Origin of the sequence: Paenibacillus sp. yr247 (assembly GCF_900103825.1) — a bacterium.
GTDB lineage: Bacteria > Bacillota > Bacilli > Paenibacillales > NBRC-103111 > Paenibacillus_E.
On sequence record NZ_FNIF01000009.1, the window covers coordinates 1 to 115,343 of the forward strand.

Annotated in this window: 99 protein-coding genes, 9 pseudogenes and 1 riboswitch (1 of these 109 running past the window's edge); of the genes and pseudogenes, 68 read left to right on the forward strand and 40 right to left on the reverse strand. The window is 42.9% G+C overall.

Features of this window, described 5'->3' with window-relative positions:
• The 6 genes from BLT91_RS16625 to BLT91_RS16645 form a co-directional block, all read right to left on the reverse strand.
• Positions 1-338, reverse strand: a 338-nt coding sequence (locus BLT91_RS16625) for a hypothetical protein (RefSeq protein WP_141225006.1), incomplete at its 3' end; no start/stop codon positions are given.
• A 69-nt stretch (positions 339-407) separates the two neighbouring features.
• On the reverse strand, positions 408-557 hold the full coding sequence (locus BLT91_RS31680) for a hypothetical protein (protein ID WP_175532341.1): 150 nt from the start codon (positions 555-557) through the stop codon (positions 408-410).
• Between the two features lie 119 nt (positions 558-676).
• The gene (locus tag BLT91_RS16630; RefSeq protein ID WP_090822889.1) at positions 677-1,492 is read right to left on the reverse strand and encodes a hypothetical protein; all 816 of its coding nucleotides are present in this window, start codon (positions 1,490-1,492) and stop codon (positions 677-679) included.
• An 81-nt stretch (positions 1,493-1,573) separates the two neighbouring features.
• The gene (locus BLT91_RS16635) at positions 1,574-3,346 is read right to left on the reverse strand and encodes a DUF4365 domain-containing protein (RefSeq protein WP_175532342.1); all 1,773 of its coding nucleotides are present in this window, start codon (positions 3,344-3,346) and stop codon (positions 1,574-1,576) included.
• Between the two features lie 727 nt (positions 3,347-4,073).
• The gene (locus tag BLT91_RS16640) at positions 4,074-4,607 is read right to left on the reverse strand and encodes a hypothetical protein (RefSeq protein ID WP_090822893.1); all 534 of its coding nucleotides are present in this window, start codon (positions 4,605-4,607) and stop codon (positions 4,074-4,076) included.
• 83 nt (positions 4,608-4,690) lie between these two features.
• Positions 4,691-5,581, reverse strand: a complete 891-nt coding sequence (locus BLT91_RS16645) for a stalk domain-containing protein (protein ID WP_090822894.1) — start codon at positions 5,579-5,581, stop codon at positions 4,691-4,693.
• 97 nt (positions 5,582-5,678) lie between these two features.
• Between BLT91_RS16645 and BLT91_RS32905 the strand changes: the two are divergent.
• Positions 5,679-6,013, forward strand: a pseudogene (locus tag BLT91_RS32905) (cation-transporting P-type ATPase); the annotation flags it as partial.
• Between the two features lie 260 nt (positions 6,014-6,273).
• Here BLT91_RS32905 and BLT91_RS16650 read toward each other — a convergent pair.
• From BLT91_RS16650 to BLT91_RS16700, 13 genes are all read right to left on the reverse strand, one after another.
• The gene (locus tag BLT91_RS16650; protein WP_175532343.1) at positions 6,274-6,483 is read right to left on the reverse strand and encodes a hypothetical protein; all 210 of its coding nucleotides are present in this window, start codon (positions 6,481-6,483) and stop codon (positions 6,274-6,276) included.
• A 57-nt stretch (positions 6,484-6,540) separates the two neighbouring features.
• Positions 6,541-6,924: a DUF4160 domain-containing protein gene (locus tag BLT91_RS16655; protein WP_175532344.1), complete on the reverse strand. Its 384-nt coding sequence runs from the start codon at positions 6,922-6,924 to the stop codon at positions 6,541-6,543.
• Positions 6,925-7,274: 350 nt separating this feature from the next.
• Complete coding sequence (locus BLT91_RS16660) at positions 7,275-8,198, reverse strand: nuclease-related domain-containing protein (RefSeq protein ID WP_090822900.1); 924 nt, start codon at positions 8,196-8,198, stop codon at positions 7,275-7,277.
• A 302-nt stretch (positions 8,199-8,500) separates the two neighbouring features.
• On the reverse strand, positions 8,501-9,079 hold the full coding sequence (locus BLT91_RS16665) for a hypothetical protein (protein WP_090822902.1): 579 nt from the start codon (positions 9,077-9,079) through the stop codon (positions 8,501-8,503).
• Positions 9,080-9,144: 65 nt separating this feature from the next.
• Positions 9,145-9,621 (reverse strand): hypothetical protein, encoded by a 477-nt coding sequence (locus tag BLT91_RS16670; protein WP_090822904.1) that lies wholly within the window; start codon positions 9,619-9,621, stop codon positions 9,145-9,147.
• Between the two features lie 35 nt (positions 9,622-9,656).
• On the reverse strand, positions 9,657-10,049 hold the full coding sequence (locus tag BLT91_RS16675) for a helix-turn-helix domain-containing protein (protein WP_175532346.1): 393 nt from the start codon (positions 10,047-10,049) through the stop codon (positions 9,657-9,659).
• A gap of 34 nt (positions 10,050-10,083) precedes the next feature.
• Positions 10,084-10,227, reverse strand: a complete 144-nt coding sequence (locus BLT91_RS31685; protein ID WP_175532347.1) for a hypothetical protein — start codon at positions 10,225-10,227, stop codon at positions 10,084-10,086.
• 94 nt (positions 10,228-10,321) lie between these two features.
• A complete protein-coding gene (locus tag BLT91_RS31690; RefSeq protein WP_175532348.1) occupies positions 10,322-10,486 on the reverse strand; it encodes a hypothetical protein in 165 nt (54 codons plus the stop codon).
• Positions 10,487-10,501: 15 nt separating this feature from the next.
• A complete protein-coding gene (locus tag BLT91_RS16680) occupies positions 10,502-11,302 on the reverse strand; it encodes a hypothetical protein (RefSeq protein WP_090822908.1) in 801 nt (266 codons plus the stop codon).
• Positions 11,303-11,663: 361 nt separating this feature from the next.
• Entirely contained in the window at positions 11,664-12,482 is an 819-nt protein-coding gene (locus tag BLT91_RS16685) for a hypothetical protein (RefSeq protein WP_141225008.1), read from the reverse strand.
• Between the two features lie 667 nt (positions 12,483-13,149).
• Entirely contained in the window at positions 13,150-14,124 is a 975-nt protein-coding gene (locus BLT91_RS16690) for an SDR family oxidoreductase (protein WP_254776990.1), read from the reverse strand.
• Between the two features lie 1,156 nt (positions 14,125-15,280).
• Complete coding sequence (locus BLT91_RS16695) at positions 15,281-15,730, reverse strand: IS3 family transposase (protein WP_175532349.1); 450 nt, start codon at positions 15,728-15,730, stop codon at positions 15,281-15,283.
• A gap of 44 nt (positions 15,731-15,774) precedes the next feature.
• The gene (locus tag BLT91_RS16700; RefSeq protein WP_141225009.1) at positions 15,775-16,092 is read right to left on the reverse strand and encodes a helix-turn-helix domain-containing protein; all 318 of its coding nucleotides are present in this window, start codon (positions 16,090-16,092) and stop codon (positions 15,775-15,777) included.
• 230 nt (positions 16,093-16,322) lie between these two features.
• Between BLT91_RS16700 and BLT91_RS16705 the strand changes: the two genes are divergently transcribed.
• The 3 genes from BLT91_RS16705 to BLT91_RS16715 are packed head-to-tail and all read left to right on the forward strand — an operon-like array spanning position 16,323 to position 18,345.
• The gene (locus BLT91_RS16705; protein ID WP_090822914.1) at positions 16,323-16,691 is read left to right on the forward strand and encodes a YhjD family protein; all 369 of its coding nucleotides are present in this window, start codon (positions 16,323-16,325) and stop codon (positions 16,689-16,691) included.
• Positions 16,692-16,696: 5 nt separating this feature from the next.
• Positions 16,697-17,968, forward strand: coding sequence for a DNA polymerase IV (locus BLT91_RS16710; RefSeq protein ID WP_090823192.1), 1,272 nt, complete (start codon positions 16,697-16,699; stop codon positions 17,966-17,968).
• Positions 17,965-18,345 (forward strand): YolD-like family protein, encoded by a 381-nt coding sequence (locus tag BLT91_RS16715; protein ID WP_090822916.1) that lies wholly within the window; start codon positions 17,965-17,967, stop codon positions 18,343-18,345. Before BLT91_RS16710 ends, BLT91_RS16715 begins: the two co-directional genes overlap by 4 nt.
• A 275-nt stretch (positions 18,346-18,620) precedes the next feature.
• On the opposite strand, the gene BLT91_RS16720 is transcribed toward BLT91_RS16715, so the two are convergent.
• The 5 genes from BLT91_RS16720 to BLT91_RS16740 all read right to left on the reverse strand — a co-directional run bounded on the left by BLT91_RS16720 (position 18,621) and on the right by BLT91_RS16740 (position 24,357).
• Entirely contained in the window at positions 18,621-19,832 is a 1,212-nt protein-coding gene (locus BLT91_RS16720; RefSeq protein ID WP_090822918.1) for a hypothetical protein, read from the reverse strand.
• 1,097 nt (positions 19,833-20,929) lie between these two features.
• Positions 20,930-22,219 (reverse strand): FtsZ/tubulin family protein, encoded by a 1,290-nt coding sequence (locus BLT91_RS16725; protein WP_090822920.1) that lies wholly within the window; start codon positions 22,217-22,219, stop codon positions 20,930-20,932.
• A gap of 20 nt (positions 22,220-22,239) precedes the next feature.
• A complete protein-coding gene (locus BLT91_RS16730; protein WP_141225010.1) occupies positions 22,240-22,566 on the reverse strand; it encodes a hypothetical protein in 327 nt (108 codons plus the stop codon).
• Positions 22,567-23,234: 668 nt separating this feature from the next.
• The gene (locus tag BLT91_RS16735; RefSeq protein ID WP_090822924.1) at positions 23,235-23,840 is read right to left on the reverse strand and encodes a hypothetical protein; all 606 of its coding nucleotides are present in this window, start codon (positions 23,838-23,840) and stop codon (positions 23,235-23,237) included.
• On the reverse strand, positions 23,818-24,357 hold the full coding sequence (locus tag BLT91_RS16740; RefSeq protein ID WP_090822925.1) for a hypothetical protein: 540 nt from the start codon (positions 24,355-24,357) through the stop codon (positions 23,818-23,820). The genes BLT91_RS16735 and BLT91_RS16740 overlap by 23 nt, the downstream gene beginning before the upstream one ends.
• 852 nt (positions 24,358-25,209) lie before the next feature.
• Between BLT91_RS16740 and BLT91_RS30745 the strand changes: the two genes are divergently transcribed.
• The 11 genes from BLT91_RS30745 to BLT91_RS31700 all read left to right on the forward strand — a co-directional run bounded on the left by BLT91_RS30745 (position 25,210) and on the right by BLT91_RS31700 (position 37,700).
• Positions 25,210-26,886 carry a hypothetical protein gene (locus BLT91_RS30745; protein ID WP_141225011.1) on the forward strand — a complete coding sequence of 559 codons (1,677 nt, stop codon included), beginning with the start codon at positions 25,210-25,212 and terminating at the stop codon, positions 26,884-26,886.
• Positions 26,883-29,804 (forward strand): type IV secretory system conjugative DNA transfer family protein, encoded by a 2,922-nt coding sequence (locus tag BLT91_RS16745; RefSeq protein WP_175532350.1) that lies wholly within the window; start codon positions 26,883-26,885, stop codon positions 29,802-29,804. The genes BLT91_RS30745 and BLT91_RS16745 overlap by 4 nt, the downstream gene beginning before the upstream one ends.
• A gap of 180 nt (positions 29,805-29,984) precedes the next feature.
• The gene (locus BLT91_RS16750) at positions 29,985-30,920 is read left to right on the forward strand and encodes a S1 RNA-binding domain-containing protein (protein WP_090822930.1); all 936 of its coding nucleotides are present in this window, start codon (positions 29,985-29,987) and stop codon (positions 30,918-30,920) included.
• Positions 30,895-31,842 carry a hypothetical protein gene (locus BLT91_RS16755; RefSeq protein WP_175532351.1) on the forward strand — a complete coding sequence of 316 codons (948 nt, stop codon included), beginning with the start codon at positions 30,895-30,897 and terminating at the stop codon, positions 31,840-31,842. The genes BLT91_RS16750 and BLT91_RS16755 overlap by 26 nt, the downstream gene beginning before the upstream one ends.
• Positions 31,843-31,955: 113 nt before the next feature.
• On the forward strand, positions 31,956-32,777 hold the full coding sequence (locus tag BLT91_RS16760; protein ID WP_090822934.1) for an SAF domain-containing protein: 822 nt from the start codon (positions 31,956-31,958) through the stop codon (positions 32,775-32,777).
• Positions 32,774-33,862, forward strand: a complete 1,089-nt coding sequence (locus BLT91_RS16765; protein ID WP_090822935.1) for a CpaE/TadZ family protein — start codon at positions 32,774-32,776, stop codon at positions 33,860-33,862. Before BLT91_RS16760 ends, BLT91_RS16765 begins: the two co-directional genes overlap by 4 nt.
• 4 nt (positions 33,863-33,866) lie before the next feature.
• Entirely contained in the window at positions 33,867-35,351 is a 1,485-nt protein-coding gene (locus BLT91_RS16770; RefSeq protein ID WP_090822937.1) for an ATPase, T2SS/T4P/T4SS family, read from the forward strand.
• A gap of 1 nt (position 35,352) precedes the next feature.
• Positions 35,353-36,432: a hypothetical protein gene (locus tag BLT91_RS16775; RefSeq protein WP_090822939.1), complete on the forward strand. Its 1,080-nt coding sequence runs from the start codon at positions 35,353-35,355 to the stop codon at positions 36,430-36,432.
• Positions 36,433-36,499: 67 nt separating this feature from the next.
• Positions 36,500-37,366, forward strand: coding sequence for a hypothetical protein (locus BLT91_RS16785; protein WP_141225012.1), 867 nt, complete (start codon positions 36,500-36,502; stop codon positions 37,364-37,366).
• Between the two features lie 13 nt (positions 37,367-37,379).
• The gene (locus BLT91_RS31695) at positions 37,380-37,523 is read left to right on the forward strand and encodes a hypothetical protein (RefSeq protein ID WP_175532352.1); all 144 of its coding nucleotides are present in this window, start codon (positions 37,380-37,382) and stop codon (positions 37,521-37,523) included.
• Positions 37,524-37,541: 18 nt separating this feature from the next.
• Positions 37,542-37,700 carry a hypothetical protein gene (locus BLT91_RS31700; RefSeq protein ID WP_175532353.1) on the forward strand — a complete coding sequence of 53 codons (159 nt, stop codon included), beginning with the start codon at positions 37,542-37,544 and terminating at the stop codon, positions 37,698-37,700.
• Between the two features lie 100 nt (positions 37,701-37,800).
• Here BLT91_RS31700 and BLT91_RS16790 read toward each other — a convergent pair whose 3' ends face one another.
• Positions 37,801-38,889 carry an RNA-guided endonuclease InsQ/TnpB family protein gene (locus BLT91_RS16790; RefSeq protein WP_090822945.1) on the reverse strand — a complete coding sequence of 363 codons (1,089 nt, stop codon included), beginning with the start codon at positions 38,887-38,889 and terminating at the stop codon, positions 37,801-37,803.
• A 174-nt stretch (positions 38,890-39,063) separates the two neighbouring features.
• On the opposite strand from BLT91_RS16790, the gene BLT91_RS31705 reads away from it, so the two are divergent.
• The 5 genes from BLT91_RS31705 (at position 39,064) to BLT91_RS16810 (ending at position 49,013) form a co-directional block, all read left to right on the forward strand.
• Positions 39,064-39,222 carry a hypothetical protein gene (locus tag BLT91_RS31705; protein WP_175532354.1) on the forward strand — a complete coding sequence of 53 codons (159 nt, stop codon included), beginning with the start codon at positions 39,064-39,066 and terminating at the stop codon, positions 39,220-39,222.
• A 70-nt stretch (positions 39,223-39,292) separates the two neighbouring features.
• The gene (locus BLT91_RS16795) at positions 39,293-39,682 is read left to right on the forward strand and encodes a hypothetical protein (protein WP_141225013.1); all 390 of its coding nucleotides are present in this window, start codon (positions 39,293-39,295) and stop codon (positions 39,680-39,682) included.
• A 15-nt stretch (positions 39,683-39,697) separates the two neighbouring features.
• Complete coding sequence (locus BLT91_RS16800; RefSeq protein WP_090822949.1) at positions 39,698-40,222, forward strand: hypothetical protein; 525 nt, start codon at positions 39,698-39,700, stop codon at positions 40,220-40,222.
• Positions 40,223-40,457: 235 nt separating this feature from the next.
• On the forward strand, positions 40,458-41,648 hold the full coding sequence (locus BLT91_RS16805) for an S-layer homology domain-containing protein (RefSeq protein ID WP_090822951.1): 1,191 nt from the start codon (positions 40,458-40,460) through the stop codon (positions 41,646-41,648).
• Between the two features lie 612 nt (positions 41,649-42,260).
• On the forward strand, positions 42,261-49,013 hold the full coding sequence (locus BLT91_RS16810) for a glycoside hydrolase family 78 protein (RefSeq protein ID WP_217635233.1): 6,753 nt from the start codon (positions 42,261-42,263) through the stop codon (positions 49,011-49,013).
• A gap of 153 nt (positions 49,014-49,166) precedes the next feature.
• Here the strand turns inward: BLT91_RS16810 and BLT91_RS16815 are convergent.
• A pseudogene (locus tag BLT91_RS16815) lies at positions 49,167-50,616 on the reverse strand (IS1182 family transposase).
• A gap of 403 nt (positions 50,617-51,019) precedes the next feature.
• Here BLT91_RS16815 and BLT91_RS16820 point away from each other — a divergent pair.
• The 4 genes and pseudogenes from BLT91_RS16820 (at position 51,020) to BLT91_RS16830 (ending at position 57,397) form a co-directional block, all read left to right on the forward strand.
• Positions 51,020-52,567 (forward strand): cellulase family glycosylhydrolase, encoded by a 1,548-nt coding sequence (locus tag BLT91_RS16820; protein WP_254776991.1) that lies wholly within the window; start codon positions 51,020-51,022, stop codon positions 52,565-52,567.
• Positions 52,555-53,802: pseudogene (locus BLT91_RS33885) on the forward strand (glycoside hydrolase); the annotation flags it as partial. The gene BLT91_RS16820 and the pseudogene BLT91_RS33885, both read left to right, overlap by 13 nt.
• Positions 53,803-53,811: 9 nt before the next feature.
• A complete protein-coding gene (locus BLT91_RS32910; RefSeq protein ID WP_254776992.1) occupies positions 53,812-55,506 on the forward strand; it encodes a discoidin domain-containing protein in 1,695 nt (564 codons plus the stop codon).
• Between the two features lie 77 nt (positions 55,507-55,583).
• Positions 55,584-55,695: riboswitch (TPP riboswitch) on the forward strand.
• 322 nt (positions 55,696-56,017) lie between these two features.
• Positions 56,018-57,397 carry a hypothetical protein gene (locus BLT91_RS16830; protein ID WP_090822957.1) on the forward strand — a complete coding sequence of 460 codons (1,380 nt, stop codon included), beginning with the start codon at positions 56,018-56,020 and terminating at the stop codon, positions 57,395-57,397.
• A 223-nt stretch (positions 57,398-57,620) separates the two neighbouring features.
• On the opposite strand, the gene BLT91_RS16835 is transcribed toward BLT91_RS16830, so the two are convergent.
• The 3 genes from BLT91_RS16835 to BLT91_RS16845 all read right to left on the reverse strand — a co-directional run bounded on the left by BLT91_RS16835 (position 57,621) and on the right by BLT91_RS16845 (position 59,858).
• On the reverse strand, positions 57,621-57,848 hold the full coding sequence (locus BLT91_RS16835; protein ID WP_090822959.1) for a hypothetical protein: 228 nt from the start codon (positions 57,846-57,848) through the stop codon (positions 57,621-57,623).
• 559 nt (positions 57,849-58,407) lie between these two features.
• Entirely contained in the window at positions 58,408-58,740 is a 333-nt protein-coding gene (locus BLT91_RS16840; protein WP_090822961.1) for a hypothetical protein, read from the reverse strand.
• A gap of 161 nt (positions 58,741-58,901) precedes the next feature.
• On the reverse strand, positions 58,902-59,858 hold the full coding sequence (locus BLT91_RS16845; RefSeq protein ID WP_090822963.1) for a hypothetical protein: 957 nt from the start codon (positions 59,856-59,858) through the stop codon (positions 58,902-58,904).
• Positions 59,859-60,200: 342 nt separating this feature from the next.
• Between BLT91_RS16845 and BLT91_RS16850 the strand changes: the two genes are divergently transcribed.
• Together BLT91_RS16850 and BLT91_RS31710 are read left to right on the forward strand one after the other, a co-directional pair.
• Positions 60,201-61,013, forward strand: coding sequence for a hypothetical protein (locus BLT91_RS16850; protein ID WP_090822965.1), 813 nt, complete (start codon positions 60,201-60,203; stop codon positions 61,011-61,013).
• Positions 61,014-61,034: 21 nt separating this feature from the next.
• Entirely contained in the window at positions 61,035-61,199 is a 165-nt protein-coding gene (locus BLT91_RS31710; protein WP_175532355.1) for a hypothetical protein, read from the forward strand.
• Positions 61,200-61,247: 48 nt separating this feature from the next.
• Here the strand turns inward: BLT91_RS31710 and BLT91_RS31715 are convergent, their stop codons facing one another.
• Both BLT91_RS31715 and BLT91_RS16855 read right to left on the reverse strand, forming a co-directional pair.
• Positions 61,248-61,421, reverse strand: a complete 174-nt coding sequence (locus BLT91_RS31715; protein ID WP_175532356.1) for a hypothetical protein — start codon at positions 61,419-61,421, stop codon at positions 61,248-61,250.
• 80 nt (positions 61,422-61,501) lie between these two features.
• Entirely contained in the window at positions 61,502-61,687 is a 186-nt protein-coding gene (locus tag BLT91_RS16855) for a hypothetical protein (protein WP_090822967.1), read from the reverse strand.
• A gap of 142 nt (positions 61,688-61,829) precedes the next feature.
• Here BLT91_RS16855 and BLT91_RS16860 point away from each other — a divergent pair, with 142 nt between their 5' ends.
• The 6 genes from BLT91_RS16860 to BLT91_RS16890 all read left to right on the forward strand — a co-directional run bounded on the left by BLT91_RS16860 (position 61,830) and on the right by BLT91_RS16890 (position 67,807).
• Positions 61,830-62,057, forward strand: a complete 228-nt coding sequence (locus BLT91_RS16860) for a hypothetical protein (RefSeq protein ID WP_090822969.1) — start codon at positions 61,830-61,832, stop codon at positions 62,055-62,057.
• 250 nt (positions 62,058-62,307) lie between these two features.
• Complete coding sequence (locus BLT91_RS16865) at positions 62,308-62,718, forward strand: sigma factor-like helix-turn-helix DNA-binding protein (protein ID WP_302847504.1); 411 nt, start codon at positions 62,308-62,310, stop codon at positions 62,716-62,718.
• Positions 62,719-63,043: 325 nt separating this feature from the next.
• On the forward strand, positions 63,044-64,207 hold the full coding sequence (locus BLT91_RS16870) for a S53 family peptidase (protein ID WP_090822974.1): 1,164 nt from the start codon (positions 63,044-63,046) through the stop codon (positions 64,205-64,207).
• Between the two features lie 726 nt (positions 64,208-64,933).
• A complete protein-coding gene (locus BLT91_RS16880) occupies positions 64,934-66,400 on the forward strand; it encodes a hypothetical protein (RefSeq protein ID WP_175532357.1) in 1,467 nt (488 codons plus the stop codon).
• Positions 66,401-67,013: 613 nt separating this feature from the next.
• Positions 67,014-67,439 carry a DUF4183 domain-containing protein gene (locus BLT91_RS16885; RefSeq protein WP_090822981.1) on the forward strand — a complete coding sequence of 142 codons (426 nt, stop codon included), beginning with the start codon at positions 67,014-67,016 and terminating at the stop codon, positions 67,437-67,439.
• 83 nt (positions 67,440-67,522) lie between these two features.
• Positions 67,523-67,807, forward strand: a complete 285-nt coding sequence (locus tag BLT91_RS16890; RefSeq protein WP_090822983.1) for a DUF4183 domain-containing protein — start codon at positions 67,523-67,525, stop codon at positions 67,805-67,807.
• Between the two features lie 331 nt (positions 67,808-68,138).
• Here the strand turns inward: BLT91_RS16890 and BLT91_RS16895 are convergent.
• Positions 68,139-69,051 (reverse strand): annotated as a pseudogene (locus tag BLT91_RS16895) (transposase); the annotation flags it as partial.
• Between the two features lie 578 nt (positions 69,052-69,629).
• On the opposite strand from BLT91_RS16895, the gene BLT91_RS16900 reads away from it, so the two are divergent.
• On the forward strand, positions 69,630-71,336 hold the full coding sequence (locus tag BLT91_RS16900) for a methyl-accepting chemotaxis protein (RefSeq protein WP_090822985.1): 1,707 nt from the start codon (positions 69,630-69,632) through the stop codon (positions 71,334-71,336).
• Between the two features lie 78 nt (positions 71,337-71,414).
• Here the strand turns inward: BLT91_RS16900 and BLT91_RS33550 are convergent, their stop codons facing one another.
• Both BLT91_RS33550 and BLT91_RS33555 read right to left on the reverse strand, forming a co-directional pair.
• Positions 71,415-71,573: a hypothetical protein gene (locus BLT91_RS33550; RefSeq protein WP_302847501.1), complete on the reverse strand. Its 159-nt coding sequence runs from the start codon at positions 71,571-71,573 to the stop codon at positions 71,415-71,417.
• A 70-nt stretch (positions 71,574-71,643) separates the two neighbouring features.
• Positions 71,644-72,045 (reverse strand): transposase, encoded by a 402-nt coding sequence (locus BLT91_RS33555; RefSeq protein ID WP_302847502.1) that lies wholly within the window; start codon positions 72,043-72,045, stop codon positions 71,644-71,646.
• Between the two features lie 594 nt (positions 72,046-72,639).
• Between BLT91_RS33555 and BLT91_RS16910 the strand changes: the two genes are divergently transcribed.
• Positions 72,640-72,999, forward strand: a complete 360-nt coding sequence (locus BLT91_RS16910; protein ID WP_090822987.1) for an S-layer homology domain-containing protein — start codon at positions 72,640-72,642, stop codon at positions 72,997-72,999.
• A 130-nt stretch (positions 73,000-73,129) separates the two neighbouring features.
• Here the strand turns inward: BLT91_RS16910 and BLT91_RS16915 are convergent.
• A pseudogene (locus BLT91_RS16915) lies at positions 73,130-73,361 on the reverse strand (IS110 family transposase); the annotation flags it as partial.
• Positions 73,362-73,579: 218 nt separating this feature from the next.
• Here BLT91_RS16915 and BLT91_RS16920 point away from each other — a divergent pair.
• The 5 genes from BLT91_RS16920 (at position 73,580) to BLT91_RS32915 (ending at position 81,246) form a co-directional block, all read left to right on the forward strand.
• Positions 73,580-75,388, forward strand: a complete 1,809-nt coding sequence (locus BLT91_RS16920) for a sensor histidine kinase (RefSeq protein ID WP_090822989.1) — start codon at positions 73,580-73,582, stop codon at positions 75,386-75,388.
• Positions 75,385-76,527, forward strand: a complete 1,143-nt coding sequence (locus BLT91_RS16925; protein ID WP_090822991.1) for a response regulator — start codon at positions 75,385-75,387, stop codon at positions 76,525-76,527. Before BLT91_RS16920 ends, BLT91_RS16925 begins: the two co-directional genes overlap by 4 nt.
• 227 nt (positions 76,528-76,754) lie before the next feature.
• Complete coding sequence (locus BLT91_RS16930) at positions 76,755-78,866, forward strand: hemoblobin-interacting domain-containing protein (RefSeq protein WP_090822993.1); 2,112 nt, start codon at positions 76,755-76,757, stop codon at positions 78,864-78,866.
• Between the two features lie 11 nt (positions 78,867-78,877).
• Positions 78,878-80,560 carry an S-layer homology domain-containing protein gene (locus BLT91_RS16935; RefSeq protein WP_090822995.1) on the forward strand — a complete coding sequence of 561 codons (1,683 nt, stop codon included), beginning with the start codon at positions 78,878-78,880 and terminating at the stop codon, positions 80,558-80,560.
• 500 nt (positions 80,561-81,060) lie between these two features.
• Entirely contained in the window at positions 81,061-81,246 is a 186-nt protein-coding gene (locus BLT91_RS32915) for a hypothetical protein (protein WP_368086813.1), read from the forward strand.
• Here BLT91_RS32915 and BLT91_RS32920 read toward each other — a convergent pair.
• Together BLT91_RS32920 and BLT91_RS16940 are read right to left on the reverse strand one after the other, a co-directional pair.
• A pseudogene (locus BLT91_RS32920) lies at positions 81,214-81,354 on the reverse strand (IS5/IS1182 family transposase); the annotation flags it as partial. The gene BLT91_RS32915 and the pseudogene BLT91_RS32920 sit on opposite strands and share 33 nt — an antisense overlap.
• 421 nt (positions 81,355-81,775) lie before the next feature.
• A complete protein-coding gene (locus BLT91_RS16940) occupies positions 81,776-82,060 on the reverse strand; it encodes a hypothetical protein (protein ID WP_090822997.1) in 285 nt (94 codons plus the stop codon).
• Between the two features lie 462 nt (positions 82,061-82,522).
• Here BLT91_RS16940 and dnaN point away from each other — a divergent pair, with 462 nt between their 5' ends.
• From dnaN to BLT91_RS31720, 8 genes and pseudogenes are all read left to right on the forward strand, one after another.
• Complete coding sequence (dnaN, locus tag BLT91_RS16945) at positions 82,523-83,665, forward strand: DNA polymerase III subunit beta (protein WP_090822999.1); 1,143 nt, start codon at positions 82,523-82,525, stop codon at positions 83,663-83,665.
• 94 nt (positions 83,666-83,759) lie between these two features.
• Positions 83,760-83,960, forward strand: a pseudogene (locus BLT91_RS16950) (helix-turn-helix domain-containing protein); the annotation flags it as partial.
• A gap of 433 nt (positions 83,961-84,393) precedes the next feature.
• Positions 84,394-84,749, forward strand: a pseudogene (tnpA, locus tag BLT91_RS16955) (IS200/IS605 family transposase).
• 42 nt (positions 84,750-84,791) lie between these two features.
• On the forward strand, positions 84,792-85,892 hold the full coding sequence (gene tnpB, locus BLT91_RS16960) for an IS200/IS605 family element RNA-guided endonuclease TnpB (RefSeq protein ID WP_090823000.1): 1,101 nt from the start codon (positions 84,792-84,794) through the stop codon (positions 85,890-85,892).
• A 253-nt stretch (positions 85,893-86,145) separates the two neighbouring features.
• Positions 86,146-86,361, forward strand: coding sequence for a hypothetical protein (locus tag BLT91_RS16965; protein WP_090823002.1), 216 nt, complete (start codon positions 86,146-86,148; stop codon positions 86,359-86,361).
• The gene (locus BLT91_RS16970; protein ID WP_090823004.1) at positions 86,358-87,647 is read left to right on the forward strand and encodes a phosphoadenosine phosphosulfate reductase domain-containing protein; all 1,290 of its coding nucleotides are present in this window, start codon (positions 86,358-86,360) and stop codon (positions 87,645-87,647) included. The genes BLT91_RS16965 and BLT91_RS16970 overlap by 4 nt, the downstream gene beginning before the upstream one ends.
• A 30-nt stretch (positions 87,648-87,677) precedes the next feature.
• Positions 87,678-88,820, forward strand: a complete 1,143-nt coding sequence (locus BLT91_RS16975; protein ID WP_090823007.1) for a hypothetical protein — start codon at positions 87,678-87,680, stop codon at positions 88,818-88,820.
• The gene (locus BLT91_RS31720) at positions 88,789-88,947 is read left to right on the forward strand and encodes a hypothetical protein (RefSeq protein WP_175532359.1); all 159 of its coding nucleotides are present in this window, start codon (positions 88,789-88,791) and stop codon (positions 88,945-88,947) included. Before BLT91_RS16975 ends, BLT91_RS31720 begins: the two co-directional genes overlap by 32 nt.
• Before the next feature lie 701 nt (positions 88,948-89,648).
• On the opposite strand, the pseudogene BLT91_RS32925 reads toward BLT91_RS31720, so the two are convergent.
• The 3 genes and pseudogenes from BLT91_RS32925 to BLT91_RS16990 all read right to left on the reverse strand — a co-directional run.
• A pseudogene (locus BLT91_RS32925) lies at positions 89,649-89,801 on the reverse strand (transposase); the annotation flags it as partial.
• Positions 89,802-90,299: 498 nt separating this feature from the next.
• Positions 90,300-91,535 (reverse strand): dipeptidase, encoded by a 1,236-nt coding sequence (locus tag BLT91_RS16985; RefSeq protein ID WP_090823009.1) that lies wholly within the window; start codon positions 91,533-91,535, stop codon positions 90,300-90,302.
• Positions 91,536-91,557: 22 nt separating this feature from the next.
• Positions 91,558-92,403, reverse strand: a complete 846-nt coding sequence (locus BLT91_RS16990; protein ID WP_090823011.1) for an alpha/beta fold hydrolase — start codon at positions 92,401-92,403, stop codon at positions 91,558-91,560.
• Between the two features lie 219 nt (positions 92,404-92,622).
• Between BLT91_RS16990 and BLT91_RS16995 the strand changes: the two genes are divergently transcribed.
• From BLT91_RS16995 to BLT91_RS17095, 21 genes are all read left to right on the forward strand, one after another.
• Entirely contained in the window at positions 92,623-93,441 is an 819-nt protein-coding gene (locus BLT91_RS16995; RefSeq protein WP_217635234.1) for an IclR family transcriptional regulator, read from the forward strand.
• Between the two features lie 42 nt (positions 93,442-93,483).
• Positions 93,484-95,130 carry an ABC transporter substrate-binding protein gene (locus BLT91_RS17000; RefSeq protein ID WP_090823016.1) on the forward strand — a complete coding sequence of 549 codons (1,647 nt, stop codon included), beginning with the start codon at positions 93,484-93,486 and terminating at the stop codon, positions 95,128-95,130.
• Positions 95,131-95,211: 81 nt separating this feature from the next.
• Complete coding sequence (locus tag BLT91_RS17005; protein ID WP_090823018.1) at positions 95,212-96,159, forward strand: ABC transporter permease; 948 nt, start codon at positions 95,212-95,214, stop codon at positions 96,157-96,159.
• Entirely contained in the window at positions 96,152-97,051 is a 900-nt protein-coding gene (locus BLT91_RS17010; protein ID WP_090823020.1) for an ABC transporter permease, read from the forward strand. Before BLT91_RS17005 ends, BLT91_RS17010 begins: the two co-directional genes overlap by 8 nt.
• A 22-nt stretch (positions 97,052-97,073) precedes the next feature.
• Positions 97,074-98,060 (forward strand): ABC transporter ATP-binding protein, encoded by a 987-nt coding sequence (locus tag BLT91_RS17015; RefSeq protein ID WP_090823022.1) that lies wholly within the window; start codon positions 97,074-97,076, stop codon positions 98,058-98,060.
• Positions 98,057-99,025: an ABC transporter ATP-binding protein gene (locus BLT91_RS17020; RefSeq protein ID WP_090823024.1), complete on the forward strand. Its 969-nt coding sequence runs from the start codon at positions 98,057-98,059 to the stop codon at positions 99,023-99,025. Before BLT91_RS17015 ends, BLT91_RS17020 begins: the two co-directional genes overlap by 4 nt.
• 597 nt (positions 99,026-99,622) lie before the next feature.
• Entirely contained in the window at positions 99,623-101,020 is a 1,398-nt protein-coding gene (locus BLT91_RS17025) for a hypothetical protein (RefSeq protein WP_141225015.1), read from the forward strand.
• A gap of 17 nt (positions 101,021-101,037) precedes the next feature.
• Positions 101,038-101,340 (forward strand): hypothetical protein, encoded by a 303-nt coding sequence (locus BLT91_RS17030; protein ID WP_090823029.1) that lies wholly within the window; start codon positions 101,038-101,040, stop codon positions 101,338-101,340.
• 167 nt (positions 101,341-101,507) lie between these two features.
• Positions 101,508-101,921: a hypothetical protein gene (locus BLT91_RS17035; protein ID WP_090823031.1), complete on the forward strand. Its 414-nt coding sequence runs from the start codon at positions 101,508-101,510 to the stop codon at positions 101,919-101,921.
• A gap of 349 nt (positions 101,922-102,270) precedes the next feature.
• On the forward strand, positions 102,271-102,831 hold the full coding sequence (locus BLT91_RS17045; RefSeq protein ID WP_090823035.1) for a hypothetical protein: 561 nt from the start codon (positions 102,271-102,273) through the stop codon (positions 102,829-102,831).
• A 106-nt stretch (positions 102,832-102,937) separates the two neighbouring features.
• Positions 102,938-103,324 (forward strand): DUF6908 domain-containing protein, encoded by a 387-nt coding sequence (locus BLT91_RS17050; protein ID WP_090823037.1) that lies wholly within the window; start codon positions 102,938-102,940, stop codon positions 103,322-103,324.
• Positions 103,325-103,886: 562 nt separating this feature from the next.
• A complete protein-coding gene (locus BLT91_RS17055; protein WP_090823039.1) occupies positions 103,887-104,714 on the forward strand; it encodes a vWA domain-containing protein in 828 nt (275 codons plus the stop codon).
• A gap of 13 nt (positions 104,715-104,727) precedes the next feature.
• The gene (locus tag BLT91_RS17060; RefSeq protein WP_090823041.1) at positions 104,728-105,486 is read left to right on the forward strand and encodes a hypothetical protein; all 759 of its coding nucleotides are present in this window, start codon (positions 104,728-104,730) and stop codon (positions 105,484-105,486) included.
• Positions 105,487-105,503: 17 nt separating this feature from the next.
• A complete protein-coding gene (locus tag BLT91_RS17065) occupies positions 105,504-107,687 on the forward strand; it encodes a protein kinase family protein (RefSeq protein WP_090823043.1) in 2,184 nt (727 codons plus the stop codon).
• A gap of 221 nt (positions 107,688-107,908) precedes the next feature.
• Positions 107,909-108,049, forward strand: coding sequence for a hypothetical protein (locus BLT91_RS32330; RefSeq protein WP_217635235.1), 141 nt, complete (start codon positions 107,909-107,911; stop codon positions 108,047-108,049).
• A 427-nt stretch (positions 108,050-108,476) separates the two neighbouring features.
• Positions 108,477-109,163 carry a hypothetical protein gene (locus tag BLT91_RS17070; protein ID WP_090823045.1) on the forward strand — a complete coding sequence of 229 codons (687 nt, stop codon included), beginning with the start codon at positions 108,477-108,479 and terminating at the stop codon, positions 109,161-109,163.
• Between the two features lie 484 nt (positions 109,164-109,647).
• Entirely contained in the window at positions 109,648-110,061 is a 414-nt protein-coding gene (locus tag BLT91_RS17075) for a hypothetical protein (protein ID WP_090823047.1), read from the forward strand.
• Complete coding sequence (locus tag BLT91_RS17080) at positions 110,049-111,089, forward strand: DUF6094 domain-containing protein (protein WP_090823049.1); 1,041 nt, start codon at positions 110,049-110,051, stop codon at positions 111,087-111,089. Before BLT91_RS17075 ends, BLT91_RS17080 begins: the two co-directional genes overlap by 13 nt.
• Positions 111,090-111,153: 64 nt before the next feature.
• Positions 111,154-112,011: a hypothetical protein gene (locus tag BLT91_RS17085; protein ID WP_090823051.1), complete on the forward strand. Its 858-nt coding sequence runs from the start codon at positions 111,154-111,156 to the stop codon at positions 112,009-112,011.
• Between the two features lie 552 nt (positions 112,012-112,563).
• A complete protein-coding gene (locus BLT91_RS17090; protein WP_090823054.1) occupies positions 112,564-113,667 on the forward strand; it encodes an LAGLIDADG family homing endonuclease in 1,104 nt (367 codons plus the stop codon).
• Positions 113,668-113,852: 185 nt separating this feature from the next.
• A protein-coding gene (locus BLT91_RS17095) for a helicase-related protein (RefSeq protein ID WP_090823056.1) crosses the window boundary here: on the forward strand, positions 113,853-115,343 show its 5' portion. Its footprint extends 792 nt past the window's final position; only the first 1,491 of its 2,283 coding nucleotides appear in the window; the start codon lies at positions 113,853-113,855; the stop codon falls past the right edge of the window.

The following is a 115,343-nucleotide window of genomic DNA, read 5'->3' on the forward strand; positions in this document are numbered from 1 at the left end:
ATATCTCCAACGGTAACGTTTGGAAACTTGAACCTGGAAATTTTGGAATCTCCAGGCGTTAATACGAGGTAGGATAGATCATAAGTCCCTGTAGCGATCGTCATATTGTTTTTGTCGTATATTTGCACCGTAAACGAGCTTTCCCCATTAACTGTAGCGTTTCCAGTATTATTTAAGCTACCTAATACCAGCAATTCGTTGTTTAAATATCCCATGTCTTTGATTTCTAATTGAATGTGACCCACAGGATCGGCAAAAACAGTCGATTGCATAAATAAAAGCGAAAAAATGAATGCGAACACACTTAACGAGACTTTGGACATTATTGTTTTTCTCATCTCAAAATCATCCTTTAGTTTTATTTTTTACAAGATTCGACAATTAATTTGGAAAATCCTTCTTTGTATTCAACCATTTAAAGGAATTATAAAATAAACGAAAATGAAGAAAGGCTCTTTCACGAATTTAGTGTTCGTGAAAGTCGGTTTGAAGTGACGGATATTGGATTGGCGTTCTTTCTCGCGGTGATGTCGGCACTTCTCAAGCACAGCACCCACCTTTCAAACCTCCCTACTCAATCAGGTTTACCTACACCACCTATTCATTTTGTTGTTTAGAGAAGCTTTTTCATTCTTTTTTTAGTTTATTATCATGATGCAAAACTATAAAAACACCATTATTTTTTCTTCATCATCACAAAAGCATTATACGTAGATAGAAAGGTGTAAAACATCCAAGGATAGTAAATTCCTACATCATAATCAGCGTGCTTCAATTTATTATTGTGTCTAAGATCATAATTGTTCAGCAGATTAAAGATATCGGAAGTTGCTTTTTTGTTGAACTCCTCTAACTCCGTTCGAATATATTCAAGAGCTCCACCGATCTCAATTAGAGCCGCCTTCTTATCTAATTCCGATGCCCCATATTTCAAGAAACTTTTAGCGGCTCGTCTAATTCTCTTATCGACGTTTTCCTCTTCACCGTACTGAATTGGACTATCAACTAAACCTCGAAACTCTTCCTGCACTAGTTCGCGTATTGTACCGTCCTCAAGCAATTCCCAACCACTACCATACCGGGCGAGATGTTTGTTAATTTTGCTTCTATATACAGATTGCGATTCTGTAATATTAAATTCAGCAAATGCAGGTCCAAGTCCAAATTCATCCACAATTGTTTTTAGAGTCACATTATCATGAAGCAACTCAATTGCGTCAAACAAATCAACTTCGGTATAATTAGGCTTCAAATTGTAAAATGGATCAGAGATACGCCGTCCTAAAACAGCTAATGAATAATTCTCAAAAGTATTCCCCATGCTACCTTCAACTGTTCGCCCGAAGTTATCTTCGTACCCGAAGAACTCCTTAAAATAATCTTTTTTAGTCAATTCATTCACAATGACAACAAATACTGTGCTCAGCTCTTTAAGGCTTAATTTTTCTTTTTCAATTCCAATGCGCTCCGAATAATACATTCTATCAGACATTATCACTCACTCATCCTTTCAAATACTGTTACCCATTCATATAACACGCGTTAAATTTGAGCCGTGAGCGTGAGTCTTCGATTACAGATCCTTATACAATTTATATATGGGAAGGTCTTCGTATAACTCCTTCTTTTCTCGATCAAACTGCTTAAACGCTACATTCGCCTCCATTTTGTTCTCCAGTAGGACGTTAGCGCAAAATAAAAGTTCCATATTATCCTGTTTAGTCCCCTCCAGTTTTAACTGGAAGAGAATTTCAATATCCTCCTCCGCAAGGCTACCATTTAAGCGTTTTTTTATTTGAAGTCTGTTAATGATTTTTACCGGATCGGGCGGATTCGAAGATTGAGCTCTCTGATACAAATGATCGGCCACATCGAGCAGATCAGCATTTCCGCTTAAGTCAAAAGCGTTTATACATTTGAGACAAAAATGATTAGTCCAGTTAGAGGCAGCTTCAGTTTCATAAGGATCAAAATGATCGAACGACCTCTTTAATATTTCCGGGTTTAGATTTACCGATTGCGCCAATGTATCCTCACTAAGTATGGAATAGACGCTATGCGGGAAACCTTTATCTCCAGAATCAGGGTGGATATCAGTGCGTAACTGAAGCATATCCTCTGCATAGCCGTTAGTTATTAGCACATCCCCTTTTGGATTATAAAATACGAGAACCGACTTATCCCCTAGTTCCACGTTAATAAGTTTGGCACTTTCTGGATTCTCAATGTTGATTCCTACTAATTTTTTCTGTTTAATCGATTCTGACAATAAGTGTAAAATCAAACCGAGATCATCAGTATCCTCTGCTTCATTAAAAACTGTATGTTCTTGAATCCCTAAATGTTTAAAAAGATTCGATGCTTCTTCAATTTCTTGATGAAGTTGCTTTACATTTTGGAGCTCAGTTTGTAATTGTTTGCCTTGAGTAATTTCAAATAAACCGCCTGAAAACTGCACGGGATGGCCAGCAAACATATCAAGGAGGAAAGGAATGACTTGTAATTGTGCGGCTAGAGAATGAAAGCCTAAAAAACGGAAATGAAACATCTTCTTGCTCTGTTCGATTGTAATAGAGAACACTTCTTCAAGAACGAGGATTGTTTTATCTTCTTCAACGGATATTTTCGTATGAAGATCATATGAATGCCCGTTAACAGTGAACCTTATTACACCTGACGTTCCTAAGGACTGGATTCTACCAATATCTAGAGGTATTCGAGTGTCATTCGCCATACCATAGATGGTAAAGTCGTGCTCAAAGACTGAGCTCGTCCTTAAATGATGAGGATTATACGTTAAACTAGAGAACGTATATGCTTGGAAAGAGTCCGCAGGGAACAGATTGTTCTTTACAAGGACTTTGGGTTGATACTCTTTCTCTGTTAGAAACTTTCGACAAATTGAATAAAGATTCGTCTCCTCAAGTGGACGTAATTCTACGGATTTGGTCTGTTGGTGACCGTACTTCTCAATGATTCGAGTGAGTTCCATCCCTAAGAGTGATTTATAAAATATTTTAGTCTCACCTGTCATCTTAACTTCAACGACGAGCAGCAAGGCGCCGTCGCTGTTTAGATAATTTCTGTAATGGGCCATTTCCAACGGAAACGTCCGAGTTCCTTCGTGGAATTGGTCCACCAAAGTACCTTTTACTTGTACCGGAACGATTCCTACCAACGATTCCTTTTTCTCCGATCCATCCAGAAATACAGATATGGATCCGTCAAAGGATATTCCCTTATCACCGACAGGAATATCTGCATTCAAGTACGAGCCTGGTTGATGTGCCGCAGCTGTGATTGCACCTACAGCTATGCGCTCTATTTGTGAATTGGACAGCGTCATGTTTGCCATCTTCCTTTTCTAATGGGATAATTTTTCCAACATTTTCATTGTACAAAATCTTCAGCACATCTTCAAAGGGGTGATCGATATCATAATTACCTCATTGGACTTCATTTAATAACAACGTGAACAAAAAAAGAGCAGGATCTCCCCCGCTCTTTAAATTATAGCCTCCTACTCTTCCCTATTTATCTGCTCTTAGCAAAAAGTTTTTTAAATTATCGAGAGTAACGGCAAATGCAACATTGACCATACTCTCCACCCAAAAGCGATGGGAGTGGATTGTGATGAATTTAAAAATCGATCAATTTGATTTGCTTCTTTTAATGAAAGTTTTGCTCACCTACCGGTCACCCGATACCATGACAAACCCCTTCCTATTTCGTCTAGGCCTATACGTGTAAAGATGCAGGTTAGGTTTATGGCGCTGACCGTAGGGAAGCTGGATGCCGTAGGCAGCCATAAAGCTTCAGAAGATCCTTAATCACAGTCACTTCTTTGCTGCTTTCATACTGCGTAGAAGCGGGATACAACGAAGTTTAACGTCATTAAATGTATGTTAATTTGTAACATTGGACATCTACTTAGTAGTATCAATTCTCATAAACATGTCTCCTTGAAACTCAGAATATGCTTTATTTTTCTTTTAAAAAAAGGAGTAGTTCATGGGATCAGAAGAAAGTCCAAGTCTTCCACTGCTAATTGAGCAAGAATAAGTTAAGTACATTTAAAAATATGTGTTTCCAAAATCATAACTGACATCGAGAGTTTCATTAGTTTTAATTTCAATTCTCTTCAATTCATGCTTATTAGATTTCAATCTAAATGTCGAGAAATTATCCCAATCTTTCATTAGTGGTTTCAAAACACTAGTGACATATTCAGATAGATTTTCGTTTAGATTTCTTCTAGTTTTTTCTGACACAATAACAACATAGTAGCTACCTGCGGGTACCGAGTTTAATTCATAATTTCCGTAACCATTCGCTTTCACATAATTTAACTTCGTGTTTTCTGGTATTGAACCGATCAATGTAAACAACTTAGCTTCGCTCTCTGTGATACTATCACTATCGAAGTCTGTAGGGATTAAATAGATCTGGGCCCCAACATCCGGTTTTGTTCCAATGAAATTATTATATTGCCAAGTTACTGTTCCCTTTAATTTACCAGTACCATTAATTTCGAGTTGAGGTCTTGTAGGTGTCGTCACAGGTTTATCGGTATGTGGTGCTACAGGACTATCTAGCAATCTTTTCAAATCTGCCTTTGCTTCATCAACTGCTGATAAAGTTGAAACTGTTTTGAAGTTGGGATCAGCACCATTATCAATGAGTATTTTAACTACTTCTGTAAATCCACGTCCTGCTGCAAATAGTAAACTGTCCAGCCATTTTCATCGGCAACGTTAGGTTTAGCTCCAGCATTTAAAAGTAACTTAACTAATTCAGGATGACCAGTTGAGCCAGCGTTTACATCACTAGATGCTTCCATCAAAGGGGTTCCACCTGTTTTATCTTTTAAGTTAGGATCAGCACCAGCATTCAGGAAAAGCTCAACCATTTCTTTGTTATGATGAGAAGCGGCTAATGACAATGGAGTCCATCCCCATTTACCACCGTCCTGAACATTCACTTTGGCGCCGTTGCTTAGTAATATTTTAGCAGAGCTTAAGGAATTACCAAGTGCTGCACTTATTAGTGGTGTACCTCCGCTACTATTTACTTCATTAACATCAAGACCACTACTTATTAATTGTTGCAATACTGTTACATCATCAGCAGAAGCAGCATCATGGATAGTAGCCTTTTTATCTACGTAAATGCTGATGTTTCTTCGCTTTCCATCCCATATTACACTTCCTCCACTTATTTCTGTCACAAATCGTAACGGGATAAATGTGTTACCATTAATAATTTTAGGCGCTTTTTCTAGATCACGACTAACTCCGTTTACTGAAGCAGACTTGTTGCCAATCGTCAATTTTATTTCTAGATTTTTTTTAGTCCCTGTAACTTCTTGCCGATCCGAATCCCATTTAATATTCAAACCGAGCTTCTCAAAAATTGGTCTGAATTGAACTAAAGTTGTACCTTCTTCATTGATTGGGTCTTCATTAAAAGTAATGTGGCTATCATCAACATAAACATCAATAGCCGCAAAAGCATTGCCTGGAACTATTAATGTTACTAGTAAAATGAGAGATAATGCTGCGGTAATTATCCGATAATTCATACTGGAAAATTCCTTCTTATCATATTTTCTAATATAGCATCATCCCAAGTATTACTCAATTGGAATTAAAACTGAGAATCCCGCTTGATCTTTCTTCAGCGAGGCGTTAGAGCGTTACTCCATGAACATAGTGCGGCAGTCCATCCGCTCGCTCATAGATAATTCCCCAAATGAAGCGCTCATCCGCCGCGGACCGGTGGAGCCACTGTCAGTGTGCATGACATTAATGTCGGCGATGGGTTGATCGTAAGACCTGGGTAAAAGAGCACAATGGACGGCGTGATCCTATCCTCTAAGCTCCTCGACCATCAACCAGGCGGCCATTACAGGTGGGTTAGTGCCTGTAATGAAAACCGCCATTGACGAAGTATTTGCAGGCCCGCTCAATGAGGAAGGATTGCTGAGGTTCGAGTCATCAAGACCGTCGAGAACATGGGATTGAGGAATGTCCTTGCCTTGCATACTTCTTCTCCGACGTCAAAGGAGCAAAAAAGAACGGCGCGGCCCCCGTTCTTTACCACTAAGTCTATGAGAGTAGAAACTTTAAAATGGCGTACAGGCGATTATAGGAGGGTCATAACATCACCATAATAAAGCTAAAATTTTAATAGTCCCTGCAATTAACAAAATACACAAGCAAACAGTTCCGACATTACCTATTAACCATGCTGCTCGATCGTGTCCACCATTCATCATCCTCTCAACTCTTCTTGTATCCTGCTCAAGATTTCCTCTGTACCTAACCCATTACTTTGATACCTCCGCCATAACTGAAAGAAGCTTTCCTTGCCCATCCGATACCCATGCTTGTATCCCTCGCCATAGATCCCAGCACCGTGCGCCTTCTCTGCTGCACGGAGCTGCTTAGGCTTCTTCTTCTCGCGTTTCGGTTTGGATGTCATCAACCTCATCCTTTCGATGGGCAATAAAAAAAGCACTGCGTGAGTGCTCTCAATAATCTAGCTAGATTTCTCGATTATTCTTGGACGACATTCATGCCATACTCGTATTAGATAATCTTGATTTTCCCTCGCCCATCTCAAGATCACTGTTTGTGAGTGGATAGGTATTTTGCCGCCAATTAATATTGGGTTTTCTATCCTAAACTTAGCCTCGTACCGATCCGCTGTTACATGAAAATGTGGAGGGTTATGATCATTTGTATAAATTTCAAATATCATATTTTTCACCCTTCCAACCACTCTCTTTGTCGGTCTAAACTCAGTTTTCATGATGAGACTAATTGAAGGGTTTGCCTTTTTCCTTGCAATTTTCAAACGTTGACGTTTTGTTCCATTTAATCTATTGAAGAGGTCATCCACAATCACTTCTAATAATTCCATGCAATCGCACACCTCCAACCTACATTTTCCAATAAAGGACGAGGCTTGTCTAATCAAGTTTTGATAAAGACCTAACTGATAAGATTTCATCTCTCTGTTCTAATGATACTTCCATGAATTTATTGTAGTAATCTTCAATGTCACTGCTTATATATTCCCTATTTTGTAGGATGGGAGACAAGCCTTACCTGCTTACAAAGGAAATACAATTCCATCATCGTTCTTCGTTTCGAACAACTCTTTAACATTTGGGATTTGAGCAAAGAGTTCCCTAATGCCTGCGTGATTCACCAAAGCATAGATTAACGATTGTCTCATATAAACAACTCATTAAGGTTTATGTATACGAATTAAGAAGCATCATCATAGGTTTTGCTCTTTTTACCCTTTTGTTTGAGCAATTCATTTATTCGTTGAATTTGTTCCTGTGTTAAATGTTGCTTCGGCATATAGGATTTGATAGTACTAGTTAAAGCTCCAACCTTAACCGTTCTAAAATGTGGGGAATTTCCTTCGACTCTGGAGTCAGGATGAGTGAAACATATAATGCCCAAGACATCCAGATCCGTGAAGCCATGAGATTTTAAAAAGTTTCGCAACACGTACTCATGTCGATGCATTTGAGCAATTGGATCATCATGAATCTCCCCATGGTCTCGTTCTGTTCCTCTTTCAGTAAAACTTATAGTGCCAAAGTAGTTCTTGGAATCAATGTGAAAAATACCGTTTTTCCCTATCACGATGTGGTCAAATTCCTGACTTTCCTCACCACCGGATAAATAAATTCCATTGAAAACTTCATATTCGTCTCGAATAAATTTTAAATGATAAGCAGTTTCTTCTTCACCTATTTTCCCTTTATTTAAACTTCTTTGATCTTTATTCATCTCTTCATTTTCTTGAGGATAATGGTCATGAGCAAATTGCTGGTATCGTATTAAAGTTTGTTCTAACTGATCTAGGATAGCTTCCATCTTATTCAACTTATTTTTATAACCACCTGATCGTTTGTCAGTGATTCCGATTATATATTCCCAACTCAGGTCCTGAGCTTGAGTCAAATGATCATGCAAGTAGCCTCTTCGCTCTAGTCCATCTTTATGCAAATCTATCCTTTGACAGAGTTCAAAAATAGAAGATTTTAGCCACGACATCATGCTTACTCGATTCAAATAATTCCTTACTGCAATTGCAAATACAATAATGATAGTCATGATTATTATAAATAATAATGGAGGGTGGATTATAAGATAACGAATAAAATTAAAAATCATTTTTTGTGGACTCCTTCCTTGCAATTTAAACGAGTTCAATCGTTGAATATATACGACCCGACTAGATTTGTATTTACACCGATCGCGGCCTTACTTCCCTCGCCTACAGCTATGATTACCTGGGAAGGTGCCTGAAATCTCTAAAATGGATCTTTGATTAATGTGTTTTTTACTAAAAGAGCGTTTGCTGCTGGGAGCGATCCTCAACGATTAATACCGGCGAGTTGTAATTTACGCTGCGAGTATAAGATTTCACTCATTAAAATTTCTCCTTTAGATATACTTCATATAAAAGATTCATTTCAAATACTTCTTAAATTAGAAATAACTTCAAATATCTCTCCACACTTGACAATTTTATCTTTGTAGATTATTGAAAATTCATCAATCGAACCAACAACTCTAACAACATTTCTAGCATCGATCACAGTTCTTATAATCTTACCCTTTTTCCTTCTAAGTAGTTTCCATCTCAAATTGTACGGTGCTGCGTAATGATCTAAATAGAACACTTTGCCTTGAGGATATAGATAATTATCACCCATGTAATCATCGCCTAGCTGCTCAACAAAGTTTCTTGCGTCCGAAGTATATCCGCTGCCATGATATGCGCAATAATCATAAACTAAATCCCACAGATTATCAGATGCTTCTTCTCCTGATAAATCAAACATCGCATAATTCTTAATAAAATCATCTCTGTTTTCGCGGCATTTTTTATTGAGTAGTTTCTTTTGCAATTTATAAGTATTATCTTTTTTTCCATAAATTTGAATATAACTTCTACTAACACCATCAACTCCAAAAATTTCTTCACGGAGTTGATTATCATTTTTCCATGTCAAAGCTACTGGAATTTTATTAATTACAAATAGTGGCATCTGAATAACTCCCAACTTCCTTATAAAAGACATCGTTTTATTCAAAACGGTTTCGAAATCATTCTCTATTGGAACTCTGAAATTAATTCTTTGATCAATTCCCATTTATTAAGATATAATTTTGTACTTTCGACTGTAGGTATGAATTTATAAAGATTTTTTCTTTTGTTTTTAGTTGGTTTTAGAACCTCTGTCGGAACAATATAATATTGATTTTTATCGAACCAGTAAGCGATTAAAAAATCACACTCGTTTTCATGTTCGGACAATGTGAAGTGCGGATTACTCTTTGCATTTTTGGCAGTCGAATGTAATCTCTGTCTTGTTTTTACTTCAATTCGTATTTTATTATGTGGAGGATTTTTGTGACTGTTGATCAAAACAATATCGCAACCTTTATCTTCTAAATTCTGATAAACACTCCATTCAGGAAATTCAGTTAGCATTACATATAAGCGAAATAAAACCGCATTTTCCCCAATTATTTTTAGAACATCCTGCATTCTTTGGGGTAGTCTATCTTTCTCATATTGATCTTCCATAAGTTTTTCCCCCATGATGGATTGAAAGAATTGTTTTAATCGCATTTCCTCAAAGCGCGTATTACTTCCACAATTACCTTTATCTCTTTTTCGTTCAGGAGAATCCCGTCTAAAGTGACACTACTGTCTAGGAGATGTAAATTGGAGAGTTCGAACTGATTCTTCCCAGTTTCCTGCGGATCTAAGAATCCAGCTTTTTTCAATAGTAGCTCATAGGGATAATTAAAGGCTTCAGATAAACGCCTTATAGTATCTGTAGAAGGCCGTATTGGAGTTCTAGTCCTTGGATCTTTACCTCTCTCTAAGTTACCTATATAAGTGTAACTAAGTCCAGAAGCTTCTCCTACATCTCTCAAAGATAACTTTCGTTCTTTTCTTAATTGAAGGATAAAATCTGCAAATTCCTGTAGTACATCTACCTCCTGCAACAAAAACAACTCCTATGAAAGTATTATTTCATCCTTAATAATTATAGCCCTCAACGTCTAGTTTATTTTTCCAATCGCTTAACGTATCATATAGAAATTTGGCAGTATGAGTTGGCAGTAACTCCTCTCGCCAGATCTGATACTCATGTATGTTATCCTCCACTTCAAAGACCTTCATTTAATTATCCCCCCTGACTTGAGTTTGAGTGACAGCTAGTGGATTGTAAAAAGCCCCTTAGTTCATTTGAACAAAGGGGCTAATATGTAATAACCTATTTAACCATCTTGATGTCCTCTTCAATCTTTCCTCGAAGAATTACTGTTCCGTGTGTTGCTTTTGTAAGGGCCGGCTTATTCGAATGTTTGACCTTGCGAATGACTATGACGCGACTTCTCTTTTGCTTGCTGCCAAAGATTCTATTAAACAAGTTTACCATCTCGAATCGCCTCCTTTATCTATAGTTTACGACAAATTGTACCAGCTTGTCCATATGGCCAAGCATAGTGAACGGTCTGACTATCTGCTCCCATTCTTCAATATGGGACTCTACATCGATCGAATTGGCAATAGCTATTAGGCAGCCCAGCCGAAGAGTCCCATCATTTCTGAAGAATAAAAGTGTATCGGAGTCTGTATGGTCAAAGTGCTCCTTCACTTCTTCCCATATCGGATACGTCTTCTCTGTCTCTAAGAACTTGTCTATTGCCTTGTGGTCCATTCTTTCTTGGTCAGTAGAGCAAGAACGTCCCCATCTCCAACTTGTGAGTTTATTCTTGCCTCGGTTATTTACGACCAATACTGCTCGAGCCTCAGATGGCTGGATTTGAAAAAGATTACAAACATCATCAATAAGTGCTTGAAATAATCCCTCAATTTTATCTGCTTTTTGTTCCGTTGGTGCCTGCCGATTGTTTACCGTTTCCTTGACCTCAGCGATCATCTTTGCATAGTTATTGCGGGAGCGGTAAGGTTCCTCATTTGGTGCTTCTGATTCCGTTTTCTCTTTTTTATACAAGAGGGCAGAAATGAAAGCTAGTGGTGACGCATAAAGAATGAGAAGCACAACGAATTTGGCTCGCCCTGCAAGCGTACCCTCTGCTTTCCATTCAACCAAAAGTTTAAACGGCTTGGTCAGAAGATCGTTAAGAGCGAATAGCTCTTCAACAAAAGCCGGCCCCATAATAATAAGAGCGCCGATAAGTATTCTGCCGGGTATAGTTCCGATCAGGGCTCGTCCCAATTTTCTCATCATCTTGTTTTGCGTTCCTCCTCCGTACATCTTTACTATACTAAGGAATGTTCTGGCAGGCAATAATAATAGCCCCTAAGTTACAGGGGCCATTTGATCACTGCTTCCCCCGTAGTCGGATTGTACCATGTGAAGCTGAGGGGATTGGTTTATTTACTTTTAAGTCTATTTCGACCATTTCACGGCCATTGGAGCTGCGAATTACCTTTCTATCAGTAACGCTAAGATATGACTTACTCTTTCTTTTTTTTCCGAACATGCTAATCACTCCTTATGATAAGCATGTCCACTAATAGACTTATATAAACTTGATGGATCGGAGCACCAAGCGACCTCATTCATAATATTTCTTCCGTTCGTAAAACTAAGAAACAATTTTACTTTCAATCGACTCAATCCACGCTACTTCCGACACTCGAAAAGCAAAATCATCGAAAACGAGTAACTCGTCGCCTTCTAACCGTTTTTTCTCGAAAAAGTTGACTAGCGATTGCAAGTCAGGATAAGTTGAAACATGGCCTACCCCTTCTTTACCAGATTTCAAAACGATTCGTATCTGGAAGCCTTCACCTTTGTTTTTTTCCTCTTTTTTTGTTCTTTTAGTTTTTCTTTGGCTCACAGTGTTATCTTTTTCCAGATCTGATTTTATTGCAGATGCAACCGCTGAATGTATTTCGTATCCATACTCAGCTTCACTGAGTATTTCCATCTTAATGAAGAGGTGAATGCACTTTTTTATCTCCGTCCCGCGAATATTCGTACATTCAGATAACTTCTCGATTGTTAAATTCTTGACACCGATCTGATACATAGTTATCAGCAGTTGTTTCTGTTTGGCACTAAGATTGAAATTATAAGCATGCATTACTGCTGCTACTTGGGATACCAGCCGAGAATTTGGGTTTGCTTCTATGGCATTCTTTAACAATGCCAATCCATCTTTTTGAAACCCCAAAGCAATTTTCAATAGACCCGAGTAATAAAGATAAGTTTGATCTTTTAAATCTACAATCTCGGGAGGATCCTGAATAAACTCTCCTGCCATTTCAAATTCCTTCAACTTCAACATGGCGTTCAGTATAACGTAATAATAGATCCCTTCATCAAGAAATTCATGATCGTATAGATTAAGCAAGCTCCTAGGTGGCATGTCTTGGTAATTTCTCGGAATGTACCATTTCATGAAACGATCTCGTTTACTCAATTCTTTATAAAACAGCATGTTACTTGTTAATCCCCAATTTCTTTCTCTGACTAGGTAATCGGTACATATTTTTGGCCTCATTCGGCAATCGGAACAAATTCTTGTCATCGGTTAATGACAAGAATTTGTTCCGATAAAATAAAAAAACCGTAGTTTCTGCAATTGTTTATCGGTCTATATTCTTGACACTCGACATGAAAAATGTGTTGTTGTTCTGTTGTCGACTACTTCTGACAAGAACTTTATGTTCCGTCTGCCTTGGATGCACCACTTTGATCCAGATGGTTTATAAGTGTTTTAAAGAGTTCGAATTGATTCGATTGCTGGTCTGTTGCTTTTTCATATTCAGAATTGAAATACGGGGAATGCTCCCAGTGATTCAGTAAATCAACATACGCCCATCGCAGAATTAATATCTATCCTCATATGGATGAGGGTCATAAGAGCGATCATTATTTTCTATATACGTAAGCGTCAAACCGTACACACCTGTCTATCAGCAAAAAAATCTGCCACAATGAATCCATCAAACGAAAGGATGGATTCGCATTGAAGAGACGTTGCAGGAAACTTGGGCCCAACCTATTGCTGCCTATCAGGCAAGCGGTCAGACCATGAAAGCTTGGTGCGCGGTAGCGCAATCTAATCAGGAACTCGTTGATTCTCCGCCGTCTACATGCAACACCTGACCGGTAACAAAACTGGAGTCATCCGATGCTAAGTATACCCAAGTAGGCGCTAACTCAAAAGGCTGTCCAGGTCGATTCATTAGGTTGTTGCCCATACCCCACAGGGCTGTCTCATCACTGGTCATACTTGACGGGATTAATGGTGTCCAAATTCGTCCTGGTGCGACTGCGTTAACCCTAATACCTTGCTTGATTACACTACTTGCAAGTGCTCTGGTGAAACCTACTATAGCAGCTTTACTTGCACTATAGTCCAGCAATAGTTTCTGACTGCCATAAGCAACTACTGAAGTTGTATTAATAATAGTACTGCCTGCTTTCAAGTGGGGAAGAGCTGCTCTTGTTGTATAGAAATGAGAATATACATTAACCGTAAAGATTTCGTTAAATTGCTCATCTGTAATATCGGTCAGCGAATTTTGCTGAAATTGGACGCCTACATGATTCACAAGAGTGTCTAACTTTCCAAAAAAGTCAATTGTGTTTTCCACGATATGAATGCAATGCTGCTTATTACGCAAGTCACCTGGAAGAAGAAGACAACGCTGTCCTAATTGTTCTACGCACGTTTTCGTACGGTGCGCATCCTCATGCTCATCCAAATATGAAATCGCCACGTCTGCGCCTTCTTTAGCAAATATAACTGCGATAGCAGCTCCCATGCCGCTATCCCCGCCAGTAATCAATGCCACTTTCCCTTTTAACTTTTCACTACCTTTGTAATGAGGATTTTCAATGATGGGGCGAGGAACCATGAGTTGTTCTATTCCAGGCTGACGAAGCTGCTGTTGCTCTGGAAAATGAATCGGAATTTCTTCATATTTCGTTATTTTCCCGTAGCTCGGATAAAGTGGGAATGGATCATTTTTTTTATTCTGCTCAAACCATTCCTGCAGCGCTCGAATTTCGTTCTCAATATTGTTATTGTTCATTGCGGAAAGGTCCTCCTCAGCTTTCAATTTCACATAACCTATGCTGTCTTGGCAAAAACTATGCCCTTCACCATTTATCGAACTTCGAGGAATCATTTGGGCCAAAATGAAATAGAATGTATCACACATATCTAGAACAAGGAGGAATACTCTGATGAGGAGGTTTATTTTCAGTCCCCAAATAAGGACGTTACTCATTAATCGTTCAAACGAGAAAGTTACGATGGAATACATGAATTTCTCGTGGCCAATGCCTGTCATTACAATTAGACCACCCTACTATGCGAATCCCCGTTATGAGCCAGAGTACCCCCTAATTTAAGCATGTCTAGTAATTCGATTTGCACAATAAGAATATCGCGATTGGTGATGATGGAGGAGCGTGTTTGAGATTGGCCGAGTCTGAGTAAGGTGTATCGACGAGGGAATATAAGATTTTGTGCCGGCCGTCCAAATATGGAAGGTCTTTTTTTATTTCCCAGCACACCAACCGAGCTTGATCAGCGTTATATGAGTATAGGCAAAGGAGAGCGAATCGCGCCAACTTTCATTTGAAGGAGCGGATTGCTCAGATTCAACCGGTTCGGGTGTCACTTGTACATGAAGCCAAGTTGCATTGCTTGAAACGTGAGCCTGTATAGATCCAGAAGTAGTGTCAATTCGTTTCATCCACGTATAGAGTGGCCTACATATCCTGAGAACGACTATCCCATGGTGTTTGAATGTGGGTTGGGTTTGACGTTTACCTAATACTGATCCATGTAGTCGTCCGAACAATATTTCGTTCCTTTGGCATCAATAATATATCTCTCATCCGTTTCCTTTTTACATTGGGTACAATTCATTTTATTTTCTCTCCTCGTAATCAGCATTGGTGAACGAGAGTATGGCACAAATGTAGACTGTTCAAGCTTTCATGGATTTTCATTATGCAACAAAATTATTATTGTGTTGTCTGGGGCTGAAGCATAGATCGTAGTATGTAGTCGACTATCTTCATTCTGCAATCGAATGTCCATGAATGGTTCGTGCCTTGACTAGAACCAGGGGGTACTAAAAATTAATGAACTACTCGCCTTTTCCCCAGAACCTCTCTGCTGTACCTCTCCTAGGCATTTGCTTTCATTTACGAACTTCTATAAAACTTGAATTTTATCTATAATGGTGAGTTACTACTCACGTCGAATCCTGACGAACAGAAATGGCTCCCTGACATCGCAATGGCGGATAGATATATCCTTTGGTCCAACACGCGGTATTGTGTAATATCAGTCACCCATTTCTGGTTTGGCTTTTCAGCCGTAAATTCACGGTTTAATAGGTTTTCTGCAACGCGTCCATCGGAAACCGCGACTTGGTAAGCAGTAGGATGGAATCTCTTACGTCTAATAATGGCTCTTAGTCCCATTTCTTTCATGAGTCGATATACTCTCTTATGGTTAACAAGTTCACCGTATCGACGTTCTAGTTCCATTTGTATCCTACGATACCCGTATGTACCCTCGCGTAGATCATAGATAGCTTGTATTCGGTCTTTGGTTATGCGATCACGGTTCAGTTGAGACGTGTGTAAATACCGGTAATAGCCGCTCCTAGATACTTGCATGACCTCACAAATCCTTTGCACTGTATAACCAGATGCCATCTGTTCTACGACTTTGAACCTGCTTCTTTTTGTACCTCCTGTATCCAGATTTCCAAGCACTTTTTTAGCATTTCATTCTCCCGAGTAAGCTTCTGAAGATGTCTGTCTTCATCCTTGTATACTTCACGTCGTCCTCTATTATCCATAAGACCGTACTCGCCAAACTGCTTATACTTACGCATCCAGATCTTAACACGATCATGATCTTCTATCCCAAGCTCTTCTGAAATCTGACGTTTCGTCATTCCTTCTAGCTTCATTTTAATAGCTTTCAATTTCAGTTCTTGGCTGTACGTTTTTAACTTCTGTCCCTTTGTCGCCATGCCAAACACCCCCTAAAATAGTTTAGATTAACCCAGGGGTTTTTTCTAATGTCTATTTTAGGGGGTGCGTTCTTTGTCCGGTGCTTCCGGTACAAGAAAGATAATACCATCTATTTCCAGACTTGTATATATATTTTTATTAATACAGAATAATTGCCCTTGCATAGAAGATACGTCTTTGGTATATAATAAAAAAACACAAACAAATGTTCTTATTTTGAGGTGATTAAATGAGTGTCATTACAAAAAATGAGACAGACGAGGATGTTCAATTAATCAAAGAGTATACGTTGCTTCCTATATTGCTTGATATGTTAGCGCGGGATTCCGAGCAGCTCAAAATTTACAAAGATAAACTTGTATATAGTCATGTTCTGTTTTACTTAAAAGAGGTAGAGAATGCCATCTATCCTGAATTGCAAAATGTTAAGAACTATATGAAAAAGCGAGACATTAAGGTACTGAATACATCGACCACTTCTTTAGGAATTAATGTTGAATATAAGGTCCGCGGTTACATCCACCATTTTACAATGCTTCGAAGCTTAGTAAAGGCTGAACTTATGACAACACTAATGAAAATGCGGAGGTCGTTGTAATGGTAATGAGAGAAAAAAGTGATCGCACTATCTACCTCTCAGATTGCCAATCTTTTTACGCAAGTGTTGAAAAGGCTACTCATCCAGGACTTGAAAATCTCCCAGTTGTAGTTGCTGGGGACCCGGCTAGAAGATCTGGAATTATTTTGGCGGCATGCCCAATCGCTAAAAGCTTTGGGATTACTACGGCTCAGCGTCTTGGAGAAGCACTTCAACTTTGTCCGGATGCCATTGTAATGCGTCCGCACATGCAGCGCTATATTGATGTTTCACTTGCGATTACGGATATTTACAAGGATTATACTGATCTCGTTGAGGTGTTTTCAATCGACGAGCAGTTCCTTGATGTTTCAGGTTCGCTCCATCATTTCGGCTGTAATGCTGAAGAATTAGCTTTGCAAATTCAACAAAAAGTAGCTGCTTCAATGAACATACGAATTCGCCTCGGAATCGGTCCAACGAAGATATTAGCGAAGCAAGCGACTGACAATTTCGCAAAGAAAAACCAAAGTGGAATTTTTACACTTGGCAAGGAAGATGTTGAGCGAGTGTTGTGGCCACTCAGTGTTGATAAAATGTATGGTGTCGGCTCACGCATGACTAGACACTTCGTAACCCTTGGAATGACGACCATTGGTCACGTTGGTAGAACCCCACTTGCAACCCTAAAGCAGAAGTTTCGGGCGCGTTTTGGGAAACAATCTGACATTCAAGCAGAAGTTATGTGGCGTACTGCTAACGGGCTTGATGATAGTCCAGTCACACCAGGTACTTTCGATGTAGCCCCGAAATCAATTGGTCACGGAATGACATTACCGCGAGACTATACAACTGCAGAAGAGATAGATATTGTTCTACTGGAATTGACGGAAGAGGTTTGCCGTGATGCACGAACAAAAGGCTATACGAGCGGGACCGTTCATGTTTTCTGCATGTGCTCACCATACGATGCACCTACTGGGTTTAGTCAGCAGCGAAAGATGCCTTTTACAACGAACAATACGTTAAAAGTGTTTGGATCCGTTCGCGAGATATTTCATCGCAATTGGAATGGTCATCCCGTCCGTAAAGTAGGAGTTACGCTTGGATCACTCGATGATGAGGAAGTAACTCAGCTAGATCTCTTTGAGGACTTGACCAAACTGCGGAGACTCGATAGTGTCCTGGATGGAATAAAAGACCGCTTTGGTAATACGGCCATCATTCGAGCATCTAGTCTTATGAAAGCAGGATTAGCAGCTGACAGGGCTGGAAAAATTGGAGGCCACTATAGATGAGTAAGAAACTAGAACATAACGGTTTATGGGAGTCTAGTCGGATGATGCTTCCTCAACATAAAGAATCTGCAATAAGAAACCATAAAAAGATACACAGAATTGAGCGACTAGTTCTGGACGAGCAAGAAGTACATCGTATCTCAGCCACGCTCAGCCGTTCACAAATGTATAAGAAAATAATTCAAGTAACAATATACGATGATTACACGCCACGGACATTAACTGGTATTGTGACAAGCAGCCAGCACAGTGAATTCCGATTGGACACTGTTGATCCGCTTAGTGGAGTAGCAGATTGGGAGTGGATCAGTTATAAAGATGTGTTGAGGGCTGAACTGAGCACAGTGTGGGCAGAAGAGGAAATGATCGAGCATTGAAGGCAAGAAGGTTGTTAAAATGCTCATTATCACAACCACAATAACGTTACTGTTATCATGAGTGGATTCGTTTTAAAGATTTGATAAAGGTGGAGCTTAGTGAATGTGAATGGGTGGAATAAAGCAAAGGGAGTCCGATCTCGGCGCCCTTTGCTTTTAATACGCTCCATGTGCTCAACGTCTTTTCCTTTCGGAATAAAAAAATAACTCTTCAGGTTTTTCTACACCTTAGGAGTTATGATCAATTAAACGGCTCTTTTACGTAGCTGTAGTTGTTAAAATATTCCGAGAAATTTAGACCGTTTCTTATTAGTTAACTGTGCAGCAGCGATATAATGTCTCACATCGAAGGATAACTCGGGGTTCTTTTCTGACAAATCTTGGAGTTGTTTAAGGAAATTGTCCCTTTCTCCCTTCGACTTTGCGGGATCAGTTGCCAATTCATAAAGTTCGAGTGCCCTATTCTTTATTCCCCTAATTTCTTCCTCACGTTTCTCTTGGCGTACGTCTCGAATAGATATCATAGCTTGTGTAAATAAGGTCTCGAACTCTCTATATTCTGGTTTTGAGCTTATAACCTCTCGGATAAGGTTTTGCGCCCTTTCCCTTTCTTCTAGTGACTTATTGCCGTCTATGGCCGTATGAAATAAGTCCAGTACCTTGCTTCGAGTTTGTTGTATATCTCTTGATTTAACTTCTTCCTTAGCTAACCTAATAGAATCCGTCAAGGATTTTTGATACAAATCAATAATCGGCAGCTGTTCTGGATAATCTACTTTCAATTCAGCTAGCTTGGCTAGGAAACTCTCCTTTTCTTCTATTGATGTTGCTGTGGAGATTATTTCATCGGAGATCGTTTTAAGTTTCTTATATAGTCTCTCTGAAGCATCGTTAGCATCTTGTAATGCCTTGATATCGGGTAAAGCTAATGACTCGATTTTACGATTAACAAATCCGTAGAGTTCTGAACGTACAGCTTCAATTTCATCTTTTATTATTACTTCAATTTTAGCAAGAGCTTCGAAAAACTGGTCACCAGGCGGCACAGCAGTCTTTTCTGCAGGGGTAAAGCGGTTATGGTTATATAATAGCTGTTTTAGCTGAGGAAGCGTGTAATCGCCGCCCTCGCCTGTTAAGCCGTCGATCATCTTCATCTTAAACACCGAGATGTAGTTAAACTTATAAGTCACCTTACTTCCGGATTCCAAAACAAGCGGATTAAGGTATTCCATAAAGTCTTTCCGTTTATTGCGCACATTATATTCTGGAACTTCAATAATATCAGCTGCTTGTTGTGTAGAATAAGTAGCATCCTTATCCATCAAAAGGATCCTATCTGTAAAAATGCGAACTAACCAACCTCTCTTCTTGTATATTTCGTACAAGGATGAAGTTTCATCAAAGGCATCTATTATCAACTCTTTCATTTCGGCCATTTTTGCTTGATCATCTGGTGAATAGATTACATTTTCATGAGAGCTGCTCATATAATGCACCCCTTCCTCGTATAAATCGATATACTTGCTTTATTTTAAAGGGTTTTACCTACTAAAATCAATCCGATTACCACCGATAATCGCAAGTTATCGCTATATTTTAAGTGCAATTTATAGAAATGTAAAGGAATTAAGATATATTAATGTAGATTGATATAGATTCAACGCGATTAGTTGCGATTAATAGAGATTAAAAACATACCGATAAACAGCGATTAATCCATCTAATCGCTTTATTTTTCTGTAATTTTAGACTTATCGCGGCTAATCGGGAGCGATAAAAAGCGATTAGTGTGTAAAATTTCACGGATTACCACTAATCGCTCCTAATCGGTGCCTATCAAAGGTGATTTAGCGATTCTTGCATATATTATGGCCTTAAGTCTGCTTTAAATAGAGAATAAATAGATGAGTGTGTTTGAATCTAATATTGTACAGCACAAATAGCCGGTCGGTTCGTCAACCTTCACAGCCAGGGTCATAATCCTCACAATTCACTTTTAAAGGGTTAATATGTAGAATACCTGTGCGCGCGCATATTCGTAGACCCTTCCGACCAAGCCCGTTTCCGACCTCTTATAGGGTCTGGCTGCTTGTGCACCTCCGCTTCTCCCGGGTTTACAACTGAATCAGAGGTTTGCCATTAGCTTCAATTTGGTTGCCGATCTTTCAGTCCTTAATTCTAGTATTCCCGATTTAGTAGTGTTATATACCATTTTGATAGGGGACCATGGGTACTACTGTCCGGAAATAGTAAAGTTTTAGACTGAAGCAGCCTCTGTAAACACCAACTTCGGCGACCGACTCGACCAACTGAAAGTCCTAGACTGCCTTTTGTGTTTTTAACAGTCAGTCTAATTGCCGACTCAATAATAAAAAAGCCACGTTAGATCAACAATTCTGTCTAGTACTTTATTTTCACTGAACCACCACTACGTGTGTTTATTTCTTTTAAGCCATATTTAGGGCTGGAACATGTTATGGAATTGAAGCGATTCGATTCAGTTACTGATTCAGTTATTGATTCAGTGCATTTCAAAATAAAAATCCCCCTATCTCTGATTGATAAGGGGGGAGTGGAGGAGTTCCTATTTAAGTATAGAAAATGGATCTAAATCATCATTTTTAATTTGCTTAGTGCTGGCAACTTCAGAAGCGGCCGCGAATGGATCGTCTGAAATTGAACCCGTCTGCTCAGATTGCTTCTTTCTCGTAAATCCACTAAGAGCTGAGAGTGCGCTGTCTTCTTGACCTAAGAAGTCCTCGGCTTTTTCTTGGGCTTCTTTTGCCTTTGTGACCAGCTGATTCACTCTGTTTGGAAACCCTAGACCTGCAACGATTGTGTAGATGGAGAGATCCTCACCTTTAGGATCTTCATAAGCGGCAACCGGTTTTTCTGTAGCCATTGGGGATAGGCCTTCAATGGTAGTCTCAATCGAATTAATAAAGGACATAGAGAAAATACGTTTGGCTGTACCAGGATGGGCTACCATACTTACAGCAACTCTAGCCGCTTTACCTAAGTTATATCCATCGGACAAAGTCCCTCGTTCGATGGATCTTTTGAAGTCAGGTAAGAATGTCGCTTGATTTGCAGTATCAATTGCATTGGATGCAAATTCTAACTTACCGATCGAGATAAGACCAGGAGTTTTCAACGTATTCAGCAGCTCTGAGCTATCAAAATGATAACCGGCGATGGGGTTAAAGCTCGCGGTTACTACGTTGATTTCATGGAGTGCAGTCGCTATGTACTTGTTGCTGTAATCAAGATATTCGGAAATGCTGGCTTGTGGCTGCTCTTTAATAAAGTCATTATAGAGTTTTTGGTTGTCGACTGCGAGGATGCAGCCTAGATTATTCATGGCTTTAGCGAGCATTTGAAGTCTATCCAGAGCATTCTCAATAACGGTAGTGCCCTCGTTATCTCTTGGAAGAGTAATCATGAGACCACAACGATCTTTAAATCCATTTGCATAAAGCATTCTTATTGCTTCAAGGATACTTCCCGTACCAGTGCCACCGCCAAGTCCACCAGTGACCCAAACGAAATCTCGATCGGCAAAATGTTCTATTGCTTCTCTCTGGATAATGTCTCTATGCTGCTTGAACGCAGCTTCACCAATCGCGATATCTCGGCCGGCACCTTTTTCAAATCCAGATAGCTGCATCTTACGGACGTTGCTATGCTCTTTAAATTTACGCATATCTACTTCATTGGTATTGATCAAAAGAGCCGTGTACGGATTGTGGCTATTCGTAATCTGAGTTCGAATTGTGGCGCATTCATAAGCGATTGAACAACCACCCATTCCTAAACCCAAAAACCCAAATTTCAAGCTAAGACTTAAATCATTTCGTAACAATACGTTTCTCATTTGACACCTACCTTTTGATTTTATACTTGCCTGTGACTTTGAATATGGAGAATAAGATCTTCTCCTAGTTTAGATAATGTGTAAAGCCGGGCTCGACCAAACTCTGAAACATCGACGAGTCCTGCCCCTTCTAATCTGGCTGCCATTTCGTCGAGCATATGTCTAGATCCAAGAAGCTTTTTATCAGTCTGGGTTTGCTGCTGGTAAGTTTCATTAACAAGCTCGCCAAGTAATTCTTTGTTCAAGGAACGATTTTCCTTCTTTAAAATTGCAAGAGCCCATTTACCGTGTCCGAGACGGTCAGAAAGAATGGATAGGATCTGCTCTCTCGATAAAATACGTTCCACCCCCTGTCCATTGTATGGATTCGATTCGATTCAACTATTGCATCAATACTCAAATCATACTCTATTGGATAATAATTCCGCAAGTACTTTTTAAGAGAGTTATATGTTAATGAGCCCGACGATAAGTTATTAGAGCAAGATAGAGTAATGATGTAATTAAACAGAGAGTTGAAAGACTCAACAGCTATTGATGCAATACCATAATCTTATTGATTCAATGAACTAGGATTATTGAATCAATTATTGAATCGATTAGAATCGATTCAATAATTATGAAATGACCTATATGATCAAACGGCTTACTGTTAGGCTCTTCACTCATGGTCACACGACCAAAAAACCCATACTATTGAACGTATGGGGGGAGGTGATTAGATGTGTCCACTCTAGAACCTCTCAAGCGGATTTTTTCCTGATAAATGTGTTGGACGAATTCACCCTCTGGTTAGTGTCCTTGTCATCGTGATATGAACGAATTATTACGAATTATTTCCAACTAATCTAGATTAATCGCTAATGATGAAATACATAACAAAGCAGCGGTGAGCCTGCCGGAATTACATCTTCTACGCGTTCAGATGCGGCAATGTCTCGACTTCCAGGAATACCACTACTGAGCTATGGATCACGGTTTAAAAAAGATTAAACTGGTCAAAGTGATGAAACAGTTAGTCAAAATCATGTGAGTAGAAGCGATCTATAAGCGCATTGATAAGCATTTTCTGATTTCCCTTACGCAGCTGAGCAACAAAATCCACAAAAAGAATAGAAATCAATTCGGTAAGGGACATTTCAAACTCATGGAATTCGGATGCCGCATCATTTAGAAAAACATCTCCCCTCTGGGCTGCATCCCGGCGCAAGTGGATATCGTAAGTGAGCCATCTCTTTCGAACTAGGGAATACTCGCCCGCTTCAGTGCGTTTCATTCGGGGGAAGTAGATTTTACGCTTACCAAGAAGGTTTTTGACGACGTCCTCCTGAGTAATGCTATTTGCATCGATCTTGACATCGGTCATATTTTCACGAACCGTAAATAAAAAGTCATCATACAGTATGTGTATCAAATGGTCGATCGTCAGATCGGCAAACGCGCCTTTTGTAATTTTGTTCAAATCGCTGATGAAGACCTCGGCTCGATCAAGATCTATTTTTTCCGCTCGTACTTCAATTCTTACGAATCGCTTACCACGGGAAAACAGGTCTCCCAAGGTTAAGCCGCTAAGTTTGCGTAATCTTTCAGATACCCCGTCACCGACCTTCTCGATACGCATCGCTATCAACCTCCCCTCTGTAAATGTAGTTCATAATAAGTCGATATGCGGTTTTCCGTATAGATAAATTCATCTTCCTCGCGAGCTCCTCAATCAATTCAAAATCTCTTAACAGAGGTTCTGCATGCATATATTGTCCGGTATCACTGTAAACGAGTGGAGGGAATCTTTCCGGAAAGATGCTGTATTGCTCTAATGCCTTTTTTAGAACATTGGTATTTGAGATTGTTTCGTATTTTCTAGAAGGATCCTTATTTTCAATTCGGAGTTCCTTGGCAAGTTTTCGCAGTTCCTCACGTTGATCCGGCGTTACCGGGAATTTTATATCTTTTTTCTTATCAGACCGTTCCCTCCGAGTACGTTGTTGATGTGAAGTGAATTCTACTTTAAGTGGTGTCGTAACTACCTGCTTTGATTCTGTTATATTTTGATTGCCAAGTTGCTTGTTCAAATCCGATGTTGGCATCTTTTTTACAGGATCAGATGGTCGTAATATAGCGTTTAGACTTGTGTTCAATCCTATTCCCTCCCGTCATTTTTGATTTAAAGGTCTACTATGTCATCGGTCATAATTCCACAATTCCATTATTCCATCTTTAGGACAAGTATATGGAGAGGGGTGGGATAATAGAACAACAACACCCCTAACCTTATGTTTAATATCTGATAAAAAGGTCAATTATGAATAATAACAACATCAAATACTGGGAGGTGTCTCTATTGGCATCGAATGAGATATCAAAAGAGCAAGCCATGAAACTAGCTGCCGCAATGTTGAAAAGTTCTGCAAGGATAGGGGCTCCAAAAGTAGCATCGTCGAAGAAATAGTTAGTGTCCTTTTTTCGTGATGTGATCGAATTATTTCCAACTAATCTAGATTAATCGCTAGTGAGAAATACTAATAATTAAGTGGTGGATATATGTCACGACCATAGAAGTAATGAGTTTTAGTCGTGTCATGATATCGATTAGGGCATTGGTTATAGTCGTGACAATGATCAGTCAAAATGCCTGTATTTGTGCTGATTCTGAGTTTCGCTTAACTATTTTGTATGACGGGTTTAAATGTTGGAATAATCTTTCTGTATCCGACCCCTGGAACTCCCGAGAAGTTATATAGGTTGACCCCTCCAAATACCCCTACGCTTTTGTTGTCGTATGTGATCCCGATTCATCGATCTAAACGAAGGTGTTAGCTGGAAATTGGTACAGGGGTCTTTTTGATCGTTTTACTCTTTTTCGGATTCATTTTTCATTCACCTTGATGTATAATCTGATGTGTTCAGATACGTAAGCGGAAGACGCAACGGTATGCCTGTTTAGGCATCGTTGCGTTTTTTATTTTTTAAAGAGAGGTGAATCGAGAGGCATGCCTGTAACCAGGGTGATGTTAGAGGACGATGACGACCGTTTGGATGATTTTGATCCTACTCAAACGACTGATCGTTCATCGATACGATCTACGAAGCTGTTTTTGGCTGAACTAGAGGATGAGGAAGAACTGGGAGATGATTATCTTCTACCTGAAGATAATGAAAGCACCACGAATTCGCCCGAGATTCTGATTTCGAATCAAAAGCGATGGAAAAGAGGGGTGAGCAGTCGACGGGATCGAAAATGGGATTTCGATAGAGTCCAGGATATTGTGCAGAACAATCCGACTCGTTTGAGGATTCTCAGCAGCCTCTATGTCCATCGACAATTGGATGTATTCCAAATTGCTCGTATTGCGGCGCCGAAGATGCACATTAAAGCACTAGGTAATCTGATGAGCGAGATGTATGCCCAAAAGGTCGTATGGCGCGAGAAAGGAGCGGGTCCGGAAAACACAAAAGGCGATAAGAAGAAGTTTTATTACCGCCTTTCGAAGAGTGGTCTTGAGCTCTTGGTGGAAATTTACCTCAAATGTGACCATTACGCTTATTTCTATCCGGATTTACCGAAGGAGCACTATTTAATCCAAAACCTGATGATTGGTAAGCAAGATAATCATCACTTTGAAACACAGGAATTCGTCACTCGCTTATTGCAGACGATGAATGCCAACGAGATCTACTTACCTCATTGTGAGTGGAAACGGTACCCGCTCCAAGATCCAAGGTTGGAAGGGAAGAAGGCGCCTTATCGTCCCGACTGGTTTTTATTCCGCCCCAATGAGCATTACAAGACGCTCGTTGACAACGATCGCACAGGGGATTGCCCGCTGCATGTTCCTGTGGAATCCAGAAAGGAATCGCATAAATCGTTATTAAGTGACCATTACAAGGGTTTTGTATCGATTGAGTGCGATTTGAAAACGATGGATCAGCGATTAATCGAAGATAAGTGTCGGAAGTTTCTGTACTCCCTCGATTTTTATCCTGATAACAATATGGCGTTCTTCTCGGTAAACGGCCGATATGCAAGAGATGCAGTCTTACCCATTAAGAATACGACCATGATGGTCCGACTGAGGAACACCAGAAAGGTAATGTTTAAGGTGCTAAAGGATGTCATGCTCAGCGACAAGATTAACGTACTGCATGGTGATGAGCATACATGCCGACTTTCTCTGGAAATGTTTCTGGAGCGGGATGGTGACTTTCACTCAGTAGCCCCGAGAGGTAAGGAATTCGAATCTTATGTTCATGCGTTATCCAGTACGATGGATACTCAAGTGGCCTACGTAACGGACGAAGTGAAGAAAATGCAGCTCGCAAGACCACTGCCCGTCATGCCGGATGAAGCTGTTCGGATCACTGGGGATTGGGGGAAAAAATCACAGACGTATATGGTCTTCTTTGTACGCCTGGGGTGGTTGAACCCCATTGCAAAAGCAAGCGCGATGTTGGAGTGGATTGAAGAGGGGGAAGAGAATGCGAAGGTCATCCTCGTATATCCGAATCAAGCAGAAATGGATGAAGAAGTACACTTTGATAACCTGCCGTTCTATTATGTGAACTGGGAGGATGTCGTCCGAACCGGTACCTGGGGTCACTTCAAAAAGCCTGAACCCTGTCGCAAGGATGATCGAAGATTGTGGGTATGGAAGGATGTGAACCCATGATGAATCGGTTATGGCAGAAGATCGGACAATGGAACTGGAACAAGCACACTCCAATACTCCTTATATGGGTGATGTATGGACTTTTGTACTTGATCTTGCTTTCAGCGCTTGGAATGTTGTTTGCAATGGTAATAGGGAACTTCGATATGCCAAGGGCTCGATTGATGGCGCTGATCCCCGTACTTGGTCATTTTATGATCTTTTACAGTCCGCCAAGCGGGAACCATTATGTGTTGGTTATCGGAACGTTAGTGCTGTCTGCTGCTTCTTGGTTATTCAGCACAAGGCTAAAGGTTTGCACATCGAGTTTGCGGCGACGAATGTTCTTCTTTGCTTTCTCAGTACTTACTTTTGCGATTGTATTCAATGTGTTTGCGGCCAACTTTTTGAAGCCGATCACCTATGATAAAGTCATGCTGCTCGACGGATGGGTATCCGAAAGCAATCGTAAATTTGTAGACAAAGGAGCCCTTAAGCTATTAGGAACCGTGCTCATGCTGCTGCCGATGATCGTTACCTATAAGTTCGTAACGTGGCTATATGGGGTATACCGAGAGGATACGGTCGTACAGGAATGGTTTGCGGATTACAAGTTTCAGTGGAGCCGTTTAGCCCGCTTCGGTGAAGATAATGCCATGAAGTTTCCTGACATTACGCTCGCTATCGATGCGATACTCCGTGTTCCTGTTGTTCTCCTTGGTGTATCCAGGCAGTTAGGAACACTGCTCATTGGTCCTCCAGGGAGCGGTAAGACGAGTTTGAAAATTATCAAAGGCGTTCGTCAGGACTTTGCTCATATGCAGCGGATGATTAATGCGTTCCCGGGCTTAGTGAAAAAGCATGGTCTTGGAACAAAAGAGTTTTTACTGGAGATGGGGAAGTACCTCATCGGGACGGTCGTCATCGAGCCTGCAAAGGATTTGTGTGATAAGAGCTACGCTCTTGCCAAAGAGCACGGGATTCCGGATCGACTCGTTGTCTATCTCGATCCTTCTAATGCGCGTACCCCTGGTTTCAACTGTATGATTGGCCCCATTGAACAGGTCGCGGAAACCATTACAGCGGTACTCGATGGGATGAGTGAAACCAGTAACGAATTCTTCCGGCAGGCCTGCAGAACCGTATTGAAACAATATATTTACCTGCTTAAATTTCTGAAGAAAAATGAATGTACGCTGCTAGACCTCGACCAGATGTATCAGGATCCGCGCTTTACGAAGGACATGGTGGAGGAAGTGAGGAAAAAAGTTCCTGGCCGTGATGAGATAAGTCGTATGCCCAATGATATGCAGATCTATTGGATGTTGGTTCGGCGTACGCTGCGCTGGTTCGATAACGATGGTCTGGAGGAGGAGCGGGACCGCGATGGTATGCTGCTCAAATACGAAACTGGCGAACACCAAGGGCGCATCAAAATAAAGGATAAGCAGTCCGAATTCACACGTCAGACTCGTAACCTACTTGCAGATCTCATTACGAATCCGTACCTCGCCCGGATATTGACCGGACGTAACGAAGTTGATCTCGATAAACTGATGGGCAAGGGCGGCGTGCTGCTCTGTAATACAGATAACGGTCTGCTTGGCAATGTATCGGATGCCTTCGGTAAGCTTGTGTTGATGAGCGTTCAGAATGCGGTATTTCGCCGTAAAGGTGACGAAGATACCCGTCCATTGGTCTCGGTATATGTGGATGAATTCTATGATTATATGAACTCTCCTTTCCTGAAATTAGCCGGTCAAGGACGGAAGTACAAAGTGGCTTTTCTTGTTGCTTGCCAGTCGCTGTCGCAGTTTCATGTCAAGTTCAACGAAGCTTTCGTGAACGCCATGCTCGGAACGATTCGAAATTACATCGTGTATGGTGGGGTAGGGGAATATGATGCTAAAAAGCTCGTTCCGATTTTCGGGACGCACGTCGTCGAGGAAGTAGCGGATAAGGAGTCCTTCTCACCGGAAAGCAATAACAATCCGTCTATGAATTACTCTCGCTCCGTAGTACGCGAAGAGAGAGAGTTGGTTACGGCAAACGAGATCATGTTTAACAAGTTTAAATTTAGCTACATGCGCCTCATTGTAGAGGGGAGTACGTCGAAGGCAGTCAAGGGTGAGGGCGACTTTGTCGATTTTGGAGATGCCGAAAAGTGGAAAAAGGCGCTTCAACCCGAAGCGGTAAAATACTTCATGCAATACTGGCAAGACGATAACGAAACCATATACACCTTTGATATGAACTGGATCGATACATGGGGCGATCATATCGACCCGAACACCAAAGACGTCGCGGCGAGTCTTGAGAAAGGCTACGATAAAGTACGCGAGGAAAAAACATTTGAGGAAATCGCACGCACAGATGACACAACTGCCGATCGTTTTGTGGATCTTGAGTTGTCGGGTGAAACGGCAGCATCCCGTCAAGAGGAAGACAAAGAGGTCACTGTGACCCCGATGCCACGAGCATCCCAGTTTGTTTATCACAAGGGAGGAGCGGGTGAGGTGCCTCAGCGGGGGATAGATGAACAGGTCAAGACTTCGAGGCCCGAGCCCAAAAAAGATGATCCTGGAGCGGGTGCGGCGAAAGAGCGATCAAAAGAGGACGGTACTAAGGAATCCGCAGTAAAAACTCCTCCCGCCAATGCGGTAAGTTTTTCGAGCGTATTTAGCAGACCCGCTTCCCCGTCACCTATGGCGAATGCAACATCGGCTTCCGAGTCAGAACCGGTACAGGAGAAAGAGACGGAGGAATTGCCTGTTGCCGAAGAGGAAGCAAGTTCTTCTTCTCTACCAGTAGAGAACCGTCAGGATCCATCCGTGAAGAAAAAGAAGATCGAGTATCTTAAGGATGCTGGAGTGGATGTAAACAGTAAAAAATTCCTGCAGCAGCTGTTTAACGTAACCCGAGATGATGGGAAATCATGAGATATAGTCGTTATATGTAGAAATAGGTCTTGTCAGTGAAGCGAGTTTTCGGTAAGATGGTAATTAATAGAATATTGTCTAATGAGCGATGAAGCGTAAGACGCACGCAACCTATTGGTTGAGTGCGTCTTTTTTTTGTTGTATTTATCGCCCAGTGAACCCATTCGAGGAGGTAGTTACATGAATAACGCAAATGCAGCCGTTTTGGAGTTATTAAGGGATTCCATGAAAAGAAGGTTCGTCCAGTATGGTGTCCTTGAGAACATCCGTGAAGTAAGACTGGCGAATGATACCAGCGAGGAGTTGCTACTGATCAACTTTAACGGTGTCACGGTGTACTGCAGAAAGGCAGACTTTGTGAAGCGTGAATTAAAATCGTACAGCGGCTTTCTTCAGACCAGTGTGCCGTTCATTGTCAAGAATATTACACCTGACGGCCACGTCATCGTCAACCGTATCGAGGCATTACCGATCGTGAGTCGTGCCTTCATTCGCAACGTATCGGAAGGTGACATCGTAACCGGAACCGTAACGGGGGTAACGGCAAATAACGTCGTTTTTGTCGACATTCAAGGTGTTCCTTGCCTGATCCCGCCGCAAGAGTGGGATAGTTCAAGACCTATAAACCTCCGCGAATTTGTCAAAGTGGGTACGGAGCTCGATCTTCAGGTGTTGACGATCCAAGAACTCCCTAAAAAGGAGTCCGAAGGCGAAAGTGAAGTAGAAGGCGTGACGGATAACAAGTCTTGGGAATTTGGATACCGGGTTCGCCTGTCGCGTAAAGCCGTCATGTCCGAAGAGATATCCCGCATTTGGGATCGGATTGAGGACCATTATACAGTGGGGGATTCGACAGTAGCGAAAATCGTTGGTTTTGCCCAGGGGATGAACAGCTACTTCCTTGAACTGCCAAAAGGTCTTGTGATTGTAGGTAATCTGCAGAACAATCTGCGACGTCAATACGGCGGCGGTCTCCCTCCAGGTCTCAAAGTTCATGTCACAATCGAGAGAATGAATAAGGAACAAAGACGCGGGAAAGCAAAGATTTTCAAACTGGATCCTACGCTCCAATCTGTTCTGCGTAGACCAAATGCGTTCAACCCTAACTTCTCCTGATGTTCAACCAGTGCGGATATGGAAAGCATTAGATGGCAGTGTTCCACTTTTTGATGATCCGACATTGTCCATCAGGATGCTTCCCTGGCACAATCGGCCAGATACCCATCTGGAAGTCACGGTTTTCCGCGTCGAAACCGGACAAATAACACAAATGGATGTAGAAGTTGCAGTAACACTTGCCAAGATGAAGGTGCTGACGGAAAGACAGCTGCGATTACTATATACGGAGCGATATGGTAAAGCTCATAAGCTTGCATCTCGTTTACGGTTTCTTCAGCAAATCGGCTGGTTTGAAGGCTGGACCATCGAAAGTGAGTATAATAAGCGGGAATATGTGTGGAGCATTGGGATTGGTGCTAAGAACTATTTAGGGTTTGTCATGGGCATGAGGGACCTGCCCAACCCTATCTCCATTGCACAGAATATTGCTCATTACCTATCGGTGTGTGCAGTCAACGAGCTACGAATCCAGATGCTCCAGCGGCAGGTTATAAGCGAAGAAAATTTCGTCTTGTATCCTCACATCGCACCCAATGCGGAGAATCCACTCGCAATGGTGGGGATGAATACTCCTGTTGGTATGATCGTTCTGTATGTCGAACGCCTTCAGCAGACAAAGAAGCCGCTTCGGTACATGAAGATGAAATTGAAGCGATATAAGGACTTGATTGACAATGGTCGTCTGCCAAGTCCATTTCCTACCGAGCACCCGCCTATTATGGTATGGAGCTGTGGGACGGAAGAGGCTGCCAGAGATATTGTAGGTTCACTCAATGAGTTGCCTAGTGAAATGATTCATTTGTTCCTGATCGACGAACATATGACGGATTTTCGTTATGCGTTTAGGATCGCCGAAAAGGGCGGCCAAGTAGGTGATGTGCTGCTCCAGCCATTTGTATTTGACTTTTTAGACAATTAAAGAATACGGGTAAATCATATGGACATGGGTGACTATTCATCAAGGTCCATATGATTTTCTATCGTAAAAGGCGCCGCAATCCGGGAAACCCCGGGGATGGAGGTATAAAGTTCATGAAGGTTCGAGTTACAGTACTATTCACGGTTGGTCTATCGATATTTTTCATAGGCTTGTTCTTGTTTCTGTTGCTGTATATCAAAGGGGAAGAGCTCCTGCCAAAGGAGGTTACATACATACCTCGCGGCAAAGCGATCGAAAAGTACACAGAGATCACGAACAAAGCGATGTTCGACCAACTGTTTCAACCCCAGCAAGTTCTACGGGCTGCGATTGAGCCTAGCATGATTACCCAGGATCGAATACAAGAGGTTATTGGGAAGACATTGGCTCAGCCAGTGTACCCGGACGAGCATTTAACGACCCATCATATAGGTGATAATCAACTGGTACCCAAGGCGGGAGAAATTGGCTATCCCATTCCAAGCGAATGGTTCGCAGTACTTGACTGGACAGGGAGGGTCGGTGACGTAGGAGAGATTTGGCTAACGCCGGATGATAAACTTAAGGCCAAATATCAACAAGCATCAGGGGAAATTAATGGCGCTGTCATTGGCGCACAGGCAAACAACCAAACCAATTTTAATGCACATGTGACGGTAAAAGCTGATGGAGGAAACGTACCGGATTTACCCGAGCGGCCGCTGAAGAAGCCGCTGCTTACGAGTGTGAAGCTGCGGTACGTCTTTGATGCACAGGCGAAAGCTGTCAAAAATGCAAAAGACGTGGCTGACCGGTCCGAAGGCACGAATAAGCCGGCAAATGCAAAAATCTTCCTTACTGCTGATCAGTTCGCACAGATCAAAAGTGCCGTGGAAGACGGGTATAAACTCATATTCGCCATTCATGATGATGGGGAAAGGGGGCTATCGAATTGAAAGTAATCATTATTGGTCGGACAAGCCGACTCCTTCCGCTTGTACAAGGCATTCATGGTGTTACGGATGTACTGTATTCCATTGATGGTGAAAGTAAGGAACCGGGTGCTTATATCCTGGATCATGTAAATCCTGAACTGATGGAAAAAATATCTGAACATGCGGCAGCTAACCGTGTGATCTATGTACACAACGTCCGAAGCGGGATTAGTGATGACTATGACCGTGCAAAGGAAGCTTGCAAATTAAAAGATATTCCTTTTATCGTGGACCGTGGCGATTCAAATGTGATCGATGAAATTGATCGAATCTTGTTTCCTGACCGACATACGGAGCGTGTCCTGCCTTCCATCGCCTTAATTTCGGCTCATCGCGGTGCGGGCGCACATATGATCGCGAAAAGTATCGGAGAAAATTTACTTAGCAAAACCAATGCAAGCATCGGTATCATCAATATGGATCCGTATGATGTGTCCTCGAATACGGAAGGCTTTTTCCAGCTGTACAAGGAGTACGAAGCCGGTGGGCTGACGACGAGACGCATCCGGGAAATTGCAGAATCGAAAAATGGTCTTCACATCATTAGTGGTAATCCAAAGCTTGATTTTGCAAGAAAGTATGGCATGGATCGTATCGAACAAATTCTCTCGCTGATTCAGCATAGCTTCGACTTGACGATCGTGTTGATTAGCCCCTACTGGGATAACACCCTAACACTTGTTCCGATCAAGATGATTGGGCGCAAGTATTTGGTTGCAACTAGCAACCAGCAATCTATGAACGAGTTTTATCAATACCTGCCGCAAATTCGTTATCTGTACGGTATCGACTTACGTGGGACCTCGTTCATTTATAATTTTGAGGGCAACGGCATTGAAACGAAACTTGCGATTAGTACCCAGCTTCAGTCGAGCTCCATTTTGTCACTTCCGTATGTTCCTAGTACCCATCCAGCAGCAAGTAAACACATTCAACAGGGAATCTCCGCATTTAGCGATATGCTGATGGGTGATTATGACATGCCGAACCTTCAGGAGAAGGTTCGGAAACGATCATTGTTTGGATTAATACCAGTAAGGGGTTGAGCCTATGAATCCGGATACCTTGTTCAAACTGGAGGAGCAGACGGAGATCCAGTTCCATGAAATTGTTGACTATATGAAAAATGGAACGGATGCGAAAAACCCACAGGCGCAAGGGTATGCGAATCAACAGTTCCGCTTCGCGGTGGGTATTGTAAATGACTTCTTTGACAAGCGCCTCACTAACGCGAAAACAACCGACGAGAAAAAGAAGTACCAAAATCAACAGCATCATGCGACCCGAGGGCGACCGGAAGAAGTCAATGAAATGAAGCGAATTATTCAGCAAATCATTGAACAGTCTCAGCTTCACGATATGCCGTTCCCTTCCATCTACTTGAATTTGGTCGATGCTCTATTTCATGAGACTTGGGGGTTCGGGGTCGTGAGTGTCTGGCTCGAGCAGCACCGAGAAGTCGGAAAATGCCGGTTAAATGGGACGGAAGTTTGGTATAAGAAGCCCGGTGAGAGGCACCGGATTCACGAGCAGTATCGGGACATTAAGGAAGTGTACCGACTGATTGACAATCTGGTGCTGAATGACGAAGGGGTAGTACTCTCGCGGGATACTCCCTATGCGGAACTTCAGCTGTATGATGGAACCCGGGTTGTCATTACGATACCGCCTATATGCCGTGTGCCTACTATTGTCTTCCGCCGCACAACCGTTGCGCTCTATACCTTAAATGAACAGGCAAAACTGAAGACCATCGATTCTGAGGCCATTCCCATTTATCAAATGATGGCCCGGTGCGGGTGCAAAATTGTACTATCGGGCGAACCAGGGGTAGGAAAAACGACGTTTTTGCTATCCACATTCGCAGAGACGCATTCGGATCACATTACGGTAGCTGCGGAAAATGCCTTTGAAATGATGCTCAAAGCAAGGTTTCTTGACCGTGATATTACTGAATTTGTCGGCGACGACAAGACGATGGTTCCGGTTATTTTTCCTCGGACACTACGGCAAGACCCCAAGATTTATATGATAGGCGAAATTCGAGAGGTCGAAGCTCCGATGTACAAAGAGGCGGCACGCAATTCCACGGGATTCGTCGGTACGACGATGCATGAATATGACTCTACGAACGTTCCCGGGACACTCGCTCGTAAAGAGATTCGCCATGTGAATGGACTGAATTACCGGATTGCCCTTACGGATTATGCTTCGGTTATCGATTTCGTACTCATCATGGAGCTGGATGAGGATCAGACGACGATCCGGAATGCAGAAATATCGGAAATCCGCTTCGATCCTTTAAACTTGTCTGTCACCAGTAAACGAATCATGCTGTTTGATGAAGATACAAAGATATGGCTGTATGACGCTGAAATTGACGACCAGCTCCTCCGGCGAATGAAGAAAAAAGATCGCCACGCTTACGCCGCTGGCATGAAGACCTTGGAACGCTTAGCCGAGGATCGGCCTATTCCTAAGGACAGGCTATCCAAATCGCTCTCTTGGGGCGAATCATCGGGCAGGGGGGATTGACTTGCTTGATGGACTGCTTTATACACTGAAAGAAATTCCTAACTTGCTCCAGACTTACTTGATCTATATTGCAGCTACATTCATTTTGATTGGTTCACTGATAAGCTCGATGATTCTTCTGGCGCAGTTCGCGAAGCTGTATAAAAAGATGCACGAAGCCCAGGAGCAATTCAACTCACTGGAGAGTCCCGATCAAGAGATTCGTGATTATTTTGGAAACTTCATTACGAAGACGATAGCCATGCACATTCATTCTTTTATAGAACTGTCGCCCTTTGTCACCCGGATTGTTGTCTTGGTTTTTATGCTCGTGAGTATCGGATTGGGGCTTTGGAGCGGGATCAGAGTTTTCGAAGCAGCGACCTACTGGAAATCAGATTTGCCGCTAAGCCATATGAGCGGATGGATTGCGCTAATCGTTGGCATCGTGGTATCCAGTCTTCCTTTTTTGCTTCTCCATGCGTTTATCCAGCAACGAAGGGCCAAGCTGAGCCATCAACTGTTACCGTATGTCGAGGATTTTGAAAGGAACTACTTGGTAACCCCGCGTGTCTATGAGTCGATGAGGGACATGCCGGATAAACTTGGAGAAGGTCATTTGAAGGATATGTCCTTTCGGCTAATTCAGGTCATGCAAAAGAAAGATGTCGATCGAATTCACTATGAGTTCCGGATGTTTGAACATCAGATCGGCTCTAAATTTTCAGAAATGTTTATTGTGTTGCTGCGTGAAGGCCTTGGTCTTAGCCACTTGGAGAAGATTGAGAAGAATCAAGAAGCGAAGCGGGAAACGAAAGACATTCGCGTTGGCCTGCGGGCGCTCATCCAAAAAATGCACGGAATTAAGCGAGTCGCCCATTCAGATAAGCCTAACAAAAGAGATATTATTCAAGTGGGTTTCCTTACGTTTCCGGTGTTGTACGGTGCCTACTATTATGGGGATAAGCTCATGGGGGATCGGGCAAGCCAATTTTTATTCAAAAATACAACGCAAATGGTTTTTTTCATTGGCTCCATCGTCATGGGCATTGTGGCTCTCGCCGTCAACATCGTGGTTTCCAGACGAAAGTTTGATGTTTAGCAAAAAATCAGGAAAGGGGTGATGCGCCGTTATTGCTTGGTTTGATCTTCATGCATACGATCTGATTTTGTCCTGCGGGTTTGGATGCACGCTTCTCTCTGTCCTGTTCCTGTTTCTGTCCGTTGGGAAGACGGAGCGCCTTGTTGCCATTCACGAGACTAGAATTTATGTACAGCTCGAAGCGAGGCAGAAAATTAGCGCATGGAAAGAGATGTATCAATCCGACTTTGGAAACCACCTATTGGGAACGATGGGATGGAGGAGTAAGATCGATGCCACACGGATGATGATGTTTCGGGATGCGGTATCCTTTGCTCTCGCGGCGTTTTTCATCGTCAAACAGTGGATTTCCGGTGGGAATTTGTCTACGGAGATTGTTCTCTTACTCCTCATTTATTCCTTGCTGACGCCGGGTACTCATTTCAGTATTCCAAGCACATTTACGTACACGTTCGTCCCAATCTTTCAAAAGGTACGTCGTTTTCGGGTCAGCAGAGAGTCGGCGATGTTTCTGCAGCTCCTGCGGAACGAAGTAAGCGAGAAAACCGAGCGGCAAGTCATTTCCATCATTCAGCAGTATCAAAGTTATTTTAAGGTGCTTCGTAACGATTTGATTGATTTGGAACACGATTTTCCGAAGGGAAAGGACGTGGCGCTAGAACGGTTCAAATCGAAGCACCCGCAGAACGAAGAGATTAATTACATTTGTTCGATCCTGGACAAGCTTGCTGATGTCGGTTATGCCGAGTGCGCTCAAATGCTGAAGGATAACGAAGAAACCTTAAATAAAATGCAAGAAGCTCACTACGAATCTAAAGAGAAAGACTTAAACCAGCTGCTCATGGTGATCAATCTGGGCGGAATTGGGTTAGCTGCTTTGTGGTTTGTAATCGCTTGTTTCATGTGGTCGTATTCGTTCGACACGAATCCTTAGGAGGTGGGTGTGATTGTCTTGGACGTGGAAAAAAATCATTGGATTTGGGATTGTCGCTTTTCTTGTAGCCACTCTTCTTCTCGATAGTAGTACCGGTCTTATTACAAAAGAAAAGAATCTTCAAACGACTGCGAATAACCGCATCGATAATAAATAATTTTTGGAGGGATCCCTTGTGAGTTGGACATGGAAAAAAGTACTTGGTTTTGGTATCGCGGCATTTTTACTGGCAACGTTAGTCCTAAACGGAACAACAGGTTTGTTTTCAAAAGTGAGCACAACGAAAACGCAGTCAGATACTCGCTCAGATTCAGTAAATACCAGCATTAAGTGACGACTCCACACGGCTAAATCCGTGGGCTTCTCGAATCATCGGGACTCGTAACCTTGTCCCTCCTCGAAGGCTCCGTCCGAGCCTGTAACTATTTGTATGGTTACGAGACTTGCCGCATCGCGCGTGATAGGATATTGATCGCAGCATTCACGTCGCGGTCTATTGTTGCACCGCAATGAGGGCACCGATGCATACGCTCGGCAAGCGTCTTTTTCACTATTTTGTTGCAGGCAGAGCAGCATTGAGATGTATTGTGCGGATCAACCCGTACAACCTGACGACCGGCACTCTCAGCCTTGTACGTCACGAATTGGACAAGTATGCTCCATCCAGCATCCGCTATGCTTTTGGCAAGATGACGGTTTTTCACCATCATTTGCACATTCAATTCTTCGAAAGCAATGATGTCGTAGTTGTCAACAAGGGTCTTACTGATTTGGTGTGCGTAATCTTTGCGCTGGTTCGCCACACGCTCATGCTGTCTTGCGAGCGCCATGATCGCTTTCCTTCTGCGCATTGAGCCGTACTGCTTTCTGGATAGCGACTTTTGTTGCCGCTTAAGCTTCGCCTCGTTGTTGCGCAGATGATTCGGCGCTGCAAACATTTGTCCGTCTGAGGTTGCCGCCAAATGCTTGATGCCAAGGTCAACACCTACTCGGCGGTTCGTTTCCGGAAGCGGCTCTGCTTCGACTTCGCACGACAGACAAGCGTAGTAACGTCCGTTTTTAACCGTAATCGTGCAGGTCTTGATCGTCCCTTGCGGCTGCCGATGCAGTTTGATTCGCACTTGGCCGATCTTGGACAGTTCGATGTGCTTTCCGTCAAGATCAAATCCGCTCTGCGGATAGGTGAACGAATCGTAGCGGTTTTGCGGCTTAAATCGCGGGAACCCCGCCTTATCACCGTTCTTTATGCGGCGAAAGAACGATTGATACGCTTTGTCGAGCCGCCTGGCGACATCTTGCAATACTTGGGAATATACTTCTTTCAATGTCGAGATATGCTGCTTGCGCTCTCGGAACGTGTTCGTTTGTTGTCCGTAGGTCAGCGTCTTTCCTTCCATTTTATAGGCGTGGATGCGTTCGTCCAGCAAACGATTGTAAAGCAATCGGCAACGTTCAAGAGTGAATTGAATCTTTTCTAGTTGCTCTGTCGTAGGATACAACCGGAATTTGTATGTTCTTACCAATCATGTTCACCTCCTGTGCCTATTATATCACAAAAAAGGGAACTAATGTTTGGTTTGTCGAATGCTTGAGGCGTATAAAGCGCCCCGATTTGAAGGTCTTATATCCGCCGCTGAAGGCGTGGGTTTTACGGCCTGTCTTATAAATCACTAAGATTATAAAGGGAGATGTGAACGATGAGTTGGACATGGAAAAAAGTACTTGGATTTGGTATTGCGGCATTTTTACTGGCGACATTGGTATTAAACGGGACTACAGGCCTCCTTTCCAAACTGACGACGACAAAGACCCAATCGGATACTCGCTCCGATGAGGTTAATACCGGAATTAAGTAGTCGCTCGTATACTCCTGAGGAGGATAGCCATTGGATGCTATCCTCCTCTACATTCAAGGAGAGGATTATTGTGAAATTCACCTTCCAGCAGCTTTTATGGTTACTTATTTCAACTTTGATGACAGTTGCTCTGATTTTGTCTCATGCAGATGCGAAGAACCAGACGTACATAGAGATGGAAGCAACGGAAGCTATTCTAAAGGCACCGCCTGCTGGCTACATCACACCCGCGATTCAAACTGCGATAAGAGATAACCTCGTGAATACAAGACACTTAGATCCTGCCAAGCTAACAATAAGCGGAACGACGAACATTGCTAATCGGAAAGTAAAAGGTTCCGGTGACGAAACGATTTCTCTACAAATATCTTATCCGCGGGTCATTTATATTTTCTTCGGCTCCGTCATCAATGATTCGTACATAGTTCCTCGAACGATTAATACGGAATATCACCCGTGAAGAAGGAGCAGACACATGGCTGTTGTCTTTCGGATTATTATACAATGCTTCATATTTACGCTATTTATCTTTTATGACGTACAGGATCGGGTTCAGTCGATGGGGGAAGCACGCACATATAGTGCGGATATTATCGCCTGTCATGATGCGGCCATACCGAAGCTCGTTGACAAGAGCAAGGGTTACGTCGTGTTTGACGAAGTTGCCGGTCTTGCTAGCTTTCAGCAGAGTCTCATTCGAAATTTAAACCTGCAACCGAATCTTACTCCTACGAACAATAAGATATTTTATGGGCAGATCAAGATTGTAGGTGTAATGTTTATTGGGGACGACAAAGTGCCACATGATGCGAGTGGGAAACCTATTTATCCTTATACGTACTCGAACAGCTTGATCTACCGCGGACATTCGATTTCGGTAGACGAGACACTCTATGGCCCCAGTGTTATCGGTATAATTGAGGCAGGGTATAACACGGAATTAAAGCCGGTTGTGATGAAAACGGCGGTTTATCGATATGTTGGGCAATCACTGAATTAGACGGAGAAGATCCACTTTCCTATTTCTGGTGTCTATGATAAACTAGATGAAGATGTACAAGGTTGCTCATTTATTGAGCTTGATTTCGAAGAATGTCTTCTATGAAGACGTATAGTTATTGAGCGGAGGACGCGTTAATGGACCGTATTATGGTCTATTTTAACGTGTTTTTTTTGTTTGAGCAGCGAAAAATTTTTTAAAGCTCTGCCTAATAGTTGAAATAAGGAGGGATGATATGACAATGAAAAAAGTATTCATTATGGGAGCGGCATTAAGTGTTGTAATGTCCTCACTGGCATTCGCAGACGGTAATACATCAAGTTTCCCAGATATGAGAGACCACTGGGCCAAGACTGCTGTGGAAACTGCAGTTAAACACAAATATGTTGATGGTTACAGCGATGGATCGTTCCGTCCAGAGAATTATGTGACGGGTGCTGAGTTCATCAAAATGGTAGTGACGGCTTCTGGTTTGATGGTAGAAGGTTCAACTGAAGGTAGTCAATGGTATGTGCCGTATGTAAAAGCAGCAGTTGCTAAAGGATTCGTTCGCGAAGACACAGTAAATGACAAGTTCTTGAAGAATCCAATCTCCCGTTTAGAAATGGCCAAGATCGCTGTTCGAGCTACTGATCCTATGCTTCAACAACCGCAAGTAAGTTTGAATGATCAAGGCGTAATGTACACAGCTACTAGCAAGGGGCTTGTACAGGGATTGAGTGGCGGAGATTTAGCTCCTGAAGGAAGTACAACAAGAGCGCAATCTGTTACTATTATCGAGCGTATCTTATCTACTAACGCAGGAGAGAAATTACCTATTGATAAGTATGCTATTGGACAAGCTGAACTGCAATTAAAACGCACTAATATGTTTTCAATGATTCCTTCGTTCAGTGGGGAGCAAATTGCGGGGCATTCCTGGTCCCCTGAGAAATTGGTTGTAGAAACACCTGATCATAATTACAAAGGTGAAATTGATCAAGTTGTCGCCATCGATTTGGAAGATTCAAACGACCCTAATCGTTATATGTTAGGAGACATTAATAGTCTTCGTGTGTATGATGGCGGAGACTTCGCTAAGAAAATGCCGTATGTAAAGGATTTCCCAAAAAGCTATGTTATTTTGGTCAAATCACATACGGTTTTTAACAATGATACCAGCTCTTACTCTTCAAAAATGTATGGCTTAGGAATGAGCTTCACAGGATTTAAAATGCCTAATTCTCAGAACACAATAATTAATGGAGAGTTGCGCACTTTAACTTGGATATTTAAAGAAAAGTTTGGTGATATGGGCGCTTATATTGTTCCTAAAGATGTAGCCGCTCCTATGGGTGTTGATATTCAGGTTTACGTTCCTGCTATACCTCCTGTAAGTGATATGACCCACACCATCACATCAACTCAACGTGCTGTACAACAGTAGATTGATAGTTGCGTTAAGGGGGTGGGGCATTTGCGGTTAGGTTTAATAAAGAAACACGTGCGGTTAATTAGCTTGATAATGCTAGGCATCATGGGTGTTGAGTCAAATGTTACACAGTATCTAGGCGAGGAGCTTAGTAAAGCCTTTGCTGCCTCGCCTAGTTCAGTAACATCTTCAATTAGTTTTCCATCTGGTATCGCACAGCAATCAGGCGGTAAGTATTATTCTTCCAATACTTACTTATCTGGTGGATCAGTCAGTATTACAAACGTTCCCTCGGGTAACGTCATCACGAGAATACTACATAATGGAGAAGACATCACACCACCTGCGGCCATTGGGGTTAAAGACTACTCGGGTCGTGTAAATGATACTCATAGTGGTGCGCTGAAAACTGTAACTTCTATTGGTAACACTTCAGGTACCAAGGGCTACTATGCTTGGTACAGATATATACCTGGTGGAGCTCAAGGTCTTAACTGGTATGCAGACGTTGCGGACAAAGATGGGAATATTGTGAAGATAAGTTGCGGTCCTTCTTCTTTTGGGCCTGCTACATATCATAGGTCTTCGGATCCAACAACGCCTACCGAAAACATTAATGGTTATGACATGCCTACTCTTCCGGGCTGTAGTTCGACCGATTTTCCTGAATTACAGACACTAAGTTTGGGCGGTATCAGAGATTCGGATAAGCCTTTCAAAACTGACACAGCTGTTGGGGTTCCCGACTCGGCAGTTACTGGTGTGGTAGCTACGTCTGCTCAGGTGAATGATAGCTTTGGTAGTCCTATCGGCGGACCAAATGGGTATTCGGGATACCCCCGATCAGCAACAATTACAGTAGTTGGTGTCGATCCCAATGCAAATAGCGCTGGGCAGTATCGTGTAACATTCCAACAGAAGTTTTTGGATGTTTCGGATAAAGAATCTGAACAAGATTTGGCGGCTCCAGCACCACCAAACGGAGCAAAGGTAATCACCTATTACGAAGCATTTACTGTCGATCTGCAAGGCTCCACTTATGAATATGATGGTAATGTCACTGTTGAATATGCGCCACCACCAAACGGAGCAAATCTTAGTAGCGTTGCTATCACGGCACCATCCTGTGTAGAAGTTAACAAATCGGAATCATTCTCATTTAGTTTTGCTAACACGGGTGGTACTGACGTGACCGTGCCGTTTCAAGCTAAAGTGGTCATCGACGGCTCGACATACCAAACATATGACTATACAGGATTACCTTCAGGTCAAAGTAAAACTGAAACCTTCACCAAAAATTTTGGTGGAACTTCCAGCTACAATGTGGGAGTCATAGTTGATACTGTTGCTGGAGAAACCAATACTGGCGATAATAGTAAGTCTGTTACTGTAGCACCGCAAATAAGTTGTGCAGCTGCTCCAACTCCTGAGGTCATCACTGGTGATTTCACATTGGACAAGACCACTATGAGTTACGGTCAGAGCAACTCGGCTACACCAGTGGGTGTATCCGTAACAGGTAATAATGGGGGCACGGTATGTGCGATAAGCCAGTTTGGATTTATCTTTGAACAAAATGGTATAACAAGAGATTACGTCGGAGTTAAATCGTCACCAACTGCCCAAGGCTTTTCCGGACCGCCCTATCCCGGTGGAATGGGACAAGGATTTGTTAATGTGACGATGAAACTTGTCACGACTTGTGGGACAACCAAAGTTTTTAATACCAAAAGTTTTGAGATTACAATCGATCCTAATAATAACGCGCCTTTTGGATCTCCTGGGTGGTTTGCTAATCACAATACCAATAACTATCCGACAATTGATGAGATAGTGGTGGGTAACTACGTTGATCTTGGTGTTATCCAAGATAAGACTCGTACACCTAATGAGCCTTATGATCCAGAAGGCAATGGATTCTTTCCAACATGGGATTTCGCAGGAAGCTCAGATCCTTGGATTCAAAATCTTGGGGACGCCAAGAATGGTTATGGCTTCTACGAGCATGACGAAAGATTCAGCAATATTAAAGCGGATGTCTTAGGCTTCCATACAGTTAGAATGAAATTGACTGATACTAAGGGAGCGGAAAGTGGCTGGCGGTCTGCAACCATCAATGTCGTGAAGCCTAATCCAATTGCTGCTTGTGATGCACCAACACAAATGAAGTCCAATCGGCCTTTGGCTGCGAATGCGATTAATGCGGATAAGAGCCGAAGCCCTTTGGGCCTTGCTATCGATCATTCAAAAGATGAATGGACAAATAAGCAACCGACTTATCAAAATAGCACAGGTAGCGATATCACCGTTACAGTGACCTTGAATAAGGTATATGACTCGGCTGGATTGGCTTCGGAAAACATTAGCAGTTGTAACATTATTGTGCATCCTGATCTCCCACCAATTGCAAAAATAAATGCCCCTACCCTGGGCAATCGTGGGGATTCTTACGACATATTAAATCAGTCGTATAGCCCTGACGGAGATACATTGGTACAGACTATTTGGTATGTCAGGTATGATGCCAATAATGACGGTGTTTTTGACGACGTAACCGAACCCTATTCTGTTGTTACGGGAACTTTATCCAAGTATGATTTCAAGCCAACTAAAGTTGGTAAGTACAAATTCAAGCTTCGGGCTATCGAGGATTATGGCGCTTGGGCCGAGGCTGAATCAGGAATTTTGGATGTAATAAACCAAGCTCCAACGGTTTCTTTCGATCTTGCTGGAAATAGCCCTAGCCCAGATCCTAATCCGCCGACGCTTTATAAGGCTTCGGACATGTTAAATCTTTGGCAGCTGTTTGCTACAAATTCCAATATTCCTTTGAGCAAGACTTCAACCTATAACTGGCAGAATGAGAACGAGGCATTGCAATCAGGAGCCGGTAAAGGTAAGGAAATGCAAAATTTTGGGGCAAATGTCATTTCAACCCCTTACGGGTTTGGAGGTGCGACAGCTTATAGCACTCCGTTAAATGATAATGGATTTGGAAAGAATGGTGTCTCGGTTTATAAGGCGATGGCTTATGCAGATCCAAGCTATGCTCAACCATTATTGATACCTGACGCCAGTGGGCAGCCTTCGGGGTTTTTAGGCGGCTCAACGCCGATAGAAAGTGATAAGACTCATTTGTACTTTCAATTAGCCGCTGGGACTTATGACAATCCTATAGGCACGAGCTTCTATGCTTTGAACAAAAGTAAGATTGGTAGATACCAGCTGGAGCTAGTTTGGTCCACTCCTTGTAGTGGGTGCTTTTCATCGGGAACGTACACACATAGATGGCTTGATGGAAATCCTTATGATTACATACTTAACTACAAAAATCTTCCAACGAGCAATCTAATTACAACAAAAACTGTGCCACATTATCACAACTCTACGCAGGATGGCACTGTGCAGATGCAAGAGACGATACCATACACCTCCGTGAGATCTGTATTTGCGGAAAAAACGGTTTATATGCTGTTTACGAAAAATACGCCGACAAAGGTGATCTATGACACAACTGGTGATAGTGATAGAACCTACACTAATTGGTCATACAACTCAATGGCGTGTTCATTCAAAGCATTAGATGGATCATTTATCGGATGTTTTGATGTGCCTAGTACAAACGGAAGTAGCACAACCACTTTAAAGGATACGATTACCAAAGGTGACCATTTGCTATTCTTGTTTGACAGTGATGGATACTACAGCACTAATGGATATTTTGGTAATAGCTTCTCTGAAGTGGATTTGTACGGAAACGTTGTGAATACCGGAGCTATTACTGGAAATAATCCGCAGGTTCCAGTGACCTATGAAGCCAAGTATACACAATGGCCAGATAGCTATACTCCAATAAGTTACTCCCCAAAAAAGTACGTCAATACTAATTGCTGGTTCAATCAAACAGGAACACCATATAAGGATCGTGATGGCAACACCTACTTCTATGAAGAAAAGGTTTGCCAAGCACCAGATGGTAGTACGATGCGGGGTTATAACGAATTTAACTATCGTGCTTATCCTGAATTAGCATTAGGTATTTACGTGGCCAAGTATAACAAGGATTATAAGGTCGTATGGAGAGCTAGAACTGGTGGTAACTCACTGTCCTTTAGTGCTGCATGGACCTTTGACTGGAATGAGAATATCAACACAATGATTGTGAATCCTTTAAACAACACAATCATTTCGAAGACTCTCTACACAGTCGGCGGATATTGGGGCGACAGTAGGACTACAATCAATAATACTATTGATATGACAACTGGTGCAGTTTGGGGTTGGGGCGGGCCTCTAGTTACAGGTATGGGCACAAGCATGCATGTCGACGGTGCCGGTAATTATGCTTGGGGTGCTTGCGCAGCCAACATTTACAATCAGTGTAGCGATATTAACACTGGAGGAAATGGTAGAATTCTTCAAGGCAACGTTGGATTCTTTTCCAGTGCAACTGAAACAGTAAACACGAGAGCTTTCAGCGAATACATGGGTGATGGGTTATTGCTCAGCACGTACATGTGGCATCAGTGGTCGACGGGTTACAACAGTCCGCCTTATGGGCAAACGGTATATTGGATCGACAAAGGACCTATAGCCGAAGCTCCAGCAATTACACCCAGGTATCAATTTGGGCAATTCTTGTCTAGTCCTGTAATTTCTGATGCCGATATTTCGTTCAACTTCAAAACGGAGCAAAATAAGGTTGATACCGAGAAATTTGGGTTTGCGTTTAGAGCGCAGGATGCAATGAATCGTTACGCTCTTGAGTTCGATGGAACAAATGTGTTTTTATCTAAATACGTCAGCGGAGTACGTACTGTACTAGCAACCTCAGCCTATAACGTACAAGATAGTAAAAGTTATAGCGTGCAGATCCGCACAGCTGGTAACACAATCAACGTGTGGATTAATAAGGTTAACTATTTTGCTGATATCGTGGATAACACATATCCTGTTAGCGGAAAATTTGGTCCGTTTGCGGATAAGTCCTTTGTTAACTTTAGCGCAATGACTATGAAGCCTTATGCTGAAACAGACCTATGGGATTCTGCTCACGCGATCTTGGACGACAAGACTGGGAAGGCAGAGCTGGATTACAGTAACATTGTTTTCAGTGATCCGGAGAATGACCCAATGGCTGACTCGTTTAACTGGACTTACACGCATACACCAATGTTTCTTGATAATGGTGGCGTATCTCCACTAAACGGAAAAAGCTTTAGTTCGGGACAGCCTGTATTCGACAGAGTCGGTAAATGGGATGTTACTTTGAAAGCTAAAGATGATCCTTATCCGACATCGGCATTTAAATTCCCGAACATGGCATTTGATGCCTACCGTAAAAATTCAAACACCTTCAAGAAGAGTATAGTCGTACACCGCAGACCGATTGCTGTGTTTACAGCCGCGATGCAGCCAACTGGTTTTGTTTCCTTCACAACTGATAGTTACGATCCAGATCATTACAATCCGGTTAGTAAAGCGGTTGACAGTGGGTATGAATCCAATCATGGCATATTCGAGGAAAAGTGGTACTATATTGCCCCTGACGGGACACTTTCCCAAACAAAATTGGATAAAGTTACTGATTCAGGAACATACACCATAGGCTTGCAGGTAAAGGATGAGTTCGGGGCTTGGTCGTGGCCTGTAACCACTACCTTGGATGTGGGATTAAAACCTAACAACCCGCCTAAAGCTGTTCTTACTTACCCATCAGGAACCCAGGACTCACCGGACTATTTATGTATTAACTGTAATCCTACCCTTGCTTGGAATCAAACAGACATTGACCCAGACACCACCTTCACGGCATTCGAAATTTCAATTACGTCATATAGTCCTGATGGTTGGGGAGGATATTATTCGAATGAATCCACTACCTCTAAGGTTGTTTCCACAAAAGCAGAAGCTGCCCAATGGTTTGCTAGTAATATTTGGGGAGCTGCTTCGATAAAGTGGAAAGTAAAGGTTAGGGTTAAGGATGAAACACTTTGGTCTGCTTGGTCAAATGAAGGTTGGTTTAGCAGTGTAAAACTGCCAACAGTTCAGCTGACATTTCCAAACGGGACTTACGATAATCCAAGCCCGGTTACAAGTCTTCGTCCTACAATTACGTGGGATCAGAAAGATGAGGCAGCAGGAAGGATCGCTTACCAACAAGTGCGTGTTATGGCTAAGGACGGTACTATTGTAGCCAGTGCGGATATAAGCGTTCCATTTGCTGACAGGACAAAATTATCCGATAGTTGGACTATGAATGTTGACGCTACAAGAGGCGCTAAGCTAAAGGTTCAAGTGCGGGTTATGAATGAGCAGTCTGCATGGTCTACCTGGTCAAATGTGGGATGGTTTACAACAAACAGTCCACCAGTTGCCACCATGACCACACCGTCAGGAACTCAAGCAACTCCAACGATGTTCACTACCACTAAGCCAACATTTGAATGGACTCAAACAGATCCTGATACCGGCACTACCTTTTCTCATTTTGAGATTCAGGTAACGAGTGAAGACAATGCGACAATGGTTCTTGATTCTGGTGTTTTAGTGGAAAACAGCACAAGTAGCACTGGAAGTTGGACTGCGACATCTGATCTACCAGCAGGGCAAAAGTTAAGAGTTCGTGTAAGGGTGTTTGATGGTTACGTTTGGTCTAATTATTCTCCACAAACCTGGATGCTTATTGACAGAGCACCTATAGCAGACTTTGATTGGTCTCCTAAGCCGGCCTACGAGGGTGATATCGTTTCACTGATCAATAAGAGCAGTGACCCGGATAATGACGTGCTTTCGTCTCTTTGGACGATTACGAACCCGGCTGGGGCTATAACGACTCTAACATCTATCAATGGCACCATGAACACGTTAAATCAACCGGGTACATGGAGCGTCACGCTCAAGGTGACAGATCCTTATGGAGTGACAGCATCCGTAACCAAATCAATCACTGTGCTCGCATTGACCATCACAGGTGCAGTGCAGCATACTCCCCAATGGGAGAACAACCGCAAGGCGTACAATCAACTGAAGACCGGTACCGATAATTCACCGTGGGCACCATCCACTTTCCTTGCTGGAGAAGAATTCGATTTGGTAGGGATAACAACGAACACGGGATCATCGAGTACGAAAGCGACAAGTGTTATCGTTACGCTCGTTGAAACAGGTGACCAAACCTCTTTGTCCGCTTCGGATTCAACGTTTACGTCTTGGATCGGTTCGCTCTGGAAGAGCAGCTATGATATGCTGACAGCAGGGACCTATCACTTCAAGTTTGTAGCCACGTGGAATAATGGGACTGTAAAGCAAGATATACAGACCATTACCGTGGACAGTCACAGTATTCATGATTACTGGGAACTTATTAGATCTAAATAGCGAAAGAAGCCGCGATGAAAAGGAGGCCACTGAAGAACTTGTAGTTTTTCGGAGCAGTTAAGAGGCACGAATCAAAAGACGACCTTCAATTCCCAGCATTTTGGGGTGAGGGTCGTCTTTTCATTATCTAAACAGGCCTCTATGGTTGGTTTCTTACTTCATCAGCTTCAATATTCGCTTTAGATTAACCGTAAATATGGCCATTGCGCCTTGGAGCTCCATCCCTAATAGACCCGAGGATGTGGCTACATCATACCCGTGCCTGTGTTTGAGCTCACTCTTCTTCGCCTCAACTTTGTAGCGTTCCTTTGCCTTCTCCTTGAAGTACTCACTTTCTTGAAACGCCATTTGTTCGGTGTGCTCGGCGGATTTAATACTCACCGAGTAGGTTTTGCTTTTCGCTCCTTCGGTATAGCACCCGTCCTTGAAAGGACACCTCTTACACTTTTCCACATCGAAGAAGGTATCAACTTGGTTTGTACCGACACCTTTCTTACCGTTTCGTGCTTTCCGAATTGCCATATGGCCAGCCTTGCAAACATACATTCCCGCATCCTTGTTAAACTGGAACTCTTCTTCATGCTTACGGTAACCATGCGTTATGGACGGGTTGAGCTTAGAAACAAGTTCAATGGCATTTTCTTTAGTGTACGCGATGTTATCTTTTTCCGAGTACGCCGTATCTCCAATGACTGTTTTGACTTCCATACCTGTTGCCTTGCTTTTTTCGATCAGTACCTGCAATTGCTTGCCATCATTTTTTTCGCCTGTCGTTATAACCGCGACGGTAATAATTCGTTCCTCAGTCATGGCAATATGGGTTTTGTAACCAAAAAACGAGGAATCCGCACTCTTATTGACCCACCATTGCATCCTGGTCTTCCGAGATCCGCAATTGCTCAAGATCATCTGCGACTGTTTCTTTGAGCAAATTTAGCGGTTCCTTTATCTTAGGCAGCGCACAGACGCCGCTTTCCGCTTCAATTACGTCGATGAGTTTCTGGCAATAGGCGATTTCGTCCTCCAGTACATCGCTCGTATTCTTCGTTGGGAACTTGGCTTTGAGAGATTCGTCGACCTTGTAGATGGCCTTCCTCAGTTTTCGAGAACGATCTTGCAGGATTTCCCGTGGGGATTTCTGATTGTAACGAGCTTTCGTATGCGTCGCATCGACAATGATCGCTTTGCTTTGGATGATACCCTTTTCGATTGCGATTTCTACTGTTTTGTTGATCAACATGTCAAGTAGGTTCAGGTCCTTTAGCCGCAGCTTTCGGAACTTGGTTAACGAACTGGAGTCAATCACCGACTCTTCCGGTGCCATGCCAAGAAAATACTTGAAGGACATGTCGTACCTCGATCGCTCGACGATGTCAACGTCGGACAGCTCAAAGATCGCTTTCAAGAGCAAGTATTTGAACATTCGAATCGGGTCGATTGCATTTCGGCCGTTATCCAGACTGTAGCGCTCTTTCAATTCTTCATATACAAATGAGAAGTCAATCAGTTCATTGATCTGACGCAACATATTATCCTTAGGAATAATTAAGTTATAGAGTTCTATATAGGGACTTAAAGTCATTGATTGTTGGTGTTGAAGAATCGCATTCACCTACTCGGTTTGATGCCTTAATTATACTAAAAAAAAAGGTACAGCCCCCTAAAAAAATTTGAGGAATTGTACCTTTTTAGTTTTAGAGGACTTTTTCAGTGGCCTCGCTGCGGCAGCTCCTTTTGTTAACTTTTTTGAATAGCGGAAAGTGCGGGTTAAGGGCCCTTTCTCACACGCAACGGCGCTCAGGGTAAACACAGCTTGATGCGGGCAGCGGAAAAAGTGATTTAATACGGGTTTATAGAGTCCCAAAATATAGAAAATAGTGAGGAAAAACGGATTTTTACAGTTGCCGGCATCTTCAATAAAGGAATAATATGGTTGCAGCAGCGGCGGCCGAACCTTTGAGTATGAGATTGAGGGGAAGCGGCCGTTACCTTTTAGCGGTGATCCGATGAAAATTAAGGGAGGTGGTGTATCAGGCACAATGATGGAAGGAAGAGGGAGCGGGTACCGGAAGCAAGGGCAATTGGTGGTCCATAGCCGAGCTGAATGTGTACGTCGCGGACGAATGGAGCGTACGTCAAACGCTGAATACCGTTTCGGGACGCCCACAGCCGACAGCATTGTCTCAGGGTACCAGAATATATGGATTCAAGCGAGCGACCTGGACAATATTCAAAATATGGGTCTTAATTTCGTCCGCGTTCCGATTTATTGGGAAGTTCTAATGAATCGCGACGGCTCGATGAAATCGGACGGCGATTCCTTCGGCAAACTGGATTGGCTCGTCTCCCAATGCCAGCAGCGAGGCATTTATGTGCTGCTTGATCTGCACGGCGTGCCGGGGAACGACGACGGCTGGCAAAGCGGTGGACGTACCGGCGCAAACGAACTTTGGACGAATGCCACCTATCAGAACTGGACGACACAAATTTGGCAGCGGCTGGCCGGGCATTATGCAGGCAATCCGACAGTAGCCGGCTACGACCTGCTGAACGAGCCCGTAAGCAGCAATTCGAATCTTTCGATCAGCCAGTTTTACAACACGCTTTACCAAGCCGTTCGGGCCGTCGACCCCGACCATATGATTTACATAGAGGCTTTCCCTTATTGGAACAGTATTGTATCTCCCTCCACGTACGGTTGGACGAACGTCGTTTATGAGCTTCACAATTACGATTGGAACAGCAGCGATTATAACAGCCAATCTTCCTCAATCAACACATGGTTCAACGATATCATTTGGCACCAAAACAACTGGAACGTGCCGGTTTATTCCGGAGAATTTACGCTTTTCTCGTTTAATGATCTTTGGGAGAAATGGTTATCCGGTCTCGATACGCTCGGCGTATCATGGACGAATTGGACCTATAAAGTGACAAGCGGCGGCAACTGGGGCTTGTACCAAAACAATACGAATCCGTATCCGGATGTGAACAACGACAGCTCCGGCACCATCTCGTCAAAGCTCAGACAATTCGGCACAAGCAGCTTCCAGGCGAATACAAGTCTCATCAATATCGTGAAAGCGTACAGCCGCCTTCCGGGCGCGTCCAGCATCATGGCAAAAGCGAACAATAATTACGTTTCGGCCGATAATGCGGGAGGAAGCCCTCTCATTGCCAACCGTCAAGTTGTAGGCACATGGGAGAAATTTATCATCGTAACCAATGCGGACGGGACGGTTTCGTTCCTGTCCATGACGAACAACAAGTATGTCACGGCTGACATGAACCAAGGCGGCAAATTGATCGCCGAAGCTCAGGGTATCAACTCCTGGGAGAAATTCACCAAGGTTACGAACGCGGACGGCACGGTTTCGTTTCAGGCAAAGGCGAACAATCAATATGTCAGTACCGATTTGAACAGCGGCTCTCCGACGTTAATCGCGGACCGTAGTTCAATCGGCGGCTCCTGGGAAGCGTATACAATCGCTTCGGCGCGTGATCCATTGCTAAACAAATTATTTTATTCGGAGGAACGGACATGGGCAAATTAAAAAAATCTTTGTTGCTGCTGCAGGTTTTGGGTTTGAGCCTCGCTTTCGCGCCGGCCTGTCAAAGTGCGGCACAAGCTGAAGCTGCAGAGTCAAAGCAAGTCTCAAACGGCGATTCCGTGCAGGTTTGGTTGACAGACGTACCGTCCGACACGTGGATTGACCGCCAACATGATGTGGCATTCAGACCGAAGCCGGCGGATCAGCCGCTGACGATCAAGGTCGACGAAAACCGCAAATATCAAAGCGTGCTTGGTTTTGGTGCGGCTCTGACCGATTCCTCCGCTTGGCTTATCGGGAGCAAGATGTCGGATGTTCAGCGCACAGAGCTGATGAAAAGCCTATTTGATCCCAAGGACGGTATCGGCCTTAGTTTACTCCGCGTTCCGATGGGTGCTTCTGACTTCTCAGCATCCGGGGACTACTCCTACGACGACATGCCGAAGGGAGCAGCGGACCCGACACTGTCCAATTTCTCTATCCAGCATGACACCGCGTACATCATTCCGCAATTGAAGCAGGCTCTCTCGCTCAACCCGTCCGCCCAAATCATGGCTAACCCATGGAGCCCGCCCGGTTGGATGAAGACTACCGATTCCATGGAAAAAGGTACTCTTAAGAGCGAAAACTATTCTGTGCTCGCCAACTATTTTGTGAAGTTCATACAAGGCTACGAAACCAACGGTGTGCCCGTTTCGTACATTTCACCGCAAAATGAACCTCAATACGCCGGCGGATATCCCGGTATGATCCTGTCCGCTTCACAAGAAGCGCAGCTCATTCGGGACATCGGTCAGGCGTTTAAGGCTAACGATATTTCCACGCAGATTTTAGCTTGGGACCATAACTGGGATGTGCCCTCGTATCCGGAGCAGATTTATAGCGATCCCGCTGTCTCCCAGTACTCCCCTGCCACTGCATGGCATTGCTATGGCGGCAACGTGGCCGTGCAAAGTCAAGTCCACAACGACTATCCGGGTAAAGGCGCTTTGATTACGGAATGCTCCGGGGGGACTTGGCAAGGCGGCGACCAGAAAGCGTTTCAGGCTACAGTCAATACGTTGATTATCAATGGTATGCGAAATTGGGCGCAGGGAGTCATGCTGTGGAACCTGGCGCTCGACCTCAATCACGGCCCGACCAACAAGGGGTGTCTCACTTGCAACGGATTGGTTGCCATTGATCCGGCCAGCGGACATGTAACCTACAATGCGGATTACTATGCGCTTGGCCAGGCCAGCAAGTTTGTGCAGACCGGAGCCTATCGGATTTACTCGAATACCTTCGGGGCAGGAAGCGTAGAGGATGTCGCGTTCGAGAACCCGGACGGATCGAAGGTGCTGATTGCGTATAATTCGGGGAACAGCGCGAAGACCTTCAGCGTTGCGGACGGAACGCGATCGTTCGACTACACCTTGAACGCCGGCGATGCCGTCACGTTTAAGTGGTCGGGACCTCCGCAGAACGGCAATCATGCACCCGCAGCGACCAATGTCCCGGATTCTGCACATGACTTTACATTTCAGTCACTGAAAGGCTCCGCATCCGATCCGGTCATTGTCACGTACGATCCGGCTTTACCGGCAAACGGGAATTCCATCCGTACCGGAAATAGCCTGATCACATATTCCCTTCCGTTCGGAGCTTCTATCCAGACCGCAGGAACGGAGACCGTACTGGACCGCAGCCGATGGACCGTCACGGCGTCCTCGAATGGGGATGCGCCCACGAAAGCTATCGACGGCAATCTCTCCACAAGGTGGACCTCGGGGCACGGGCTGACGAATGGCGACTGGTTTCAGATCAATTTGGGGACCAAGACGAGCTTCAATCAAATCGTCCTTGATACCGGCGCTAACAGTGCCGGCGACTACGTTCGTCAATATCAGGTATATACTTCCAACGACGGCGTCAATTGGGGCAGCGCGATTGTAGACGGTACCGGGAGCGGCCAAAAGGTGGCCGTCACGTTGCCGGCCCAGACGGCGCAGTTCATTCGCATCGTCAATACCGGGTCGTCCGGAAGCTGGTGGTCCATCGGTGAAATCAATGTATATGCAGCTTCGAATGGAACGGATTCCGGTTCGATTGTAGGGCCGACTGCGGTATCAAACAGCCTACAGTCACAGGCCTGGACCAGCCCGGAAGGGGCGCAGGTTGACGTAGTCTACAACGGAACCGACAGCAGCCAGAGTTTCCCGATATCCACCGATAGCTCCGTAACCTATATACTCCCTGGCGGGGCTGCAGCGATGTTCACAATTACGAATACGTCAAGCCTCCGGCAACCGGCCATAGGCAACTTGACGCCGAACGCAGGCATGGCAGGCCAAACGATTACGATCAACGGTGCGAATTTCGGTAACGTACAGGGTCTGGGCACGGTGAATTTCGGGTCGACCCCGAGCTCCATACGGAGCTGGTCGGATTCGAGTATCGGCGTTATGGTTCCGAACGGACTTCTATCGGGAACGGTTACGGTTTCTGTGTATGGAAGCAACGGATTATTCGCAGGGAAATCTTCGTTCACCGTCAAGAATCCGCCTGCGTTGCCGCGAACGGGTTGGGTCGCGACGGCATCGAATGTAAGTCCGTATGGCGATGTGCCCGGAAACATGCTTGACGGTAATGTTAACACTCGGTATAGCTCCGGAACAGGGCAGCACAATGGTCTCTGGATAACGGTGGATATGGGGCAGCCGCAAACATTCGACGAAATTGCGATGGATTCCGGCACGAGCGCGGGTGACTATGCGCGGAGCGCAGATGTGTACGTGTCCACGGATGGAACCAACTGGACTAAGGTTTCTACCGTAAATGGAAACGGCCCAGTGGAAATAGCCGCCTTCCCTGTGCAGACTGCGCGCTATATCAAGGTCGTCAACACTGGCAGTTCGGGAAGCTGGTGGTCCATCGCAGAGTTTAACGTGTACAAAAGCTGAGGTTTGGCTAACGGAGCAGACGCAGAAAAAAGAGAGTTGAATCTGCCCCGGCGGCGGTATATGATGTCTTTGACAACCGAATAGACACGGGAGCTTGGTGAAGCCAGGCTGAGAGGATAGCCGTTATGCTGTCGACCGTACAACCTGATCTGGGTAATGCCAGCGGAGGAAACGTCTTAGCCTTTGTGTATACAAAGACCGCTTGTTTTCGTGAGGCCACTGAAAAAGACACGTTTTTTCCGTTAAGCATTGATTTTCAAGTTTGATGTGGCGGAAAAACAGCAAAAAGATCGTTTTAAGCCATCTCACAGGCTAAAAACGGTCTTTTTGCATCTTAGAAAAAAGCCGATAGGACTTTTTCAGTGGCCTCATGAAAAGCGTGGCTTCTTTTTTTGAAATCGAATAGAGAACTTCCTATTATGAATTCTGTGATATAATAAGGCTATGCGAAGGACGCTACATAAGTGTCCTTCGTTTTGTTTCTAAAGCTATTCTTGAGGGGAAAGCGCGTATGCAAAAGCTGCACATCATTCTTTCGTTTATTGCCACCTGCACCTCCTGCAATCGTAGGAATGAGATCGTCATTAAAGACTTCGGATTGTTAACTTATACCGACTTGGAAATGAAATTAGGGGAGCACGATTACACCGTATCACCCATCAAATGTACGAAATGCAATACCTTCACTCTTCCATCGATCATGCGGATGTTTGACAAATTACAAAAGGTTGTAGTTTCGGAAGGGAAGATAGGCATTGATGTTCCGGTAATCAACGGAGATAAGGGTGACTTCGTATATTCGAGAACGGAAGAAGAACAGGCAGAGATCGATCGGGGGATTGCAAAGTGGAAGCAGCACGCCGAGGAACACGCTGAAGCTTTCTGGCAGGCTTTTGAGGATTATTCTGCTGCACATTGGAACACTCTTTTGATGGAGCTCTCGAAGGAAGAGTATGAGTCGGCCTATCATGGATGCGGATTGGCTCTTCTTGGACCAAATGCATCGGTTTTCAAGTACAGACAGGATTCGAATAAGCAGTTAACGGATGACTGTTTAAAACGGCAATTTTGGCGCGCTGCGAACGTTATGATGTATGATCGCTTCGTCACTATAGGGATAGAAAGTTGGAATATAAAGAAGGATATCAAATTGTTCGGTCGGGAGAGGGTTCGTTTCCTCATTCTACACCTACCCATACCTGAAGAGCTAGAGGGGCTGAGGTCACAGGCAATTGGCGAGCTCATAAAAAGGGAGAATACGGATCAAGCTTATTTGTACCAACGTATTGAACAACTCTCCAACCGATTAGAACAAGCAAATGGAAAGGCGAATCGTTACCGGCAGGAGGTAACCGATCTCAATGTCAAGCTAGCAGCCGCGTATGATACGATTGAGGATCTGAAATCATCGAAGGTGGAAGTGAGACAAGAGACCGGACAAACTCAAAAAATAGCTAGGTTAAAGGCGCTTATAGCCGATCTTCGCCTAGAGAATCGTGAATTGCGTGAAAAGCTCCCTTTGAACGACTCCACTCCGCCGGGAATTGAGGTGGAACGGACCGATCCAGCAGAACAGATCGTAGAAGCTGACCTCAACCTTTTACAAGGTAAAACAGTGGCTTTCTTTGGCGGCTGGAAAAAACAGAACGATAGCAATAATCCATGTACGGTGTTATTTCACGATGCCAGAAAGCAAGATCCCGAGTTTTATCGTATTTTACGTGATGCAGAATTCTATGTAATCTTATGGGAATTCATTTCCCATGAATCCATGTGGGAGATTCGTGAATATGCAGCCGATCAAGGTAAGTCGGTTCATTTCGTCAAGGGCATGAACATCGAGAGAGGTCTAATGGCCATTGTGAGTGGCATGAATCATCGAAATTACTGAAAAATACATCGCAACGCCAGCCAAAACTATTGATACAAAAGTAGATACGTATGAGATCGCTGTCATTAGTTGTTCTTTCCAAATAAATGCAATACCACAAGCATAAATTATGCCTGCCGTTAACCAAAACCAATCTTTATTATTCCATTTCAAGTCTGTCACTCTCCCCATACCATATATTGCATGATTCAGGGATAAGATTCAACAAATTTTTACATTTTAATTAATATTCTTCTTTCTGAAGTTCCAGATCAATCTCAATCAACTTTTTCAAATCCTCAACCGACTTGATCTCAATCTGTCCATCCTGGAAATCTTTCACCCAGCGAGCAATGCCTGCCTGAATGATCTTACGGTACTTTGACTTGGATTCCAAAATTCCTTCAATCAATGCGAGCTCATGTTTAATAAGCAGCTCTTCTTTATCTTTGTTCGTATTTTCATCTTTCAATTGCGAACACTCCCAACATTCGTTAGAATAGATATGAGATCATGAGTTCGTATAACCGTGGTCACGGCAAACATGATCTCACCGGGAGTGCTCCGGTGACCGAGGAGGACGTTAGCGCGTCCTTCTTTTTTATAACTCTATTATGATCTAGAATGATATTAGGGCATCAAAAAGACCGCCAAATCAAGTGGCGGTTTTTGTGTTTGTTATTGAGCTAACTTCCGGTAGCTTGGTGGGGTCACCTCACGAAAGTTCAGCGAAAGCTGCTGTTCACAAGATTTGGGACCACCTTGGTTCTAGTCTTCCTAAAAACTGTTTACATCGTTTGCAAAAGAACCGAACAATGGTTTGAAATTAATTTTTTAGTTGATTAACTGATCTTTTAGGAAGAACGATAAGTAAACCAATTTCCGCGAGAATTAAAAAGATGTAATAACACCATGAGTTATTAAGGTTATTTGGATAGATTGCTCAATGTCTTTAATTTTGTCTTGGTAACCACTAGGAATTTCTACAGTCCCCTTAGCTAATGAATAACTAGGCATGACCGGATGTGGAATTAATGATAAATCAAGATCTTTCGCAATTTGATCATATTCAGACAGTTTGCCGTTAACTTCCTTACTCTTATACTTTTCTTCAATCCTTTTAGATTGTTCCTCCTTAATCTTTTTAGCATCAATGTCTGCTTGTCTATAGGCTTCATTCTGCGACTTTCATTTTCTGCAGCCACTTTTCTAAGGTCATCCTGGTAGGCTGCAGATGCATTCTTCTGTTCATTTTTTACTTGTTGCTTATCTGAATTCAACTTAAAGAAAAAAATACCTGAAGAAATCAAGGTAAGTGCTATACAGCCAATACAGATTAACATGGATAATTGCCGCAATTTCAAAAAAAATCCCCCTATTAAAGCGCAGTAGGTATGGTGAACCCCGATAAATTTATTTCTGCTAGTCAATCGATACAGTCAGAACAAACAAAAACTTCTCAACTACCCTCTAGTGAGCTTTCCCCAACATCTATATTTTTATCTTATGCCCCTCCATGCTGGGTTTATCCATGTTGCCCCTTAATGTACTCATCATATGTCATTTTCTCTAAGTCACGTAATTTCAACTTTTTTAAACGAAATTCAGAAATAATTACATTGATATCACCATTTGTCCAATAGCCATTTCCTGTTGAATTCCCGTTATTCCCATTCATTGAATCAGAGGAAACCATATCGGGTTTAGACGATGTAGCAAAAACAATTCCTGCTGCAGTTACACCATAATAAGATGCTGGAGTTATTTGATTAAGACTACGATCTAACCCCCACGAACTACGAAAATTCGGAGCATTAAAATCGACTTGCGCGGAATGACCTACTGTCGGCTGATTTTTTATCTTTCTCTCGTTATTTGCAGGAAAAGTTGGAAAGAACTTATTTACCGTTTTATATGTTTGTATCTGATCATCTAAATAGACTAGATTGTCTCGTAGTTTTCCTTGCTCAATCCTAGTCTGCAGGTCATCGACACCTTTATTGAATTGTGCTACAGTACCTGGCTTAAGATTATGCGTGTCGAGTTTCTCCCCACTAGATACATTTAACGATAACTCTTCGCCTTTTAAAGTTCCGGTGAAGATTGTACCATTTGGAAATTGGAGACTAACTGTGCCATCACTATGTAACCCAGTGAATGATCCGCTATCTCGATTCAGAGAGGACTTGCCGTCTTTATCTGAAATAAGATTGACCATCTGTAGTTGACCTTGGATTTTCTTATCCACCTCAACCCAATGTAAATACATCGCTTTGTCTTCACCGACATAAACATACTCGTTTTTACTTGGTTGCTGGTAAGAAGCCGATTGCTTAGCATTATCCTGTTTAGTTGTCACTGAAGTAGTAGCTGCGTCCGAAGTTTTTGTTGATAATGCTTTACTATCTAATGAACAAGCTTGTAAAACTAACAATGTAGATGTGACTAATGCTAATGTGATCAATTTACTATTTCTAAACATACGGCCCCCCTAGCTTAAGAACTTTGCCGGCTGCAAGGGGAACTGTTCCAAAGATGATCTCATTATTCCGATTTACGAGCTCTGGGGGTTTAAGAACGGAAGCGACAATGTTCGGGATGCCTTTATCCTGGCACAAATTGCTAGGGCAATTAAAGAAACAATAAAGCTGAAAGCTTTTCAAAGAGATGTCATTAAAAAAGTGAGAGGAAGATAGCACATGGCCTACATCGAAGCAAAAGGTGTTCTTGTGAATGCGAATATGAAGAAAGGTGGTAAGCTTCTTATTCAAATTGAGGTCAACGAGGATTAGAGAATAGAGAAGATTATTTTCATCTGTGGAAGATGATTGAAAAAAACGTTCGTTTTTCTTTGGATAATTTAGTCGTTGCTTATAACGTGACGGTCAATGCTAGGACGAACAAGCCGATTCGTGAATATAAAGTTGATGATAACGGTGTTGTAACAGAAGTGAAGTCAGAAGGTGAACAAGCTGAAATGGATCTCGGCATTCCTGCAGATAAAGTACCCACGAAAGAAGAGACCGAGGAAACCGATCGTAAGCTTATTGATGAGTTTATCTGCAGTGGTCTTGCTCCGCAGTATGAGGATTTGCCTTTTGATTTTCAATTCATTCTTAAACGCTTTTATGACGGCACAAGGTATGCCAAGATTGCTGCTGATCTGAATATTACCCTCGGCGAGCTCTCCGTGATGCTGGACGAGTACCGAAAAAGAGTAGCTCCTCTAGCTAAGAAGTGGGATGACTGGCGACAGAATCAGGAAACAACGGTAATAGACAAGCCTGAGGAAGCGGTTGCTGAAACTGTGGCTGGTGAGGTAGTTGAGTTTATAGAACTAGGGGACCGAAAGAGTAGTGGTAATGATGAAAAAGATCCTAGTCCGGATAAAGAAGACAAAGGCACTCAAATTGGCAAAGACGAGTTAGAGAATTTTATATTAGGTGGTTATGGTCCAACATTCGAAGATTTGCCCTACGATTTCAAAGAGCTCCTCACTCGTAAGCGTAATGGTGAGACATGGATGGAAATCGCACAGTCATTGAAAATAAGTTCAAGTAAGTTGTCTGCTGATTGGAGTGAGTACAAAAAGCGTGTGAAGGCTTTCTTAGATGGAGAAGAGAACGGAGCCGCATAAACAAAGAGGGAGGAAAAAGAGATGAAATGGAAACAAGAGCTTTTGTGGGTTAAGCGAAATGATCAAGGTGTAGCATTGCGAATTGAGGAAGAGCGGCCTGAAGGAGTGCCGGATGATCAGTTTTGCGAAGAAGACGAACCCAATAACGGTAAAGATGATGAGAAAGAGAGGCAAGCTGGTTTTTAACGGAAAAACAAATGCCCAAAGGCATCCAACCTTTGGGTATTAGAAAAATTAGACTGGTTTTTTATGGTTCATATAAACACCGACTATAGTTGCAATTGTAGCAACACCGTTACCGATTGCATTTATCTCATTATCGCTAATTATGTCTAAGCCAAAAGCATTAAGAATTAATTTTGCAGCACCTAATAAACCAATACTTAATGAAAGATAGTTAATTTGCATATATACCACCTCCAACTTCTAAGAGATGATATATTCTATGGAATTTTTGGTAGAAAGATAGGACGGATTAATCACGGATATTAATACATTTTTACCAAGTGAGCTTCAAACTCTTTTTTACCTGTGATCGCAAATTTCTTTAATATATCGTTAGTTTTGTCGGGATTGGTTGTATCAATACCTAGTTCAACCCCATCCCATTCAATCCATTTTATATTAATTCCAGCAGCATCAATTGCACATACGATTTCACAAATTTGATTCATAATCCTCCATGCTCTTGATCGGTTTTAAGCAGCTTTAAAAGAGTAACATATTCAAAATCAAATGTTTATCGAAATAAGGTTGTAGAAAAATAAAGGTTTTTAGCAAGTGAAGAACCTAATGAAGAAGGGAAGTTGGTTTAATATGACAATTAAATCCGCAGATAGTTTCGCTGCATTTGCTTCGTTAAATCGATATTTTGCACTTATTCAAAGTTCAAAACCTACGTTACAACAAGCAGAAGAAGCGATTATTTGCTTATGTGAGATCTATGGGGCTGCCAATGAAAAAATATTGTTAGAACGTGGTGATACAGAATTAATTGAAACTTACAAAGAGATAAAATCTAAAATTATGAAAGAAGTAATCTGATTAATAAAAAGATCCCCCATCTCCTAGCAAGAATCACGGGGGATCAAACATACGTTCCTGTTACCTATATTAACACACTGCGGAGGTGTGAGGGAATGGGAGCAATGATTTATCTGATGGATACAAACAAACGGCAGCTATGTTGAGAAAGCTGGCTGCCGAGAAAACAAGTAAGATCAAAGAAATTGAGCAGCATGAAGATAACAAATGTATGGAGAGTATTCTTGATAAATAATATGAGCTTTCAATACTGCAGGCTGATCGGCGAATTATTAATGAGATGGTTGCTGATTGTGATTGGACGATTGAGTGGCTCGACAGTGGGCGCCGGCCTGGGAATAAGCGGGGGATTGAGCGGCGTGCCGCATATCAACGAGAGAAGTTAATGGATCCGGTCCGGATGCAGGCTTATGTCTCTCAGAGTTCAGCCGGCAGTCCTGCAAACCTCTCAGATTGGCAGAGGTTTCAGATTGAAGATGCTTTGTCCAGGCTTAGTGATTGGGAGCGAGAATGTTATGTCCTGGCACATGGGGAGTGTTTTTCGTTTAGTGAGATCGCCGGGATGCTTGGGGTTAGTAAAGGATCGGTGGAGGTGTATGTGACTAGGGCTCAGAAGAAAATATCGGAAGATTTGCAGAACAGCCTATTCCTTGTGGGATAGGTTTTTTGTGTAAATTTAATTAAAGTAATTACCATTATGTGCGATATTTCCAAGATTAAATTTAACTAAGCCCGACTGATAGTCAACATTAACTATGTAATATCAATGGTGTGACAAGAAAGACTTTTAGATCATACCTGTGGAACTGCCCTCCCTGCAACAATTATAGAGGGCTAACTACAGACTTAGGGAGAATGTAATGCTTTTCCGAAAAAAATGTCAGAAGATTGTGAAAAATGGGCATTTTGTTTGATTCAATCCATATATTTATCATTGTAGAATCAAGAAGAAACTGGAATTTAATTTTTCTTTTGGGAGGATAATAATGAAAAAATGGTTACAATATTTTTCGGTTCTGGCATGTGCTTTTTTATGTTTTTTGTGCATAGTCGGTTTTTCTTCGGCGGCGCCGCTTCAGGACGCACATCCGCCTATTCATATCAAAAATAACGGTGCCACTCCTAATTATCAAAATGGTTTTGCGCCTGCGCAAATCAAAAAAATGTACGGTTTGGATCGGTTATCTTCTACTTATACTGGAGCCGGACAAACAATTGCCATAATCGATGCATACGGCAGTCCGACAATCGTGAACGATCTCCAAGTCTTCAATACTCAGTTCGGCCTTCCTCCTGCAGACCTTACGATTGCTTATCCGAATGGAAAACCGAGCAAGACAGATGGCGGCTGGGCGCTGGAGACATCACTCGACGTCGAGTGGGCGCACGCGGTAGCACCACAAGCCAAAATCTTGTTAGTCGTTGCGAAGTCGGCGACTCTTTCCAATTTGCTTGCAGCGGTAGATTACGCAACCTCTCATGGAGCGCAAGTCGTATCGAACAGTTGGGGCGGTTCCGAATTTTCCAGCGAAGCTAGCTACGATTCACACTTCCAACGCTCGGGAGTCGTATACGTCGCTTCGTCGGGAGACAATGGCTCTGGTATGTCCTGGCCCGCCTCGTCGCCTTATGTGCTATCTGTCGGTGGGACAACATTAAATGCCGATTCGACTGGAAGTTATGTAAGCGAGAGTGGTTGGTCAGGTTCGGGAGGCGGTGCGAGTTCCTATGAATCAAGGCCTAGTTATGAAGATATTTGGCAAACCGTTGTAGGTTCGCATCGAGGGTCCCCGGATGTTTCGTGGGATGCCGATCCGAACACGGGAGTTGCCGTTTACGACAGTACGTCGTACTCGGGACAAAAAGGATGGTTCCAAGTCGGCGGAACGAGTTTCGGAGCGCCTTGTTGGTCAGCCATGATCGCTCTTGCCGATCAAGGACGCAGTACTCCATTAACAAATTATAAGGCAATTGCAAATTTATATAGTATTGCGGGTGCTACCGGCTCTTCAGGCTACACAAATGATTATCACGATATCAGCACAGGAAGCAACGGAGGCTATTCCGCACAGGCTGGATACGATTTAGTAACAGGTATCGGTTCTCCTAAAGCCGACCTTTTGATCCCAGCGTTAAATATATCTAAATAAGTTTTATTGGTATTCAACCAGGATGAATCCTACATTGTTCGAAAAGTGATATTTAATACTTGAATTTGAGTCGCAGAAATGCGGCTCTTTTCTATAGTAGGATGGCCTATTCTTTGTGGGATAGGGTTTTATGTATAAATTTAATCATATTAATTACCAATATATGTTACGATAAGACTAGAGTGTTCGACTAAAAAGCTGATTGATGTATTTTTATAAATTCTGAGATTTGACGCTAGGTGAAATCTTGGTAATGTTAATTTATTAACTTTTAAAAGTAGGTAAAGTATTGAGGGATTTAGGAGACGTTATTCAAGATGGCTATGATTTGCTTAGATCAAAACCATATGTTTGGGAAGGTAAAGTCTTTTCCAGTTGATACCGGAACTCCATTACTAGATGCTCGGTACGTGCAACCTCGTTGCGTTCAATTGCCGAAAACTGCGAAGCTGTGCGCTACGAATTTCCGCATTTTTGCCATCGATGACCATTCCCTCATCCTCGAAGACTCCGAGGTATAGACCATCCTCTCTATGCGTCAGCTCAGAGCGAGCAATATTTAGATTGTTCTGAGCCCCTATTAAAGAGATTTCTGCAGTTGCAATAAGCTCCGGTAATACAAGTAAACGTTCCGAACGAGTGAACTAAGGCTACTCTTTGATGCGGGAATTGTGATATAATCATACTAGGCGAAAGACGCATGATATAGGGCGTCTTTCGCCCTTTTTGCGTAAGAAAGGGGTATTATCGTTGCGACAGGGCATTATTATAGCTACAGGTAATGAAGGGCTCGATGAGCTCATTAAGGCGGATCTGGAAGAAGCCGAGATAGGAACGGTTGTCGCGAAGGTGACGACAAGAAACACGCTCGTTAAGAGGTTTATGGAAACGGAAGCTGCCCTGATCTTTATCGGTGAAGAATTGATTGGCGAAGAAAGTACGGATGATGAATGGGAGCGAACTATCGGTGAACTGAGAAGAATCAGTCTGCAGGTTCGCATTGTCTATATGTGCCAACGGCCTGCCGATGATATGTTCCTCACGAAGCTCACCACCTACTCTGTGTACGACATATTCAACGAAGGGCAACTTCCACCCTCCTATGTAGATCAGCTACAGAAACCACCAGCGTATAAAAACATAGAGAAATTCCGTTTGAACGTTGAAGCCGCAGTGAACCAAATGGCGGAAAAGTCCCGGGAGCAGAGAGCCGAAGAGATCATTAGCCAGGGTGTCAATGAGAAGAAGCCGAGGGTGATCAGAGTTGTAGAGGAGCGGGAGAAGAGAGTAGAGGTTCCTGTTTATGAGCAGGTTTACATTCAACCCCAGCTGATTGTCGTGGCTTCTGCATTTTCTGGAGCGGGTTCATCGATCTTTAGCCGAATGTTTGCGGAATACATACGGAGCTTTGGTCTGCTCACCGGAATTGTTGAGTCCCCTTATGCACAAATGTCGTGGTTTGAGCTGTTAAACGGAACTAAAGTCCTTCGGGATACGAAGCAAGGACACCTCTGGAAAAGCTGGCATCGGCAGATCGCGGAAGGTGAGTCTGTGGAGCCAGGTACGGAACTAACTTCGAACGGAGTTGGATATATGATTCGGCACCGTGAAGACAATTTTGGGGAAACCTGGGGTTTAATGCATACGGCCCACCTCGTGGGTTTCGCAAGACATTATCCGGTGTTGATTTATGATTTGAGCACAGGTCTCGGAGATGAACGGGAAAAGATTATACTCCGACAAGCCAACAAGGTCATCTTGGTCAGCGGCTATGACCCGATCCGAGTCAATCGAGAACATGCCTCCTACAAGGAGATACTAGCGATTACCGTTAAAGGAAAATTGATCGTCATCGCCAATAAGACGACGCCTTGGCTGCATAAGGAACATGTAAATAGCTTGCAGCAGGCGTATGGAGTGGACCACATCTATTCTATGCCTCTAGTAACTTCGATCCCTGATATCTATATGAGTTCAGAATCCTTTTGGGAGAGTTCCTTCACAAAAAGCGATGTCCGTGAATCGGTTAAGGCGACTTTCGAAGAAATTGCAACGGAGCTTTTTACGGCAGATTTAATGAAAAAGCTGGTACCGAAGGAGAAACGAGGGTTATTGAGTCGGATCACAGGAGGATTTCGTAGGGATCACCTTCAAGCTGCTGTTGTTAATGAACAAGATGATAGTCCGGCGTAATTGAAGTCTGTTTTACGACATAAACAACTAAATGATAGCATTATAACAAGATCTAGCAGGCTGCCGGTGATAAATTCGGTGGCCTATTCCGCTAAAAGGGCAGATTTCCACAACAAAAATACTACCGTTCTAGGGTAAACTATGCTCGATTTTTTGAGTCAGCCCTAGGAGGATGGCGACTATGAACTCGCTTAAAGCCTGACAAGGTCATTCCATGAAACTGCAGCATTGAGAGGTACTAAACATGAAGAAATTCCTGCCGAAATTCCTGCTTATCGCCTGCATATTCGCGGTAGCTCTTGTATTTGGTTACTATTTCAGTAAATGGCTAGTACCAGATTAAGCGGAAACTACCTGTTGGCGGTGTTTTAGCGTAATGCGCTTACATGATAAACTTTACTTCGAACACCAATCATCGTTCATATCCTTTACGATGCAAAGGCGATATACATAACGAGGATTCTTCAAAAGGATTATTTATAAAGAAAAACTTATATTTTATTCACGGCATTTACATTAAAATCCATATACTTCTTCTGTCATATGCCCCGATCAAATTTCCCTTCTATCTTGTACACTATTATATTAGTGCTTTGTAGGAGGTGAAAGTAAGGTGAGTAAATCACACAAATGTAAGGAATGTGGCCATAAAGATTGCAAATGCAAAGGAAAAAAAGGGGAAAGAGGGAAACGAGGACATCGCGGACATCAAGGTCCTCCAGGTCCTCCAGGTCCTCCAGGTCCAGTCATCATTCCAACTGATCAAAGATATTTTTATATTACAACTTCAGATATTCAGACCCCTGTAGCTATCCCAGCTAATCAATTCACAAACGATAATGGGACATTAACAACCACATTTGCAAACCTCGGCCAAAATAGCTACAGTAATCTTTACATCAATGGAATCTTGCAAGAAGGCAGTTTATATACCTTAAATGTAGGTACCCTAACAATTAACCTCAACAGTAGCACTATTTATACAGGCACACCAATTATTCTCGAAATCGTTGCATTCTCGGCACAAATAATCCCTTAAAATGATGAAATGTACTCAATTGATTGGCCCTTCCCTTTTTCTATCATTAGCATAATCTAATTGAGAGAAGGAGGTGGAAAAAAATGCCAATTACAAAACCCTTTATGGCTGCCAGAAGATTTAATGCTACAGTAGCAGACGGAACGGGAACCGGCGCTGCATATAATATTCTTGCAACAGCCACCACCAATGACGCCGGTGTTGCTGCCACAGCCTTTCCAACTGCACCTGCGTATTATAATCTTTACATTAATGCACTGCTTCAAACAGCTGATACTTCAACGGCTACCACTACTGCTATCACTATTCCAGGCGGTGATGCACTCGATCCTGCGACTCCAATTGTAATCGAATTTGTTGTAAACTAATTTTCTTTATTGACGAGAACAATTCTTATTATTTTGGATTTTCTTCATTGAACTAAATCGGAAAAATGATTTTGGTCACTCCTTGACGAGCCCGCATACGCCTAAAATCTTCAAATCATTAAATAAAAAACAATAGACAAGTCTGGAAATAGATAGTAAGTTAAATCTAGTATCGGAAGCACCGGACAAACAAAAAGCCCGAGGGAATATCGAGGCCACTGAAAAACTACTGTTTTCTAAATTAGATAAATTCTATATTTGAAAAAGACGACGCTTGCCCCGCACTTTTGGGAGTAAGCATCGTCTTTTTCGTTATGTTAAGACCTGTTGGTTAGTCATTGAGTTTCAGGATTCGCTTTAGTTTCACAGCGAATATGGCCATTGCACCTTGGAGCTCCATGCCTAATAGACCCGAGGATGTGGCTACATCATACCCGTGCCTGTGCTTGAGTTCGCTGTTCTTTGCTTCAATTTTGTAGCGTTCCTTCGCCTTTTCCTTGAAGTACTCACTTTCTTGAAACACCATTTGTTCCTTGTGTTCGTCAGATTTCTTGCTCACCGAGTACGTCTTGCTTTTGGCTCCATCTTTATAGCAACCTTCCTTAAACGGACATCTCTTGCATTTCTCTACATCGAAGTAGTACGTATCGACTTGGTTTTTTCCAACACCTTTTCTCCCTTGTCTTGCCTTTCGAATTGCCATATGGCCCGCCTTGCACACATACATACCCGCGTCTTTATTAAACTCAAATTCTTCTTCCTTCTTCCGCGCCCTGCGTAATCTGCGGATGTAACTTCGCGACCAGTTCAACATTGTTGTCTTTACTGTAAGCAATGTTCTCCTTCTCCGAATAGGCGGTATCACCAATTACGATTCGCACATTCATTCCTGCTGCCTTGCTCTTTTCGATCAGCGTTAGTAATTGCTTTCCATCATTTTTTTCACCTGTTGTGACGATTGCTGCTGTAATGATCCTCTCCTCGGTCATCGCGATATGTGTTTTATAGCCGAAAAACGAAGAATCCGCGCTCTTGTGACCCACTCGTGCATCCTGATCTTGCGAGATTCTCAGTTGCTCCAAGTCATCTTCCACCGTCTCCTTCAACAGATTTAGCGGCTCAGTAACTTTGGGTAATTGTGCGATCCCAGACTCTTTTTCAATGATGCGAATAAGCTTTTGGCAATAGGCGATCTCGTCTTCGAGCACGTCGGAGGTGTTCTTTGCTGGGAATATTGCTTTCACATGGAGCAATTCAGGGGTTGTTGATTTGGGGGATGAATTACTTATATTTGACGCTTTTTCAACGATGATAGGCTAATTGTTGTACATAGTAAGCGAACCCTAAAGCTGTTATTACCATTTCAATTAGATATGAATGTATTTGATCAATGGAAGCAAAGAGATAGCAGAATAGCCATTTCAGACATACCAAATAAGGAACTAAACAATTGAATTTGTTATGGTTATAGACTTTAACGAGATTAAATTCATAGATTAATAACAAATGTAAGATGTTGCCCAAAGGTAGATAACCTTGAGGGTAGCCTCTTTTTTTATTATTTCACACTGTGTAAAGACGCATTTACAAGATTAAAGATACAATTGTGAAAACTATTCGAATATTTACATGAATGAGGCAGTATCTACATACCAATTGGTAACGATTGTATTTACCATACTGTCGAATCGTTGTATTATTAAAAAAAATGTCGAATTTTGGGAGGAAATAGATAGGGGAAGTTTAGGAAATACTCCTATTGAAATGATAAAGTCCTGACACTCAAAAAAACTACGAATATCAAAAAGGAGATTTAAAGCAAATGTTTAAAAACATAAAAATCAGTATGAAAATTCTAATCTTAATTACAGTATCTGTCTTATCATTAGTAGTAGTAGGATTATTCAATTGGACTGTAATGAACCAAATGAATAAAAATACCACCGATATGTACCAAAATTCACTGCTTCCTGTGAAATGGATAAATAATATTCGTTCAAATTATCACGAACAGGACTCTTACATTTTAGAACTTATGATTAATACTGATAATAATTTAAATCAAACATTTGTGGGAGAAACCACTAATTTGGAAGGTCAAAGTGACTATTTGCTTTCAAATTATAAGAAAACTAGCTTGACTCCTGATGAACTAGAAAAAACAAAAGAATTAACAGACATAACACAAAAAATACAGGTTGAACGTAAAAAAGTAGTTGAACTGGCTGCACAGAATAAAAATCAAGAAGCTTATGCAAATTACGTGAAAATCCTTTCTCCTCTCGATCAACAAAGACATATTATTTTACAAAAAATATCAAGTCTTAGTGAACAAAAAGCACTTGATTTGAATAACTCCAATATTAAAAATGCGGTAACAACTAGAATGATTTTCATTATAATTTTCGTCATTAGTCTTCTTGTTTGCATGGCAATAGGTTACTGGATTATACGGTTAATAACAAGACCCATTCGAGTTATGCAAAGATTAATGGAAAATGCAGCATCGGGCGATTTGACGGTACATGGTGATTATGTATCAAAAGATGAGATAGGTTCATTAACCCATTCATTTAACGCTATGATTGATGGCTTAAGAAATCTAATGAAAAATATTAGTGAAAATTCACTAAGTCTTTCAGCCATGTCAGAGGAATTAAGTGCATCAGCTGAACAAGCAGGACAAGCAGCTACACATATTACAGAGTCTATACAAGAAGTTAGTGCAGGAACAGAAAAACAACTTGAAAACGTCCAAACAACAGAAGAGACAATTGGACAAATGTCGATTGGGATCAATCAAATTTCAAACTATTCACAGCGTATATCAGAAAAAGCATTTCTTGCATCAGAATCGGCAATAGATGGTAAACAAGCTATTAAGCAATCTGTCGTACAAATGAATGTTATCCAGTCGTCTGTGAGTAATGCATCTCGATCAATTACTGAACTTGGAGAAGAGACAGAAAATATCGGAACAATTGTAGAATTCATATCTGATATTGCTGGTCAAACCAATCTTTTAGCTCTCAATGCAGCGATTGAAGCAGCAAGAGTCGGTGAACAAGGTAAAGGATTCACTGTTGTAGCTAATGAGGTTCGCAAACTTTCTGAACAAACGTCAAATGCAGTTAGCAAAATTTCTGATTTTATTGAATCGATACAAAGTAAAGTTAAAGCTTCTGTTGCAGATATGGAAGTTGGAACAAAAGAAGTTGCTGAAGGAACCGTTGTTATTAATGCTGTAAACAAATCATTTGACAAAATTTATAATGTTATAGGTGAAGTGACAAGTGAGATTCAGGAAATATCTTCATCGGTACAACGGATAGCTGTAGGAACTGAAGAAGTTGTAAAGTCATTCCAAATAGTGTCAGAAATTGCTTCTGTTTCAGCAGCGGAGACACAAACGGTTTCTGCTGCAACAGAAGAGCAGCTTGCATCCACAGAAGAAATCGCTGCTTCTGCAAACTCTCTATCCAATATGGCAGAGGATTTACAATCTTATGTGAGCCATTTTAAGGTGTGAGTAGATATATCAGAGTTTAGAATTGTACATTGCATGTCCACAGAGAAAGTGGGCTTTTGTATACATACTCTTCTTGACTCAAACTTCGCAGCTTGAAATAGTCAGGTAAGCCTTGAGATAACTGGGCAAACCGGCGATCCATTGTTGAAGTTGACTTTTAATTAGTTTCGAGAGCTTTTTGCTTGCAGTTGCTGCGACTTCGTTGAGCAAATCGAGCAGTTGCTGTAAAGCGATCATTCAATCCATTGTGCTGACCTCATCGCATAGCAAAATAAAACAAACCGCCAAGAGTTCTTTGATCCGTGCTTTAACGATGCTGCCATGCAAGAAGAACATAACGAGTAAATACAATGGTCGTGTGGCTAACGAGAAAATCGTAGGAGAGACCTTGAAACTCTTTTTGCAGGCGTAGCAAGGATTTGGTGCAACTAAAGAAGACTTCTATGTCCCAACGAATAGAGTAGATACGAATGACTTCCTCAACTGACAAAGCCAGGTCGGTTGAAAGAATCGCCAACCATTCCTTCTTCTTTGAACGCTGTCGAGTCGAACAAATACAATGAGGACTGGAAAACCAGGGACAGTTTGTCCGGATGGAACGAAGGATATTGGATGATTTACCTTTTACTCGCGGAGCCGCTTCATACAATTCCGTTAAGCTCAGATGGTTTCGGTTCACGAGATAACGCTTGTTATCATTTTTAACCATACCGATGACATGAAGCTCCCGGTCTATGATTTCATGAATAAGCGTGCATGAGTGAACCAACTGTCTGGGAATAAAAAATAAAACCCATCGATTAATTGACGGGTTTATTCAGTGAAGGGGACGGGGCTATGGATATATGTTCGTTCTTGCTTGTCTTCTTCTTCGTAAAATAAAAGGTTGTCCAACGACACAAAAGTTCCTACATTAATTGGTAAGAAAAAGCTTGAGAAATCAGGCTTTTATTTTTTCATGTAGGAAAATTTGTGTCGCAGCAAAACGCACAAAAGTTCCTACATTGTCGTTGAACGACACAAATCTGCCTACATTGAGAGCCCGAGGGACCGATGATCGCCGAGATAACCGGTTTCTTTTTGTTATTAAAAAACCTGCTTAATAAATTCAATGCAACGAGGCAGCTTCGTTACGCTAAACATTCCTCCCTCTGTATGAAAGGTTTTTCTTCTCGGTTGCGGTAGATTGTGTCCGCTAAAACAGCACGGGTTTAATTTGGTGCAAAAATCGCGATCAGCATTTTCTTTATATATAAGCAATTAGTCCTATTCTAGTATATAATATTTTTAGTTTTGAAAAGATTTGGAGGAGAATGCAGAACAAATCTATCAAAAAGTTAGTTTCATCTGTTTTAATTGTCTGCATGATTTTATCTTCGTTTGGCTTAGCATTTGCTGCAAGGCAACGACAACATCGGTTATCAAGGGTCATTGGGCGGAAAGCCAAATTAATACTTGGATCGATAATGGCTTTATTAAAGGTTACGAGTATGGGAGTTTCAAACCAGACAATACGATTACTAGAGCGGAATTTATCGCCTTGATTAACCGCTCTTATAGATTTAAAGAAGAAGCAACGATGTCATTTAGTGATGTAACTTCTACGAATTGGGGCTATACAGAAGTGGCAAAAGCCGTTAAGGCGGGATTCATAACTGGTTAGGCTGACTGTACATGCTATACTGAAGACTGTACATTTAAACCTACAAAACCAATTACTCGTGCAGAAGTGGTAGTTACATTGGATCGCGCTGTTTCGTCTCAAGTGGTGGCTTATATACAGCCGGAACTTTAATAGCATCCGTCTTCACTTTACGTAAGGTTGATGACTTTTTAGCTTGATAGGATAAGATAGGATTAATGACCCGCTTTTGCCTCAACGTCCTTCAAGAAATGATGAAAGAGCTCTAGTCCCTCACGTGTATGAATGATTTCAAAACTCTTTCCATAAGGCTTACTTTTGTCAAGAAAGGCTTGACCCTGACTTTCCCCTTTGGCAATATCCAGACCAATGACTGGATTCATTAACCGCATCACCTTCTTATTTTTGTATTTGTCGGCAGCCCCTAGTCCTTCTTGTAGTGTCATAGCTTCTATTGTTATTCGAGATCGTTGTCTCAACCAGCCTCAATCATGTTTCTACAAGTAGGGGGTGAACTGTTTAGCTGACGGGATAAAATCCCACGGGCAGGAATGTTCTACCCCGGCTACCGTTTAATAAACCCCATGGGAGTTAATTAACTATGAATTACAATCTGTATTTATCAATTCTTTTGATGTCTGCCACCTGCTGCTCATTGATCATATGTTATCTGGCTTGGAAAAGAAGAGATCTTCCGATTGCGGTTAGCTATGGTTTGTGTATGTTGTCTACCGCATTTTACGCATGCGGATATGCCTTTGAAATCGTAAGTTCCACATTGGAGCAAATACGCTTCTGGCTTCGATTTGAATATATCGGCATTCCTTTCGGTACGGTGTTCTGGTTTATCATGATCCTGCAGTATACGGGCCGTCAAGCGTTGGTTCGCAGATGGATAGTTGCCATGTTATTAACCGTACCCATGCTTACCTTTGTGGCTCATAATACGAACGAATGGCATCACTTGTTTTACAGAAGTATGAGCATTGATATGTCTAAGGGCTTCCCTATGGTTACCTTGGTTAAAGGGCCATTATATGTGGTTCATGTTGCGTATGCGTATATCTTTTTTATCATTGGCATGGGTTTAATGACCCAAATGTTCCGAAAAGCAACGCTCCGTAGGAAGAAGCAAATCGCTTTTATGATGATTGGTTCGTGCTGGCCTTATGTGTTCGTGCTTATTTATTTAAGCAATATATTTAACACTCCTTTTGATTTTTCTCCGTTCGGATTTATTTTATCGGGTGTTTTTTATATGTGGGGAATTTATCAATTTAATATGCTGAGTCTTGTCCCCCTAGCTCTGCAAAAGGTGTTTGAATCGATGCAGGATGCGGTCATTGTATTTGACCTCGACAATCGTATATCAAGCTTCAACCAGTCTGCAAGACAGGTGATTGAAGGCTTGAATAGTAAAGAGGCCATTGGGCAGCCAGCTGCGCATATATTCTCGCTTTATCCAAAGCTGCTGGAGAGGATTATGCAAGAGGCCTCATCGGAAAATAAAGTGAAAATATCAGGAGAAACCGACTATAGAATTTATAATGTGCATATGACGATGATTAGTGACAATCATCAAAACCCTGTTGGTAAAATGCTTTTGCTAAGCGATAGAACGGAAATGGTGCGTTCGGAGGAAAGACTGCTCGATAATGCAAGACAGCTGAGTGAACTCAACACATTCAAGGATCAGATGTTTAACGTTGTTGCCCATGATATTCGTGATCCTCTTGCGGTACTCGTCAATCTGATGGAGCTGATGGAAGAAGAAATGCAGACTTGTGGAGAGAGCCATGAGGAAATTGTCAGTAAAATGGGTGAGCAAATTCAGAATACCTTTACATTGGTAGAAAATCTGCTGGATTGGTTTCGGAGTCAAAGGGGAGGCATGATGTTTAACCCGGTTTCAATGGATTTAGCCCAAGCGGTTCAGACGAATGTACGCTTGATGCAGGTTCGCAGTGTGAGTAAAAATATTAGAATCATATCTGATATACCCAGTGGCATATATGTTTTTGCAGATAAAGAAATGCTTGATTTGATTATTCGCAATCTACTTTCCAATGCGATTAAATTTACAGAATACGGCGGGAGCATTCAATTAAAAGCAGATCATGAAGATGGTAAAATAATTGCTTCTGTAAGCGATACAGGAGCAGGCATTTCAGCTGACCAAGCCGATTCCTTATTACAGGAAGGCTATTCTGTCTCATCAATTGGAACAGCTGGAGAGCGGGGGATCGGATTAGGCCTCACGCTTTGCAGGGAATTTGTTCGCTTAAATGGGGGAGAAATGTGGTTCGATAGTGCGATTGCGCAAGGAAGCACTTTTTATTTCTCACTCCCGACTCCTCCTAAAGCTTCAGCGCAATCTATTCATCAGCTTGGAGGGAGGGAAACGGCATGAAAGTTGTTATTATCGATGACGAAATGGCCATGCATTTAATTATGAAGCGAATGCTTGCTAAGGTCGTTGGTGTCGAAGTCGTCGCAATCTTCCAGGAGACAACAACAGCATTTGCTTATTTGACCGACCATCATGCGGATTTGATCTTTATTGACATTAGTATGCCGAAAGAGAGTGGGCTTGAGTTTGCCCAGCGGTTAAGGGAAAACGGCAGACAAATGAAGCTTGTATTCGTGACATCTCATAAAGAATATGCCCTTGCTGCGTTCGATGTCTATGCGTTCGACTACATCGTAAAGCCTGTCAACCAAGAAAGGCTTCACCATACTGTCCAAAGGACGCTTTCTGAAATGCGTTTAGAAAAAGAGTCGGCGGAACAAAAGCCTTCCTCTACTAGTTCTATTAGAGTCATGTTTAATTGTTTAGGCGGTATGGAGATTCGCACGGTTCAAAACGTTATAGTCAAATGGAAGACTAGCAAAAGTGCGGAGCTTTTTGGTTATTTGCTCATGCATAAAGGCAGACTTGTATCCAGAGCGAGAATCATTGAAGATATGTTTGGCGAAATGCCTCAAAAGAATAGCGAAATCTATTTAAACACAACCGTCTATCAGCTGCGTAAATTATTGGACAACTATGGACTTAAGGGGAATTTGTATTCCGACAGCAACTATTATGCGTTAGATTTTAATCAAATAGGTGTCGATAGCCTTAGCTTTGAAGAGGGCTGTAAACAGATGGCTGTATTAGATGAAACCAATATAGAACAAGCGTTAGAGTTACAGGAGCTCTATAAAGGCGAATTGTTCGGGGAGCGCGCCTTTCCCTGGGCATGGAGTGAGGTCGAACGTATATCGTTAATGTATACGTCTTTTACCCAACGTTTGTGCAGCGCGTTGTTAATTAAAGGTGATTCGCAAACCGCTATCCGACTGTTAATGAAGCTTGCCGCCCACAACGAGTTGGAGGAAGAAACGATTAAGCTGCTTATGAAAGCAATGGCGTTACAAAAGAACAAAGATGCTTTAACTGAGCGATATGAACAATTTACGGGGACTCTGCATAAAGAGTTTGGTATAAGCCCATCTCTTGAAGTTACCACCCTTTACAGTCAACTGCTGTCCGAACTGGATCAATAACATACGGATAAAATGAGGAGCTCACTTATGTGGGCTTTTTTGCTGTCGAAGTTTGTCATTTTGCTGTCATTGGGAGGGGGTATACTTGCCTATAGTGACAAGATCGTCAAAAGTCGACGAGAAGGAGTGGGGGATTTCGATATTTATCGTCAACTGTAATCAGAGTCACTGCATCCGGGTATCGACAAAAGAATCACCTATATTACTAAGAGGAGTGAAAGAGAACTATGCTTACAACAAGTAGTAAGAAGGTTTTAAACAGAGCGGCAAGGGTCAATATCCTGTCAGGCTTTACAGAGGTGCTTCTGAAAAGGGTTTCCATTCAATTATTATTGGGATTGATGGTATTATCTTCGTTTTCGTTTTCTGCTCCTGCATCAGCAGCACCAGTTGCATTTGCTTATGTAGGTTCCAATTCCAGTAACGGGAATAACGTATATTTGAACTTTAACAAACAATTTACGATCAATAATGATCCCAATGATACCACTGTTACTGCAAATACTTATTTGCGAAGCTATATGAGTATAGCGACCGACGGAGTGAACTTTGTCCCGCTTTCAAATCAGATTGATGTGTATCCTCCAGGTCTAGGGAAGGCCGGTACGACACAAATTCGTTTATATGCCAATAACGATATGAAAGTCATACAAGGCACGAATACGCTGATTAAAATAGCCAGCGGCACGCTGACGGATGCAGACGGCAGCATTAACGCGGAGATGATTTTACATGTCACCCCTCCGGTCATTCAAAGCGCAGCAATTAGCAGCAACTACCATGATGTGACGATTGCTTTTCAGGAAGATGTTGTTGATAATACCTATTCCGGCGGGGTCTCTAGCTTAATCAGTTACATTTATTTATTGAAAAATGGAGCCGCTTCAAATGATCAGACAGCGTTAACCGAAGGTGATACGGCATCCATTGAGTCCGGAAAGTTGGTTATCCATTTTGCAACGGCTCTCTCAGGAGTGACCAATCAAATTAGAATAAATGGCGGCGCTCTTAAGGACAGTTACGGAAATGTTCTTAATGACAATACGTTAACCCCTTTGATTCAAGGAGTCGCAGCAACCGGAGATACGACGTCGCTTCAATATATAAATGGCTATTTATCCAATGGTTATCAGGATTTAACACTGGTTTTCAATAAAGATGTGCTAAATGCTAAGAGTGATGAAGCGAGTTTTAGAGCGGGAACACAGTATTATGGCGCAAGTGACACCGGCTATAGATGGGTCCCCATTCCTAACGATGCGACTCTGACATTCTCGGGTAAAACGGTGTCCATTCATTTTGCTGTAAAATTGACTAGTCAGCAATATTATTTTCAATTTAACCCAGGGTCTTTTAAAAATACATCCGGGAACATTTACAATCAACATGTTGGCGCGGGTTGGTTTTACCCCGGTCAACCATTAACATTAGAAAATGAAAGCCTTTCGCATGATGGCCGTTGGTTAAACTTGAATTTCAACGCTAATATTGCTGATCAAACTATTGTTAGTGGGGTATCGCACTTAAAAGATCAGATTACGATTAATGGCTCCTCTTTGGATGCGCAGGATGTTGTGGTTATCCAAGGGTATAATCTCGTCGTCTTCTTTCATGATGCGAAAAAGAGCGGCACTGTTGAAGTCAAAATTGCTGCTAACGCATTAAGGGATTTGGGCAATAATGTGCAGAACAAGGCGATTGATCAAGTGGTTGCCTACAACTACCCCGATATTACTGGGTTTTTCTTAAGCGATACGGCAAGCGAGTTTGTATTCGAAGATAATGCCGAGTGGAGAAGCAAAGTAAGAGATGTCACGATATATGACAATAACAGCGGCGTTGTTCGACAATTGAATAGTTCGGAATATACACTGGCAGCAGGCGAGCTTACGATCAACAAAGGTGTTTTTCAAGTAAGCAATTATTACTATATTACGATCGATGCGGATGGTTACAGCAGTAAATCTTTTAATGGTTACGCCTATACATCGTCAGAAATATTTTATATGACTGCACCGGTAGTGACTGCGGACAACGGAATTACTGCCAAGGCAAATATATTGAATAATGTCGGCACTAATGGAACTCAATCGGTTGTTTTCGAGTTAATGAATGGAACGACGCCAGTAAGTATTGTAGCTTCCAATTTACAGGTGAATACAGGAACGTATACAGCCAATTTCAATGTAACAGATGCTGCAACGAATCCTAATTATACGGTTCGAGTATTTGTGGTTAATAAATTTAACAATGACCCGACGAATGTTGGCTTGAATTTGGCTACAGAAGTGACGCAAACTGAATACGATCAAAAACTGTTCAACAATAACAATGACTAGGGGCGAAAAAAATGAAGCTTCGAACATTTAGTTTACTTTTAATACTCAGTCTTTGCTTGGGGCTAGTGCCACTCACTGCTTCAGCTAGCGCTGCCGTTTCCGTGAATGCTATTTCATCGATTCAACCAGGCGGTTCAGTGACGATATCAGGCACATCCACTTTAAGCGAAGTCATTATTCAGGTGCTTCGTCCCGGCAATAGCACGGTGTTTTATGATACCTCCAAGGTAACGAACGGACAATTTGCAGACTCTTTTACATTGGGAAGCAATGAGCTGGCAGGAACCTATACCGTTATTGTCGGACAAGCGGATCAAGTGGATACTAAAACGTTTGCTGTAGTAGCACCGATACCGACACCACCACCAACACCACTAAGCAGCAATGCAGATTTGAGAGCTCTGACGCTGTCGAGCGGTACGCTAACTCCTGCGTTCTCATCAGGGAAATTTTCCTATAAAGCCAGTGTGGCTAATGGTGTATCCAGCATAACCGTAACGGCTGGCGTATCTGACAGCAACGCCACGATGGCTGTAAATGGAGCAGTGGTTGCAAGTGGTCATCCAAGCGGCGCTATCAACCTGAACGTAGGAATAAACCTGATCAACATTGTAGTGACGGCGCAGAACGGCACATCGAACAACACATACACAGTTACAGTGACGCGCGACTCGCAGGCGGGGTGCAGCAGCTGCGGCGGTCCACTAACGCCCCCGAGCGACGACAAAGTTACCTCAACGGATGGTAAACTAACGCTTCCCGCAGGTAAAACGGGCGAGGTTAGCTTAGGTGATACGGTCACGATCTCGATTCCTGCCGATGCTTCAGGCAAAGAACTGAAATTAACGATAGAAAAATTGTTGGACACTCAAAAGCTTCTAACGAATAAAGACGTTCTAGCCAGCCCGGTATTCGAAATTCTGAAAAATTTCTCGGAGAACTTCAGCAAGCCGGTCACGCTGACCTTTGCCTTCGATCCGAATAGCTTGAAGGGCAATCAAAAGCCTTCTGTATTCTATTATGACGAAGCGAAGAAGGAATGGGTGGAAGTCGGCGGCAAGGTAAACGGCGATCGCATAACCGTAGATGTCAATCACTTTACGAAATATGCGGTATTCGCAATAGACCAGGCGGCAACAGAAACGAAACCGGCGATTACCTTCAGCGATATCTCCGGCCACTGGGCAGAGGCAAACATCAAACAAGCGGTGAGCAGCGGAATCGTCAGCGGTTATCCAGACGGCGCGTTTAAGCCGGATTCTACTGTGACTCGCGCGGAATTTGCGGTCATGCTGATGAATGCACTCAAGCCGCAAGGAGATGGAACGTCGCTGACGTTCACCGATAAGGCGAAGATCGGCGCATGGGCGCAAAAATCGGTCGTGGAAGCGGTGTATGCAGGCATCATTACAGGCTATGAGGATAGCACTTTCCGTCCGGATGCCGAAATTACCCGTCCGGAGATGGCAACGATGATCGCCAAAGCTTTGGGTCAGTCGATCGAAGAGAAGACAGCAACGGGCTTCGCAGACGACAAGGACATTCCGGACTGGGCGAAAGGCGCAGTGGCGGCCATGAAAAAGCTTGGCATTATCGAAGGCAAAGGCGCGAACGAATTTGCTCCTGGCGATAAAACGACAAGAGCAGAGGCGGTCACGGTGCTGCTGAAAATGCTGACACACAAGGGCAAGTAAAGCGTTTCTCTAGCAACGCTGCTTTGAAGTCAAATTCGAAGCAACCTTGTTTTTTAAGTACAATAGTTGGGCCGCAGATTAGAGGTTTGAAGCTTTTAGCCGAATTAGACAAGAACTTGATACGTATCCAAAGAGGGATTTCCTGAACAATTTGAAGGATACTTGCAGCACCACGAAAAACTCGGCTAATAGGACCACCATAAACCGCTCAACTAAAGGGCAGATTTGATTAATAGAAATTATAGAAGCTGCCGGAACACCGGCGGCTTCATTTGGCTAGGGAAGTGGAAAAAGTTGCGGTTATTTGCTTCCTAATTTCAGGACATTAGGGAATGAAGGAATTTGCAATGGAGTAACGGATAATTGATATTTAAATTCCAATATTTGGATGTTGATGAAATGGAATTAAATGTTGAACGTTTAGATTTTGTAATGGCTGACATTTCTGAGTCAAGATTCAGAAGATTAAAGCTGAAGAATTAAATTTTGACAATGTCAATTTGGCAAAAACGCAAATTAATAATGCAAATATAAGAGGGATGGCGTTAAACGATGTGAATATGTCCGAAGTTAGAATTTCGGATGCTAATCTCTCAGGTGCTGAATCAAAAATGCTAATTTTAGTTATGCAGTTATTGACCATGTTCATTTCAGTAGCGCTCTTTCAATTCTTCATACACAAATGAGAAATCAACCAACTCATTGATTTGCCGTAACATATTGTCCTTAGGAATAATTAAATTGTACAGTTCTATATTTGGACTTAAGATTAGCGTTTGTTGTTGTCGAATCATTTGACTCACCCATTCCCTATGATGTCTTAATTATACAGAAAAAAAGGTACAGATCCTCAACTTTTCTTGAGGATCTGTACCTTTTTAGCATCAAGAGGACTTTTTCAGTGGCCTCGGATCAATAACTCCAGTCTATGACTTTATTTTCATCGAACACAAAGTGAATGCCAATAGAAGAGAGAGAAAGAAGAAGCTGGAGCTGTATTAATAAATGCAGCCTTATAATAAATTCAACCCCCCTTTTATTATATAAAATTAAGACCCACAGCCGCTGGGCTTGTTGACACAAAAGCCAATTTTGCGAAAAATGACTTTTAGAAACCCATTGTTTATGCGGGTTTTCAAACGTCAATTTCGTCAAAAAGGTAATTGTCAACAGGCCCCGCTGCTGTGGGACTCTTTTAGGGGGTAGTTATGAGATTCATGCAATAATACTTTTCTGTTTCAGTAAGGTACGATCTGTTTCAGTCGCAGGTTCATAACCTTTTTCCAAATGGTATATGACCGTTTTCTTATTAGCAGTCCAACACTGGACAATGCCCCATATTCCAAGGGTTATTGGGTTGAGGAAGAACCACTTTGCAACTTCACCCCACTGACCACGAAACATTGCAACCCAACCACCAAAGAAGAATGTTGTCCAAGAGAAGCCTACCTTCAAGGTTTTTGGAACACCCACATTGTTTTTCAAATGTACATTTGCCATTTTTATATATTTCCCCTTTATGTTGTATGTAACATACTAATTAATTATAGCATCAAGTAATAATGAAATGATATAAGAAAATGATTGAATAGAGTCGTCGTAAATCCGTTCCCAGCTAGGCTAAAGAGTCAACCGAAAAGAAGACATGGAAGTTATTTTACTTATAAATTAAATGGAGGAGGGGATACAGTAAATCAAGGGGTTGATGAACAAGTAATAAATATCATTCATCATCGTATAAAACAATCATTGCCAAATAAAATTATCTCATGGTAACATGGAGGAGTAAACTTTCCCTTGATTAACACTATGTTAATCGTGACTTCGAAGATATAAGCCCTAGTGGCGGTATGAATTGTCTCGGCGTAGCTATGTCTATGTGCCTGAGAGAAGGAAACCGCTGCTAGGGCTTTTTTGCGTGCTCTGGGAAGGTTATACGAACACATAAAAGGAGATGAACGTATGACAACAGCAACTAAGGAAAAAACAGGTGTTACGATTGCGGTGAAAGATACGGGGAGGTTTGGATCAAAGGTGTCTCTTGTCGCCGACGCTTGTGCTTCTTCGAATACGATCCCGATTCTCACTTGCATGAAAATCGAAATGAAGGCGGGAAATGTTCTATTCACCGGCGGAGATGGAGTCAAGATGATCTGCATGGGGGAACGTGACGTTGTTCACGCCGAAGTCGACACGTCGTTTGCGGTGCCGGCAAAGCTGTTTAAAGAGATTATCAATAAGCTGCCTGCTGGAGAAGTGCGTTTAACCATAACCGAGAACATGCTGCTCATTCGTGCAGGGAATGTTAAATTCGATATCTCCCTTCTCGACGTCAAGGAGTATCCCGCTTTCGTAGTGGATAAAAATGACGTGAGTACGTTTATGATTCCAGCCTCAGCTTTGATTGCTGCATTAAAAAGCACTATGTACGCCTGTGCAGTCAATCAAGCGATGCCAATAATCACTGGTGTTTGTATGGAGTCCAGGGAAGGTGCTAGCGATTTGATCTTCACGGCTACGGATAGGAATAGGTTAGCGCGGTATGTGGTCTCTGACATCGCCGCAGATCCTTTCCGAATACCGATTTCCCTGCAATCTTGCATGGAAATTAAGCGAATCTTCGAGGGAGAAGAAACCGAATTAAAGGTTACCGCTACGGCTTCGATCGTATCGGTAATGGGTCCTGGTACGATGTTTATGTCGAGAATCTTGGAGGGTGACTATCCGAATACGGATAAGTTATTTCCACAGGCTTTCGAGATGGAAATTTCGATGGAGCGGGAAAAACTCCTCGGAGCCTTAACACGTGCCAGTGTATTTGCAAAAAACAAGAAAATGGCGGTCTTTACCTTAAAAAATGACGAAGTGTCCATTGAGAGTAAAGCGGAAGTTGGGCAGGTCATGGATTCACTCTCCTGTCAGACGAACGGTAAAGAAATGAGATTGGGTCTCGACGTATTTTTCTTGATCGAAGCTTTGAAAGCGATAGATCAAAAAAATGTTCGGATTGGTTTCACAAGCCCGGTGACCCCGCTTGTCATACGGCCGGAAGACGAGACCATTAAGAGTATTGGTCTGTTGATTCCAATTCGTCCGTCAGCATAAAACAAGTGAAAGTACAGGGGGGCTTAAATTGTAAGCCCTCCTTACTATCCTAAGAGAGGAAGCTTACATTTTCGATATAAAGGCTGGTGAATACATGCACAAAGCATTTAAATTCAGGTTGTACCCTACGAAGGAGCAGCAGACTCTGATAAACAAGACGATTGGATGTGTAAGATTTGTGTTTAACCACTTCCTGGCTCGGCGACAAGACGCCTATGAGCAAGAAAAACGTTCCTTAGGTTACAACGCCTGTTCCGCTGAATTAACCGTACTTAAACGCGAAAAAGAATGGCTTCAAAAGAAGGTAAGCAAGGTTAATTTACCGAATATTAGACTTACCAGGGATGAAAAAAGAGCGACCTTACTGAAGGCTAGTCTTCACAATGGCGGTAATGTTTCCGCCTATATTCGTGAACTGATCTTAAACGATAACCGAGAACCTAAACCGATGGCCACCTGCAGCTGCGGGAGTCACTCTCTACATATCACGCATACCGATGAGGAGCGAATGATCAATCTCGGTGAAGGGGAGCGGGTTGTACGATTAACCGTTGAATGCGGAAAAGTGCTGGGTGATCTTCGGTTATCGGCACAAATTAAAAGTTTTCTTGATGGAAAGTTTTTGCAAACTCGTGACTTTAGTCGTGAGTTAGAAAACCTCGGATAGGGCGTGGCTAATGCCACGTCAACTATCCGACATATGTTATTTTGTAGTCAGAGGTGATTGTATGTCAGAAATTAAGCATGGTCGTGGTTACGTCTATGCCATTCAGTACCACATCGTGTGGTGCGTAAAGTACCGACACAAGATTCTTGTTGAAGAAACGTAAGACTAAAAGAAATTCTTATTCAGATTGCAACCGATAATAACTTCACTATATCTGAAATTGAAAGTGACTCCGATCACATTCATCTCTTAGTGGATTGTACACCACAGAATACCTAGTATGATTAAAGCGTTAAAAGGTGTTTCCGCGAGACTTTTGTTTAAAGAGTTTCCTAAGATTAAAAAGAAATTGTGGGGAGGTAATCTTTGGAACCCTCTTATTTTGTTGCAACAGTAAGTGAACATACTGAAGCATAGATAAGAACGCACATTCAGAATCAGAAAGTGAAGTGAAAAGCAATGTTGAATAAAGCTTACAAATTCCGCATTTACCCCACGCTAGAGCAAGCAACACTCATTAACAAAACGATTGGATGCAGTCGCTTTGTTTTTAATCGTTTTCTTGCCCAATGGAACGATGCCTTCAAAGAGACAGGCAAAGGCTTAACCTATGGCGCATGTTCTGCTGAACTCACAAAACTAAAACAAGAAATAGACTGGTTGAAAGAACCAGACAAATTTTCTTTACAAAATGCACTAAGGAATTTGAGTGATGCTTACAATCGCTTTTTCAAAAAACAAAACGATGCGCCTAAATTTAAGAGCAAGAAGAATCCTGTACAGTCTTACCAAACAAACTACACGAATGGAAATATTGAAATTGTAGATAATCAAATCAAGTTACCTAAGCTCGGACTTGTGAAATTTGCCAAAAGCCGTGAAATCGAAGGTCGTATATTGAACGCTACTGTTAGACGCAATCCATCAGGTAAATATTTTGTATCTGTACTTGCGGAAGTTGAAATCCATGAGTTGCCCAAAACAGGCAATGAAGTAGGGATAGATGTTGGCTTGAAAGATTTTGCGACTCTTTCTAGTGGCGAAGTGTTTGTCAACCCTAAATTCTTTCGCACCCTGGAAGAGAAACTGGCAAGGGCACAGCGCAAACTCTCACGTATGATTAAAGGTAGCTGCAATTGGAACAAGCAACGCATCAAAGTTGCTCAAATACATGAACATATTGCAAATACAAGAAAAGATTACTTAGATAAGATCTCAACGCACATTGTCAAAAACCACGACATCATTGCGGTTGAAGACTTGCAAGTAATAAACATGCTGGGGAACAGTAAATTATCTAAAGCGATTAGCGAAGTATCTTGGTCGATGTTTCGCTACATGCTAGAGTACAAAGCGAAATGGTATAGTCGTATTGTCGTGAGGGTGGGCAAAACATTCGCATCTTCGCAGTTGTGTTCGTGTTGTGGATACCAAAATAAAGATGTAAAAGACTTGAACTTGCGTGAATGGAAATGCCCAGATTGTGGAACGTATCACGACAGAGATTTCAATGCAAGCTTAAACATTCTTGCCGAAGGCAAAAGACTGCTTAGCGTGTAGTAACTACACGAACTGTCGGAACGACAGGGGTAGCTTGGTAAACTTCTCTTCGTTAGAAGAGACTACCCAAGAATCTCGTGACTTTAGTCATGAGAGGTTCAAGAGGAGATTCTCTGGCGGTTAAATAACCATCAGGAGATACCGGAGACGATGGCATTCGACGATCTATTGACCATTATCTATTAAAGCTAAGGGCTGCGCGATGCGGCCCTTTTTCTTTTGCCAATATGACCTTCAGGAGGAATGTAAACGAATGAATACTATCAGCAATCCCATTCAAGCTAGTGGCTATCTAACCGTTTGGGCTCTAATGGAAAACGGATCTTGGGTCTTGTACCGAAGCTTTCCTTTCGCGTATGCCAAACAGGTGTCCTTGCAGCTATCGCAGAATCATTATGGCAGGTTCCACGGATGCTTTCCTTCGAGAATGAATCCCAACGAGATTCATCTAGGAGGTAACGTTCTATGACGACGGAGATACGCATGCAATTTGACTTCGATACAGGCGGCTTAGTAGAAACGCCGGATGTCATTCGAGACCGGGACTGCACGATCGATACACCCGTAAAGTACGGCGGACCGGTTGAATCTATTTATGGTCAGAATGTGGAAATCATGCCCAAGATCAAAGGGCGAACCGTGACGGAGCATGACCGGGCACACTACATGGAGAAGCTGTTACCGCTGGAGACTTATACGAAAATTATAGTACTCTTTTCATCTGGAAAAGACAGCCTCGCTAGTTTATTACATCTGCTGGAGCTGGGAGTACCGAAGGAGAAAATTGAACTCTGGCATCACATCATCGATAGAGGTTCCGATAAGAAGATGGATCATAAGGTGACGATTCCTTATACAGAAGCGGTCTCCAAAGCATTTGGCATTCCGCTGAAGTACAGCTGGAGAGAAGGCGGCTTTTGGTCGGAGGTTTACCGGCGCGGATCTACTGCCCCCGTTCGTTTTGAAGATGAAGAGGGCATTCAAACTGTCGAGCCTAAAGCATGGCACCGCAGCGAAGAGCTCAAGGAAATGATGCAGCAAGCAGAATTAGAGGATAATCTGGACCTTCTGGAGAAGTGTAGAAAAGAACTGGATGCTATCGGATACCGGATGAAGTTTCCTGCGAAAGGAGCCGATCTCAGCACGCGCTATTGCAGTGCTTATTTAAAAATCATGGTCGGCAGCACAGTAATCGCTCATTCTGCAAGTACCAAGCGAAATTGCAAGCTTCTGATTATCAGTGGCGAGAGGCGGGGAGAATCGAACAATCGCTCCCGCTATAACGAAATTGAGAAGCACGGGATGAATGCTGAAATTAAAAATAATCGGACGGTCCACGTATGGCGCTCGGTTATCGATTGGTCACTTCGCGATGTTTGGGAGAAAATTCGAAGGTTTCGTATCAATCCGAACCCGGTGTATGCTGTTGGATTCAACCGCTGCTCATGTGCTGGGTGTTTGTTCAACCAGCCTTCTCACTGGCTCGCTGTTAAAGAGTTGTATGGGAGCGGGAAAGATGATATTTTCCAGCAGTTTGTGGATGCGGAGAAGGAGCTTGAATTTACACTCGATCATCATGTGGATCTGCCCACCTATGTTCGCGATGCAACAAGTTTTGTCGATCGATCGAATCAGAGGGCGCTAGAGCAGGTAATGAATGGTGAGTTCAGACCGGATGAAGTTTTCGTTCCAGAGGGACAAACCTGGCAATTCCCTTCCGGTGCATTTCGTGGTTCAGAAGGCGGGCCTTGCTAAAATGACGTGTCAATGGAGGAGTGTTTTTCAATGTCACTGGAATCAGAGATACATAGCAACTATCATAGTTGGCTTGGAGATATAAAACCAGCTATAGACCCTATATTGCGTCACCTACGCCAACAAGATACTAATGGTTGGAGGAAACTAGCTTGGAGTGGGCCCTTAAAGGAATTTATAGGTCATCTCAAAAGCTTAAAGTTTTTGTCGGCGATTAAATGGGCGAGCATTCCTGTCTTGGGGTCATTTGTTCCTTCACTCGTCATTTTTTATACTCAGTGGCCAAAATGGTGCATAGGCATCGCTGCTCCGCTTCTTATGCTACTCGTTTATTTTATCTATGTGAAACGGTACGAAGCAAAAATGGTTACGATGGGGAGTCCTCAATTCCATGCCGGAGCATTTAAAGCAAAACGAGCCAAGGAGTATGAATTGTGGCAACATTTGTTTAAGCATTCCAACTGCAATTTTTCTGGACTGTACGATATATTTACTGAAATGCTGCATCAAACCAAGGATGATCATGCTGTAACATCACTTATTGCTTACTCCCAGGGTAGGGAAGGGAGAATGGAAAAAGAAATTGAAGAACTCAAAGGTATGATTCAAGGTCTTGAAGAGACCTCAGAAGATATCATTGAGGATCTGGATCGTTCTACGGATGCCATTAGTTATCTGGTGTCTGTCATAAAATCAGTAAATTTGTGCTTATATCGTATGGCTAATCAGTGTTTTACCATTCACGATCTGGATTTTATTGACGGCTTTACTTTATATGAGAAAGATGGGGACAAACTTAGGAAGATTGCTGACAAAGGAACATCCGGTGGTAGCCCGGATGAAATAATGATTTTAAGCGAACATGCTCAGCGGTATGCCGCAGTCCACGCAGCTAAAAGTGACTTTATGGAGCCATGTTTTAATTCACCTTATCCGGGCCGCATCATCGTTTCGTTTCGAATGAAAATGTCCAATCAGGTTGAATGGATCTGGAATTTTCATTTTGATGAACGCGATAAACGAAGCTTGTCCCTAATTCTAGAGAATGATATAATTGAATCAATGGAAATCTATCGGCTCATTCATGTTTTCTGTCTATTTGTACAGAGGCAAATGGTAGACGAGAAGGGAGGGGTTTTGGATGCCAGTAGCAAGCTTTCCAATGAAAGTTAAATTATTAACTCAGGATGAGATTAATGCAAATCGCAAGAAACATCAAAAGAATATGCTTCGTGAAATGGATCAAAATCTATCTGCCCTTAAGAAGGCTCTTGTAGAATTGGAAAAGAAAAGTTCATAAAGTTGAGAGGCCTTGGACATGGGTTCCAGGGCCTTTTTAAGTGTTTATCAAATGGCTATATTGTCCATACTTCTACTATCCGGTTTAAGGAGTAGTAGAAATGAAAAATAATAAAATAATCCCTTTGTTCAGCAAGCCAAGAAAAATCAAACAACGAACCCAAGAGGAAATAACGAGACAGATGAAAAAAAGAATACAGGAAGCGAAGGACAAAATAAGATCCAATAGGGAGAATAAGTAACATGACGGTACTTTGGTCTCTTTTCTCCTCTATTTACTTTTAAGTCGGCAAGATGAAATATGAGAGCAGTTCGCAGTTATGGCTGCTTCACGGGTACAGCCAACATACGTGTAATTATCACTCACAGGATCCCATATATTTACCATTAAGTATATTCGCTTAAAATAATGATAGTTTCAATCACACACAATGGTATTAAGTTTGATTCAGAAAAACCCAAGAACCATTGCCGTTATTGGGTTTTTCTGAAGAAATGGTTTCATTTTGCCCCTGATGACAGCTTCGCTGGTATTACCCCTATAAGTTATTAGCTTCAAATTTGCGTCTTGCAAAATCTTGTGAATCCGATTCTTTTCAGCTGTAGCATCTCGAATCAACTTTCGTCGGTAGCGCGTCAAATCTCTCATATTCCGAATGGCGCTGGTGACACGAAGCTAGGAGTAATGAACCCCGAGCGAAGTAACTGTGCAATCCATGCCGCATCAGCCACATCTGTTTTACGGCCGGGTACGTTTTTGATCCGTCTCGCATTCGCCATAAAGTGCTCCTCTAAAATGTTCCAAACCGGTTTCCAATACACGCCTGTACTTTCCATGGCGACGTGAGTGCATTCCCAATCGCTTAACCAATCATAAAGCGCGAGCAATCCTTTCGTGGTCGTAGAGAACGTACGTATTTCTTGCTTTGGCTTACGTTCCAATTCCATAGGGTACACAGGCAACCACTGTCTCTTGATGAACATCAAGCCCAGCACACCTTTCTAAAATCGCTTCCATTCCACACCACTCCTGAAACAAATTTGGTGCAGGTCATGTATCCTCGGAGAAAAAGAATTTTTATACACGTGCTGTGTAGTACAATTGGCGGTGCTCGCGGGATACAGTCGGCCGGTTTGGGACTCAGAGTGTGTCCTACCAAAATAGTATCGGCCTGTGACCTACAGTTTCAGTATAGCCAAAAAAGTTCGGCCTTTGACCTGCAGTTCCAGTAGGAACACGCAGATTCAAAGGCCGAGTACATTTTCATTCATGGTGGTGGCCGTCAGGCCATGTTAGTTTGGGACAGCTCCTTTATTAAGTTGTATGAATGCGTGCAAATGGACGCCTACAGATTATTGGTGATTCGGCCCATGTCCTTGTTTTTTTGGATCCCACCACACTTGCTCCAGTACCCTCATAGTATTGCCGCCGATGACTTTGGCGATGTCCTGGTCGGAATAGCCGTGTTTGACCAGCCAGCGAACTATGTTCGGGAAGCAGTCGGCCGGATTTTCCAGGCCTTCAACAAATTTAACATGCTCAAAGGCATTTGTGCCTTTGGAAGCGGAGAGCGATAAAGCTTCGGAAAGAGCAGTATGAATGCCGACGTGGTCGCCAAACAAGGTATCCGGTCCGAATGACACATGGTCGATGCCGACCAGGTTCGCACAATATTCAAAGTGCTCCATAAACGATTCAATGTTGTGAAGCGGATTCTTAACGGTAAGCGTAGTGTGCGGTGCAGCTTCAATGGCTATTACGCCGCCCTTTGCTGCGCACGCTTTAATAACATCATCCGGTTTGAGGCGGTTCGTATCCCATAATGCGCGGGCTCCAGCGTGTGTAATGAAGATCGGCTTATCGCTCACTTCAATCGTATCCAGGGAAGTCTGGTCGTTGGAGTGGGACACGTCGATCGCCATACCGAGCTTATTCATGCGTCGCACAGCTTGTTTGCCAAAAGCGGTTAGGCCACCGCTAGGCTCCTTCAGTCCCATGCCAAGGCCGTTGCCTTCGCTGTAGGCAATTCCCATGCAGCGCACGCCGAATCCGTAAAGGATATCAAGGCGGTCGAGCTCATTCTCGATCATCCCGGCTCCCTCAATAGAAGCAACGAAGGCAATCTGGCCGTTGGCTTTGGCACGACGAATGTCGTCCGTGGTCAGGCCCAGTATCATCATATCCTGATGCGCCAAATCGCTAAGACGCATGCCCAGATCATAAAGAATATCGTCCCATTTCCAGCCTCCTCGTGAGGTGATCATGGCAGTTCCGTTCATCAGGTTATCGAAAACGCAGTCCAGACGAGAACGGGCCATTCCTTCGTATCCGGTAAAATCGCGTCCCCATCGACGGAATTCGAGAAATTCATTCAGGTTGACTGGCGCTTTGAACAAATGCTCATGCAGGGAGATGACGATGTTTTCTGCCATGAGACGCTGCACGCGCGCCTCTTCTTCCTGGCTTACCGGAACGATATAATCGGGGAATAAGGTCGTTTCTTTGACAAGCTCAAACTTCTTGAAATCTACACCTGCTTCGAGATATTGATAGGACTCATATCCACGGTATTTTTTCTCATTGATCATCCGGATTCGCGCCTCTCTGAAATTAATTTGTAGGTAGTACTTGCTTTAAGAATTGACGGACTTCCCCCAAAAACTTCTCGCGCTCTTCATTTTGAGGTGAGTGACCGCTATGCTCAAAGATAACCAGGCGGCTGTTCGGAATTTCGCGGGCGATTTCTTCCGACGCCTCAAGGGGCGTAATCCAATCATGACGTCCGCAAAGCACCAGTGTAGGTGCCTGTATGGTTTTAAGCCGGTCAACCAGATTATAGTTGGCTTGATTCTTGGAGAATGCCCAGTTATGGGTTTCATAACGGAAAATGATCGAATTCATATGCTTGTCGAGATCTTCCTGCGTAAAGCTGACCCAATATAAAGGTAAAATAGCTGTATACATCGCTTTGAAATCTTCATTATCCTTCGCTCTTCCCCCAAACAAATCATCCAACATTTCCTGATTGATGCCAGGCAGACCGCTCTTCATCGCGCGCTCGTGTGCTATGTATTGAAAGGCATTGGATGCTGCCGTGTCACGAAGGACAACGCCAGCTACGTTCTCAGGATATCGAAGCGCGTATTCTAAGGCCAAGAACCCGCCATAGGACCCGCCGGCAATGACGATTTTGCCCAAACCGAGCTCTTGGCGAAGCGCTTCGGTATCAGCAATGAACTGTTCATGGCTGTAAGACTCGGCACCTTCAGATTCGCCATTGCCTCTTTGATCATAGGAAACGACGCGGTAACCTTCGGAGGCGAAAGTGCCAAAGCTTCGGGCGTCATCATGTCTGGAGCCTAAACCGGGACCGCCATGCAGAGTTATGATTGCCGGACCTTGTCCCTGATCCTCAACAAATAGTCTGACTTCGTTGATTTTGATATGTCTGAGCATCTATCAACTTCCTCTCCTCCAACATGTACTGTCTATATATAATAAAATAAAACATGTTTGATTATTTTGCAATTAAAATTCCTTAATCAAAATTAAAATTCCAATATAAATCAGATTTGATTGTTTTATCGTTAAAAATTGTTTGACTTAATCAAACACATTGAATTAAAATAACTACAATATATGCTTTTTAATAGAATTAAAAGGAGGTTGCCCATATTGACGGAAAATGATCATGCTGTTTTGGAACGAAAAAGCAGCGAATCCAGATACGCCATAGAATCCGTCATGAAAACGCTTCAAGTGTTGTTTTCTTTTTGTGAGGAGCCACATCGCTTTAGTATTGGAGATTTGGAGACAGTAACGGGGTTGTCTAAAAATCAGGTGTTTCGCAGCCTGAAATCATTGGAGGAATTCGGTTTACTGCGGGTGGATTCCAGTGGATATTATGTGGTCACAGCTCTTGCGTATAATTTATCCCTAGCAGCAGAACCAGAAGCTCCTTTGGAAGAAGTTGCACTGCCCATCATGGAACAATTGCAGCTAGAAACCGGGGAAACAGTCAACTTGTGCTGCCTGTCAGAGGGACAATGCATTATCATCGCCAGACGTCATAGCAAGCAGGGTGTGCGATTGATGACCCGTTTAGGGCAGCGGACGCCGCTTTATGCAGGTGCGACCCCAAAGGCAATGCTCGCTTTCTTGTCTGTGATGGAACAAGAAAAGGTACTCAGCATGCTTCCTCACTATCAGAAGCTGACTGAGAAAACCGTTACCGATCCAGACCTGCTTCGAGTCGAACTGGATGAGATCCGTAAGAGGGGGTACAGCATCAGCGATGAAGATTTTGAGTCAGGTGCGATTGGAGTAGGCGCACCGATCTTTGGTCGCAACGGCAAGGTGATTGCTGCTATCAGTGCAGGCGGACCGACAACCAGGTTGGACAAGGAGTGCTTGGCCCCATTCGGTGAATTGGCGATGGAAGCCGCTAATAAGATTTCCAAAATCCTTGGATATTTTCCTGACAGTGAACAATAGAAGATGCTTACATCACCTACTATTATCTAGGGGGATCATTGAATGCACAACAAATTCATAGTAAATGCATTATTTACTATCGTGATGGCAACTACTCTGATTATTTCAGGTTGTACGTCCGCCAAACTGCCAGATCAAACAAGCACCACAAGCCCGACAGCGGCAGCTTCAGCCACACCTGCGCCAGCAGCCAAGGACGCAACTATAAATCTGAGCATCAACGCTGAACCGAACTTTAACCCTTGGTCACCAACCGGTTTCGTCGAATCAGAGCCTGTTACCGAGCTGTTGTTCAACGGTTTAACTGCTTGGGGGACTGATTATCAGCCAATTCCGGCGCTGGCAACAGACTGGAAGCCTTCTGAGGATGGCATGACTTGGACATTTAATCTTCGCAAAGATGTGAAATGGTCGGACGGTCAACCGTTCACAGCCGATGATGTCGTCTATACCTTTAACGAAATCGTCTTGAAAAAAGAACTGGGTGCCAGCAATGCATCTAACTTTGTCTCGATAGATAAAGTTGTTGCTGTCAATCCCAATCAAGTGCAAATCTTGCTTAAGCAGCCATGGTCTTCACTTCCGAACTACATGGCCTGGTTTGCAAAAATTTTACCGAGGCATATATTTGAAGGCCAAGATCCATGGAAGCTGACTTCTTTTAATAAAGAGAAACCGGTGGGTACAGGCCCGTACATCATGACGAAATATTCTGCAGGACAATCTGTGGAAGTAGAGCGTAATCCCAATTATTGGGGTGGTTCCGGTCAAGTATCCAAAGTTGTCTTTAGCATCATCCCTGATGTCAACACCCAGATCGCTCAATTGATGGCGGGCACTCTCTCCATGACGGTTATCGAAGATCCGAATTTGATGGAGAAGCTGAAATCCAATAAGAACTTGAACGTCAACGAAGTGTTGGATAACAACTATTACTGGGTGGCGTTGGATCAAAGTCAACCGCGATTCCAGGATGTTAAGGTACGGCAAGCTCTGCTATATGCAATTGATCGCGAGTCGATTATAACGGGCGTTTTGAAAGGCTATGGAAAAGCAGCGACAGGCCCGATCGCTCCTCTTCAAGAGAAGTATTACAACCCTGACGTGAAAAAATACAACTACGATCCGGAAAAAGCAAAGGCGCTGCTAAAAGAAGCAGGCTACACGCCAGGCGCTGACGGATTCCTGCAAAAAGATGGAAAAGTGTTTGAAATCAACATGCCAGCTGGCCAATTCGGAGTTCTCGTACAGGCTTCCACACTGGTGCAGCAATACTGGCAAAAGGTTGGCGTAAAGGTAAATCTTCAGGTGATTGACTGGAATGCCTTTATTCAAAAAGTTATCGTTAACCGCTCCTATGATGCCAGCTTGGCTTGGTGGAGAGCACCAGTTGATCCTGATATTCTTGCTTACAATCACAGCTCCGCTGCAGGCAAAGGTAACAACATCCCTGGTTATAAAAATCCGGCGCTTGATAAACTGCTGGAGGATGGACGCAAAGCGAAAACTACGGATGAGCGCATTAAAATTTACAAAGATTTACAATTATTAACCGCAGAAGAGCTGCCTTACTTGTACTTATGGAATCCGAGTATAGCTATTGCTACGCAGAAGAATATTACGGTTCCCAAAACATCGTTTATCGTAGCCGAAGACCACATTTTGGAATGGAAAGTTTCTAATAAGTAATCTTCAAGATATTCATACTTTCTTGTCATGGCGCGGGGGCTTCAGCCTCCGCGCCGTGGGAGAAAGGGAAGGAGCCGTTCGATGTCCCGATTTATTATGTTACGCATCATCCAAGGATTACTCACATTGGTCCTCGTGTCGGTCCTTACCTTCTTCCTGATTAACCTTGCTCCTGGCGGCCCAAGGGCTGTCATGAACTTTGAATCGTCCGCAGAACAGCGGGAAGCCTTAACCAAACAACTTGGCCTCGATAAACCTGTAATTCAGCGTTATTTGGTTTGGCTTGGCGATGTCGTTCAGGGAGATTTGGGCAAGTCTCTTGATTCCCAGCAACCTGTAGCTGCCCTACTTAAGGAACGTTTTCCCAATACAGTCATTTTGGCTTTATCGACCTTGATATTTACCTTACTGATCGGCATCCCGGTTGGTGTCTATGCGGCAATGAAACGGGGCAGGTGGATGGATCGATTAGTTACCTTTATTTCCACATTCGGCATGGCGATTCCCGAGTTTTGGCTTGGAATTTTGCTGATTATTATTTTCTCTGTGATCTATCAAGTGCTACCAGCTTCTGGCATGATTACGTCAGGAAGTGATTTTGCATGGGGGGACTTGTTGAAGCATATGATTTTACCCGTTCTGACGTTGTCGATCCTGATATTACCGAATATTATTCGTTTCACGCGCTCGGCCATGGTTGATGTGATTGAACTCGACTATATCCGTACCGCGAGGGCTAAGGGACTTGGCGTTTTTCGCGTATTCTTTAAACATGCGCTGCATAATGCGCTGGTGCCAATCGCTGCCATTATCGGGCTGATTATTCCGATATTACTGGGCGGTACTGTAGTGGTAGAGAATGTGTTTGGCTGGCCCGGAATGGGTCGGTTGGCTGTACAAGCTGCTACTAATCGAGATTATACTTTAGTTATGGGTATTACGATGCTGATCGGTGCGATTGTGATCATCACCAATATGTTGACAGATATCATGTATACCTTCCTGGATCCGAGGATTCGTTATGAATAAGATGGATATCACTCAAGAAAGTATAAGAAACTATGCCGCTGCTGCTGTTCCCAGAAGAGGGACTGTATTTCTGAAGAATCTTCAAAATTTATCTGTAGTGGGTAAAATAGCGTTAATTTATTTGCTGCTGCTTCATCTATTTATTGTGTTCGCTCCTATGCTGCTGAGTCACTCGCCTACAGATGTGGACCCGCTCTCGGTTACGGAGCCAGCCAGCGCTGCGCATGTATTGGGGACGGATGAACTCGGTCGGGATGAGCTCGCTCGCATTGTATCTGGAGGGCAAATTACGCTTTTGGTAGGACTAGCGGCAATGGCGCTTGCTGTTTTCCTGGGCGGGTTGCTAGGTTCTGTAGCAGGATTTTTTGGTGGAGCTACGGAGTATGTGATCATGCGAATCGTCGATATGATGCTCTCGATTCCTTCTTTTTTTCTCATCCTGATCGAAATTACTTCATTCGGCAACAAGCCACCGGTTGTGATTATGGCTGTCGGTTTGACCTATTGGCCGCAGATGGCGCGTATTGTGCATTCGGAGGTATTGAAATGGCGCAACAGCAGCCTGGTCGAGGCAGAAACTACGCTTGGAGCAGGGCCATGGCGCATCTTGTTCCGTCACGTCATTCCGCAAACCTTCTCTTCGATCATCGTATTGGCAACACTCGGAATTGGCTGGGCCATATTGGCTGAATCCGGTTTATCTTACTTAGGGCTTGGCATACAGCCGCCGCTTGCTTCATGGGGCAACATGCTGCAGCACTCACAAAATTATATTTGGACCTCACCTGTGCTTGCGATTTATCCCGGGGTTCTTATCCTGCTAACCGTACTTGGCTATAGCTTGCTTGGCGAATCATTACGCGACGTCCTGGATCCCAAACTGAAACGATGATTGATGGAAAGGGGGTCTGACCATGGCGAAGAAACTTATGGAAATACGGAATTTAAAAACGCAATTCCACCTTAAACATACGGTAGTTCGTGCAGTGGATGGTATCGATCTGGATGTGGAGGAAGGACAAATCGTCTGTATCGTCGGAGAATCAGGCAGTGGCAAAAGCATTACCTCGCTTTCGATCATGCAGCTGTTGCCGAAGCCGGCTGGCCGCATCGTGGGAGGCACCATCCGCTTTGAAGGGACCGACCTCGCGCAATTAAGCGAGAAAGAAATGGACACAATTCGCGGGGATCGCATCTCGATGATCTTTCAAGAGCCGATGACTGCTCTGAATCCCGTGATGCGCGTAGGCGAACAAATCACAGAAGTTCTGATGCGCCATCGGTCGATCTCAAAGGTTGAAGCGAAGGCGAAGGCGGTAGAGGCTCTCAGGTTCGTCGGCGTGCCGAGAGCTGAGAACATCATCAAGGAATACCCGCATCAATTATCCGGCGGCATGCGCCAACGGGTCATGATCGCTATGGCGATGGTATGTGAGCCAAAGCTCTTAATTGCGGATGAGCCGACTACAGCTCTAGACGTTACTATTCAGATTCAGGTGCTTGAGCTTATGAAAAAAATGCGCGACGAACTGAATACATCGATCATTCTGATCACGCATGATCTTGGAGTCGTCGCCGAGATGGCCGATCACGTGGTGGTCATGTATGCCGGTCAGATTGTGGAAAGAGCCGACGCTGATACGATCTTCGAGAAGCCGATGCATCCCTATACGCAAGCCTTGCTGGCTTCGATTCCCTCCCTGCATGAAGAAAAAGAAGCCCTGTATTCGATTCCGGGAACGGTACCGAGCGCGGGCGCCTTTCCTTCGGGCTGCAGGTTCGCGGATCGATGTGTCTATAAGCAGCCTGCTTGTGTGGCACAAATGCCGGAGTTGCGGGAAATGGATCCGGGACATTGGGGCCGTTGTATTCTTGCAGGGAATGGAGATGCTGCCGTATGAGCGAAATTTTGCTGGAAGTAAAAGGCCTTAAGAAGCATTTCCCGATCAAATCGGGCTTGCTTCGTCGTACAGTCGGCCAAGTCAAAGCGGTTGATGGGGTGTCATTCACCTTAAACGAAGGGGAAACCCTCGGTATTGTCGGAGAATCCGGCTGCGGAAAGTCAACGATGGGACGCATGGTGATGCGGGTGTTGGAGCCGACAGAAGGCACGATTCTGTTATACGGTCAGGATATCACCCGGATGAGTCCGGGAGGACTACGCAAGCTGCGCAAGGATTTTCAAATGATCTTCCAAGATCCCTACTCATCGCTGAATCAAAGAATGCTCATCCGCGACCTAATTGCTGAACCGTTTCGCATCCATGGACAGCTCTCCTCAGCGGATATCGATAAAGAAGTAATTCGTCTTCTGGAGACAGTTGGACTTAGAGCCACGGATCTGTTCCGTCATCCTCACGAATTCTCGGGCGGCCAGCGTCAGCGCATCGCAATAGCGCGTGCATTGTCATTGAATCCCAAGCTTATCGTGGCCGATGAAGCCGTATCTGCGCTTGATGTATCGATACAGTCGCAGATTCTGAATCTCATGGTTGACCTGAAGCGTCAATACCATTTATCCTACATCTTCATCTCGCATAACCTTGCCGTTGTCAAACATATCAGTGATCGTGTAGGTGTGATGTACTTGGGGCACATGGTAGAGATAGGCTTGAAGAAAAGTCTCTTCCATAAACCGCTTCATCCTTATACCGAAGCACTGCTCTCTGCAGCGCCGGAGCCGAAACGAAACTCAACGCGAGAAAGAATTATTCTCCAGGGGGACGTTCCGAGCCCTGCCAATCCGCCTCATGGCTGTCCGTTTCATACGCGCTGTCCGAAAGCCTTTGACCGTTGCTCAAAGGAGCGGCCGATTTTGAAGGAAGTTCTGCCCGATCATCAAGTAGCTTGTTTTTTATATGAATGACTTCTTTCAGGAGAGGTCATTTTTTTCGAGGTTTTGAGAACAGAGAAGACGATGAAAAACCATGTCGCAAAAATTCTAGTGAAAACACGCACTCACTCCTGCCGGGAACTACAGGCTCTGATTTTTCGAGAGATCATCGTCCCAGTGCTTACGAAGGTTTTCCGGATTTCCGACAACAAGCCGGAAGTGAGGAGAGAGTATGCAACTGTTTCATATGAACAAACGAGTCAAGTTGGTTAGGAAGAAGTTACGACGAACTACTCCAATGACATTAGGCAGAAGGTCGATCTGTCTGAAGCAGAGATGATGCGTAAATTTGAGTTATCCCTAAGTACACCGAAGCAGCTGGTCGATTTTATCAAATTTATTGGAGGCAAAGATGATTAGTGGAGGGTTCCTTACAATTCTAAGTTGATTTTTCTTTCATTCTGATTTACGATACAAATGTACCTACTATTTTGATCGACCATGAGTTGATCGTGACTTCGAAGAGAACACCCTAGTTGGTGGATTTGTATGCATAGTCTTGCTATGCTCACATTTTCCGCAATCAGGGTGTTTTTTGCATTTTTCAGAAAAAATCCGGGAGAGGAAGATGTGAGTATGCCAAGGATTAGTAGAAACACAATTGACCGTATTGATGAACTAGATTTAGCCGACTTTGCTAGATTGCTAGGAGATCCCCTGAAGAAGGAAGGGCGCCACTTTTTTACTTACCGCAATGGTGGCGAAAGGACGCCAAGTCTTTGTATTACACCAGAAATGAGATTGTGGACTGCTTTTGGATCAACGGAATCGGGGCGCAATGCGATTAGCTACTATGCTTATCGTACGTGGGATAATCCGAAACCGGATGGTAGGCAATTTGTGGAGGCTGTCGAGGCCGTTTGTCACTTAGCTGGAATTATGATTGAGTACGAGGACGGTCAAACGAAGCAACCGACTGGTTATACTGGGGCTCCGAGAGTTAGGATCGCACCTCCCATCAAACCTGAGAATGTAAAGAAGGATAATCCAGTGCTTGATCGGTACTTTCGCCGCATGATGGGTGAGTTTCCACTTACCAACGAACATGCCAACCATTTTCTGTCCAAGCGTAAAATGAACGATCGGCAGATTCGGGCGAGACAGTATCGCTCATTGCCTGAGAATAAGCAGCTGAGGTATACGGTAGCGAGTAAAATTGTCAGGGAGATTGGTGAACCAGACGGAATACCCGGATTCGCGTTTATGAAGGGAACCCAAGCTGAATACTGGACCATCGGTGGTCGGCCCGGAATCCTTCTTCCATTTCGCGATATTTATAATCACATCTGCGGCTTTCAGATTCGTTACGATAAGCCCCAGGTCGAGATTATTGCGAAAGGTGAAAATGTTAGGGTTACTGGAAACGATACGATTAGAGTCATTGACGACGAGACCAGTGAGATCCTGTGGGAAGGAAAGCAGGAACAACTGCCTGTCCATTTACCAGACGGAATCGAGATCGATGCAAAACGGCGTTGGTACGGCTGGTTTGCTTCAAGCCCAATGCCAGAGAAGGGCATCCTAAAGGGTACGAGCAGCGGCGATCCCGCTCCGTATCATTGTGCGGTACCTACGCAGATCTTGGAACGATGGAAGCCGGGGCAAAGTGTGAAGGATGTTATGGACACATCCACTATTTGGTGGGGAGAAGGTCCCATAAAAGGAGATACGGCTGCAGACTTCACGGAAGACCTACATTTGCAGGTAGCAGGCGTTTCCTCTTGGCGAATGCTGCTACAGCCAACGATTGAGCTGAAGCCAAAGAGAGTTGTTTTGGGCTTTGATGCCGATGCTCAAACGAAAGACGATAGTGTTGGCAAAGCGGTTCTGCGTTGTGTAGAGGCGGCGAAGCCGATTCTAAATGAGCACGGTATCGAACTCGCGATTTCGATCTGGCCGGAAGAGGTTGGGAAAGGTTTAGACGACTGCTTTCTTAAAGGCTACAAAGGGCAGATCTTTGTCCTATAGGGCGAGACGAAGAATGAATGCCAATCTTTCCACTTCGGTATTTACGTGATATTAACATCCGAACAGGGATAGGCAAAGACCATATGAAGGTAGCTAGCTGCAGGCAAATAGACCTGTGGTTTATTATGGCGCTGAAGCGCAAAAGGGAGAGAACGACATTGAACAACGTAGGACAATGGAAGCTTACTTTTAAATCTTTATTCGATGGTGTTGAGTGGACCCAAACATTCTCCGATGATGACGCAGGCCACAAGTTGAGTCGCGCCACAGCGAAATCTGAGAATGCAGAGATCATCGGATGGAAGTACTTTGAGTACTAGAGGATTGGAACAAGGGTTGGTCAAATGCCAATCTTTCCACTTTGGTATTTACGAGATATTTACTTCCGAACAGGGATAGGCAAATACCATAAGACCATATGAAGGTAGCTAGCTGCAGGTAAATAACCTGTGGCTTTTTCATTTTTACATTTTAGGAGGAATTCACAGTGAGTCACTTTACATTTTCGATCAGTCGATTTTTAAACCAAGGCCTCAAAACGAGAACATTGGGTGAAGTCGAAGTGGATGAGATTCTTATGAAGTACATTCCGAATTCGGATCGGGTCTATGTGAACTGCCCTAACCTTGCTGAGACGATCGCGTTGACGATCACCGAGTTCTTAGATGAGCTCTGGACAGCAAATGGCGAGTACATTTTTCAGGTTTGTTTGCCGGATGGTATTCGTGTGCTGACCGCAGATGAATTTAAAGCTGAATACCCACTTATGGGGTATGAGTTCAGTGACCGTGTCCGCAATGAACTGTATGGAAAACCAAAGCTGGTGGGGTTCAATGGTCCAATGTGGAACGGCAAGCGTGATGGTGTACCTGTCATTCGGTACGAGCATCCAAAAAGCTAAAGGAGGAAATCGTCGATGAGTCATTCGAATGAAATTTAAATTTTGGATGAGGGTGTAACACCTCTTCAAGTATGCCGATCTGCAGCAGGGTACTATATAGGGCGGCTAGATGAACTGGGCTTTCCATCTAGCAGGGATAGCCTAGAATACTTTTCGAACCATCAAGCGGCACAGGATACCCTAGACTGCGGAAATTGGAAGAGACGGAGTCATCTATAATGAGGACGAAGTATGGACAATTGCAAAGCCGACATGCCAGTTAACTGGATATCTTGACAGACCCGATACAGGGTGGAATTTATAATGAATCCCTCTCTGTGTAAGAGAGGGTCAAGGAGGATACGTTCATATGGATGCAAATCAAAAGAAAATGCTTAAGGAGCTTGAACCAGGCGATTTGATTCTTTTAAGTAACTATAAAGAGTACTATTTTGTCCAGACCAAAGGAGATCGCATCGTTTGTAAAACTATGCAAGGTAATAACATTGCAGTGACAAAGGGCGAATTTCGACAACGAATCCAGAGGAATGCCGATCCATATTACGCCGGCATTCGTAGTTCTCTCCAATCATTAAGAAATGGAGATACCATTGAATGCACCGATGGCACTTACGTATTTGTCAAAATGAAGAAGGACAAGTTCCTAGCGACCGATTTTAATGAAGTGTATCAGTTTCCTTTTGATATGTTTGTTAAAGTGGTCGAACGGCTTGGACCTGATTCCGAACTTGCTAAAAAGAAAAAAAGAATCCGCTCATACTTCGGCAAGCAAATTTTGACGAGCTGGGGACCGGCTGCGGTGAAGGGCTTTAACAGCTATGAGACACACGTTATTCTTTATGAACACGCGGATGAACGTTTCGATCTCAAGCTCGATGATTTTATTTCCGAACTTGAAGATAACAATTAAAGTTAGATCCATCCAGTCCATTTTATAAGGTAAGTGCCCCCACACCGGGCGATGACAATTTTTGTCCCCTCGGTGATATGGGAGGGGCTATCGGAGGAATGGGTTTATGGACGGTAAAACTCGATACGACAGAATTAATGAGCTGCTCGGCGGTAATCTCCGCAATATGTTTGTAGAAGGCGGTCATACAAAGCTCGTTTCAAAGCCTTATATGGATCTTTCCATAGAAGTGATTGGTCCCAATGTCATTAGCTTGACTCATTATTATGAGCTTAACGGTGACCTGGTGCCTGATCCCGATATGGAGGTCATCATCCATCTGGAGGAAGAAACCGCCGAAGCCCTCAGCTATCAAGACACATACGTGTACCGGCGAGTAGATGATGACGGGAAAGTGGATGAAAGGGCGAAGAGAGAGCTGAACTATTTCCTTGGAGTATGGCTAAACAATTTGAAGGAGCAAGGTTTTACATATGAGAACCGAGTTTTGTAATGTTGAGATCTCAAGTGAAGCCATTCGCTGCAGCATGAAACAGCGGAAATTGGACGAAGCAGAGTCACCCATTATCCATGTTGAAGTAGGGTCACGGTAAATCCGTGGCCTTTTCTATTACACCTTACGGAGGATGAAAAACGATGAGCATTGCATATAAGGCAAATATTTGGCCAGATATCCCGGTTTATAAGGAAAACGAGTTTTTTCGTGATATCCATTTTGGGAAAAAGAACTAGAACTCTTTAACCATATATAGTAAAATTATCAATACATAAAGGCGGAAAATTCTGAATTTTAAATGATGTCACTATTGGAATTGTACTCCGCAGTACTTGTCGTATGCATCAACCGCCACGACGAACAATAAATGCTAGGGGGGGGGCGCTATCGACGTTTCAGTCATTACATCCCAAAGAATAAATCCTAAACTGTTCATTTATGAATATAATATGATACAAGTTTTTTCGATCAAGTAAATTTAAGGAATATTTCGATCAAGTAAATTTAAGGAATATGTTGATAGTTGTAGAAAATAAATTTAGTTAGAGGAGGCAAACATTTGTACACAGCGGAAATTAGTCGTTCAAATCAGTCTTGTTTCTTATTTGTTATTGACCAATCTGGCTCAATGGCGGATTCTTTCGGGGGTGCTAATTCAAAAGCACAAAGCGTTGCGGATGCCATTAATCGATTATTACAAAACCTTATTATTAAATGTGCTAAATCTGAAGGGATTCGTGATTATTACCACGTTGGGGTAATCGGTTATGGAAATCATGTAGGTGCAGCATTTAGCGGCTCTTTGTCAGGAAAAGAATTAGTCCCCATTAGCGAAATAGCGAATAACCCTTTTAGGATTGAAGAACGCACTAAAAAGGTTCCTGATGGTGCGGGTGGACTTGTAGATCAAACGGTAAAATTCCCAATATGGTTCGATCCAACTGCAAGCGGTGGAACTCCTATGTGTAATGCGATGGCTAAAGCAAAAAGCATTCTAACTCAATGGCTTTCGGAGCATCCAAATTGTTTTCCACCTGTCGTTATCCATATTACCGATGGTGAATCAACAGACGGTGACCCGAGCCTTGCAATGCAGGAACTTAGGGAATTGTTCTCGAATGATGGAAATGTACTCTTGTTTAATTTACATATTTCAAATAGTGCTGACAAAATCATATTCCCTGAAAGTTCGGATAAGTTACCTGATGAATACTCAAAGATGCTCTTTGGAGGGGCAAGCTACCTTACTCCATTTATGAGATCAGTAGCGAATCAAGAACATGAACTCAGTCTTTCAGATGGAGCGAAGGGGTTTGTCTTGAATGCGGATCTTACGCTTGTTATCCAAGCATTAGATATTGGAACACGTCCAAGTAATCTAAGATAATTAGGGGGCTACAATGCAACTGGAAAACATTATTTTTTCATCCCCTAAAGCTGGGAATAGCCAAGAAGAATACGAAGATGCTTTCTCGTATATAGAATTTGTCAATGAAACCCCCCCATTTTATCGATTTTCCATTGCAGATGGAGCAACAGAATCATCATTTGCTGATATTTGGGCTGGCCTATTAGTAAATGGATACTGTGACGGAATGTTCAATTTTGATTTTCTTCAAGAATCAGTGAAGAGGTTATCTCAATATTGGCATAAAAAAGTGCATATTAAGGACCTTCCCTGGTATGCACAAGAAAAATTAGAAAATGGGGCATTTTCCTCTTTGGCGGGTATAACTTTGACTGAAACCTCTGAACATGAAGTGCAATATGAGTTAGCGGCAATCGGCGATAGTTGCATTTTTCATATTAGGAATGGCGAGATCCTTACTTCATTTCCTCTAAAGTCAGAAGAGGAGTTTAACAATAGTCCAGTTTTGATTTCAAGTAATTTCATGCGTAATCATGACATTGAATTGCATATCAAAAAGATGACGGGAACAGCTATTCAAGGGGATTCCTTTTTTCTCATGACTGACGCTCTTGCCTGTTGGTTGCTAAGATGCTTTAGAAACGATATGAAAATCGTGGAGAGTTTGAGTGAGATTCGTGATCAAGAAGAATTCTTAAGTTTGATTCAGCAAGAGAGAAACAAAGAGTACGAAGAAGGCGGGTTCTATCTTCGAAATGATGATGTTACCTTCATTCGCGTGAATCTTTAATTAGGGGGATGTCAGGCATGTCTTGGCCGACTCCACAGGATTATAATGAAGCCATACAAAATCCAAAATCTTGTTTCAGTGATCCTGAATTACAAATAGGGGTTCCTGAATTAGATAACCTTGGTTTACCGCGACCCATCTCTGGAGCATTTGCAAGCGTATATAAGATCAAATGCGGTACAAAAGAATGGGCAATTCGCTGCTTCACCAATAACGTCAAAGACCAAAAGCAAAGATATGATGCTATAAGTAATCATCTAAAGACCGTCAATCTTCCTTATTTTGTCCCCTTTGAATACATATCACAAGGCATAAAAGTACAAGGCAAATGGTATCCAATCGTAAGAATGCAATGGATCAAGGGAGATCCATTAATTCGCTACATCCAACAGAACCTAAGCAAACCACTAACCTTATTGGATCTAACGCACAAATGGATCAGGATGATAACCGCAATGCAAAAATCAAATATTGCTCATGGGGATTTACAACATGGCAATATAATGATTTATAATGATGATTTTATGTTGATTGATTACGATGGAATGTATGTTCCGGCACTTCATGGTCTACAAAGTAATGAACTTGGACACCGTAATTATCAACACCCTCAAAGAGATAATAATAACTTTGGATCCAATATCGATAATTTTTCCGCTTGGGTCATATTAGTTTCCTTATTAGCCGTTTCCATTGACCCGACAATATGGGATGTGCTTGATGCGGGTGAGGACGAAGAACGATTATTGTTTAGTCAGGTAGACTTTACATCACCCGAAACATCTCATACTTTTCGAATTTTACAGCTTGTAGCGGATGAAACATTTCGTTTTTTTGTTACCTATTTAAAACAATCAACGCAATTGGAACTTGGAGCAATCACCGTTCCCGATCTTTCATCCATTTCTCTTCGTATAGAACCTACAAGTAAAAATGCTTCAGGAATTAAAACAAATACAAGAAACACGCACTCCCCTCATCCAGAGTGGCTCGCGGAAATGTTAGGCTTGAATCAGGATCAAGAAAGCCATACCATTTCAAATTCAAATGGAGCTGAATGGGTACTCGATCATCTCCATAATGAAGAAATACATATGGATTTCAATTCTGGAGTAGTCCTTAATCGATCCGTATCTTTCACCTTGTTGATGGCTGGGATTTTTCTAACCCCTTTTGTTTTTGAATTGCCATCCATATATGCCACAGCAAGTACATTTTCAGGATTAGGAAGTGCGTTTTTATTTTCTGGTTGGCAGTACCGTAGGCATCCTATTATTAAAGCGAAGAACCGCATTCTCAAGAATAAGAGGGAATTTGATACGGTATTATCAGGCATAACGAATGAGTTAACGAAGCTGAATAAACATAAAAATGAATTAATCAAGAGTGAAGAAAACAATAGAACGAAATTAATTGAAAAACAACGAAAACTTTCCCAAGTAGAGAAGAATGAAACGGATCGCATAAATCGAGAACTTCAAAAAGATTTAAATGATTTGGAAAATCAACAAAGGAGTTTGGATCAACAGGAGAAAAATGAAATCGCCAATTCATTAACTACATATCAAACCAGTTGGCTTCAGTCGCGATTAAAGAATCATACCATTGATGATGCTAAAATTCCCGGCATCGGCTCAGAAATGAAAAGACGGTTAAAATCTCATGCAATTTACACCGCAGCGGATATTAAGGATATCAAAATTTATCAGACATATGGTAGTTACGCGAGTGAGAAGGCAAGCATTGTTTTAAGTAATAGCGTACATATTTATGTGGAAGGAATCGGTCCATCTAAAGCAAGAGCTCTTTTGGAATGGAAAAAATCAACGGAACTTCGATATGTAAATACTTTGCCTTCCACTATACCACAAACGGAAATACAAATTATCAAATCTAAGTATCAAACAAAAAGAAATAGCTTAAATAGTCAAGAACAGACGGTAAAAAATTCTACACAACAAAAGAAGAACGCTGCCATGATAAAATTCGCTAAAGAGAATGCCATATTACAAAAGGAAATTGATGCTACTAGATTAGATTTAAAGAATAATCAACAAAAAGTAGAGATGGAAATTAGTAATATGACGAAAGAACTATCGGCAAAGCAATGGGAAGATGCTCAGATCCAAAGGCAGTTAAACACATATAAACAAATAAATTACCTTAATTTTATCCGAATACTTTTTTTCTTTAAAAAATAAAAACGCTGCAAGGCTGAGCGTTACGTTTCCATAGGCCGTTGTCTTTAGGTGCTTTTTTTTGTGCAGATAGAGGGACCACCAATGAATGAAAGAATGTTAAGTAAAGGGGATCCGATTCAGGTGCATTTCGATCAAAACTCATTTGATTGGGGTGTATTCCACGAGTATTTATTTTCTGGGGAGGATTTTAAGTGCCCGCTGACTACAAGCCTTCTGACGAGTTGCTACAGGCTTTTGGTGTCGTGCATATGCTTCCCGCTGCCCTAATGTCTGGCACTCTGGGCTACCATCTGCTGTCCAATGCACAAATCTGGGTGAGCCCAGATGAATCGTCACAAGATGATGTGCGGATTGTTCATTAAGGGGATGAGAGAATGACTGCATCCGTAATAAAGATATGCGATGGAAAGGAAAGAGTTTGGTTTCCCTCGGTCTCTGCTACCATAGCGGAGCGGGTTGTGAATCGTTTTAACCAAATGTTTGTTTGTTCGAATAAGATGTTTAAAGTTATTTATCATACGTGTTAAAAAAGATGGTTTCTTTCAAAAACAAGTCGTCAGCCACTTCATTGTGGAGGCGACTTGTTTTTTTCTTGATCACGCTTTTACTTTTAGCTCCATTTCTCAATCAAGCTAGAAAATTGTAGGTACGTTAATCCACCAGTACCTCAATTTCATTGGGATTCAAAATTGCTAATAAATAATTTGTAATTCTATTTGTGCTATTTGCATACGTTTATATCATTAACGTAAACCTTTACTTAGGCGATATAATGAGAGGAGAGAGATAATGATCCCAAAAGAATGTCAATCAATTAACCAGAAAATTCTTGATTTAAAAGCTGAGAAACGTGATTTGCAATCTGATCTTATTGGTTTAACAGGAGCTGGGAAATGGACTTTGTTACAACATATTGCAGTTATACAAGGAAAGATAACTACACTTAATAATCAATTGAATAGTTGCATTGTACAGCATGGTGGTAAAATTCCTCTTAGTGCAACATTGAGTGCCACTTTCTCTTTGCGCACCTCATTTAAAGATGCTCTTGGCCCATTCACAGGTTCCGAAACATTACCCGTTCTATTCGATGCTTCTCGTACAATTATGCAAGTTACCAATTTCCCACCATTTATAACCCCTCCTTTTCATACTCCTGTAGGTAATAATGTAACAACCGTGAAGATGATCGGTGGAGGTTTCGCTTCATTTGATTCAAGTAATGGTACAATGAGCTTACCAATCCAACTTTATTTAGACCAAAGCATCAATATTCCTTTTTATACTGAAGACTCGACCATAACTTTTAATTTAACCACAGGCTCAGTAACATCACCAATTGGCAATCTTTCTGGATCACCGTTAGATGCTCAAGGTAATATTAGACTTGTTGGAGCATCTACATTTGTTGATGGAATATTAGATAAAAGTTTTGGCACATTGGAGATAATAGGTGCAATTTCTCCACACCCTTGAAAATTAGAATTAACAAACAGATTGATATTTTATTAATAAACCAATCTACAGCCTAGACAGGCTATATTTTTTAACTCAGTAGAGTGCTAAAAGTAAGGTATGTCCAAATTGTGCGGGCTGTGATATACTTAATGCTGTAAAACTTATTTTTGCTCTAAGACTAGAGCTTGTTCTCGAAGCGGAAATCCCTATTGGGAGGCATGACACCTTTAGAGTAGGTCTGTCCTATTCTAAAAAAGGTTCCCGCGAGAACAAGCTTTTTTGTGTTCTTAGGGTATGAAACGACCAGAAGCTTTGAACTCTATTGGGTTCGTGGTTTCTGGTCTTTTTTATTTTCTGGAGGAGGTGAATCTGTGATTTGTTTGAAGAATGACCCATCCCAAAAAAGCGGAAAGGTCGTAATTGACGGCAGGCATATTGGCCATGTTGTCGGAGACTAATTTGGAAGAAAGCATTAAAAAAAAACCTTTGGAGGAGATTGAACATGAAATCATTGTTTAGGTCGTTAATTATCGCAGCAGCAATTGTTGGTATGGTATTTGCAATTAGTCACAGTCAACTGTTATTACAGCTCTCAGGAGCGGGACTATTCATCGTGGTTATTAGGTTTGCTGTACCATTTCTAATTCTGCATTTTAAACTGCTACATGCAAAGTCAAAATCGATCGTACTCGAAGTAACAGATGCATCCCGCCGAAAGAAAAAGGTTTTGTTTTATGCTACCTCAGTGGGAATTGTATCGCTAAGCTTTCACCCCGATGTGTTCGTTCCTTTCTTCTTGGTCGTATTGACTGTCATTGCTCTCTTTTTTCTCACTCTCGTGATGAAGAATGGGATCTGGGAGATCGAAGAAGAAGGTTATGATGAGGAGGAGTTGGAGTACGCATGGCGCGCTTAGCATCCGAATCTAAAGGTGGATTTTACGCAATGCCCGTAGATGAATTAAAACTCCTCTGCAAACGAATCCGGCTTAGGTATGATGAAGCGGATGTGAGTAGGGAAGTAAGAATCATCGATCCTTGCTGTGGTGCCGGCGAAGCACTTGACGTGATTGCCGAAACGCTTAAGGAACAGGGCGGAGATGTCAGTAGCTATGGTGTTGAGTTGGAAGAGACTCGGTATGAAGAGGCAGGACATGTTCTCGATCATGTCATTCATGACGGCTACGAGAACTTGCGAACTCAGCCGATGTACTCACTTCTCTGGCTAAATCCCCCGTATCAGGATGGGTTCAGCGAACGAACCGAATTGACCTTTTTGAGAGCTCTATCTCGCGCGAAACAAGGGCTGCTGCAGAAAGATGGATTGCTATTATTCTGCATTCCGCAGTATGTGGTAAAGGACACAGCTAGCGTTCTGAGCGGTCGGTTTAGTAATTTTAGGATTTACCGGTTTACGGACGATAACTACGATGTGTTTAAACAGGTTGTCGTGATCGCCAATCTCGGTAAAGCCAGTGGCGAGGATAGCAAGAAAAACTACAAATGGCTTCGCTCGATTGGTGAGGGGGAAAAGGATATGCTTCCAACCCTTGCTGAGATTGATGAAGACATCGAAGTGTTCTGTTCGGAAGGAGAACTTGGATTTTTCCGAGCTGGGAAAATGAATCCGGATGAATTGGCTCGAGATCTCACTTCCTCCACTGTCTTTGATGAACTGAGGAAACGGTTTGAACCTAAGAACTTGGCAGCCAGTATGAAGCGGCCTATGCTTCCCTTGAAACCGACGCATATGGGTATTGCGATTGCGAGCGGTGCTGTTGGAGGAAATCTAGGGACACACATCGTTGCGGGTATCACGAAGCGAAGAAAGGACGTTAGCGAGATCTTTGATGAAGAAGGCAGAAAAACCGGTGAGAAAGTAACCGAGTTTTTCCAAAGTATCGTTCGAGTATTTACATCGAACGATGTGAAAGATTTGGAGTAAGAGAGAAAGGGTGGAGCTGCGAGCTCCTCCCTTTTTCTTTTTATTTATAAGGAGGACTATAAGCATGTCAATAAATCGAAGGTTACTTACGGTAACGGACCGGGATCGTCATTTTCGCGTAGAGCCCCATGTACTGGTATATGAGAATACAGCGCGCGGTGCAAAGAGTTTAATCTTTGCTTCCTATGTCGGTATTCCTGAAGCAGTAACGGCGGTAACCGCAGCCTTCCTGGAAGATAGGACACTTCACTTTGGGGCGTTCCAGTTTGAAAGAATGTCAGACCCGTATAAGCGTATTGAAAGGCCCATTGGTCTTGGAGACGTCGCTCATGGGACGGTCTACAATAGCTTGATGACGCTTGACGGGATCGAAGGGTTTCCAGAGTCTGAAAAGCTGGACCGGGCTTATCTGCTTGCACCCGATGGGGATGTTGGCCGAGTGCTTACCGAGCATGTGATCGAACGATTTGGTCTTCCTCGGGAGTGGGCTGATGAGTATCCTGCATTGTTTGAGGATAACATGTACCCTCTTGAAGTACTGCATAATCCGGATCTTCCGGCATGGGAAGGCGTGAAAGCGATCGTCTTCACGGGTACTGAAGAATCCGTCATCGTGACGATTCGCAGGGCCTTAAGACGCGGTCAGCTTATCATCCCACCCAGCAGCGTTCATGGCGTATTTGATCCTTCTTGGTCAATGAAGGACTACATGCTGAATAACGCTGTCCATATGGCCAAAAAGCTCGAAGAAAAGGCTCCAAGACATTCGATGGACGAGATGATTGACCCATCGATTGCAGATCTGATACGGATTCCTTTTCCTACTCAAGCTCATATGATACAAGCAGTCGTGAACACCCTTGAAGATGAAAATCCCGCCTGCGGCGGCGATATGGGGACAGGCAGCGCGTATTGTTCCTAGACAACCTGTTCAGTAATGAACAACAAAACTAGGGGGCCGTGATGGCCTAACTTTGTATCCGATTTGACAGGTGAAAATCCTGTTTGGGTTGAAAGCTAGCAACCCATCCCTAATATCCGACATGCGGATTGGATTTATCTTCGATCGGTGTGAAGCTCGGTGAAGTCGGTTGACCTCCTTAGTGTCAGCCGGGGGGCTATAAATTCGCAATGCTTACGAACAGGAATCTTTTATGACTCAGTATAGACCATTGAATACGTGTTTTGCCTGTACGGTTCAATATCGTTGTCTTGTACTCCTCTAGCTGCGGATGACAAGATGGTCCTACTGACAGAAGAAAGCTAAAGCGAGATGTAAAGCTAGGATACAAGGAACAATAGAACCTTAATCGAGAGTGCTAAGGTGGATAAACTCCGATTTCTCGAAGTCACAGGAAATGGTGACCTAAATTAAGGGGCAGCAGCCCGTAGTAGTGATGAAACGCTTTAATAGGCGTGGAGTGAAGGGGCATAGTCGTTATGAAAGGCTCTTGTCGGGGCAAAATGAGGTAATATGAGCGATAAAAATTATCAAAGTATAGTAGCAATGTTCTTAACTGGGGCTTCTCTTCGGGATATTGAAAAAAAGACAGGTATTAATCGAAAAAAAATATCCGTTTTTTTGAAAGAGAAAGGGTACGAGATCACAGCAAAAACAGGGAACTCGGGATACGATAAGATGGCTGTTTATCGGCTCGGTGAAGAGATGTATCAACAAGGTCATTCACAGAAAAGCATTTGTCGTACTCTGAAGACTTCCTTAGTCTCATTCTCTAGGTATCTTAAGACAAAGGGTTATCAGATCAATAGCACCATGAACCCAATGCGTGGAGCGGAACTCCAGAAAAAGCTGTCCGAAGCCCTTGAGTTATATCATCAAGGTCTAACTCGGACTCAAATTGCTCGATTAGTTAATGTGAATGACAATATCCTGGTTTCTCACTTTCAAGCTTTAGGAATAGAGAATTCTTCGGGTAAATATTCCTATGATGAAAGGTCATTCGAGAAGATAGAGACCGAAGAACAGGCTTATTGGCTTGGATTTCTTTATGCGGACGGTTCAGTAACCTCAACCGGACGCTATGTTTTGGAGTTGACTTTAAAAGAAGAGGACTACCTTCATTTAGTTAAATTCAAATCATTCTTGAAAACCGAGGCCCCTCTTATCAAACGGATCACACGGTTACAAGGTAAAGAATTTGTCTCTTTCCGAATGAGTGTTTATAACAAGAAAATGGTTGAAGACCTGATTCGCCTAGGTTGCATCCCTCGTAAATCATTGAAGATCACCTTACCATCTAGTGAGCAAGTTCCTGCTGATCTATTAAATCACTTTGTACGTGGTTACTTTGATGGAGATGGGTCAATTTACGTTGGTGATAAACATGGGCATATCAGTTTGACCAGTACAGATGTATTTCTTTATGAAATTCAGCGGAGATACAATCTTCCAGGAAATAAACATCACAAAAAGGGTAATGCCTTTAGTTTTATTTATGGTAAACGCTCCGTATTGTTACCTTTTCTAGAGGCACTATATGACCATTCTGGGATTTACCTAGATAGGAAATACGAACGGTACCTAAGATTGATGAATGTACTAACCCGACAAGAGTAAAGAAAATCATAACGATGGAACGCCGTATGAAGGGAAACTTTCACGTACGGTGTGAGCTGGGGGAAAAGAGAGCCCTAAAGGGTGACTCTTACCTATCAGCATAATCGATTATTGCCTGTGGCGTTTCACACGTTTTACATGAACGTAAGAAGCGCAGGGGAAGTAAACAGGGAACCGCTGTACTATTGTCTGCACCAGGGATCACATTGCCAAAATGGCAGAAAAAAGAAATCATGGGCACAATTCCAGGTGCCAAAGTCAATATTCTGCGAAACGGTGACGATGCACTAAAGCTCCTACGAAACGTTCGTAGTGGATATCAGCCATCAGGTCTAGAATTCACCCTTGTCGGCATCGACCGGGCAAAGCTCGGTTCGGAAGGATACTTCTCAGGAATCTGGAAACGGATGAGGGGTACAAAACGGGACGGCCGGGGAACGTATGCATGGCACTGTCCGGACTGTTTCGAACCACTTTTAGTTAAGGATGGAGCAGGTGACTTTGAACCGGCGACATGGGAAGCTGCGGCAGACAGCTGGGAGCCTTCTCTTGAGCAAATCGATGAAGCCCGCTCCACTGGAACGCTGCAAGCTAACGGGCTGCCTAAGGGGTTTAAAGTGGACTGGAAGCGTAAAAATCGGATTGAGTGCTGCAATGCCGGTGCTGATCAGGAAACGAAAGATGACGCTGAACAAGAATCAAGAGATGGGAAGTGCAGGGCTAAGCTCTGGCGTCCGGCGCTGAAAAGTAGAGGGGAAACGAAGAATCGCCCTCGTGTTAATATCTCTCAGGTCTTGAAGCGGACGAAGAAATATTTCGATTTATATTGTGCTGATGAAGCCCATATGTGCAAGGCCGGAGACAGTGGAAGAGGGGATGCTTTTGCCCAAATGGTGAAATCTGCGAAGCGAGTTTTAATGCTCACTGGAACGCTCACGAACGGTAAAAGCACCTCGATTAAAGAGCTTCTATGGCGAACTGATCCGAAGTCAATGCTGGATGCCGGCTTTACTCATCAATCAGGTTTGATTGAATGGGCATCGCGGTTCGGAAAACTGGAGAAGGTCGTCGAAGTGGATGAAGGGGACGAGGGTGTTGTCACCCGTCGGAAAAAGAAAGGTGCTCAGGTTAAGGAAGCCCCGGGTATCGCGCCACAGCTCACCGCTCAATTCTTGTTACATAAAAGTGGGTTCTTGGAATTGAAAGACTTAGGCCTACCTTTAGTGGAGCTAAAAGAGCTACCGGTTTTTTTAGATATGGATCCTGAGCATAAGGCGGAGTATCAACATTTTCATAATGAACTTCATGAAAGGTGTGCCCAAATTTCCGCCTCCAGTGGTGCAGCGGGGGTATGGTCTAAGTTTAACCCTTCCACGATTAATTATGGCGATCGACCTGACCTTGGAGCGCGTGTGGTATTAGGAGATGATGGTGAGGTTGTCAGCGCCCCGGTTTTAAATGAGGGTGGCAAACAGCTTCATGCTAAGGAGCGGTGGTTGGTTGAAACCGTAAAGAAGGAGCTTGCCGAAAATCGTCGATGCACCATCTTTAACAGTTATACCGGTGCTTACGGCATGAATGAACGAGTGCGGGACATCCTGACTAATCACGGCATTAGGTGCAAGATTCTGGATGAACCGAACACTGATTTAAGGCAGGAGCGTCTTGCAGAACTA

Coding starts and splice junctions, on each gene's coding strand:
- BLT91_RS16635 (WP_175532342.1), bottom strand. CDS start 3,346: ATGACGCTGTCCAATTCACAAATAGAGCGCATAGCTGTAGGTGCAATC.
- BLT91_RS16665 (WP_090822902.1), bottom strand. CDS start 9,079: ATGCCACTATTTGTAATTAATAAAATTCCAGTAGCTTTGACATGGAAA.
- BLT91_RS16660 (WP_090822900.1), bottom strand. CDS start 8,198: ATGATTTTTAATTTTATTCGTTATCTTATAATCCACCCTCCATTATTA.
- BLT91_RS16720 (WP_090822918.1), bottom strand. CDS start 19,832: ATGAGCAGCTCTCATGAAAATGTAATCTATTCACCAGATGATCAAGCA.
- BLT91_RS16870 (WP_090822974.1), top strand. CDS start 63,044: ATGAAAAAATGGTTACAATATTTTTCGGTTCTGGCATGTGCTTTTTTA.
- BLT91_RS16930 (WP_090822993.1), top strand. CDS start 76,755: ATGCTTACAACAAGTAGTAAGAAGGTTTTAAACAGAGCGGCAAGGGTC.
- BLT91_RS16970 (WP_090823004.1), top strand. CDS start 86,358: ATGACGACGGAGATACGCATGCAATTTGACTTCGATACAGGCGGCTTA.
- BLT91_RS16695 (WP_175532349.1), bottom strand. CDS start 15,730: ATGCAAGTATCTAGGAGCGGCTATTACCGGTATTTACACACGTCTCAA.
- BLT91_RS17085 (WP_090823051.1), top strand. CDS start 111,154: ATGTCAATAAATCGAAGGTTACTTACGGTAACGGACCGGGATCGTCAT.
- BLT91_RS16715 (WP_090822916.1), top strand. CDS start 17,965: ATGAGTAAGAAACTAGAACATAACGGTTTATGGGAGTCTAGTCGGATG.
- BLT91_RS16925 (WP_090822991.1), top strand. CDS start 75,385: ATGAAAGTTGTTATTATCGATGACGAAATGGCCATGCATTTAATTATG.
- BLT91_RS31720 (WP_175532359.1), top strand. CDS start 88,789: ATGCCAGTAGCAAGCTTTCCAATGAAAGTTAAATTATTAACTCAGGAT.
- BLT91_RS17065 (WP_090823043.1), top strand. CDS start 105,504: ATGTCTTGGCCGACTCCACAGGATTATAATGAAGCCATACAAAATCCA.
- BLT91_RS16750 (WP_090822930.1), top strand. CDS start 29,985: ATGAATAACGCAAATGCAGCCGTTTTGGAGTTATTAAGGGATTCCATG.
- BLT91_RS16850 (WP_090822965.1), top strand. CDS start 60,201: ATGATTGAAAAAAACGTTCGTTTTTCTTTGGATAATTTAGTCGTTGCT.
- BLT91_RS31710 (WP_175532355.1), top strand. CDS start 61,035: ATGAAATGGAAACAAGAGCTTTTGTGGGTTAAGCGAAATGATCAAGGT.
- BLT91_RS16755 (WP_175532351.1), top strand. CDS start 30,895: ATGCGTTCAACCCTAACTTCTCCTGATGTTCAACCAGTGCGGATATGG.
- BLT91_RS17070 (WP_090823045.1), top strand. CDS start 108,477: ATGATCCCAAAAGAATGTCAATCAATTAACCAGAAAATTCTTGATTTA.
- BLT91_RS16830 (WP_090822957.1), top strand. CDS start 56,018: ATGCAAAAGCTGCACATCATTCTTTCGTTTATTGCCACCTGCACCTCC.
- BLT91_RS16990 (WP_090823011.1), bottom strand. CDS start 92,403: ATGCTCAGACATATCAAAATCAACGAAGTCAGACTATTTGTTGAGGAT.
- BLT91_RS16935 (WP_090822995.1), top strand. CDS start 78,878: ATGAAGCTTCGAACATTTAGTTTACTTTTAATACTCAGTCTTTGCTTG.
- BLT91_RS16940 (WP_090822997.1), bottom strand. CDS start 82,060: ATGGCAAATGTACATTTGAAAAACAATGTGGGTGTTCCAAAAACCTTG.
- BLT91_RS17015 (WP_090823022.1), top strand. CDS start 97,074: ATGGCGAAGAAACTTATGGAAATACGGAATTTAAAAACGCAATTCCAC.
- BLT91_RS16630 (WP_090822889.1), bottom strand. CDS start 1,492: ATGTCTGATAGAATGTATTATTCGGAGCGCATTGGAATTGAAAAAGAA.
- BLT91_RS16900 (WP_090822985.1), top strand. CDS start 69,630: ATGTTTAAAAACATAAAAATCAGTATGAAAATTCTAATCTTAATTACA.
- BLT91_RS33550 (WP_302847501.1), bottom strand. CDS start 71,573: ATGATCGCTTTACAGCAACTGCTCGATTTGCTCAACGAAGTCGCAGCA.
- BLT91_RS17080 (WP_090823049.1), top strand. CDS start 110,049: ATGGCGCGCTTAGCATCCGAATCTAAAGGTGGATTTTACGCAATGCCC.
- BLT91_RS31690 (WP_175532348.1), bottom strand. CDS start 10,486: ATGGTAAACTTGTTTAATAGAATCTTTGGCAGCAAGCAAAAGAGAAGT.
- tnpB (WP_090823000.1), top strand. CDS start 84,792: ATGTTGAATAAAGCTTACAAATTCCGCATTTACCCCACGCTAGAGCAA.
- BLT91_RS16975 (WP_090823007.1), top strand. CDS start 87,678: ATGTCACTGGAATCAGAGATACATAGCAACTATCATAGTTGGCTTGGA.
- BLT91_RS16985 (WP_090823009.1), bottom strand. CDS start 91,535: ATGATCAATGAGAAAAAATACCGTGGATATGAGTCCTATCAATATCTC.
- BLT91_RS16685 (WP_141225008.1), bottom strand. CDS start 12,482: ATGAAATGGTACATTCCGAGAAATTACCAAGACATGCCACCTAGGAGC.
- BLT91_RS17090 (WP_090823054.1), top strand. CDS start 112,564: ATGAGCGATAAAAATTATCAAAGTATAGTAGCAATGTTCTTAACTGGG.
- BLT91_RS17000 (WP_090823016.1), top strand. CDS start 93,484: ATGCACAACAAATTCATAGTAAATGCATTATTTACTATCGTGATGGCA.
- dnaN (WP_090822999.1), top strand. CDS start 82,523: ATGACAACAGCAACTAAGGAAAAAACAGGTGTTACGATTGCGGTGAAA.
- BLT91_RS16710 (WP_090823192.1), top strand. CDS start 16,697: ATGAGAGAAAAAAGTGATCGCACTATCTACCTCTCAGATTGCCAATCT.
- BLT91_RS17050 (WP_090823037.1), top strand. CDS start 102,938: ATGGACGGTAAAACTCGATACGACAGAATTAATGAGCTGCTCGGCGGT.
- BLT91_RS16705 (WP_090822914.1), top strand. CDS start 16,323: ATGAGTGTCATTACAAAAAATGAGACAGACGAGGATGTTCAATTAATC.
- BLT91_RS16805 (WP_090822951.1), top strand. CDS start 40,458: ATGACAATGAAAAAAGTATTCATTATGGGAGCGGCATTAAGTGTTGTA.
- BLT91_RS16735 (WP_090822924.1), bottom strand. CDS start 23,840: ATGCGTATCGAGAAGGTCGGTGACGGGGTATCTGAAAGATTACGCAAA.
- BLT91_RS16650 (WP_175532343.1), bottom strand. CDS start 6,483: ATGACATCCAAACCGAAACGCGAGAAGAAGAAGCCTAAGCAGCTCCGT.
- BLT91_RS16725 (WP_090822920.1), bottom strand. CDS start 22,219: ATGAGAAACGTATTGTTACGAAATGATTTAAGTCTTAGCTTGAAATTT.
- BLT91_RS17030 (WP_090823029.1), top strand. CDS start 101,038: ATGCCAATCTTTCCACTTCGGTATTTACGTGATATTAACATCCGAACA.
- BLT91_RS16920 (WP_090822989.1), top strand. CDS start 73,580: ATGAATTACAATCTGTATTTATCAATTCTTTTGATGTCTGCCACCTGC.
- BLT91_RS16800 (WP_090822949.1), top strand. CDS start 39,698: ATGGCTGTTGTCTTTCGGATTATTATACAATGCTTCATATTTACGCTA.
- BLT91_RS16680 (WP_090822908.1), bottom strand. CDS start 11,302: ATGATGAGAAAATTGGGACGAGCCCTGATCGGAACTATACCCGGCAGA.
- BLT91_RS33555 (WP_302847502.1), bottom strand. CDS start 72,045: ATGGTTAAAAATGATAACAAGCGTTATCTCGTGAACCGAAACCATCTG.
- BLT91_RS31715 (WP_175532356.1), bottom strand. CDS start 61,421: ATGCAAATTAACTATCTTTCATTAAGTATTGGTTTATTAGGTGCTGCA.
- BLT91_RS30745 (WP_141225011.1), top strand. CDS start 25,210: ATGCCTGTAACCAGGGTGATGTTAGAGGACGATGACGACCGTTTGGAT.
- BLT91_RS16860 (WP_090822969.1), top strand. CDS start 61,830: ATGACAATTAAATCCGCAGATAGTTTCGCTGCATTTGCTTCGTTAAAT.
- BLT91_RS16965 (WP_090823002.1), top strand. CDS start 86,146: ATGAATACTATCAGCAATCCCATTCAAGCTAGTGGCTATCTAACCGTT.
- BLT91_RS31705 (WP_175532354.1), top strand. CDS start 39,064: ATGAGTTGGACATGGAAAAAAGTACTTGGATTTGGTATTGCGGCATTT.
- BLT91_RS17020 (WP_090823024.1), top strand. CDS start 98,057: ATGAGCGAAATTTTGCTGGAAGTAAAAGGCCTTAAGAAGCATTTCCCG.
- BLT91_RS16810 (WP_217635233.1), top strand. CDS start 42,261: ATGCCTACTCTTCCGGGCTGTAGTTCGACCGATTTTCCTGAATTACAG.
- BLT91_RS16845 (WP_090822963.1), bottom strand. CDS start 59,858: ATGTTTAGAAATAGTAAATTGATCACATTAGCATTAGTCACATCTACA.
- BLT91_RS16890 (WP_090822983.1), top strand. CDS start 67,523: ATGCCAATTACAAAACCCTTTATGGCTGCCAGAAGATTTAATGCTACA.
- BLT91_RS17075 (WP_090823047.1), top strand. CDS start 109,648: ATGAAATCATTGTTTAGGTCGTTAATTATCGCAGCAGCAATTGTTGGT.
- BLT91_RS16770 (WP_090822937.1), top strand. CDS start 33,867: ATGAATCCGGATACCTTGTTCAAACTGGAGGAGCAGACGGAGATCCAG.
- BLT91_RS16760 (WP_090822934.1), top strand. CDS start 31,956: ATGAAGGTTCGAGTTACAGTACTATTCACGGTTGGTCTATCGATATTT.
- BLT91_RS16655 (WP_175532344.1), bottom strand. CDS start 6,924: ATGGAATTATTAGAAGTGATTGTGGATGACCTCTTCAATAGATTAAAT.
- BLT91_RS16690 (WP_254776990.1), bottom strand. CDS start 14,124: ATGAACAATAACAATATTGAGAACGAAATTCGAGCGCTGCAGGAATGG.
- BLT91_RS31685 (WP_175532347.1), bottom strand. CDS start 10,227: ATGAAGGTCTTTGAAGTGGAGGATAACATACATGAGTATCAGATCTGG.
- BLT91_RS16745 (WP_175532350.1), top strand. CDS start 26,883: ATGATGAATCGGTTATGGCAGAAGATCGGACAATGGAACTGGAACAAG.
- BLT91_RS16645 (WP_090822894.1), bottom strand. CDS start 5,581: ATGAATTATCGGATAATTACCGCAGCATTATCTCTCATTTTACTAGTA.
- BLT91_RS16855 (WP_090822967.1), bottom strand. CDS start 61,687: ATGAATCAAATTTGTGAAATCGTATGTGCAATTGATGCTGCTGGAATT.
- BLT91_RS16820 (WP_254776991.1), top strand. CDS start 51,020: ATGAAAATTAAGGGAGGTGGTGTATCAGGCACAATGATGGAAGGAAGA.
- BLT91_RS17060 (WP_090823041.1), top strand. CDS start 104,728: ATGCAACTGGAAAACATTATTTTTTCATCCCCTAAAGCTGGGAATAGC.
- BLT91_RS16670 (WP_090822904.1), bottom strand. CDS start 9,621: ATGGAAGATCAATATGAGAAAGATAGACTACCCCAAAGAATGCAGGAT.
- BLT91_RS16700 (WP_141225009.1), bottom strand. CDS start 16,092: ATGGCGACAAAGGGACAGAAGTTAAAAACGTACAGCCAAGAACTGAAA.
- BLT91_RS17045 (WP_090823035.1), top strand. CDS start 102,271: ATGGATGCAAATCAAAAGAAAATGCTTAAGGAGCTTGAACCAGGCGAT.
- BLT91_RS17010 (WP_090823020.1), top strand. CDS start 96,152: ATGAATAAGATGGATATCACTCAAGAAAGTATAAGAAACTATGCCGCT.
- BLT91_RS17005 (WP_090823018.1), top strand. CDS start 95,212: ATGTCCCGATTTATTATGTTACGCATCATCCAAGGATTACTCACATTG.